Raw genomic sequence first — 108,234 nt, forward strand, 5'->3', positions numbered from 1 at the left:
TCGGCACGCGGCGTCCTGGGCAAGGCTTCGGAGGTTGCGGCGGCGGCGGAGCAGTCGGCGGTGGCGATGCGCGAGGCGGCGCAGACCGCGGCGGGGCTGATCCGGGCGATCGAGGATGCGCGCACCGAGGTGGAGGCGGCAGCCGAGATCGCGACGCGTGCCAGCGCGCAGGCGGGCCTCGCGGTGGGGATGAGCGAGACGCTGTCCGATCATGCCAAGTCGATCGAGAGCATCCTGGGCCTGATCCGCGACATCGCGGGCCAGACCAACCTCCTGGCGCTGAACGCGACGATCGAGGCGGCGCGGGCGGGCGACGCGGGCCGCGGCTTCGCGGTGGTGGCGCAGGAGGTGAAGTCGCTCGCCAGCCAGACCGCGCGCGCGACCGACGACATCGCCGCCAAGATCGCGGCGATCCAGTCGGCGACCCGCTCCACGGTCGACACCAACGCGTCCATCAAGGCAACCGTCGCCGAGGTGCAGGAATCGGCCGAGCGCATCCGCTATGCGATGGAGGCGCAGGCACAGACCGTCACCGCCATTACCGCCGCCGTCGACGAGACCGCGCTGGCCGCCGATTCCATGTCCGGCACCGTCGCTGCAATCCGCGAGGATACCGAGGCGGTGGCGTGCGAAATCGATCAGCTGGGGCATGGACTGGGCGATGTCGATGACGAGCTGGGTTCGCTGAAGACCGCAGCCGACGGGTTCCTGGCCAAGGTGGGGTGATCCCCGGAACAGCATCACCGGTGGCGAAGGCCGGGGTGGATGCTGCCCGTGCCGCGGACTAACAGGGTGTCATGACCACCATCCTTCTCACCGGCTCGACCCGCGGCATCGGCGCGGCGTGCTTCGATGTCCTTACCGGCGCCGGTGCCACCGTTCTCGGCCACGGCACGCGCTCAGGCATCGCGGCGGACCTCGCCGATCCCGCGGCGCCGCAGCGGCTATGGGCCGAAGCGCTGGAACAGGCGGGCGGGCGGATCGACGTGCTGGTCAATAACGCGGGCGTGTTCGAGGACAACCCGCTCGACCGCGACCATGAGGCCTGGGTTGCGGGGTGGGAGCGGACGATGCGGATCAATCTCACCGCGTCCGCCGAGCTGAGCCGGCTGGCGGTGCTGCACTGGCACGACAACGGAGGGGGCCGGCTGGTCAACGTCGCGAGCCGCGCCGCGTACCGTGGCGACTCGCCAGCGCATTGGCATTATGCCGCGTCCAAGGCGGGAATGGTGGCGATGACCAAGACGATCGCGCGGGCCTACGCGCGCGAGGGGGTGCTGGCGTTCGCAGTGTGCCCCGGTTTCACGATGACCGGGATGGCCGACGATTATCTGGCGAGCCGGGGCGGCGACAAGCTGCTCGCCGACATCCCGCTGGGGCGCGTCGCCGACCCGGCGGAGGTGGCCGGCGTGGTGCGCTTCCTGGCGCTCGATGCACCCGCTTCGATGACCGGCGCGGTGCTGGACGTGAACGGCGCGAGCTATGTCCGCTGAAGGAGGGCCGGCCTCCGCCGGCGGGAGCTGGCGTGTCACCCTGCCCTGCACGCGCGCGGAGGCGGAGGCGATCGACGCGGGCGAGATCGACGACATCGTGCTGATGACCACCGAAGAGGTGGAGGACGACCGCGAACGCTGGCGGCTCGACGCCTATATCGAAGCGGAGCCGGACGCCGACCTGATCGCGCGGCTGCGCGCCCTGGCGCCGAGTGCAACGGGAGTCGAGCCGCTGGTGCGCGCACTGGCCGACGAGGATTGGGTGACACTGAGCCAGGCGGGGCTGGAGCCGATCCGCGAAGGACGCTTCGTGGTGCATACCGCCGCGCACCCCGCCGATGCGGTCCCGGGTGGTCGCACGTTCCTGATCGACGCCGGACGCGCGTTCGGGACGGGGCACCATGCGACGACGGCCGGGTGCCTCGCGATGCTCGACCGCATGGCGGACCGGCCGGTCGCGCACGCGATCGATATCGGCACCGGCACCGGCCTGCTCGCCTTTGCCGCGCGCGAGCTGTGGCCGGACGCGGCGGTGATGGCGACGGACGTCGACGTGGCGGCGGTAGAGGTGGCGCACACGAACGCGGCGGTGAACGGCGTCGAGCGGATCGACTGGGTGGTTGCGGACGGCGCGCTGCACGACACGATCACCACGCGCGCGCCGTTCGACCTCGTCATTGCGAACGTGCTCGCCGGGCCGCTGGTGTCGATGGCGCCCGAATTGGCCGCGATCGCGGCGCCGGGGGCGGTGCTGATCCTGGCGGGGCTGCTGGACACGCAAGCCGAGCAGGTGATCGCCGCCTATGCGGCGTGCGGGTGCTCGCCGGTGGAGACGGACCAGCGCGGCGACTGGACGGTGTTGAAGCTGGCGGCAGGCGCAACGCGATATGTGCCTGACAGGCCGTTCGATCCGAAAGGTCGCGACGGGTGGGCGCTGGACCTTTGAATTTCGTCATCCCGAGCTTGACCCGAGATCCCCCTCGTCAGGCGGCGAACAAGGCAGCGTCGGCCCGGCTCAAGGCCGGGTTGACGATTTCCCGCTCGCATACTCCTGCGTACCCTGTGTGATGACGCGGTCGTCGGGCAGGAGTTCGGCGACCGACACGTCGGGTTGCGCCTTGAGCTGCTCATAGAGCGGCGCGAAATCGGTCTCGACGGTGAGGCGGAGCAGCTCGTCGAAGCTCGGGACGACGAAGTAATTCTGCTGGAAGTCATCGATCCGGTATTCGGTGCGCATCACCCGCGGCAGGTCGAAGGCGATGCGATGCGGTGACGGATCGTCGAGCGCGAACTTGCTTTCGGCGAAGCTGGAGACGATGCCGGAGCCATAGATGCGCAGGCCATCCGGATCGGCGATCAGCCCGAACTCGACCGTGTACCAATAGAGGCGTCCCAAATATTTGAGCGCGTCGTGCTGCATCGCGCGCTGGCCGCCCTTGCCGTACGCCTCCAGATAGTCGGCGAACACCGGATCGGCGAGCATCGGCACATGGCCGAAGACGTCGTGGAAGACGTCGGGCTCCTGCAGATAGTCGAGCTGATCGGGACGGCGGATGAAATTGCCCGCGACGAAGCGGCGGTTGGCCATGTGGTCAAAGAACACATCGTCGGGAACAAGGCCCGGCACCGCGATGACCTGCCAGCCGGTGAGCTTCATCAGCCGTTCGGACAGTTCCTCGAAGTTGGGGATGCCGGACTCGGACAGCCTCAGCGCCTCGAGCCCGCGAAGATAGGCGTCCGACGCGCGGCCGGGCAAGAGCCTGGTCTGGCGCGCGAACAGCGTGTCCCAGGTTGAGTGCTCCTCCGCCGTGTAGTTCTCCCACCCCTGCGGGATCGTCCAGTCGGCGGCGGCGCCAGCGGGCGGCGAAGCGAGCATGTGCGTTTCCTCGGTCATGCTCTTCCCCTAGCATCGTCCATCGATGCGCTTAAACGTCCGCCTCGCCGCCCTGGTTGCCCGCCGCGCCTTGCTGGCGCTGGTCGGGCTGGTGCTGGCCTATGGCGGGGCCGGGATGATCGGCGGGGCGGTGCCGGTCAATCGCGACTGGCAGGCGCCCGCCCAGGGCGTGACGATCTGGGTGGAGTCGAACGGCGTCCATACCGGCATCGTTGTGCCCAAGGTAGCGGCGGGGGTGGACTGGCGATGGCTTGCAAGGCCCGAGCATCTGGCCGATCCGCGCTACGCTCGGCACGATCACCTCTCGTTCGGCTGGGGCGAGCGCGCCTTTTACCTCGAGACGCCGACCTGGGCCGACGTGAAGCTCGCGACCGTGCTGGCGGCTGCGCTCGGCAGCGCACAGACGCTGGTCCATGTCGACCATGTGCCGCGCCCGAGCAGCACCGGTGACGTGCGTGCGATCGTCGTCACGCCCGAGCAGTATCGCCGCCTGGCCGGATACATCGCAGCGACCGTGGCGCCGGGCGCGCGGTCGTACCGCGGCTATTACGGCTACGATGCCTTCTACGATGGCACGGGCCGCTACAGCGCGGTGCGGACGTGCAACGCCTGGACCGGTGCCGCGCTGGCGCATGCGGGAGTGCGGGTGGGCTGGTGGACACCGTTCCCTGCGACGGTGATGTGGTGGTTCTGAGTTAAGGCGTCGCCCGGTTTGTCTCCTCCCCGGGGAAGGCCGGGCCCAGTCGCCACGGAATGGATTGGAGAGGACAGCCCTCACCAACTCAGCAGCCGAGCCTGGATCCCGGCCTTCGCCGGGGAAGATGGCCTGAGTCGAGCGGCTTACCGCACCTCGGACGCCACAAAGCCCTCGTAGCGGTCGCAGCCTTCGCGCTCCGGATGGCCGTCGCAGCGTCTGGCCCAGGCGCGGCGCTCCTTGCCCTCGCGTTCCTCGGCCTGGCGCATCTTCTTGCCATAGTTGCGGTCGGCCTCGGACTGGCTGGTCGTGGTCCAGTCGACCGCCTTGCCGGCGACCTGGAACGGCGCTTTGACGATCGCGGCGGCGGTGCTGACGCAGCCGGTGGCGGCGAGGGGCAAGAGGAGAAGGGCGAGTGTACGCATCACGGGGCTCCATCGCGGACTTGGACGCCATCTACAGGAAAATCCGTGAAAAAGCCGTCGATTTTCTGGTCCAGCGCGGCGCGGATTTCGGCGCGGACGCCGGCGCGCCCCGCCCTGCCCTTATAGGGCGCCGGCAGGAAGGGCTCCTCGGCGCGGTAGGTCCAGGGGTGGACCTTGAGCCCCGCCCGATGCGCGTCCGCCGCCAGCGCGCTGGGCGTGTTGCCGGTCCACAGCATCGCCTTGTCGGGGCCGATGCCATGGGCATAGCGGGCCACCGCCTTCAGCCCGTCGGGCGTGGTCATGGCGGCGTAGCTGGGTTGCGCACCGTCGGCGGGGGCGCCGCTGCCTGCCAGCAGCTGGATCAGGCGGATGTGCGTTATCGTCCCGAGGCGGCGGAGGTTGTCGACCTCGAAGGACTGGATGAAGACCGGGGCGGCGGCGCTGTCCCAACCCGCGGCATGGAGCTCGGCGACGAGGCGCGCGTCGGTGGGGTGGCCGATGCCGGCGAAATAGGTCGGGTGCTTGGTTTCGGGGTAGATGCCGATGGTGCGGCCGGTCTCGGCGGAGCGGCGCTTGGCGAGCGCGATGATCTCGGCGAGCGTCGGGATTTCGTAGTGGCCGTCATGGGCGATGTTGCCGGGGCGAAGCCGCGGCAGGCGCTCGCGGGCGCGCAAGGTCTTCAGCTCGGCGAGGGTAAAGTCCTCGGTGAACCAGCCGGTAACCTGCTCGCCGTCGATGGTCCTGGTCGCGCGACGGGCGGCGAACTCCGGATGCGCGGCGACGTCGGTGGTGCCGCCGATCTCGTTCTCGTGGCGGGCGACCAGCACGTCGTCCTTGGTCGGCACCAGATCGGGTTCGATGAAGTCCGCGCCCTGGTCGATCGCGAGGTCATAGGCAGCGAGCGTATGCTCTGGCCGCTCCCCGCTGGCGCCGCGATGGGCGATGACGATCGGGCGTTCCGGGGGGTTTTCCACGATGGGCAGCGATGCCCCGCCATTGACCACCAAGGCAAGCGCGGCGACAAGTGGCAAGGCGAAACGCATTACGCCTGAGGATAGCGGCATGGAGTGGACGATCAACGGGCAACGGCATGCGGCCGAGCCCGATATCCGCACGACCCTGCTCGACCTGCTGCGCGAGCATCTGGGCCTGACCGGGACCAAGAAGGGCTGCGACCACGGCCAGTGCGGGGCGTGCACCGTGCTGATCGAGGGGCGACGGGTGAACAGCTGCCTATGCCTGGCGGTGATGCATACCGACGACGCGATTGTCACGATCGAGGGGCTGGGCACGACGGCGGCGCTGCATCCCTTGCAGCGCGCGTTCGTGGCGCATGACGGGTATCAGTGCGGCTATTGCACGCCGGGGCAGATCTGTTCGGCCGTGGGGATGCTCGACGAGGCGGCGAAGGGGTGGCCAAGCCATGCGAGCGCGGACCTGAGCGCGCCGACGCTGGATCGCGCGGAGATCGCCGAGCGGATGAGCGGCAATCTGTGCCGGTGCGCGGCTTATCCCAACATCGTCGACGCGATCAGCGAAGTGGCGGCATGAAGAGCTTTGCCTATGTGCGCGCCCAAACGGTCGCGGACGCAGTAAAGGTCGACGGACGGTTCATCGCCGGTGGGACTAACCTGATCGACCTGATGAAGGCGGGCGTCGAGGCGCCGGAGACGTTGGTCGACATCAGCCGGCTCCATCTGGCCCAAGTCGAGGAACTGCCGGACGGAGGGCTGCGGATCGGGGCGCTGGTGCCGAACAGCGATCTGGCCGCGCACCCGCTGGTCATCGCGCGCTATCCGGTGCTGAGCCGCGCGCTGCTGGCCGGCGCGAGCGGGCAGCTGCGCAACAAAGCGACCGCAGCGGGCAACCTGCTGCAGCGGACGCGGTGCTATTACTTCTACGACACCGCCACGCCCTGCAACAAGCGCGAGCCGGGCAGCGGCTGCGCGGCGATGGGTGGGTACAACCGCATCCATGCGGTACTCGGCGGCTCCGAACACTGTATCGCCACGCATCCCAGCGACATGGCAGTGGCGATGCTGGCGTTGGATGCGACCGTGGTGACGCTCGGGCGAGGCGGCGAGCGGCGGCTGCCCTTAGCGCAGTTGCACCGGCTGCCGGGCGAGACGCCGCAGGTCGAGACGATGCTGGAGCCGGGCGAGCTGATCGTGGCGACCGAGTTGCCCGCCCCTGCCGGCTCACGTCAGACTTACCGCAAGGTTCGCGACCGCGCGTCCTATGCATTCGCGCTGGTCTCGGTCGCGGGCGTGGTGAAGGTCGAGGGCGGCCGCATCACCCATGCGGCACTGGCGTTCGGCGGGCTCGGCACGGTGCCGTGGCGTGATCCGGCGGCGGAGGCCGTGCTGGTGGGCCAAGCACCGTCCGACGCGCTGTTCGCACAGGCGGCGGACGTACTGCTTGGCCAGGCGGGAGGGCATGGTGACAACGACTTCAAGATTCCGCTCGCCAGGCGCGTGCTGATCGCGACCTTGCGCGAGCTGACGGATGCGTGAGTTTGCACTCCTCTCCCGGCGGGGGAGGTGGCGCGCGCTGGCGCGTGACGGAGGGGTAGCTCTCCTCGGACCGCACGCTCGCGGTGGCCTACCCCTCCACCACCGCGCAAGGGCGCGGCGGTCCCCCCTCCCCCCCGCTGGGGGAGAAGTTCAGAAGGAACACCGATGGCCGAGCTGATGATGGACGCACCGTATCGCCCGGCGGCGCTCGATCGCTCCGGACAAGGGGTGTTGGGCAAGCCGCTCGACCGCGTGGACGGGCCGCCAAAGGTAACCGGAGCGGCGACCTACGCATCCGAAGAGGCACCGGCGGGCACGGCATACCTATCCGTCGTCGGCACGCCGGTCGGCAGCGGGCGAGTGACCGGGATCGACACAGCCGCCGCGGAGGCGCTGCCGGGTGTGCTGGCGGTGGTCCACGGCGATACGCGGATGCCGGCGGGCGGGTCCAACTCTCAGAGACTGTCGGCACAGGGTGGCGATCGCATCTACCATCTCGGACAGCCGGTCGCGGCGGTCGTGGCGGAGACGGCGGAGGTCGCGCGCGAGGCGGCGCGGCTGGTGCGGGTGCTGGTCGAGGCGACACCGGGGCGGTTCGACGCGGATGCCGAGACGCCGCAATCCGATCACGGAGTCGGCTTTCTGCCGACCATCGCCAAGGGCGATCTCGACGCCGCGCTAGCGGCCAGCATGGTGACGATCGACCGGACCTATCGCACCCCCATCCACTTTCCCGCAGCACTCGAGCCGCACGCCTCCACCGTCTGGTGGGAGGGCAATCGACTCACGGTGAGGTCCAGCAACCAGGTGATCGGCGCGGCCAAGGCCACGATCGCCAAGGCGTTGGGCATCGACGCGTCCCGGGTGCGCGTACTGGCGCCGTTCGTCGGCGGCGGCTTCGGCGGCAAGACCGGCGTGGGACCAGAAGTGATCTTGGCGGCGATCGCCGCGGAGAAGATCGGGCGGCCCGTCAAAGTGTCGCTGCCGCGCGCGCAGTCGGCCTATCTGGTGCACCACCGCTCGGCGACCGTGCAGCGCCTGCGCCTAGGCGCGGACGCACAAGGCCGGATCGAAGCGATCGCGCATGAGAGCGTCGCGGCGCAGAACGACGATGGCGGCTTTCTGGAGCCGGTGCCGTTCGGGACGTTGCCGCTGTATCGCGGCGCGGTGCGGCATTTCCGGACCGATCTGGTGCGGCTCGATCTTCCCGCGACGGGCGCGGTACGCGCGCCGGGCGAAGCGGTGGGCAGTTTCGCGGTCGAGGGCGCGATGGACGAGCTGGCAGAGCGGCTGGGGATCGACCCGGTCGAACTCCGGCGGCGCAACGAGCCCGACGTCGATCCGCTGTCGGGCAAGCCCTTCTCCACCCGGCGGATGGTCGAGTGTTACGACGAGGCGGCGCGGCGGTTCGGTTGGCCCGACACGGTGCCGGCACCCGCGTCCGTCCGCGAGGGCGACTGGCTGATCGGCATCGGCATGGCGGCGTCGCTGCGCGGCAACTTCACGGTCAAGGCGGAGGCGCGCGTGCGGCTGGAGCCGGACGGGCGCGCGACGGTCGGATGCGACATGACCGACATCGGCACCGGCACCTATACGATCCTGGCGCAGGTCGCGGGCGAGATGCTCGGCTTGCCGGTCGACCGCGTCGAGGTGCGGCTGGGCGACACCGACCTGCCGCCCTCGGCAGGCTCTGGCGGATCGTTTGGCGCGGGCAGCGCGGGATCGGCGGTGGTGCTCGCGTGCGAGGATATCCTGGTCGAGCTCGGCCGCCGGATGAACGCCGCGCCCGACGAGCTGGAGATGAAGGACGGGTGTGTTCGCGCAGGGGGACGCGAGGCGACGCTGGCGGAGCTGACACGCGGCGAGCCGATCGTCGCGCATGGCAAGACCGGACCGGGTGCGGAAAGCAAGCGCACCAGCCAGGCGAGCCACGGCGCGCAGTTCGCGGAAGTCGCGGTCAACGCGGTCACCGGCGAGGTGCGCGTGCGCCGCATGGTCGGCGTGTTCGACATCGGCCGCGTGCTCAACGAGAAGACCGCGCGCAGTCAGATCGTCGGCGGCATGGTGTGGGGGATCGCCTATGCGCTCACCGAGCACGCGGTGGTCGACCCCCGCGACGGCCGCTTCGTCACGCCGGATTTCGGCGAGTACCATGTCGCGACCTCGGCGGACGTGCCGGCGATCGAAGTGCGCTTCATCGAGGAGGTGGACGACCACGCCAACCCGGTCGGCGCCAAGGGCGTCGGCGAGTTGGGCATCTCCGGCGCGGGCGCGGCGGTGGTCAATGCGGTGTACAATGCCTGCGGGGTCCGGGTGTACGACCTGCCGATCACGCCGGACAAGCTGCTGGCGGGGTTGCCGGAGCTTTAGGCGTTCCGTCACCCTGAACTTGTTTCAGGGTACATGCGCGATCATCTGCGTCGGGCGCAGGCTGTTTTTGCGCATGGATGCTGAAACGAGTTCAGCATGACCGGGGGGAACATGGCCGAAAACGATTCTGTCCTCGCCGCAGCCCTCGCCTGGAAGGGGGCGCCGCTGGCGCTCGCCACGGTGGTTTCCACCTGGGGCTCGGCGCCGCGGCCGCGGGGGTCGCACATGCTCGTGCATGGCGACGGGCGGTTCGAGGGATCGGTGTCAGGCGGGTGCGTCGAGAACGACATCCTTCACACCGCCGCCGACGTGATCGAAGGCGCGCCGTCGGTGGTGAAGCGTTACGGCGTGGCGGACGCGGACGCGTGGGAAGTGGGGCTGCCCTGCGGCGGCGAGATCGCCGTGATGGTGCAGCCGGTCTCCGCCGTGGGCTTCGACCCCGAACTGTTCGACCGGATCGCCGCGGCGCGAGCGGAGGGGCAGTCGCTGACGGTGCATACCGACCTGGCGAACGGCCACAGCAGCCAGCGGCCGCTCGAGACCGGCGAGATTTTCGTCAACCGCTACGACCCACCGCGCCGGCTGCTGATCGTCGGCGCGGTACAGATCGCGCAGGCGCTGAGCGCGCTGGCGGCGACGCTGGCGGTGGAGACGGTGGTGATCGACCCCCGCGCGCGCTTCCTCACGCCTGAGCGCTTCCCCGGCGTGGCGCTTGACGATCGCTGGCCCGACGAGGCGATCGCGGCGTACCGGCCGGGGCCGGCGAGCGCAGTCGTGACCCTGAGCCACGATATCAAGATTGACGATCCCGCGCTGATCGCGGCGCTGGCCAGCCCAGCCGCTTATGTCGGCGCGCTCGGCAGTCGCAAGAGCCATGCGGCGCGACGCGAACGCTTGGCGGCGGCGGGTGTCGGCCCGGGCGATCTCGACCGCATCGACGCGCCGGTCGGGCTCGATATCGGCGCGATCGGGCCGTCGGAGATCGCGCTTTCGATTGCGGCCGCAATGGTAGGAGCCTGGCATGATCGCGCTTGAAAAGACGATCCTGGTGCTGCTCGCCGCCGGCCAGTCGCAGCGGTTCGGGGACGAGGACAAGCTGGACGAGCTGTTCCTGGGCAAGCCGCTCGGGCTCCACGTCGCGGTCGCGCTGGAGGACATGCCGTTCCAGGAGCGGGTCGCGGTGGTCGACAGCTGCCGGCTGAATTACGCGGATCATGGCTATCGCGTGATCCGTAACGCGCACGCGGCACAGGGTATGGCCTCGTCGCTGCGCGTTGGGGTGACCTGCGCTAAGGAGCGCGGCGCTTATGCGGTGCTGGTCGCGCTCGCCGACATGCCGCGGGTGACGGCGGCGCACATTTACCGGCTGTTCGACGCCAGCACCGATTTGGCCTCCGTGGTCGCCTCCTCGGACGGCTATGATCCCAAGCCCCCGGCGCTGTTCGGCCGCGAGCGGTTCGATTTCCTGCTATCGCTGGAAGGCGCGATGGGCGCGCGCGACCTCGTCCGCGCCGGCCGCCACGTCGTCACCGCGCCGGCCGAGCTGATCGACGTCGACACGCCCGCTGACCTCGAGCGGCTGCGCGCGCTGGTGCACTCCAAGGAGGCGATCACGCGGGCGACGGCGCGGCGGACCGGGGAATAATCCTACACCCGCCGCGGCACGGCCGCGTTGTCCAACGGCCGCTACGCGCCCGCCGGCCGGGCTTGCGCGAGTCAGCGGGACGTAGCCGGACTGCCGCGCTACGTCCTATTCATGCCGTAGCGCATCGATGGGATTGAGCCCCGCCGCGCGGCGCGCCGGGAAATAGCCGAACACCACTCCGATCACAGCCGAGATCGCAAAGGCGACGACGTTGATGAAGGGGTCAAAGACGAACGGCACCTGCATCAGCGGCGTCAGCACCAGGATGACGAGCTGTGCGACGACCAGTCCGATCAGGCCGCCCAGGCACGACAGCGCCACCGCCTCCACCAGGAACTGCAACAGCACCTCGCGCGCGACCGCGCCGATCGCCAGGCGGATGCCGATCTCGCGTGTGCGCTCGGTCACCGACACCAGCATGATGTTCATGATGCCGATGCCGCCGACCACCAGGCTAATCGCGGCGACCGCGGCGACGATGCGGGTGAGCAGCATCGTCGTCGAGCTCAGCGTGTCCCTGATCTGCGCGGTGTCGAAGATGTTGAAATCGTCGTCCCGGCCCGGCTGGATGCGACGGCGCTCGCGCAGGACGCCGGAGATGGCAGCCTGGATTGCGGTTGAGGAATAACTGGGGTCGATGCCGACCAGCATCAGGCGGATGTCGCGGTTGCCGGTGAAACGGCGCTGCACCGCCTTGATCGGCATGACGACGACATCGTCCTGGTCGCCGAACCCGCCCTGCCCGCGCGTCGACAGTGTGCCGATGACGTCGCAGCTGATCGCGCCGATCCGCATCCGCTTGCCCACGGCTTCCCCGCCCCTGAACAGGTTCTGGCGGACGGTATTGCCGATCAGGCACACCGCCTTGCCCGCCGCCTCCTCCGCCGGCAGCCAATAGCGGCCGGCGGTGAGCGGCCAGGGCTGCACGGTCAGGAAGGCGCTGGTCGTGCCGTTGATCTGGGTGGACCAGTTCGAGCCTTCATAGATCGCGGTGGCGGCCGAGCTCGCCTGCGGTGCGACGGCGGTGACGCCCGCGACCTGGCGCGCGACCTGGTCCACATCCTCCATCTCGAAGGGCGGCGGCTGCGGCCCGCCGCCACCGCGCCCGAAGCCCTGGCCGGGACGGACCTGGAGCACGTTGGAGCCGAGCGCGGAGATGTTCTGCTGGACGGCCGCCGTCGTCGCCTTGCCCAGCGTTACCATCGTCACCACCGCGCCGACACCGATGATGATGCCGAGTATGGTGAGGAACGAGCGGAGCTTGTGTCGCGCGATCGAGCGCAGCGCGAGGAAGAGCGTGGTGCCGAGCATCTACTCCACGCCCGCTTGCGGGAGAACGCCCGACTTCTCCACTCCCGCTTGCGGGAGGGGTTGGGGAAGGGATTGTCCGTGGAGGGAGGGGGACATCCCCTCCCCTAGCCCCTCCCGCAAGCGGGAGGGGGACTGCTCCACCCTCGTACCCTGCCGGTGGCCCGTCTCCACCCGCTCCACCAGCCCGTCCTTGAAGTGGATCACGGTCCTGGCGAACGCGGCCATGTCGGGTTCGTGAGTGACCATCAGCACGGTGATGTTGCTGGTCCGGTTGAGGTCGGTGAGCAGCTCCATGATCTCCACCGAGCGCTCGGAGTCGAGGTTGCCGGTCGGCTCGTCGGCGAGCAGCACGTCGGGGTTGGTGACGATCGCGCGGGCGATGGCGACGCGCTGCTGCTGGCCGCCGGAGAGCTCGGCGGGCGTGTTCTTGTGCCACGGTGCGAGGCCGACCTTGTCGAGAGCCGCCATCGCGGTCTCGCGCCGCGCCCGCTTCTCGTCGCCGCGATAGAGCAACGGCAGCTCGACATTCTCGAGCGCGCTGGTGCGGCTGAGCAGATTGAAGCCCTGAAAGACGAAGCCGAGGTAGCGTCGCCGCAGCAGCGCGCGCTGATTGCGATCGAGCGTCTGCACCGGGTGGCCCTTGAACAGGAAGGTGCCGGCACTGGGCACGTCGAGGCAGCCGAGGATGTTCATCGTCGTCGACTTGCCCGAACCCGATGGGCCCATCACCGCGACGAAATCGCCCGCCTGGATGTCGAGATCGACGCCCTTCAGCGCCTGGAAGGTGGTCGGGCCCGAGCCATAGACCTTGGTGACGTCGCGCAGCTGGATGAGGGATTCCACCTACCCTCTCCCTGCAGGGGAGAGGGGCTTAAGCACCGCCACCCCCCTGCCGCCGCTGGCCGCTTGCACCGCCCGCGCCGCCACTCCGCCGTCCGCCGCCGCTCGCAGACTCGCCGCCGGCGAGCGCGCCGGTGATGACCTGCTGCCCCGGCCGCAGGCCGCCACCCAGCACCTCGGTCATGCTGCCGTCGCTGTCGCCGGTCTGGATCTGCACCGGCTGCGGCTTGCCGTCCGCGCCCTTGACGTAGACCGTCTGCGTCGCGCCGCGGCCGGCCGTCGCGGTGCGCTCCGGCCGGTTGCGGTTGGGGCGGAAGGTGAGCGAGCCGGCGATGCCGCCGCCCTGCCCGGCGCCCGCCGCCGCGGGCCTGAAGCGCAGCGCGGCGTTGGGGACGAGCAGGACGTTCTTCTTGTCGCTGGTGACGATGTCGGCGGTGGCGGTCATACCCGGGCGGAGCTGGCGGGTCGGGTTGGCAACGGTCAGGTCGGCGGCGTAGCTGACCACCTGCCCGGTCGCGGACGGCGTCGCGGTGCTCGCCGACGCGGCGCTGACGGTCAGGTTGGAGCCGAGATCGACGCGGGCAATCAACGCCGGGAAGGTCTTGCCCGGAAAGGCGTCGACGGTGAAGCTCGCCTTTTGGCCGGGCTGCACGGCGCCGACATCGGCCTCGTCGATCGCGACCTCCAGCTTCATCGCGGTGAGATCCTCGGCGATCACGAACAGCGTCGGCGTGTTGAACGACGCGGCGACGGTCTGGCCGGGATCGACCTGGCGCGCGAGCACCACGCCGGTGACGGGGCTGCGGACGATGGCGCGGGCGCGCTGCGTTTGGGTCTGCGCCAAGGCCGCGCGCGCGGCGACGACCTGTGCCTGCGCGGCGCGGAGGCCCGCATTGGCGCGGTTGGCCTCGGCGCGACCCGTGTCGAGTTCGGTGCGCGACGGGACACGGCCGCCGGAGAGGCGAAACACCTCCTCCAGCCTGCCGAGCTGTGCGCGCGCCTGCGCCACCGTCGCCTGGGCCTGGGCGACCTGCGCCTGGTTGGCGGCGATCTGCGCCTCGCCGGCGCGGATCTGGTCCTCAATCTGTTGCGGATCGATCAGCGCCAGCGGCTGACCGGCGGTGACGCGGTCGTTGACGTCAACGACGACGCGCGTGACAAGCCCCGACAGCTGCGAGCCGACCGTCACCTGGTTGGTCGGCGCCAGCTTGCCGGTCGCCGAGACGGTGACGGTCAGGTCGCCGCGCGCGACGGCAGCGGTCGAATATTGCTGCTCCGCTTCGCCGGCGAAGAGCAGGCGGTTGGCGAGCAGCAGGAGCAGCACGATGCCGATCGCGACCAGGCCCCATTTGACATAACGGCGCCAAAGCGAGGCGGGCTTCTGGCCGAGGAAGTCGTCGAGGTTCTGGTCGGCCATCAGCGCGCGCCTGTGTTTGCGGGGTTCGGGGTTGCGGAAGTGGGTCGCCCGTCGGGCAGTGTCGCCTCGTCCCAGCCGCCGCCGAGCGCCGCATAGAGCGACACCAGCGCGGTCGCCTGATCGGCGCGCGCCTGGGTCAGTCCGTTCTGGGCGGAGAGCAGCGCCAATTCCTGCTGGTTGAGCGTAGTGAAGTCGGTGAGGCCACTGCGGTAGAGCGTGCGGCTGAGGATCGCGGAGTTGCGCGCCGCCTCCAGCGCGATGCCGAACTGGCGCTGTCGCTCCTGGGCGGCGCGCAGCGCGGCCAGCGCGTTCTCGACATCCTCCAGCGCGGCCAGGACGGTGCTCTTATAGGCGGCCAAAGCGGTGTCGGCGGCGGCCTCGGCGCCGCGCACCTGACTGCGCAACCGGCCGCCGTTGAAGATCGCCTTGGTCAGACCGGCGAACAGGCTGCCGGTGATCGTGTCCACCAATCCGGTCAGCGAGACGGCGTTGCTGTCGATGCTGCCGCTGATCGCCAGCGCCGGGTAAAGCTGCGCCCTCGCTACCCCAATCCGCGCGGTGGCGGCCGCGAGCGTGCGCTCGGCGGCGCGGACGTCGGGACGCTGGCGCAGCACGTCGGCCGGAATGCCGGCGCCGACGGCGGGCGCGCCGGGGATCGGGCGCGCCGCCGCGAGTTCGGGCCGGAGGGTGCCGGGTGCCTGTCCGGTCAGCACCCCCAGCCGCGCGACGGCTGCGTCGAACTGCTGCTGCAGCTGCGGGATGGTGGCCGCGGTCTGCGCGCGCTGGCTACGCGCCTGTTCGACATCGAGCGAGGAGACGAGGCCGGCGCGGACCCGGAAGCCCGCGATCTCCAGATTGTCGTCCTGCAGCGCCAGACTGGAGCGCGCATTGGCGATCTGCGCCTGCAGGCCGCGCGCGAGGACATAGTTGCGCGCGACCTCGCCGGTGACGGAGACGAGCACGGCGGCATAGTCGAAGCGCGCGGCGTCCTGCTCCGCCCGGCTCGCCTCCACCGTGCGGCGCACCTCCCCGAACAGCCCGACCTGATATTGCGCGTCGAGGCCCAGGCTGAAGCTGTCGCGCCCGCCGCCGCCGACGGTCGAGACGGTGCCGTCCGGGAGGATGATGGTGCTACCGCCGCCGACGATCGGCTGCGAGCGGCTGTAGCCCCCCGAGCCGCTGACGTTGGGCAGCAGCTGCGACCGGCTCTGCAGCAGCGCCTCGCGTGCCTGCCGCAGGCGACCGACGGCTTGGGCAAGGTCGAGATTGGCGGCACGCGCCTGCTCGACCAGGCGCGCCAGGTCGGGATCGCCGAAGCGTTGCCACCAGCGGGTCAGATCCTCCGGCGTCCGACCGGCGGGAAGGGAATAGGCGTCCGGCACCCCCAGTTCCGCCGCGACTCGCGGGCGATAGACTGGCCCGACGGTGCAGCCGGCGATCGCGATCAGGCTCAAGGAGGCGGCTAGACGGCGCATGGCAGGTGATTGGCCCGCAAACGCCAGTTCAGTCCAGCGACTTTGTGTCGCAGATTGTCGCGATCGGCACTTCCCTGTTCGTGCTCCGTTCCGGATGGCCTATAGCACCGCGCATGGACCCCGGGGCGCCCAGGAAGATCATCCATGTCGACATGGACGCGTTCTATGCGTCGGTGGAGCAGCGCGACGATCCGACGTTGCGCGGTCGCCCGGTCGCGGTCGGCTCACCGGCCGCTCGCGGGGTGGTGGCGGCGGCGAGCTATGAGGCGCGCGCTGCCGGCGTCCGCTCGGCGCTGCCGTCGGTTACGGCGCTACGACGTTGCCCCGAGCTGGTGTTCGTCCGCCCGCGCTTCGATGTCTACAAGGCGGTGTCGCGGCAGATCCATGCGATCTTCGCCGACTATACCGATCTCATCCAGCCGCTGTCGCTCGACGAAGCCTATCTGGATGTGACCGCCGACCGGCGCGCGCTGGCGACCGCTTGGGCGACCGCCAAGGAGATCCGCGCGCGCATCCTGACCGAGACCGGGCTCACCGCGTCCGCAGGCATCTCGTACAACAAATTCCTGGCCAAGCTCGCCTCCGATCAACGCAAGCCCAACGGCCAGTTCGCGGTAACCCCGGCGATGGGGCCGGACTGGGTCCAGGCGCTGCCGGTGTCGCGCTTCCATGGCGTCGGGCCGGTCACCGCCGCGAAGATGAAGCGACTGGGGATCGAGACCGGGGCCGACCTGCGCGCCAAGCCGCTCGCCTTTCTGGAAGCGCATTTCGGCAGCGCCGCCGGCTGGTATCACGCGATCGCGCGCGGGCACGACGAACGGCCGGTCAACCCCAACTGCGCGCGCAAGTCATCGGGATCGGAGACGACCTTCGACCGCGACCTCACCGATGCCAATGAGATCGAGGCGGGCGTGCTGCGCATGGCGGAGGACGTGTGGACCTGGTGCGAGCGGGCCCAGGCGTTCGGCCGCACCGTCACCGTGAAGGTCAAATACGGCGACTTCCGCCAGATCACCCGCAGCCGCAGCCGCCCTGCCGCCGTGACCACACGCGACGAGCTGTACGCAGCGAGCCTGGAGCTGATCCGCGCGGTGCTTCCGGCGGCGGCGGGTATCCGGCTGGTCGGGGTCACCGTCTCCAATTTCGGCGACGCTAAACCGAAGGGCCCGACACTGCCGCTGCTCGAGCCACCCTCGTCGCGCCCGCCTGCCAGCTCGGCCTGACATCGGCGCCGTCGCATGATAGGCAATGGCGGATGTTCGCGCAGTTCCTGACCCCCGCCTATCTGCCCTTCGCGATCGCCTTTGCCGTGATGATCGGTATCGGCCTGATCGAGTCGATCGGGCTCGGCCTCGGGCACCTCGATCTCGACGCGGACATGGGCGCCGACGGGCATGGCGGCGTGCTCGACTGGCTGGGCCTGGGTCGCGAACTGCCGATCCTGATCTGGCTCACCTCGCTGCTAGGCTGCTTCACGGTGGCGGGCACTGCGATCCAGCAGATCGCGGAGAGCCTCCAGGGGGCGCCGCTACCCTGGCCCGGCGCCGTCGGGGGAGCACTGCTGGCGGGTGGGGCACTCAACACGCTCGCCGCGAATGCGCTGGCGCGCATCCTGCCGCGTTTCGAAACCAGCGTCATCTCGACCGACGACCTGCTGCGCCAGCGCGGCACGGTGCTGGAAGGCGCCGCCCGCCGGGGGGCGCCCGCACGCGTCAAGGTCGTCGACCGCCACGGTCAGGCGCATGTCGTCCTCGTCGAACCTCATGACGACGCCGACATCATCGCAGCGGGCGAGACGGTGCTGATCGTACGGCGCGACGGTGCGCGCTTCTTCGTGGTGCCGGAAAGGCATACGCTTCTGCAATCGATCTGATACACGAGGGCATCGCTGACCGGGGAGGGTTATGTGCCTGCATCGTTGCTGAACATTCTGATCTATGCGGGCATCGTCCTGATCGCGCTGGTCGTGATCGGCGTCATCCTGACGCGGCTGTATCGCCGCGCGACCAAGGACGTGGCGCTGATCCGCACCGGCTTCGGCGGCGAGAAGGTAGTGCTGAACGGCGGCATCATGGTCATCCCGGTGCTGCACGAGCTGATGCAGGTGCGGCTGACGACGGTGAAGCTGGAGGTGAGCCGCCTCAACAAGGACGCGCTGATCACGCTCGACAAGCTGCGCGTCGACGTCGTCGGCCTGTTTCATATCAAGGTGAAGCCCGACGCCGAATCGATCGCCGCCGCCGCGCAGACGCTGGGCGACTCGGTCAACAGTCCCGACGCGGTGAAGTCGCTGCTCGACGGCAAGCTCGTCTCCGCGTTGCGCTCGGTGGCGGCGACGATGACGATGGAACACCTTCACGCCAACCGCGCCGACTTCATCCAGAAGGTCCAGGAGGCGTTGATGACCGATCTGGACATGAACGGCTTCCAGCTAGAATCGGTCAGCATCACCCATTTCGACCAGACCGCGTTCGAGCATTTCAACGAGAACAACGCGTTCGATGCCGAGGGGCTGACGGTGCTCACCCGCACGATTGAGGAGCGCAAGAAGATCAGGAACGACATCGTCGCGACCAACCGCGTCGCGATCGAGCAGCGCAACCTTCAGGCCAACAACGAGTCGCTGGAAATCGCGCAGGCGGCCGAGCAGGCGCGGCTGACGCAGGAGCAGACGCTGTCCGCCCGTCGCGCCGAACAGGCGACCGCCATCGCCACGGCCGAGGCCGAGCAGACCCGCCTCGCCGAGATCGCGCGCATCACCGCGACACAGGCGCAAACCGTCGCCCAGACCGAGGCCGACAAGGTCATCAAGACGGCGACGATCGCGCGCGACGGCGCGATCCAGACCGCCACCATCGAACGCGATCGCACGATCGAGATCGCCCGGATCACCACGGCGGTGCAGACCGCGCAGAAATCTGAGGAGGAGTCGACCGCGACCGCCGCCGCCAACGACGCCCGAGCAATGGCGGTCCGCGCGGAGGAGAGCGTGCTGACCGCCAAGGCGACCGAAATCGCCAACCGCAACAAGAACGTGGCGGTGATCGCCGCCACCCAGCGCGCGCAGGAGGAAGCGATCGGCATCACCGTCGCGGCATCGGCGGAAAAGGAAGCCGCCGAGGCCCGAGCCAGCGCGCTGCGCACCGAGGCCACCGCCGAGGCCGACGCGGAGAAGGCGCGCGCCGAAGGTCGCGAGGCGGCGTTCAAGGTCGATGCAGCCGGTCAGGCTTCGCTGAACGAAGCGACCAACATCCTCAACGAGGCGCAGACCGCGCTGCTGGTCCGCAAGGCGATGCTGGAGGCGCTGCCCGCGATCATCGCCGCGGCCGGCAAGCCGATGGAAAATATCGACCGGATCAGCATCCTCGACGCGCGCGGGCTCCATGGCGAGGGCGCGGGCGACGGCGGCGCCGCGGGTCAGGGCAATCTGGCGGATGCGGCGGTCGCAGCGGCGATGCGGTACCGCGTCGGTGGCCCATTGATCGACGGGCTCATGGCCGAGCTCGGCATGACGGGCGGGTCGCTCAACGGGATGCTGGCGGGTAGCAGCGACGGGAGTCTCACTCTGCCGGACTCGGCGCAGAGCGCAGGTGGCAAAGGCCTACCCGCCCATGATCGGACCGTGAACGGCACCGGCGCCGAGGCGGGCGCGCCGAACTGAACCGTCAGCGCATCTCCAGCCCCGCGAACATGCCCGAACGCCGCCACGCATCGAGATAGGTGAAATATGCGCTCGGTCCGGCCGGATAGCCGACGGCGAGGCGCATTGCTGGGGTCGCCTCGCCGCCCTCGTTGTTGTAATAGCCCGGCGTGCAATCGGGCGCGCCGCGTAGCGTCGGTGGTGCTTTCAGCAGCAGCTCGACCCATTCGCGCTCCGCTTCGGCCGTGACCTCCACCTCCGCGGCGCCGCGATCGAGCGCGTGTCGCACGATCGCGGCGACCGTCTCACCCGCCTCGGTCAGGTTGTGCGGGACGTTGGAGATCAGGTTCGCCCCTTGCGCGGGCTGGACGAAGAACAGGTTGGGAAAGCCGTGGACGTGGGTGCCGTGTAGCGACCGCATGCCCTCCGCCCAGGCTTGGGACAGCGTCATCCCGTCGCGACCGACCACGTCGAAGCCGGCACGCTCGACGAAGCCGCTGCCCACCTCGAACCCTGACGCGAAGATGATGCAGTCGACCTCATATTCGCGTGTCCCGACGACGAAACCCCGCTCGGTAATCCGCTCCACGCCCTTGCCGTCGGTATCGACGAGCTCGACCGAGGGGAGGTTGAACGCCTGTAGATAGGTGTCGTGAAAGCAGGGCCGCTTGCAGAGCTGGCGATACCAGGCCTTGAGCTTCGCGGCGGTGATCTCGTCCTCGACCAGCGTGTCGACGCGGGCGCGGATCTCGTCCATCTTCTCGAAATCGCTGGCCTCGAGCGCGTCGAGCAGCGCGGCCTGTGTTAGCTGCTCGCGCGGCAAGCCGACCAGCTTGGCCCTTATCCGCCGCGCAATGTCGGTCCAGCCGTCCTGCACCAGGTCCTCGCGCGCCGTGCCGCCGGCCTGATTGTCGGTGAAGTTGCGCAGCCAGCGCTTCTGCCAGCCGGGCGTCGCGATCGACGCGAACCAGGACGGGTCGAGCGGCGCGTTGTTGCGGGCGTCGACCGACGATGGCGTACGCTGCACGACATGGAGCTTGGCCGCGGCGCGGGCAAGGTGGGGCACCGCCTGTACCGCCGTCGCGCCGGTGCCGATGATCGCCACACGCTTATCGGCGAGCCGGTCCATCGCCGCGCCCTCCGCGTCGCCACCGGTATAGTCGTAATCCCACCGGCTGGTGTGGAAGGATCGGCCTTTGAAATCGGCGATGCCCGGGATGCCCGGAAGCTTGGCGACATGGAGCGGGCCGGTGCCGAGCCCGACGAAGCTCGCGGTGAAGCGGTCGCCGCGATCCGTGGTGATATCCCATCGTTTGGCCGCGTCGTCCCAGGCCAGCCCGCGTACCTCTGTCTGGAACAGTGCCTTGTCGTAGAGGCCGTATTGCCGCGCGATGCGCCGGCATTGTTCCAGAATTTCGGGCGCATGCGCGTATTTCTCGGTCGGCATGTGCCCGGTTTCCTCGAGCAGCGGCATGTAGACCATCGACGCGGTGTCGCACTGCGCACCAGGATAGCGGTTCCAATACCAGGTGCCGCCGACATCCCCGCCCTTGTCGATCAGTCGGACGTCGGTGATCCCCGCCTCGACCAGCCGCGCGCCGGTCACCAGTCCCGCAAAGCCGGCGCCGATGAACGCAAAGGCGACGTGGTCGCGAACCGGCTGGCGCGCGATCGGCGCGGTGTAGGGGTCACGCTCCGCGGCGCCCAGCACCGCGTCGAGCCGCACATATTGGGCGTTGCCGTCGGCGCGCAGCCGCTTGGCGCGCTCCGCCGCGTAGCGCGCGAGCAGCGCCTCGCGGCCGCGCACGTCTTCCCGAACGGCCATGGCCTCTCCCATCCTGTGCGGCGGGGGCATGGTCCGAGCTGCCCACCTGCTGCGATCGCGGCTTCATCGGCGAGCCGAATGCCCGTGGCAATCCGCAAGATCGGCTTGCCCCCTGCGGGCGACCGTGCAAAGCGCGCCGCCCCGCGACCGTGCCGACAAGGAGGGTGCATGAGCAGCGATGCCGCACCGGCTGCGCTCGGACTGGATTTCGGCACCACCAACACCGTTGTGGCGCTGGCCGACGGCAGCGGCGGCTCCGAGCTCGTGCCATTCGCAGGCGAGGAGGCGACGGGCGCGGTGTTCCGGTCGGCGCTGTGCTTCTGGGAGGAGGAGCGCGGCTGGAACGGCATCGCGCATGAGGCTGGGCCGTGGGCGATCACAGAGTACCTTCAGGCCCCGCTCGACAGCCGTTTCATCCAGTCGTTCAAGAGTGTGGCGGCGAGTTCGTCCTTCGAACGCGCGCTGATCTTCAACCAGCCGTTCCGGTTCGAGGACATGGGCCGGCTGTTCCTGCAGAAGCTCGTCGCCCATGCCGGCGGCCGGCTCGACCGGCGGCCGAAGCGGATCATCGTCGGGCGGCCGGTCGAATATGCCGGCGCCAGGCCCGACGCGGCGCTTGCACGGCGACGCTATGACCTGATGCTGCAGAACTTCGGGGTCGAGCTCCACTATGTCTATGAACCGCTCGGCGCGGCGCACAGCTATGCGGCTCGACTGACCGAGCCTGCAACCGTGCTGGTCGCGGATTTCGGCGGCGGCACGACGGACTTCTCGGTGGTGCGTGTCGCTGCGCCGGGCGCGGCGCGGCGCTGCGTCCCGCTCGCCTTTTCCGGCATCGGCATCGCGGGCGACGCCTTTGACCGGCGGATCGTCGACCGGGTGGTGCTGCCGCTTCTCGGCAAGGGCGGGCAGTACCGCTCCTTCGGCAAGCTGCTGGACATCCCTGGCGGCTGGTTCGCGGAGTTCGCCGACTGGTCGCGGCTGGCGCTGATGCGCAACCGCCGAACCCTGGAGGAACTGCGCCGCCTGCAGCTGAGCGCGGTCGACCCGGCGCCGATCGGCCGCATGATCGCGCTGATCGAGCATGAACAGGGCTTCCCGCTCTACGACGCGGTCGGCCGCCTGAAACGCGCGCTGTCGCAGGTCGATCAGGCGGCGTTCCGCTTCGAGGGGGGCGGCGTGAGCATCGAAGCCGAGGTGCGCCGGTCGGAGTTCGAGGGGTGGATCGCCGAGGACCTGCGCCGGATCGAGGCGGCGATGGACGCGGCGCTCGCACGCGCTGGGGTCACGCCAGAGGCGATCGATCAGGTCTTCCTCACCGGCGGCTCGTCGCTGATCCCGGCCTTCCGCGCGCTGTTCGACCGCCGCTTCGACTCAAGGTCCATCGCCACCGGTGGCGAGCTGACCTCGATCGCGCACGGGCTGGCCCTGATCGGCGGCGGCGCCGATCCCGCGGCCTGGGCTGCCTGAGCGACGGCAAAACGGAACACCTGGCCTCGTCCGGCGCTTGGCAGGCGACATCGCATTGGAGCAACGATCATGACCGACCGCCTCGACATCGACAATTCGAGCCTGTTCGACAATGTCGAGGAGCAGCAGATCGAATTCTCCGGCGAGGTCGACGGCGACGAATATCAGTTCGCCGTCCAGTATGACGTGCTGGAGGCGCTGAGCGGCGACGCGCCGGAGGACGATGCCCTGGACCTCTTCAACCAGTTCGTCGATCCGATCTCCGACGCGGCACTGGCGGCACTGGCGCGCGACACCGATCAGACGATCGTGATCGTCAGCGAGAACGACCTCGGCTGAGGCGCTGGCCTAGGCGCGGCCGGCGATCACCCGGTCCAGCGCCTCCGCCAGCCGCGCAGCCCATCGGCGCTGGCCCTCGTCGTCGCCGATCAGGTCCTGCCGCACCTCGAGCTCCGCATAGGGCAGCCGATCCGGATAGCAGTGGCGGGGCACCGTGTAGTCGATCAGGTCCATGCGATAGGGTTCGTTGTCGCCGACCACCAAGGCGACGTCGCGCCGGAACTCGTCGATCAGCGCCAGCGCGAAGGATTGGTCGCCGCGATCGTGCAGGACGCCGACGTGCCAGGGCCGGACCTTGCCGTCTGCCAGCGACGGGGTGAAGCTGTGCAGCGCGATCATCACCGTGGTGCGGCCGTCGGCCTGCCGCCGCACGATCTCCGCCGCGATCGCGCGGTGATAGGGATCGTGCAACGCGGCGAGCCGCGCCGCCCGAGCCTCGTCCGACAAGCTCGCGTTGCCGGGCACCACGGTCGCGTCGCTGACCGGGACCATGGCGTCAACGGCATCCGGGCGGCGGTTGCAGTCGACCACCAGCCGCGAATAGGTTTGCCGGACGAAGGTCGCGTCCATCGTCTCCGACAGCAGCGTACCGAGTTCCGCAATGCCGATATCCCAGGCGATGTGTCGCTGGAGCTCCTCCGGCGCGAGGCCCAGCCGGCCCAGGCGAGAAGGGATGACATTGCCGGCATGATCGCCGATGAAGAGGAACGGGGACCGTCCCTTCGGCCGCTCGACCGTCACGGGCGGCGGGTCAAGGGCAGTCAGTAGCGGAGCGTTCGGGCGATGATCGACATGCGATGCCATTCCTGAACCTCTCGCACGTCACCACCTATACCTACAAGCAGCCGGTCTCGTTCGGCGAGCACCGCATCATGGTCCGTCCGCGCGAGAGCTTCGACCTGCGCCTGCTAGAAGCGACGCTGCGCATCGAGCCGGAGCCCTCCGACTTGCGCTGGCTCCAGGACGTGTTCGGCAACGCCGTCGCGATCGCGACCTTCGACCGTCAGGCGACGCGGCTGTGCTTCGATAGCCGCATCCATCTCGAGCATACCCCCGCCGAGGTCGAGCATGTCGATATCGAGGATTATGCCCGCATTTATCCGTTTACCTACTCGGCCGAGGACATGCCCGACCTGCTGCGCTCGATCGAGCGCCAGCACCTCGACCCGCTGCGCCAGATCGACGGCTGGGTACGCCGGTTCCTCGATCCGGCCGGGACCGACACGCTGACGCTGCTGTCCGACATCACCGCCGCGATCAAGCGCGAGTTCACCTATGTCGGCCGCGCCGAGAAGGGCACGCAATCGCCGATCGAGACGCTGACGCGGCGCAAGGGCACCTGCCGCGACTTCGCGATGCTGATGATCGAGGCGGTGCGTGCACTCGGCTTCGCGGCGCGGTTCGTGTCGGGCTATGTCTACGATCCCGCCGGCACCGATGGCCGCGTCGGCGGCGGCAACACCCATGCCTGGGTCCGAGTGTATTTGCCGGGTTCCGGCTGGGTCGAGTTCGATCCCACCAACGGGACGATCGGCAATGCCGGGCTGATCCGCGTCGCCATCGTCCGCGACATCTATCAGGCGGTGCCGATCTCCGGCACCTGGGGCGGCTTTCCGGGCAGCTTCCTGGACATGACGGTCAACGTCGATGTCGCCATCGCCGATCCCGAACCCGTCGCTTCCATCGGCCTCAAGGAGACCGTTTCATGCTGATCCGCGCCGGTTACGACATCCGCTTTGACGCCGACATGGCGACGCCGCTGATGGCGATGCTAAGTGTCCATCCGTCGCGGCACAAGGATCTGCGCACCCCGCACCGGATCGCAACTACGCCCGAGGTGCCCGCGCACGACTATGTCGACGCCTTCGGCAACGTCTGCACCCGCGTGACCGTGCCGGTGGGAGGGCTGACGCTCAGTTGCGACTTCACCATCGAAGACGACGGGCTGCCCGATCCGGCGTCGCCCGACGCTGTACAGCACCCGATCGAGGCGCTGCCCGCCGACGTGCTCGTCTACCTGCTCGGCAGCCGTTATTGCGAGACCGACCGACTGTCGGAGACCGCCTGGTCGCTGTTCGGCCATGTCGCGCCGGGTTGGGGTCGCGTGCAGGCGATCGTCGACTATACCCATCAGCGCATCGCGTTTGGCTATCATCACGCGCGCTCAACCAAGACCGCATGGGACGCGCACCAGGAGCAGACCGGCGTGTGTCGCGATTATGCGCATCTGGCGGTGACGCTGTGCCGCTGCATGAACATCCCGGCCCGCTACTGCACCGGTTATCTTGGCGACATCGGTGTGCCCCCGTCGGATTCGGCGATGGACTTCTCGGGCTGGTTCGACGTGTACCTGAGCGGCGTGTGGCACACCTTTGACGCACGCCACAACCATCCGCGCATCGGGCGTATCCTGATGGCGCGGGGGCGGGACGCGACCGACACCGCGCTGACCACGGCGTTCGGCCCGGCCCAGCTCGCGAGCTTTCAGGTCCACACCGACGAGGTGACATCGCTTGGCTGACGCGCTCCCCCGGTTCGACCCGCTGCTGGAGGAGAGCCCGCTGCCGTTCGGCGCGCCCGCCTTCGACCGGATCGACCCCGCCGCCTTCCTGCCGGCGTTCCGAACCGGCATCACCGCCGCGCAAGCCGAGATCGAAGCGATCGCCACCGATCCGGCGCCGCTGAGCTTCGACAACACGGTCGCGGCGCTGGAGCGCGCCGGCGCAGCGCTGTCGCGGGTGCGGCGCATCTTCTGGACGCTGTCCTCGGCGCAGGCGGTGCCCGCGATCCGCGCGATCGAGGCGGAGGTCGCGGCGATGCTGACCGAGCACGGCACCGCCATCGCGCACGATCCGCGGCTGTTCGCGCGCGTTGATGAAGTGTGGCGACAGCGCGCGGACCTTACACTGGACGAGGCGCAGGCGCGGTTGCTGCGCGACAGCCATCAGGGGTTCATCGACGGCGGCGCGCTGCTCGATCCCGAGCGCAAGGCGCGGTTCGCCGCGATCCTGCAGGAGCTTTCCGCGCTATCGACGCGCTTCGGACAGAATGTCCTCGCCGCCACCGCCGACTGGTCGATGCACCTCACCCGCGAGGAATGCGCCGGACTGCCGGACGCGATGCTGACGGCGTCCGCGGCGCGCGCGACAGCGGGCGGGCTGACCGGGCATGTCGTCACCCTCGGCCGCGGCGACGTCGAGTCGTTCCTGGCGTTCGCACACCACCGCGACTTGCGCGAGCGACTCTGGCGAGCCTTTGTCGGCCGCTGCGACGGCGGCGCCCATGACAATGGCCCGGTCGCGGCCGCGATCCTCAAGCTTCGGCGCGAGAAGGCAGCGATGCTGGGCGCCGCGAGCTATGCCGATCACGCGCTGGTCGGGACGATGGCCGAAACGCCGGCCGCGGCGGAGGCGCTGCTGCTCAAGGTCTGGATCCCTGCGATGGCGACCGCCGCGGAGGAGCAAGCCGAGTTGCAGGAGCTTGCCGAGCGCGGCGGCGTGACGATCGCGGCGTGGGACTGGCGCTATTATGCCGAACAGGTCCGCCGCGATCGCTATGCACTCGACGGCGGCGCGGTGAAGACGTTCCTCACCCTCGAACGCGTCCGCGAGGCGGCTTTCCGCGTCGCCGGGCGGCTGTACGGCCTCGCCTTCAGCGCGCGCGAGGCGCTGCCGACCTGGCATGCGGACGCGCGCGCCTGGGCGGTGACGGGGGCGGACGGTGCGGCGGTCGGCCTGCTCTACACCGATTTCTCGGCTCGCGCGGAAAAGCATGGCGGCGCGTGGATGGGATCGCTGCGGGTGCAGGAGGCGCTCGACGGCGATGTACGGCCGATCGTCTACATCGTCGCCAACTTCGCGGTCGATGCGGGTGGCGACGCCGGGCTGTCGATCGACGAGGCGCGCACCCTGTTCCACGAGTTCGGCCATGCGCTGCACGCGCTGCTCTCGGACGTGACCTATCCGAGCCAGGCCGGCACCGCCGTGGCGCGCGATTTCGTCGAGTTCCCCAGCAAGCTGATGGAACATTGGATTGTCGCGTCCGAGGTGCTGGCCGAGTTGGAGGTGCCCGCGGCGCTGATCGCGGCGATCGCCGCCGCCGACAGCTATGGTCAAGGCTTCGCCACCGTCGAGTTCGTCGCCTCCGCTATCGTCGACCTGGCGCTGCACCGGCTGACCCGCGACGTGGATCCGGTCGCCCATGCGGCCGAACTGCTCGCCACGCTCGGCATGCCGGCAACAATCATCCCGCGGCATGGGCTGACCCACTTCACCCACGTCTTCGACGGCGGCTATGCGAGCCAATATTATAGCTATCTGTGGGCGGAGGTGCTCGACGCCGACACGTTCGAGGCGTTCACCGAAGCGGGCGACGTGTTCGATGCGGGTCTGGCCCGCCGCCTGCGAGACGAGGTGCTGGCGCGCGGCAACACACGCGACCCGCTCGCGTCCTTTGTCGCGTTCCGTGGGCGGCCGCCCGAGCCGGCGGCGCTGTTGCGGGCTAGGGGTTTGGGCTGAGACCGATCGCCGGGAGTGCCGGCGATGCCTCGGATCGTGGCGTTCTGTGCTGGTGGGCGCTGACGGGCTCGAACCGCCGACATCTTCCGTGTAAAGGAAGCGCTCTACCAACTGAGCTAAGCGCCCTCGGCACGGTCGATGCCACAGCTCGGGGCTGGATGCGAGCGTGATCGGCTTCGGAAAAGCGCGGACGAGGCCCACCGCATCTTCCTCGGCGGAGGCCGGGGCCCAGTTGCAAGACGCTTGTTGCTGAGGTTTTCAGCCGATCGCGAGACCTGCGCAGCTGGACCGCGGCCTTCGTCGGGGAAGGTCATTGGCCGGTATCCGAGGATCTTAGCCCAACACCAACCCCGCTCGCCCCAGCGCCGCCACATACCCCCGCATCGCCACCGACCCGCGCTGCGTCAGCGCCATGAAAGCGCGGCGCCGATCCTGCGGGTCGGGGCGACGCTCGAACAGCCCGGCTTCCGTCATGCGGCCAATCCACCGCAGCGCCGTCGTCGGCGCGACATGCGCGGCAATGCACAGCGAGGAGACCGAGACATGGCCGCCCTCCAGCTCGGCCGCGAACAGGTCAAGCAGCATGTCCCAGGCGGGATCCTCGAACAGACCGTCGCCGAAATGCGCCGTGCGCAACCGGCGGGCGCGGATCGCCTGGCGCACGATCTGCGGGTCGACAAAGGCATCGGACAGGAGCGGACCGGCGTCATAGGCCGGGCGGCGGTCGGCGAGTTCGCCGCCTTCGCTCGCCGCGAGCCGCCCGAGCAGTTGTGCGACCCGCGCCACCTCCGCGCTGAAGCGCCGCAGCCGCGCCGCCTCCCCTTCGCGCACGCCTCCTGCGACCGCCTCCGCCGCTACGATCGCCAGCGCCGCAATCCGCTCCGCCATGCTTGGTGCACAGAGCAGCTCGGCATCGGTCAGCAGCAGCGCGCCGGCCACAAGATCGAGCTGATCGAGGTCACAGCACACGAGGTCCGCCCGCCCGGCGAGCGTGGAGAGATCGGGCAGCGACGCGCTCCCCCCGACATCAACCGCTACCAACGCGCCGGGATCGCTTTCCAGCGCCTCGCCCCAGCCCGGCGTCGCGACGACGCGCCCGCCGGCGAGCGCCACCGCCTCCACCATGCGCCCGTCGGCGCCACCGATCAGCACGACGTCGAAGGCGTCGCCGCCCCAGTCGGGCCCGCGGCTAATCAAGCGACTTGACGATCTCTTCCACCATCTTCTTGGCGTCGGCGAGCAGCATCATCGTGTTGTCTTCGTAGAACACCTCGTTGTCGACGCCGGCATAGCCGACGCCGCCCATCGAGCGTTTGATGAACAACACCGTCTTGGCCTTGCCGACGTCGAACACCGGCATGCCATAGATCGGCGACGCCTTGTCGGTCTTCGCCGCCGGATTGACCACGTCGTTGGCGCCGATGATGAACGCGACGTCGGTCTGCGCGAAGTCGGAGTTGATGTCCTCCAGCTCGAACACCTCGTCATAGGGCACGTTCGCCTCGGCGAGCAGCACGTTCATGTGGCCGGGCATGCGGCCCGCGACGGGGTGAATCGCGTATTTGACGCGAACGCCATGCTCTTTCAGCTTGTCGGCCATCTCGCGCAGCGCGTGCTGCGCCTGTGCCACTGCCATGCCGTAGCCGGGGATGATGATGACCTGCTCGGCCTGTTGCATCAGGTACGCGGCATCCTCCGCCGAGCCGCGCTTCCACGGCCGCTGCTCCTTCGCCTCGGCGCCGACCGCCGCCTCCGCGCCGAAGCCGCCGGCGATGACGCTGAGGAACGAGCGATTCATCGCCCGGCACATGATGTAGGAGAGGATCGCGCCCGAGCTGCCGACCAGCGCGCCGGTGATGATCATCGCGTTGTTGTGGAGCGTGAACCCCATCGCCGCCGCCGCCCAGCCCGAATAGCTGTTCAGCATCGACACCACCACCGGCATGTCCGCGCCGCCGATCGGCACGATCAGCAGGAAGCCGATGACGAAGGCGAGCACGGTCAGCGTCCAGAACGGCCAGCCCTCCTGGCCGAGCGCGAACAGCGCGATCAGCCCCAGGATCGCGGCGATCAGGCCGAGGTTGAGGACGTGGCGGCCGGGCAGCAGGATCGGTTTGCCGCCCATGTTGCCGTTGAGCTTGAGGAAAGCGATCACCGAGCCGCTGAACGTGATCGCGCCGATCGCGACGCCAAGCCCCATCTCGACCTTGCTCGCCGGGTGGATCACGGCGAAGGGCTGACCGATCAGCGGCACTACCAGTTCGGCGATCCCAAACGCCTGCGGGTTCAGATAGGCGGCGACGCCGACCAGCACGGCCGCGAGGCCAACCAGGCTGTGGAAGGCGGCGACCAGCTGCGGCATCGCCGTCATCGCGATGCGGCGCGCGGTGACCAGGCCAATGACCGCGCCCAAGCCAATGGCGGCGAGGATCTCGACCATCGAGACCGCGTCGATCGCGGCGAAGCGCGCGTACATGCCCAGCCACTGGGTCTCCCCGCCGGTCGCACGGGTCGGCAGGTGGGTCAGCAGCGTCGTGCCGACCGCGATCGCCATCCCCGCCATGCCCAGCCGGTTGCCGCGCCGGCTGGTGGTCGGGTGCGACAGGCCACGCAACGCGAGGATGAAGAGGACACCGGCGACGAGATAGGCGAGCCCTACCCAGGGGGAGACATGCTCCATCTCAGCGCTTCTTCTGGTACATGGCGAGCATCCGCGCGGTGACCGCGAAACCGCCGAAGATGTTGATGCTGGCCAGCGTCACCGCGAGCAGCCCCAGCCACTTGGAACTCGGCGACCCGCCCGCGGCCGCGGCGATCAGCGCGCCGACGATGATGACCGACGAGATCGCGTTGGTCACCGCCATCAGCGGCGTGTGCAGCGCCGGCGTGACGCTCCACACGACGTAATAGCCGACGAAACAGGCCAGCACGAAGACGGAAAGGATCGAGATGAAGTCCATGAGCGTCTCCTAAGCCGCGGCGCGCCGGGGTTCGGGCACTGGACGACCCATCTCGGCCGCCGCCTCGATCCAGCAGGCGATCGCGTCATATGCGTTGGCGAGCGCCTCCTGCGGCGTTTCGCCATCGGACATGCAACCCGGAAGCTCAGGCGCAAGCGCGATAAATCCTCCGCCGTCCTCGACCCGGAGTGGTCGGATGTCGACCTCATAGTCCTGTGGGTTCACGCTTCGTCTCCCAGAACGCGACCGATGAAGCGGACCAGCGCGCGAATGTAAACCGGCTTGATCGGTCGGTGCGCCGGGATGGTAAGGATATCCTCCACCGCCTGGTGCTTTACCTTGTAATGTGAACCGCCCCGAGGTGCTGTGCAGGTGACGCCGGTCGCATCGCACACGCGCACCACATCCTCGATCCGCCAGTCTCGTGGATTTGCGCGCATGCGCTCCAGCAGCGCATCCGGCCTCACCACCGGCTCAACTCTGGAGCAACCTCGGGTGCACGACGTTGCCGCTCTGGGTAAGGCGGATGGCGTCGCCGATCTCCGCATCGAAGACCGGGCGGCCGGCCTCCTTGTCCCAGAAGGCCGCGAGGAAGTTGTACAGGTTGCGCGCGAACAGCGCCGACGCGTCCGCCGCCAGCCGTGACGGCACGTTGCGGTGGCCGACGATCCTGACGCCGTGGCGCTCGACGACTTCGCCGGCGACCGCGCCCTCGACATTGCCGCCCTGCTCGACCGCGAGGTCGACCACGACCGAGCCGGGTCGCATCGTCGCGAGCTGCGCGTCGCTGACCAGGCGCGGTGCCGCGCGGCCGGGGATCAGCGCGGTGGTGATGACGATGTCCTGCTTGGCGATATGGCCGGAGACGAGCTCCGCCTGTGCCGCCTGATATTCGGGGCTGGTCTCGCCGGCATAACCGCCGGCCCCCTCGCCCTCGATGCCGGCAACCTTCTCGACGAACACCGGCTTTGCGCCGAGCGACATGATCTGCTCGCGCGTGGCGGAGCGGACGTCGGTGGCCGACACCTGCGCGCCGAGCCTGCGCGCGGTGGCGATCGCCTGCAGCCCGGCGACGCCGACGCCCATCACGAACACGCGCGCCGCGCTGATCGTGCCGGCGGCGGTCATCATCATCGGGAAGGCACGACCATATTCGGCCGCCGCGTCGAGCACCGCCTTGTAGCCCGACAGGTTCGACTGGGAGGACAGGATGTCCATCGACTGCGCGCGCGTGATGCGCGGCATCAGTTCCATCGCCAGCGCCTCCAGCCCAGCGGCCGCATAGGCATCGACGCGGGAGCGGTCCGCAAACGGGTTGAGCGACGCCACGATCCACGCGCCCTGGCTAGCTCCCGCAAGGCTCGCCGGCTCCGGTCCCTGCACACCCAACACGATATCCGCGCCCGCCACCGTGTTCTGGAGGTCGCCCAATGTAGCGCCGGTGGCGGCGTAGTCCGCATCGGCGATCGCAGCGCCCTCGCCCGCGCCTAGCTCCACCGCCACGCTTGCGCCGAGGGCGATCAGCTTCTTCGCCGTCTCGGGGGTCGCGGCGACGCGCTTTTCGCCGGGGGCTCGCTCGCGCAGGACGGCGATCTTCACCTCAGGTTGCGATCAGCCAGATCACCAGCGCCGCCAGCAGGACCGAGATCACGGTGCCCCACTTCAGCATCGTGATCACGCCGTCGTACGTCCTGACATGCGCGCTCAACCTGCCCCGATCGATGCCGTCTTCGGCCATGGCCGTCATCCTTGCTTATGCTCTCGGCGACAGCCTTACCGGTCGCCCCCGCTACCCTCAAGCGTGTTTAACCCGGTCTATACCCGGACGCGGCTAAGCCGCTCGCACGATGCCAGAAACCCCCCGCCCATGACGCGCAACGGCCAGCGGCTGCTGCTCCTGATCGACAACGAGCCCGCGCAGCGCCGGCTGGTGGCGGCGCTGGCCGCGCGCGGCGGGTGGCGCGCGATCTTTGCGACGGACGGCGAGATGGGCGTCGCGACGTTGGGGACGCAGGACGGGATGCAGCTGGACGCGATCCTGCTCGACGACGCTTCGCCGGACGGCGACGCGACCGAGGTGATCGCTGCGCTCCGCGAACGTCGCCCGGCGCTGCCGATCATGATGCTGACCGCCAACGGCTCGGTCGCGGCGGCGGTCGCGGCGATGCGCGCGGGTGCGACCGACTTCCTGGTCAAGCCGCTGGCGCCCGAGCGGCTGCTCGCCGCGCTGGAGGCGGCGGTCGCCGGCACGGCTGCGGGCGAGCTGCGCCCGCTGACCGAGAAGATTCCGGCGCTGCTAGGTTTCGACGAGATCGTCGGCTCCGCGCCCGAGTTCCGCACCGCGCTCGCCATCGCCGCCAAGGCCGCGCGCGCGCGGGTGCCGGTGCTGATCGAGGGCGAGGTCGGCGTCGGCAAGGAGGTGATGGCGGAAGCGATCCACGCCGCCAGCCCGCGCGCCAAAAAACCGATGGTCAGCGTCAATTGCGGCGCGATTCCCGCCAATCTGCTCGAATCGGAGCTGTTCGGGCACGAAAAGGGCGCCTTCACCGGCGCGTTCGAGCGCAAGGTCGGCCGCTTCGTCCAGGCCGATGGCGGCACGCTGTTCCTCGACGAGATCGGCGCGATGCCGCTTGAAGCGCAGGCGAGGCTGCTGCGCGTATTGCAGGACGGCGAGATCCACCCGCTCGGCGCGCGGCACGGCCGCGAGGTTGACGTCCGCGTCATCGCCGCCACCAACCAGCGGCTGGCCGACGCGGTCGAGGCGGGGCAGTTCCGCGAGGACCTATACTTCCGCTTGAACGCCGTGCCCGTGACCATCCCGCCGTTACGCGAACGCGCCGGCGACATCCCCGCGCTCGCCCGCCACCTCCTCGCGCGGATCGCGCTGCAGCCCGGATTGCGGCCGCTCGGGATCACCGACGACGCGCTCCAGCTTCTCGGCGAATACGACTGGCCGGGCAATGTCCGCCAGCTCCAGAACGCGCTGTTCCGCGCCGCCGTGCTCTGCGAGGGCGCGGCGCTGACCAAGGCAGACTTCCCGCAGATCGCGAGCCTCGGCGCGCGGCGCAGCGCCACCACCCAGGCGGCGGTCGCAGGCGGGGTGACGCTGTTCCGCGCCGACGGCAACATGCGCCCGCTCGAGGACATCGAGGCCGACGTGATCCGGCTGGCAATCGGCCATTATCGCGGCCGTATGACCGAGGTCGCAAGGCGTCTGGGGATCGGCCGGTCAACCTTGTACCGCAAGTTGAGCGAGCTGGGGATCGAGAACGCGGCGTAAGGCGGTTAGGCGTCCCCGCGCCAAGACTCGCCTTAGCGCGGCCGGCGGAACGCAGCCCCCGAGCGGCGAGGCGTTTTCGCAGCGGCTTAGGCCGTGTCGTCCCTACCCCACCAACGCCTGATCGCGCAGGCCGCGCCAGACGCGGATCGCCTGGACGGTCTGCACGACGTCGTGGACGCGGTGCAGCTGCATGCCCGCCTCCACGCCCTTGAGCGTCAGTGCCAGGCTGCCGCCCAAGCGCTGGTCGGCGGGTGCCTCGTTCGATAGCGCGCCGATCAGGCGCTTGCGGCTGGCGCCGAGCATGATCGGGCAGCCGAGCCCGTGGAACAGCGCCAAGCCGTTGAGCAGCTGGAGGTTCTCGGCCAGCGACTTGCCGAAGCCGATGCCGGGATCGACGATGACGCGGGTTCGGTCGACGCCGGCCGCCACCACCATCTCGACACGGGCCTCGAGCCAGTCGAACACGTCGGTCAGGACATTGGTGTACAGCGCCTTGCCGTGGCCGCCCTGCTTCGGATTGGGCGAGTGCATCAGCACCACCGGCGCGCCGCTTCGTGCCACCACGTCTAGCGACCGATCGTCCCACAGCAGCGCCGACACATCGTTGACGATCGTCGCTCCGGCTCCCAGCGCCGCCTCCATCACCGCCGCCTTACGGGTGTCGATCGAGACCAGCGCGCCGCCCTTTGCCAGTCGCTCGACGACGGGGAGCACACGCGCGAGCTCGTCGCCTTCCCACACCGTCTTGGCACCCGGCCGCGTCGACTCGCCGCCAATATCGACCAGCGCGGCGCCGCTCGCGAGCATGTCGGCGCCCGCGCCTGCCGGATCGCCCTGGTGCGCGCCGCCATCGGAGAAGCTGTCCGGCGTGACGTTGAGGATACCGGCGACAAGCGGCTGGTCGAAACGCAGCGTCCGTTCGCCGAGCGTCAGCGGCGCGCGGGGTGCGACGATGCGGGCGTGGCGCTGCGCCGCGCGCTCGCCGAGCGCCGCGATCTCGGCGACCGGCACGGTGCGGCGGGTTCCGGCGTCGAACACCTCATAGGCGGCGAACCACTGCATCCCCCCCGCCAGCCGCGCGACGGCGCCATCGGACTGGTGGATGGGAGTGGTGACGAACTGGGTTGGGAGGAGGTGCATGGGGCGCCTTAACGCGGGATCACCCGACAGAGAAAGTCGAACCGGCTGGCAGTGAAAGGCGTCTCCCGACGAACCTCCCTCGTGCCTGCGCGATCAATCTCTGACCAGCGCCTGGTTGCGCGAGTCGCGCCGGACGCGCAATGCCTGCACCGTTGCCGCCACATCATGGACGCGAAGCAGCTGAACCCCCTGGTTGGCTGCATGCACCGCGACGGCGGCGCTTTGATCCGCCGAGGTCTCCCTGGCCGAATCGCCGATCAACCGTACGCAGGGCGCGTCGACCATGATTGGGCAGCCCAGTCCGTGGAAAAGAGCCAGATTGTTCAGCAAGGCGAGATCGTCCGCCACACTTCCGCTATGACCGATGCCGGGATCGACGATCAGGCGGCTGCGCGAGATCCCGTGCTCCTCGATCACGTCGGCACGGATTTTGAGCCATTCATAGGTCTGAGGCGCGACACCATCATCGCGACCAGGGCCGCGTCTTGAGCGCCCCTTGTTAGTCCAATGCCTAATGATAATCGGACAGGTTGCCCCCTGCAGCAAGGGCCAGACCTCGCGATCATCCATGACGGCCGACACGTCATGCACGATGACCGCCCCACCCTTCAGCGCTGCGTCCATGACGCTGGCGTTGCGAGTCTTGATCGAGACTGCAACGCCAGCGGCCGCCAGCGCCGCCACAATCGGTACGACGCGCGCGCGCTCGTCCCCTTGCCACACCGGCCCGGCGCCTGGAGGGGTCGTATCACCGTCGACGTCCACCAGCACCGCACCCACCGCTGCCATGTCAATGCCACGCGCGACTGCCGCGTCCAGCTGCGCGTGAGTAGGGCCGTTCGTAGATGCTCTGGCCTTCACGCTCACGATGCCGACGACAGACGGCTGGTCGAAGCGGAGCGCTCCTTGCGTCAGCGCGACCGGCGGACGCGGCGCGATTATCCGTTTTATCGTTAACGCTTCGGTTTCGTTACGCAACTCGGCTGCGATGCTACTGACCGGCACCAATCGAAGGGCTGCTTGCCCGGCCTCGCCGATCTCGTAATGCGTGAAATAGAGCTTACTGCCAGCCAGCCTCGCGACCTGCGAACCGGAGATGGTCGGCGAGTCTATAAAGCCAACAGGACGGAAATGCCGCCAGCTCAAGGCTGCGTCGCGAGCAGGTAGGTCTGCCGCAGCGTATCGATCGGCTCCAGCTTGCCCGCCGCCTCATGGTGCCAGAAAATCCAGCCGTTGCACGCGGGCGCCGCCTGCAGCGTCGCGCCGAGCTTGTGGATCGAGCCGGTCGCGCCACAGGTGCTCGCGAGGCTGCCGTCGGCCCGGACCATCGCCTTGAACCGGCGCTTGGCGTCGGTCAGCACCGCGCCCGGCGTCAGATAACCGGTTTCGACCAGCGTTCCGAACGCAACTTTGGGCGCGGAGCGCGGCGACTGCATCGTCGCCACCGCCGATTCGTCGAGCGGGAGCGCCGCCTCGATCCGCTCTGCCGCGGCGGCGCAATAGCCGGGCTCGCGCTCGATGCCGATCCAGCGTCGGTGCAGGCGCTTCGCCACCGCGCCAGTGGTGCCGGTGCCGAAGAACGGGTCGAGCACCACATCGCCGGGCTTCGTACACGCCAGCAGCACGCGATAGATCAGCGCCTCCGGCTTCTGGGTCGGATGGACCTTCACCCCGTCCGCCCGCAGCCGCTCCGGCCCACCGCAGATCGGGAATTCCCAGTCGGAACGCATCTGCAGCTCGTCGTTCAAGGTCTTCATGCTGCGATAGTTGAAGGTGTATTTCGCCTTCTCGCCCTTCGACGCCCAGATCAGCGTCTCGTGCGCGTTGGTGAAGCGGGTACCGCGGAAATTGGGCATCGGGTTGGCCTTGCGCCAGACGATGTCGTTGAGAATCCAATAGCCCAGGTCCTGCACCGCCGCGCCGACGCGGAAGATGTTGTGATAGCTGCCGATCACCCAGATCGTGCCGTCGTCCTTCAGCAACCGGTGCGCTTCGGCCAGCCAGGCGCGGGTGAACGCGTCATAGTGCTTCAGCGATTCGAACTTGTCCCAGTCGTCGGTCACCGCGTCGACATGGCTGCCGTCGGGGCGGAACAGCTCGCCGCCGAGCTGGAGATTGTAGGGCGGATCGGCAAAGATCATGTCGACCGACTTCGCCGGCAACGCCCTCATCGCGTTGATGCAATCGGCCATGATGATGCTGTCGAGCGGCAGAACCGACGGCTCCGCCACGGCGGGCTGACCCCGCCGGACCTTCTCCAATACCCCCATCCCAAACGCCTCCCTGCCCGCATGAGGCCCGCTGAGTACGGACTCCGTCAAGCGGACATTGGTTAACGAGAAGCGTTGCGATAGCGTTAACGAAGCGGAACGGAGATGGGGTGGACCTAGATGTTGAGTCCGGCTGCACCCGCTCGCCTCAAGGGGTAGGGGTGTGGCGCAAAAGACTCAGAACATCAGTTCCGCTTGCGCCACCGGCGCGAAGCTACGCCGGTGCAGCGGCGTCGGCCCGTGCTCTCGCAAAGCGCGCTTGTGGGCGGGGCAGCCGTAGCCTTTGTTCGAATGCCAGTCGTACTGCGGATATGATTCGGCATGGACGAGCATGATCTGGTCGCGGGTGTGCTTGGCGACGATCGAGGCGGCAGCGATCGACAGGCTGAGCGCGTCGCCACCGACGATCGCGGTCGCGGCGTGGTCCCAGCGCGGCAGGCGGTTGCCGTCGACCAGCACATGACCCGGCAGGCACCCGAGCGCTTCCACCGCCAGCGCCATGGCCTTCATCCGCGCCCAGTAGATATTGAGCCGGTCGATCTCGTCCGCCTCGACGATGCCGACGCCGACGATCGCGCAGGCTTGCAGTCGCAGGCACAGCCGCGCGCGCTCGGCGGCGGGCAGCTTCTTCGAATCGTCGATGCCGCGCGGCACGCCGCGCGCGGGCAGGATCACGGCTGCCGCCACCACCGGCCCGGCCAGCGGCCCGCACCCGGCCTCGTCCACGCCCGCGACGGGAGCGAGCGCGAGCTTTTCGTGGCGGAGGCTCGGGCGCTTAGCCGCGGGCATCCAGGCTCCTGAATTCGGTCGCGAATTGTTGTCCCATCGGTCCATGCCCCTGCCCCAGCCCGGGCGCGCGCTCAAGGCTCGCGCGGACGAAGGCGATCGCGCGTCCGATCGCGGCGGGCAGGTCCACGCCCGCGCCGAGCCCGGTGGCGATGGCACTCGCCAGTGTGCAGCCGGTGCCATGCGTGTGCGATGTGTGAATACGCGGGTTGGACCAGCGCGCGATCTCGCCCTCAGGTCCGATCAGGCGGTCGGTGACCACCTCGCCTTCGGCATGGCCGCCCTTCACCAGCACCGTCGCGCCACGCCCGTTCAGCGCGTCCAGCCCGCTCAATGCGGCGAGTTCGGGCAGATTGGGCGTGACCACCGCGGCGAGCGCGACCAAGTGGCCAAACGCGGCGATCGTCTCCGCGTCGGCCAGCACCGACCCGCTGGTCGCGACCATGACGGGGTCGAGCACAACCGGCAACCTCAGCCCTTGCAGCACTTCCGCCACGGCGCGGGCGGTCTCGGCCGAGCCGATCATGCCTAGCTTCACCGCGTCGACCCCGATATCATCCAGGCACGAGCACATCTGCCGCACCACCATCTCCGTGGGCACCGGATGGACGCCCTGTACACCGACCGTGTTCTGCGCCGTGATCGCCGTCACGGCGGTCATGGCGTGGCCACCGAGCATGGTCACGGTCTTGATGTCCGCCTGAATGCCCGCGCCGCCGCCGGAATCAGAGCCCGCGACGATCAGGATGCGGGGACTTTTCACCGAAAAGCGGCCGCGAATGTTGAGAATGTTGAGGACGCCCAATGGCTGTCCACATCGCCGCGTCGCAAGCGTCTGCCGGGCCTTTCGGGATGGAGGTGGCTGAAGCTCATGACAGGCCTATGCCACGACAAACAGCGTGTAGGACAGCCTCAGCCGCGATACCCGCGCGCGCTCGCGGCCGGATGCTCCTTCAGCGCCTTGCCCGCCCGCGTCGGCCGGTCGAGCAGCTCGCCGCCGCAATTGGGGCAGCGTTCGTCGAGTGCGTCGGCACAAGACGCGCAGAAGGTGCACTCGAACGAGCAGATGAACGCGCCGCCTTCCTGCGCGGGCAGGTCTGCGCCGCAGCGCCGGCAGTCGGGGTGCATGGCGAGCATGGATTGCGCCTCTAATAGCGATCGGTCGATCAAGGAAGACGGCTCGCCCGTCCGTTACCCTTCCGCTCAGCGGCTTGTTGTCCAGCTCCAATCGAAGTCGCGGATGAGCATCATGCCGATTTCGCGCGGGGTATCGTCACCAGACAATGCCCACCGCCGGTCGCGACGGCCCGGCCGTCCTCGCTCCACAGGCGTACCCGGCCACTGATTGTACCGTGACCCGAGACGTCGGCATCGGCGTCGGACAGCAGCCATTCGCCGGCTGGTGGTCCGCCATGGAAATGTGCCCAGACGTCGAGGGAGGGGGCCAGATAGCCGCCCTGGGCGGAATGTCGATGCCAGTGGGCCGGCCAAATGCCGATATCGATAAGTAGAAGGTGGCGCATGGCCTCTACGAAGGGGTCGGCGGTCGGCGCCCAATCACGAAATCGCATCCAGCGGTGCTGATGCGGTTCGGCGGCGGGCGGGTCGGCGGCAAGGCGGAAGTTGGCTGGCCGACCCTCCAGATTGCGCCAGAAGGCGATCTGATCGACGCCGCGCTCTGCCATCAGTTCGTCTTGGCCTCGCAAAGAGGAGGGTGGCGGCACCGACGGCATGGCAGGCATAAGCGATAGCGAAGGATTATCGCGCGAGCTTGTCCACACCTGCGCCAGGAAAATCGTTCGCTCCGCCTGCGAGAGCGCGACCGAGTACAACGCCGTGCTTCCTGCCTTGACCGTCTCAACCTGGACGTGAAGCCGCCCCGGCCTTGCGACGCTGACAAATTGGCCAGTCAACGTTATGGGGCGTTGACCGAGTTGTGCGTGAGTCCGCACCGCGCTTAGCGCAATGCCGGCGACATAGCCGCCGGCTGGTCCCCAAATGTCCCAGGCAGGATCAAGCCTGGCCTCGAGGCCGTTCATACCAGCCTCGACCAGCGTCGCCTCGACCAACCCCGCCACCGCCGCGCTCCCCAGCTCCGCCTGGCAGCTTAGGACGGCACGATTAGTCGTACAACTCGCGTCTCGCCGGGGATCTACACCGCCGCCCTAACCGCGTCGCAAATCCGGTCCACCACCGCTTCCACCTGCGCCGCATCGTCCCCTTCGGCCATCACCCGGATCACCGGCTCCGTCCCCGAGGGACGGATCACCAGCCGGCCCCGCCCCGCCAGCTCCGCCTCGGCCTGAGCGATGCAGTCCCGCACCGCCGCCATCTCCAGCGGCTTGCCCCCGGCAAAGCGCACGTTCTTCAAGAGCTGCGGCAGCGGATCGAACTGGTGCAACACCTCGCTCGCGGGCGCGCCGGCGCGCTTCAGCTCGGCGAGAATCTGCAGCGCCGCGACCAGGCCGTCGCCGGTGGTGCCGTGGTCGGACAGGATGATGTGCCCCGACTGCTCGCCGCCGACATTGTACCCGTCCGCGCGCATCGCCTCGAGCACATGGCGGTCGCCGACCTTGGTGCGGATCAGCCCCAGGCCTTGCGCGGCCATGTGCCGCTCCAGCCCCAGGTTGGACATGACCGTCGCCACCAGCCCGCCACCGCGCAGCCTGCCGGCGCGGGCATAGCCGCCTGCGATCGTCGCCATCAGCTGGTCGCCGTCGATCACGCGGCCGGTCTCGTCGACGACGATCAGCCGGTCAGCGTCACCATCGAGCGCGATGCCCAGGTGCGCGCCGCTCGCCACCACCGTTTCCGCGCACGCGGTCGGGGCGGTGGAGCCGACATGATCGTTGATGTTGGTGCCGTTGGGCGTGACGCCCATCGCGATCACGTCCGCGCCCAGCTCCCACAGCGCTGACGGTGCGACCTTGTACGCAGCACCATTGGCGCAATCGAGCACGACGCGCAGACCATCGAGGCGCAGGTCCTCGGGAAAGGTCGCCTTGGCGAAGTGGATGTAGCGCCCCTGCGCGTCGTCGATGCGCCGCGCGCGCCCGATCTCCGCCGATGCCGCGAGCGGCACCCCTCCGTTCTCTATGCCGTCGATCAACGCCTCGATCGCCATCTCCGCCTCGTCCGACAGCTTGTAGCCGTCGGGCCCGAACAGCTTGATGCCGTTGTCGGCGAAGGGATTGTGGCTGGCGGAGATCATCACGCCGAGGTCGGCGCGCATCGACTGGGTCAGCATCGCCACCGCCGGCGTCGGCATCGGCCCCACCATCACCACGTCCATGCCGACGCTGGTGAAGCCCGCGACCAGCGCCGATTCGAGCATGTAGCCGCTCAGTCGCGTGTCCTTGCCGATCACCACCCGGTGCTTGTGATCGCCGCGCAGGAACCAGCTGCCCGCGGCCATGCCGACCTTCATCGCCATCTCGGCGGTCATCGGGCTGGCGTTGGTGGCGCCGCGGATGCCGTCGGTGCCGAAATATTTTCTTGCCATTCCGTGCGCCTATCGTTCCGCTATGCATACCCGTCCACCGGCCGATAGCGCGGCCGCAACCGAAGAGCGAGCATGTCGCAGGCTACCCGCATTCTCCTCTCGCTCCTGCTGGGCCTGATCGCCGGCATCGCCGTCGCGGCGTTTGCGCCGGGCGCGGTCGATCCCACCGCGTCGGTCGCCGAGCCGATCGGCAACGCCTGGCTGGCCGGGCTGCAGATGACGGTCATCCCGCTGGTGACGGCACTGCTCATCACCGGCGTTGCGCAGACGGCGGAAGCCGCGAGCGCGGGCAAGGTCGCGGCGCGCGGCATTGCGCTGTTCATCACCGGCGTCTTCGTCACCGGCGCGATCGCGGCGCTGGCGACGCCATTGATCCTCGACCTGTTCCCGGTGCCCGCGGAAGCCGCCGCCGCGCTGCGCGGCGCGCTCAGCGGCGCGACGCCGGTCGAGCCGCCGCCGCCGCTGTCGCAGTTCTTCACCACGCTGGTGCCGACCAACGTGGTCGCGGCGGCGGCGAACAACGCGCTGCTGTCGCTGATCGTCTTCACGCTCGCCTTCGCCTTCGCGATCACGCGGCTGGAACCCGACGCGCGGGACCGACTGGTCGGCTTCTTCGCCGCGATCCGCGACGCGTCGCTGGTGCTCGTCGGGTGGGTGCTGGTGCTGGCCCCCATCGGCGTCTTCGCGCTCGCCTATGGCGTCGGCGCACGAGCAGGCGTCGCGGCGTTGGGCGCGTTCGTGCACTACATCCTCGTCGTCGCGGCGGTCGGCGTCGTCGTGATCCTGCTCGCCTATGTCCTGGCGGCGGTGGGCGCGCGGATGTCGCCGCTGCGCTTCGGCCGCGCCATCCTACCGGCGCAGGCGGTGGCGGCGAGCACCCAGTCCTCGCTCGCGACGCTGCCGGCGATGATCGAGGCGGTGCGCGCGCTCGGCATCCGGACGGACGTGTCGGGCGTGACGCTGCCGATCGGCGTCGCCATGTTCCGCGCGACGCAGCCCGCGATGAACGTCGCGATCGCGGTCTATATCGCCTATTGGTTCGCGGTCCCGATCGAGCCCGCCAACCTTGCGGCGGCGGTCGCCGTGGCGGCTTTGGTGTCGCTCGGCAGCGTCAGCCTGCCGGCTCAGCTCACCTTCTTCGCCTCGGTCGCGCCGCCGTGCGTGGCGCTCGGCGTCCCACTGGCGCCGCTGGGCCTGCTGATCGCGGTGGAGACGATCCCCGACATCTTTCGCACGCTGGGCAACGTGTCGATGAACCTCGCAGCGACAGCCACGCTGGCGCGGCGCAACGGCGGCATCGAGCAAGCCCCCTTGGAGACTCCATCATGATGAAGCGCTGGCTGGGACAACGGTTCGAGGTTTCCGCGATCGGCATCGGCTGCATGCCGATGATCGCGGGCGGCAACATCAGCTACGGCGCGGCGGACGAGAGCGAGTCGATCGCGACCATCCACGAGGCGATCGAGCGCGGCTGCACGTTCTTCGATACCGCCGAAATGTACGGGCCTTTCACCAACGAGGAACTGGTCGGCCGCGCGATCAGGGGCAAGCGCACAGGCCTGGTAATCGCGACCAAATTCGCGATGCGCTGGAACGGCAACGCCATGGCCGGGCTGGACGGCTCGCCCGCCAATGCCCGGCGTGCGGTGGAGGGCTCGCTCCAGCGGCTCGGCATCGACGCAATCGACCTGTTCTACCAGCACCGGGTCGACCCCAACGTGCCGATCGAGGAGACCGTCGGCGGCATGGCGCGCCTGGTCGAGGAGGGGAAGATCCGCCACATCGGCCTGTCCGAGGCCGGCCCCGAGACACTCCGCCGCGCCGTGGCGACGCACCCGATCGCGGCGCTGCAGAGCGAGTATTCGCTGTGGGAGCGCGACGTCGAGGACGAGATCCTGGGCATTTGTCAGGCCCACGACATCGGCTTCGTCCCCTATTCGCCGCTCGGCCGCGGCTTTCTGGCGGGCGGCATCCGCAGCCTCGACGATCTCGGCCCCCACGACTGGCGGCGGCAGGACCCGCGCTATTCGGCCGAGAACCTACCGGCGAACCTCGCCATCGTCGACGCGGTCGGGACCGTGGCGGCGCGGCATGGCGTCTCCAACGCGCAGGTCGCGCTCGCGTGGCTGCTCGCGCAGGGCCCGAACATCGTGCCGATCCCCGGCGTCAAGCGCCGCGAGACGATGCGCGACTCACTCGAAGCCTACAAGGTGGCGCTGACGGAGCAGGATCTCGCCGACCTCGATGCGGCGGCGCCAAGGGGCGGAACGGCAGGGCCGCGTTACGGCGAGCGGGGCATGAAGATGGTACGGCTGTAGGCTCCGCGCCGACAAGAGGACACCGTCACCCTGAACTCGTTTCAGGGTCCATGCGCGATGGGTTCAACAAAGACCGCCGCGGGTAGATCAGGCCGTCGCGCATGGATACTGAAACAAGTTCAGCATGACCGGGAGGTCAGAGCCATCGCCAGATGCCCGCCGGCCACCCGGCCAGCGGCAGGTGCGCCCAGCTCGCGAGCAGCCAGATCACCACCCCGCCGGCGAGGTCGTGCGGGCGAAAACCGCCGAAACGCGCGCGGCCGGCGGCGATCGCGGCGAACGGCCAATAGCTCGTCTTCGCCTGCCATCGCGGCCAGGTCTGAGGCTCCAGCCGCGCCTTCTTGCGGTCCTGCATCGCGGCGCCGACCAGCGCCAGCACCAGGATCGCTCCGGTCAGCACCGCGTTCGCCGTGACCGGATAGACCGCGAGGTGAACCACCGCCCACAGCGCGAACGCCCACATCATCGGATGCCGCGTGATCGCGAACACGCCACGCGCCTCGGCCGGCATTGCAATCGGCTTGCCCCCGCTCGGCAGCGCGGGGTTGCCGAGCAGCGAGCCGATCAGCAACACGCTCGCCAGCAGCATGGCCGCCGTTGCGACCGCCCAGAGCAGGTCGCCCGGCGCCCACCACAAGGGCTCCATCGGCGCGGCGCGATAGGCCCAGATCAGCCCGCTCAGCGTCACCAACGACACCAGCGAGTACACGCCCAGGAACCCGCGCTCGCCCAGCGTCCGCACCATCGGCGCGCGCGCCGGGTGCGACATGACGAAGTGGGTGCCGACGAACGCCACCGCCCAGGTCAGGACGGCGGCGACACCCATCAGCGGGTTTCGCGCTCGACGTGCACGCCCGCCGCCTTGGGCTCCGCCAGCTGTGACTGACCGGCGAGTTCGTCGTCGTCGCGCAGGCTGTCCACATGCATCAGCTTCTTCACCAGCGGCGAGATCGCCAGCACCGCAACGCCGATACCGATCGTGATCCAACCGATCTGCTGGTAGACGCCGAGCAGTGCGTCGCGCGTCATCTCGCCGTCATGCCCCCCGGTCGCGGCGCCGATCACGCCCGCCAGGAAGTTGCCGCCCGCAGTCGCGAAGAACCAGGCGCCCATGATCAGCGACGCCATCGTCGCGGGCGCCAGCCGGTTCATCGCGCTCAAGCCGACGGGCGACAGGCAGAGCTCGGCGGTGGTCTGGAAGAAATAGATCGCGAAGATGAAGAACACCGGCACCAGCACGTTCGGCCCGACGCCGTTCGCGCCCCACACCAGCACCAGGTTGGCGAAACCGACCTGTGCCAGCGCGAGCCCGAACTTGGCGGGCGTCGACGGCTCCAGCCCGCGCCGGCCCAGCCATACCCACAGCCCGGCGAAGATCGGGCCGAGCAGGATGATGTAGATCGGGTTGATCGACTGGAACAGCGACGCGGGTACGCCCTGCCTGTCGACGAAACGGTCGGTGAACAGGTTGAGGCTGCCGCCCGCCTGCTCGAACAGCGCCCAGAACAGCGGCTGCAGGGCGAGCAGGAACAGGATCGCGAAGATGCGATCGCGCGCCTCGCGATCGAGCTTGAATGCCTGCAACAGCACATAGCCGAGCAGGGCCGCGCCCATCAGCAGCAGGATCCAGCCGTAGAAGCCCTGATATTGGATCAGCAGCCAGATGCCGGCGACCGCGGCCAGGCCGACGCCGTAGATGCTCCATTCGGTGTTCTTGGCGAGCGGCCGCGGCGCCTCCCCCCGGCCGAGCAGCAGCGGCCGGCCGATGATGAACACGACCAGCCCGAGCAGCATGCCCAGCCCGGCGGCGCCAAAGCCGTAGGACCAGCCATAGGTCTCGCCCAGATAGCCGGCGAAGATCGTGCCGATCGCGGCACCGACGTTGATGCCCATGTAGAAGATCGTGTAGGCACCGTCGCGGCGGACATCGGTGCGCGGATAGAGCTGGCCGACGATGACGGAGATGTTGGCCTTCAGGAAGCCCGAGCCGACGATGATGAAGGCGAGCGCCAGCCAGAAGATGTTGATGGTGCCGTCATTCTGCCCGCCCGTCCCCTCGAAGGCCATCAGCACATGGCCGAAGGTGAGCAGCACCGCGCCGAACTGCACCGCGCGTCGCTGGCCCAGATAGCGGTCGGCCAGCCAGCCGCCGAGCACCGGCGTGATGTACACGAGGCTGGTGTAGGCGCCGTAGATCAGGTTCGACTTGCCGTCGGAGAACAGCCAATGCTTGGTCAGGTACAGGATCAGCAGCGCGCGCATGCCGTAATAGGAGAACCGCTCCCACATCTCGGCGAAGAACAGGACGTACAGGCCGCGCGGGTGCCCTGCGAACTCGGGCTCCTTGCGGGTCGCGATATAGGCGCCGCCGAGCAGGAACCCGCCCAGCACCAGCGCCGCGATCGCCGCGATCCAATCAGCCTCGGTCCACGAAGTCATACGCGCTACACCCCTAACCTGCCCGGGCCGCGCCCAAGTCGTTGATGGTGCACCCTAACGCGAACGGCGGGGGAGTAAATCCTCCTGCGGCTCGCCTTCCTTCCTTGCAGCCTCGCCCTGCCCTGCCGCACCGCCGTGCATCCATCTGCTCATCCATCCACCCCGGCGCAGGCGGGGGTCCAGTTGCGGGCTGCTCGAAGATCGAAGGTCCGCCCTCGCCAACTGTGTGCGTCCCAACTGGACTCCCGCCTGCGCGGGGGTGGATAGCTTGTCGCGGGGGCAACGCGCCTTCCCTGGGGTGGTAAGCCCCGCCGTCTTCGCTAAACCGCGCCCATGTTCAACGACCGCTCCTCCTACCTCAAAGCACTCGCCACCCGCCGCTCGGGCAAGCCGCGCGATCTCGGCGCGCCTGGTCCGAGCGACGCCGAGCTGCACCAGATGCTCAGCATCGCCGCGCGAACACCGGACCATGGCAAGCTCGCGCCCTGGCGCTTCGTCACGATCGCCGCCGACCAGCGCCGCGACTTCGCCGACCTGCTCGCGCGCGCCTACACCCAAGCCAATCCGCAAGCCGCGGCGCACGACATCGACTCCGCCCGCGCCTTTGCTTTTCAGGCCCCGGCGCTGGTCGTCATCCTCTCCGCCCCCGTGCCCGGCCACAAGGTGCCGGTGTGGGAGCAGGAACTGTCGGCCGGCGCGGTCACCATGAACCTGCTCCATGCCGCGCATGCGCTGGGCTTTGCCGCCGGCTGGCTGACCGGCTGGGCCGCCTTTTCCGACACGGTGCGCGCGGCGTTCGGGCCGGACGGCACACGCATCGCCGGCTTCGTCTTCATCGGCACGCCGCAGCGCCCGCTGGAGGAGCGTCCGCGTCCCGATCTGGCAACCTTGGTCACCGCTTGGCGCGGAGAAGGACTCGACTAGCACGTTCGTTGCTGTATTAAGGCAGCATGACAGCTCTGAACGGTGAGGACTCCCCCGTCTATCTGCGCCTGCGCGGCACGATCGCGGCGGGCATCCTCCGCGGCGACTTTGTCGCGGGCGACCAGCTTCCCTCGGTCCGCGCGCTCGCGGCGGAGCACGGCGCCAATCCGCTGACCGTCGCCAAGGCCTATCAGAGCTTCCAGGACGACGGCTATGTCGAGGTGCGGCGCGGCGTCGGCATGTTCGTCCTTGCCGGTGCAGCGGAGCGCCTGCGCGTCGCCGAGCGCGACCATTTCGTGACCAGTCAGTGGCCGCGCATCCGCGACTATATCGAACTGCTGGGGCTGGACACGGGCGAGTTGCTGGACGTCGAGCGGGCCTAGAACAGCCCCAACCCCGCGACCTCTTCCTTGGTCAGGTCGATCCCGAACATCAGGCTCAGCCGCATCCGGTACACGCGCGGATCGGTGATCTCGCCCGCATTCTCCTGGGCGCCGGCGCGACGGCGATAGCTACGGTCGGTCAGCGTGGCAAAGCCGTGCGGCAGGGGGATGCTGACCACGGTCTTCTGCGTGAAGCGGCTGTCGGGCGACGTGCAGGCCCAGGCATTACCGGCCGCCAGCGCGTCGTCGTCCACTGCGTCGAGCGTGAAGCTGTACTGCTTCTGCCACCCCGGTTCGGTGCCACGGCCGTCGGTGGTCGCCGCCGGGCCGTCGCGTGACAGCAGCCAGCCGAGCGTCGCGGCCGCCGTCAGCCGCAGCCGTGCGCCATCCGGCGCGGTCGCCTCCGCGCCATCGGTCAGCGGCATGGGCGGCGTATAGCTGCCGCCGAACCCGGCATCCGCCAGCCAGGGCTGCCCCTCGATCGTCACCAGCGTCACCGCATGGTTGAGCGGCGGCGCGTCGCGGGCGTTGAGCCATACCCGCGCCAGCAGCGGCCGCGCGTCGAAGCCCAGCGCCGCCAGCGCGTCGCCGAACAGCCGGTTGTGCTCGAAGCAGAAACCGCCCCGCTTCGCCGTCACCAGCTTGGCGAACACCGACGCGGAGTCGATCGCCACGCCGCGGCCGAGCGCCACGTCGAGATTCTCGAACGGGATGGACAGCCGGTGCGCGCGCTGCAGCCGCTGCAGGCCCGCCGCGTCCAGCGTGACCCGGGCGGGCAGGTGGATGCGGCGGAGGTAGGTTTCGAGGTCGAACATGAGGGGCAGATAGGGAGAGTAGGAAGTAGGGAGTAGGGCTCTCCCGCTCGCCGTGTCCACCCTCCCCGGCGGAAGCCGGGGCCCAGTCGGCCGCGCCGGCATCAAAGCCCAGCGTTCGTCGGATAACCGCATCTGGGCCCCGGCTTCCGCCGGGGAAGGCTGTCAGGAGTCAGGGAGGATACCTACTCCCTACTCCCTACCCCGCAAACGCCTCCGCCTCGACCGCGTACAGCACCTCCGCGCTCGCCGACGCCGCGGCGCGCAGGCCGAGTGCCTCCGGCACGATCTGGTCGAGATAGAAGCGCACCGTCGCCCGCTTCATCCGCCCGAAATCGTCGTCGCCCGCCGCCCGGCCTTCGCGCTCCAGCAGCCAGCCGCACACCGCCACCGACAGCATCGTCAGGAAAGGATAGCTCGCCGCCAGCCGGTCGTCATGCCCCGCCTCCGCCAGCCGCTGGCCGATGACGTCGCAGGTCTCGACCAGCGTCAGCAGTTCGTCATGCGCCACTTCGGCGCGCATGTCGGCGATCAGGCCTGCGAACGCCGCGCCACCCTCCAGCCCGAGCTTGCGCCCGACCAGGTCGGCCGCCTGGATGCCGTTGGTGCCCTCATAGATCGGGGTGATCCGCGCATCGCGGAAGAACTGCGCGGCGCCCGTCTCCTCGACATAGCCCATGCCGCCATGGACCTGGATGCCCAGGCTCGCGACCTCGTTGCCGAGATCGGTGCCATGCGCCTTGGCCAGCGGCGTCACCAGCTCCAGCCGGTTCTTCGCGCCCTCCACGCCCAAAGTCGCGCGATCGACCTGCCCGGCCGCATAATAGACCAGCGCCCGCGCCGCCTGCGCCTGCGCCTTCATCCGCATCAGCATCCGCCGCACGTCGGGATGCTCGACGATCCGCACCGCCTCGCGGTTGGCACTGCCCGCGCGGGCCGACTGGACCCGATCCAGGGCATACGCCACTGCCGCCTGGGTCGCGCCTTCGGCCACCTGCACCCCCTGCAGCCCGACATTGAGCCGCGCGTTGTTCATCATCGTGAACATGGCGCGCATACCGCCGCCGACCGGGCCGATCAGCTCGCCGACGCAATCGTCCGCGTCGCCGAACGACAGGACGCAGGTCGGTGAGGCGTGCAGCCCCATCTTGTGCTCGATCGAAACCACGCGGACGTCGTTGAACGCGCCCGGCGCGGCGCTGGCGTCGAGCCGGTATTTGGGCACCAGGAACAGGCTGATGCCGCGCGTCCCCGCCGGCGCGTCCGGGGTGCGCGCGAGCACCAGGTGGACGATGTTGGGCGCCAGGTCGTGGTCGCCGAACGAGATGTAGATCTTGGTGCCCTTGATGCTCCACGTCCCGTCGCCGCGCGGGGTGGCGACCGTCCTGAGCGCGCCGACGTCGGAGCCCGCCTGCGGCTCGGTCAGGTTCATCGTCCCCGTCCACTCGCCGGTCGCGAGCTTCGGCAGGTATAGTGCCTGCTGCTCGGGCGTACCGTGATGCGCCAGCGCCTCGATCGCGCCCACCGTCAGCGTCGGGCACAGCGCAAAGCCCATGTTCGCGGCGCCCAGCGTCTCGAGCACCGCCGTTTGGATCGCGAAGGGCAGCCCCTGCCCGCCCCATTCCTCCGCGACGCCGATCGTGCCCCAGCCGCCCTCGACATAATCCTTGTAGGCCTGCGCATAGCCGGCGGGCATGGTCACGCCGTTCGGCGACCATTTCGCGCCGACCGTGTCGCCGATCCGGTTGAGCGGCGCCCATTCGCCGGCTGCGATCTGGCCGACGCCGTCGAGCACCGCGTCGATCACGTCGGGACTCGCGGCGGCGAACCGCGGTGTGGCGGCGAGCTCGGGCAGGCGCACGACATGCTCGAGCACGAAGCGCTGCTCGGCGGTGGGCGGGGTGAAGGGCACTGGCGGTCTCCGAAGGGGCGGAGAGCGCCCTTACTGGAGGACCGGCAGCTGCGCCACGCCGGCGTTCGCTTGCGGCTGCGGCGCGGGCTGCGACGGCGGCTGGGCTTGGGGCTGCGATGGGGACGAGGAAGCGCCCGCCGGTTGCGGCGGCGTCGGATCGAGCATCGGTGCCGGGTCGAGCATCGGCTGGCCCGGCACCGGCGCGGCTTGCCCGGCCACCGGCGGGGTCGGCGCAGGCTCCGCTGGGGCGGGCTCCGCGACGGGCGCGGGTGGTGGCGGCGGCGTCAGCGGCTGCGCCGCGACCGGCGCCGGCGGGAGCGGCGCGTCGATCGCTGGCGAGATCATCCAGAAGGTGCCGATTGCCACGACGCCGGTGAATACGGGAACGCCGAGGGCCATCATCATCAGGGTGGATCGCTTCATGGGGAGGACGGTAGTGCGGCACGCTCAACAAAAGGTTGAGAGTGACGGCGCGCGCACCGGCTCGCTATGGACGGCCATGCCCCTGATCCTGCCCTTCAGCGACGAAGCGGTCGCGAAAGCCGCCGCGCTGATCGCGGCGGGCGGGATCGTCGCGGTGCCGACCGAGACGGTCTACGGCCTCGCCGCCGACGCCCGTGATCCGCTGGCGGTGGCGCGCATCTATGCCGCGAAGGGGCGGCCGAGCTTCAACCCGCTGATCGTGCATGTGCCCGATGTGGCAAGCGCGCGGACGCTGGCGGTGTTCGATGCGGACGCAGAGGCACTGGCGGCGGCGTTCTGGCCCGGACCGCTGACGCTGGTGCTGCCGGTGCGCGCCGAGGCGGGGCTGGCGCCTGCAGTGACAGCCGGGCTGGCAACCGTCGCGATCCGGGTGCCCGCCCACCGCGCGATGCAGGCGCTGCTGAGGGCGAGCGGCCGACCCCTGGCCGCCCCCTCGGCCAACCGCAGCGGCGGCATCAGCCCCACCCGGGCGGAGCACGTCGCCGCCAGCCTGGGCGACGCGGTGCCGCTGATCCTCGACGACGGCGCGTGCCCGACCGGCGTGGAGTCGACCATCGTGGCCGGCCGCGCGATGCTGCGTCCTGGGCCGATTACAGCTGGAATGATTGACGCGGTCATAACCACCCTCCCCCGCGAAAGCCGGGGCCCAGACGCGGAACTCCGACCCAAGCCAGCGGCTGAGTCACTGGCTCGGCCGACTGGGGCTCGGCTCTCGCCGGAGGGGGTGACTGCGCCGGGGCAACTCGACAGCCATTACGCGCCAGCCAAGCCGCTCCGGCTGAACGCAGCCCGCGCAGGACGCGACGAATGGCTGATCGGCTTTGGCCCGATCGCCGGCGACGACACGCTATCCGCGCAGGGCGACCTGGTGGAAGCTGCCGCCAACCTCTTCGCCGCCCTCCACCGCGCCGACGCCAGCGACCGCCGAGGTATCGCGATCGCCCCGATGCCGACGCACGGCATCGGCGAGGCGATAGCCGACCGGCTGAAACGCGCCGCACACCCTTGATCCTCGCCGTTTACGGGGAGGTGGCGGCCGGCTTGCCGGCTGACGGAGGGGCTCGCCGCCGGTGTCGTCCTTGCTCCCCGCCCCCTCCACCACTCGCGCAAGCGCGAGCGGTCCCCCTCCCCGTGAACGGGGAGGATCGTTCACGCCGCCAAACTCTTCGCCCGCTCCGCGAAACTCTTCCGCAGCTTCTGCAGCTTGGGCGGGATCACCGCCATGCAGTACGGATTGGAGCGGCCCGACGTTTCCCAATAATCCTGGTGATAGCCTTCGGCCGGATACCAGGTGGAGAACGCCTCGATCGTCGTCACGATCGGCTTGGCGGAACCCGCCTGCGCCCGCGCGATCGCCTCCCTGGCCTGCTCTTCCTGCGTCACCGTCTCCGGAAAGATCGCCGACCGGTATTGCGTACCGACATCGTTACCCTGCCGGTTGAGCTGCGTCGCGTCGTGGGTCGCGAAGTGGATGTCGAGCAGGTCGGCATAGCTAAGCTGTGCGGGGTCGAAGCCGACGCGGATCGCCTCGGCATGGCCGGTGGTGCCGTTGCACACCTCGCGATAGCCGGGGTTTTCGACATGACCCCCGATATAGCCGCTCTCGACCGTCTCGACGCCGATCACGTCCTTGAACACCGCTTCCACGCACCAGAAACAGCCGCCCGCGAACGTCGCATATTCGGTCATCGATCAATCTCCTGAAGCTTTCTCCCCATGTAGGAAGCAGATAGGAGCGGCGCAAAGGAGAGCCCCATTGATCGACGGCAAGGTTCTGGTCACCGGCGGCGCCGGCTATATCGGCAGCCATGCGGTGCTGGCGCTGCTCGACGCGGGGCATGAGGTGGTGGTGGTCGACAACCTCGTCACCGGCTTCGCCTGGGCGGTCGATCCGCGCGCCACCCTGGTCGAGATGAATGTGGCGGACGAAGGGATGGTCGGCGTCCTGCGCGAGCATCGCGTCGCTGCGATCATGCACTTCGCGGGCTCGGTGGTGGTACCGGAATCGGTCAGCGACCCGCTAAAATACTATCGCAACAACACCGCCGCGACGCGCTCGCTGCTGGAGAGCGCGGTGACAGCGGGCGTGCCGCACTTCATCTTCTCCTCGACCGCCGCGACCTACGGCACCCCCGAGCGTGTGCCCGTGGCGGAGGGCGACCCGACGGTGCCGATCAATCCCTATGGCACCAGCAAGCTGATGACGGAGGCAATGCTGCGTGACGTCGCCGCCGCGCACCCGCTCAACTATTGCGCGCTGCGCTATTTCAACGTCGCCGGCGCCGATCCGCAGGGCCGCTCCGGCCAGTCGACCGCCGGCGCCACTCACCTGCTCAAGATCGCCGCCGAGGCCGCGACCGGCAAACGGCCCCACGTCTCGGTGTTCGGCACCGACTTCGCGACCCGCGACGGCACCGGCGTGCGGGATTACATCCACGTCTCCGACCTCGCCGCCGCGCATGTCGCGGCACTCGAGCTGCTCGTCGCCGAGCCGGCCAAGAGCCACACCCTCAACTGCGGCTACGGCCGGGGGTTTTCGGTGATGGAGGTGCTCGATGCCGTCGACCGCGTCACCAACCTGAAGCTCGACCGCCGCATGGAGCCGCGCCGCGCCGGCGATCCGGCGGAGCTCGTCGCCGACAACCGCGCCATCCTCGCCGCCCTGCCCTGGCGCCCACAGCGCGACGATCTCGACACCATCGTCGCCGACGCACTGGCTTGGGAACGCAAGCTGGCCGAGCGCGCGTGAAACTCCGCTCGCTGCTGTTCGTCCCCGGTGACCGTCCGGAACGCTTCGCGAAGGCCGCGGCGAGCGGCGCGGACGCGCTGATCCTCGATCTGGAGGATTCGGTTGTCCCAGCGAGCAAGCCCGCGGCCCGCGCCGCGATCGCCGCTTACCTGGCGCAGGAGCGCACGCGCGTCCTGTTCGTCCGCGTCAACCCGCTCGACTCCGGGCTGATCGACGACGATCTCGCCGCGGTTCTGGTGGGTCGTCCCCACGGGCTGATGCTGCCAAAAGCGGAGGGCGCGCCCAGCATCGCCGCGCTCGCGGCCAAGGCGCCCGGCGTCCCGATTCTGCCCGTTGCGTCCGAGACCCCGGCGGCACTTTTCCAGCTCGGCACCTATGGCCAGGCACGCGAGCATCTCGCCGGCCTGACCTGGGGGGCGGAAGATCTGCCCGCCGCGATCGGCGCCTCCACCAGCCGCGAAGCCGACGGCAGCTACACCGACCCGTACAAGCTCGCACGATCGCTGACCCTGTTCGCCGCGCATGCTGCGGGCGTGCCGGCGATCGAGACCGTTTACCCGGACTTTCGCAACCTCGACGGCCTCGCCGCTTATGCGGCGCGGGGCCGCCGCGACGGCTTTACCGGCATGATGGCGATCCACCCGACGCAGGTGCCGGTGATCAATGCCGCCTTCACCCCGTCCGACGAGGAGCTCGCCCATGCCCGCGCCGTGGTGGAGTTGTTCGCCGCCAATCCGGGCGCGGGCGCGCTCCAGCTCAACGGCCGGATGGTGGACGCCCCTCACCTGAAGGCGGCGAAGCGCCTGCTCGCGTCGGGCTGATCGCCGACCTGTCGCCGGTGTCCGTCGAACAGCACGTCTTGGTCCCCAATTGCAGCACGCCTTGCACTTCGTTGGCGCTCAGCGGCATCACGAAGGCGAGGCCGAACCGCCGTCCCTCGACCCACACCACGCGGGCGGAGCGGCGCAGGTCGCCGCAGATCAGGCTGACGAAGCTGCCGCTCGGCGGCGGCTCTGGGCTGTTCGCCAAGGCGCCGGTCTCGGACAGATCGAGCAGATGCATCCGTCGCGTGCCGCCGGCGGCGTCGAGCTGCGCCGGCTGGAACAGCTTGCGCCTCGCCCTGGCCCGCGGCGCGAGCGCTGTGTCCTTCCCGTCGATCATGCCAGCCCCTTATCGTCTTGAAGCGCACGAAACGGCATGGCGTTCCACGCGATCATCGTCATCAAGGAGTTAACGCGCGCGCGTCCGCTGGTGGGTCCGCCGGGGCTCGAACCCGGGACCTCTCGATTAAAAGTCGCTTGCTCTACCAACTGAGCTACGGACCCCAACCAGCGTGGGCCGACCATCAACGGCGCGGCGCGCCAGCGCCTAGGCCAGCGGTCGCGGCCGGGTCAACCGCGCGTGGAGCTGGCGCACGGTCAGCGCGGTCGCCGGGTCGCGCCACCCCGGCGCCACCTGGACGAGCGGGCCGAGCACGAAGCGTCGCTCGCGGAATGCATGGTGCGGCACGCTCAGCCCCACCGACCGCCACGCGCCGCCCGACCACAGTACCAGGTCGAGGTCGATCACCCTTGCACCCCAGCGCTGCCCGCGGCGACGGCCGAAGTCGCGCTCGATCCGCTTGCACAGCACCAGCATCGCGGGCGGGGACAGATCGCTGTCGACCAGCGCCACCGCGTTGGCGAACCGGCGGACCGACGGGCCGATCGCGGCACTCGCCATTACGCGCGACAGGGTGCGTGCGCCCAGCGCCCGCGCCGCCGCCCGCACCTCCGCTTCGGGCGGACCATGCCGTCCCCGACGGTTGGACCCGAGCGCGATCGCGTAACTTGTGAACCGCATCGCCGCCGCCTACCCGATCGCGATGCTGTCCGCACTCTCGCCGCTGCCCACGACCGAGCCGCCGCGCGACTGCCCCTTGTGTCCGCGACTGGTCGCCTTCCGCGAGGAATGCCGCCTGGAGCATCCCGGCTGGTGGAACGCGCCGGTGCCCGCCTGGGGCGATCCCAATGCGTGGCTGGCGGTGGTCGGCCTGGCGCCGGGCAAGCACGGCGCCAATCGAACGGGGCGGCCCTTTACGGGAGATTTCGCGGGCGAGCTGCTCTACGCGACGCTGCTGCGGTTCGGCCTCGCCACCGGCACCTACGGCGCCGACCCGGCCGACGACCTGCGGCTGTGCGGCGCGGTGATCGTCAACGCGGTCCGCTGCCTGCCGCCCGCCAACAAGCCTACCCCGGCCGAGATCCGCACCTGCCGCCCGTTCCTCGAAGCCCCGCTCGCTGCGCTGCCCAACGTCCGCGTGCTCGTCGCGTTGGGCCAGATCGCCCACGATTCCGCCGCCCGCGCGCTCGAGCTCAAACCCAGCACCGCCAGGTTCGGGCACCTCGCCGAGCATCGCCTCGCCGATGGCCGCGTCTTGCTCAACAGCTACCACTGCTCGCGCTACAACCAGAATACGCGCAAGCTGACGGCGCCGATGTTCGAGGCGGTGTTCGCACGCGCGCTGGCGCTGCGAACGGAACTTGCCCGCCCACCACGCGCTCTGCGCGAAGAATCGAAGGGGTAGAAGCGTGGCAAAGACAAACTGGACGGCGATCGGCGCAGGCGCGGCAGCCGTAGGCGCGGGGCTGGCGCTGTTCTCGCAATGGCAGGGCAAACGCGCCGAGCGGCAGGTCCCCGCCGACGGCAAGTTCCTCGATGTCGACGGCGCCAGGCTGCACTATCTCGATGTGGGCGAGGGCCCGGCGATCGTCATGATCCACGGGCTCGGCGGGCAGCTACGCAACTTCACCTATGCGCTGAGCGACCGGCTGCCGGGCCACCGCCTCGTCATCATCGACCGCCCGCGCTCGGGCTATTCCACGGTTCCAGCCGGCGTCGAGCCGGGACTGAAGGACCAGGCCGACGCCATCGCGCAGGCGATCGACGCGCTGGGCCTCAAGCGCCCGCTGCTGGTCGGCCATTCGCTGGGCGGCGCGATCAGCCTGTCGCTGGCGCTCGACCGTCCCGGCCTCGTCTCCGCACTGGCGCTGATCGCGCCGCTGACCCAGCCGCAGACCGAGGTGCCCGCCGCGTTCCGGGGCCTGGCCGCGGGCGGTGCGTCCAAGATCAGCCGGACGCTCGTCGCCAATCTGCTGGCGGTGCCGGTCGGCACGCTGACCCGCGAACAGAGCGCCAAGGCGGTGTTCGCGCCCGAGCCCGTGCCCGCGGACTTCGCGGTCAAAGGCGGCGGCCTGCTCGCGCTCCGTCCGGGCAACGTCTACGCCGCCATCTTCGAGATGCAGGCCGCAGCCGACGAGATGGCAGGCATCGCCGCGCGTTATGGCGAGCTGCAACTGCCCGTCTCGGTCCTCTACGCACGCGAGGACAACATCCTCGGCTATCAGCTCCACGGCGAACAGACCGTCGGCGAGATCACCGGCGCCCGGCTGGAACTCACCGACGGCGGCCACATGCTCCCGATCACCCAGCCCGAGCTGACCGCCGCGTTCATCCAACGGGCGCGGACGGCGCGGTAATCAGATCCTCCCCGTGAACGGGGAGGGGAACCGCTCGGCGCAGCCGAGTGGTGGAGGGGCGGTAGCGCGAGCTGGTCGTGTGCGGAGACGCCCCTCCGTCAGCCGCGGAAGCGGCTGCCACCTCCCCGTGAACGGGGAGGAACGCCTACACGTCCTCCACCAGCCGTCCGTACAGCTCCGGCCTTCGATCCCGGAAAAACCCGAACGCCGCGCGGTGCCGCTTGACGCGGTCGAGGTCGAGCGTCGCGACGATGACGCCCTCCTCCTCGCGATCCAGCTCCGCCAGCACGTCGCCGCGCTCGTCGACGATGAAGCTGGTGCCGTAGAAGGTCTGCCCGTGCTCCACCCCGACGCGGTTGGCCGCAACCACCGGCACCACGTTCGACACCGCATGTCCCACCATCGCGCGCCGCCACAGCCGTGCGGTGTCCAGCGACGTGTCGTGCGGCTCGGACCCGATCGCGGTCGGATAGAACAGCACCTCCGCCCCCATCAGCATCATCGCGCGCGCGGTCTCGGGATACCATTGGTCCCAGCACACCCCGACGCCGAGCTTCGCGCCGGGTCCGGGCCATACCTTGAACCCGGTATTGCCGGGACGGAAATAGAACTTCTCCTCATAGCCCGGCCCGTCCGGGATATGGCTCTTGCGGTAAACGCCCTGCACCGCCCCGTCCGGCCCGATCATCGCCAGGCTATTATAATGATGCGGCCCGTCCGCCTCGAAGAAGCTGGTCGGGATCGTCACCCCAAGCTCCGCCGCCAGCGCCTGCATCGCCATGACCGCGCGATGCTCAGCCACCGGCTTGGCCTGCGCAAACAGCCCCTCGTCTTCCACCCGGCAGAAATACTCGCCCTCGAACAGCTCCGGCGGCAGGATCACCTGCGCGCCCCGCCAGGCCGCCTCGCGCACCAGCCGCGACACGTTGGCGATGTTGCGCTCGAGATCGTCGGAAAAGGCGAGCTGCAGCGCGGCAACGGTGATCTGGGTCATGGGCAGCGATGTAGGGGATATCTCCTAAAGTCGCCACGGGTGCTTAGCCTACCCGCCCCATCCCAACAGGATCGCAATAGCTACCAGAGCGGCTGGCACTCCGACGATCAGCCAACCCTCCCAAGTTGCTGGCATGTAGGGCTTGCCACGCCCTTCGACGAACCACTCGCGAGGAGGATGTTTCTTCAACCCGGCACCTGCTGCGAGATGCAGTGGAAGCTCCCCCCACCGGTCAGGATCGCGTCCGCGCGCAAGCCCACCGCATCGCGTCCCGGGAACAGCGCGCCGATCGCCGCCACCGCCGCCGCGTCGTTCGCGGCCCCATAGGTCGGCACCACCACGGCTGCGTTACCGATATAGAAGTTCATGTAGCTCGCCGGCACCACCTCGCCGTCGCGCAGCACGCGGCCCGGCGAGGGGACGCCGACCACCTCCAGCCCCGCCGCGCGCGCCGCGCGCGCAGCGTCCTCGTACACCTGCCGATTGGGATCATCCTCGGCCGGCTCCGGCAGCGCGATCACCCCGGGCGCGACGAACCGCGCGAGGTTGTCGACATGGCCGTCGGTATGGTCGTTCGCCAGCCCCTCGCCCAGCCAGACGACGCGGCGATAGCCCAGGTCCGTCCCCAGCTGCGCCTCGATCTCGGCGCGCGGCATCAGCCCATTGCGGTTGGGGTTGAGCAGGCACTGTTCGGTCGTAACGACGGTTCCTGTCCCGTCACCGTCGAGCGCGCCGCCCTCCAGCACCCAGTCGTGCGCCGTGACGGCGAGCCCGCGCCCGTGCGCCAGCCGCTCGCCGATGCTGTCATCACCCGGCAAGTCGTACTTGCCCCCCCAACCGTTGAAGCGGAACAGCCGCCCGACCCCGTCACCACCGACGATCGGCCCGGTGTCGCGCAGCCAGATGTCCCCGAACGGCTCCACCAAGACCTGCGCGAACGAGGCCATCGCCGCCGCCGCAGCAGCGGCCTCGGCGTCGGCTGCGACCAGCAGCACCTGCTCGCCCCGCCCACCGGCATGGACCGCGCACGCGAAGCCGATCACCTCCTCGCGTGCCTCGTCGAGGTCGTCCGCCCACAGCTCGGGGTGGCTGGGAAAGCCGATCCACACCGCCGCGTGGGGCGCCCATTCGGGGGGAGGGGGTTTGGGATGCATGATGCGGCCTTTAGCCAATCCTCCCCTGCAAGGGGAGGGGAACCGCCGCCGCTCGCGCCGGTGGTGGAGGGGTATCACCGCAAGTGAGACTCACAGCGGGCGACACCCCTCCCTCGCGCGCAAGCGCGTGCCACCTCCCCTGCCAGGGGAGGATTTACCTCGCGCCCGCCCGATCCTTGTCCCGCACCCCCCGAAACTCCGCCGTCGGATACCAGTTCGGCCACAGCCCCGTATTGTCCGCCAGCGTGCGCCCCAGCGCATAATAGACATCCAGATCCTCGACCGCCCCGGCCCAATCCCACTTCGGATCATACTGGTCGGCCGGCTTGTGATAGCGGTTGGCGACATAATCCTCCGCCGCCGCGCGCCCCGCGGCGGCGCCGCCCGCGACCAGGTCCTCGCCCGAATCGCCGTACAGCATCGGCACCCCCAGCCTGGCGAAGGAGAAATGGTCGGAGCGGTAGTAGAAGCCGCGCTCCGGCGTCGGCTCCGGGCTGATCCGGCGCCCCTGCGCCGCCACGATCGGCCGCACCAGGTCCTCCAGCTCCGACTTGCCCGCCCCGGTCAGCACAAAGTCCCGCGCCCGCCCGGTCACGTTCAGCCCGTCCATGTTGACGCCACCGACGGTGCGGGCGAGCGGATACACCGGATGCTCGGCATAATAGCGCGATCCGAGCAGCCCCGACTCCTCCGCCGTCACCGCCAGGAAAGCGACCGACCGCTTCGCCGGCCCGGCCTTGGCATGCGCCTCCGCCAGCGCGACCAGGCCCGCCGTCCCCGTCGCATTGTCGAGCGCCCCGTTGCAGATGTCGTCGCCGGCGACCGCGTCGCACCGCCCGAGATGGTCCCAATGCGCCGAATACAGGACGGTCTCCTCCTTCGCGGAAGTCCCCGGCAGCACGCCGATCACGTTCTTCGACGCCTGCCGTCGGATCGTGTTCCTGAACGAAGCGGACATGGCGACGCCCAGCGGCACCGCCTTGAAGCCCTTGCGCTTGGCGGCCACGGACAGGGCCGCGAAGTCCTTGCCGGCCGACGCGAACAGCTCGCGCGCCTTGGCCAGCTGCATCCAGCCGACCAGCTGGCTCTGGTCCATATGGTCGCCCGCTTCGTCCAGCCCGATCTGCGGCCCCGTCCAGCTCGACTGCACGACGGGCCAGCCGTACGCGGCGGGCTCGCTCTCATGGACGATGATCGCCGCCGCGGCGCCGTGCTTGGCCGCGTTCTCGTACTTGTACGGCCACCGCCCGTACCAGGTCATCGCGCGGCCCTCGAACGGCCCTGTCGACCCCTTGGTCTGCCAGTCCGGATCGTTGACCAGGATCACCACCGTCTTCCCGCGCACGTCGACCCCGGCATAGTCGTCCCACCCTTTTTCGGGCGCGGTGATGCCATAGCCGACGAAGACGACGGGCGAATTGGCGACGCTGATCGACGGCACCACGCGATAGGTGCCCGCCACCATGTCGGTGCGATACGCCATGCTGACCGGCGTCTTGCCGCCGGTGAAGGTCAGCGGGGCCACCTCGCCGGCGGTGATCTCCACCATCGGCACGTCCTGCGTCCATTGACCTTGATTGCCCGGCTGCAACCCCGCCGCCTTGAACCGCTCGATCAGATAGGCAACGGTCTTCTCCTCGCCGGGCGTAGTCGGCGCGCGGCCTTCATAGGCGTCCGACGACAGCGTCTGCGTCACTGTCTTCAGCGTTTCGACAGAGATCGCCGGCGAGTTCGCGGGCGTCTGCGCGAAGGCAGCGGACCCGAGCAGCAGGGCAGGCAGGAACAGGCGGCGCATGGGCGGACCTTTGCAAACGGACGATGCCGCTGTCTGGCATCGGCCCGCCGGGGCCGCAAGCCGCACCCGCTTACGGCGCGCCGCGCGCCTCGAAATCGCTGACCCCCGACTTGGTCCGGCCGGACGCCTCATCCGCCAGATGGCTCACGAACATCGCCGCGCCCGAGCCGAACAGCGGCAGTACCGTCAGCACCGCCCAGCCCAGCGCCGCCCCGCGCCCGCGCAGCTTGCCGCGGCGCTTCAAGGCAAAGCCGATCGCCGCCAGCGCCACCGTCGCCGCGACCGCGAGCAGCAGCGGCGCCAGGATGCTGGTCTCGCCACCGTTCATCGCCTCGACCTCCTGTTTATTGCTTTTCGCCAATGAACGACGACGTGTCGCGTTCCCCGCTGCGGACGGGAGATCGCCCCGCCTTCAACCTGGGTTAGCGAAGTCGCCCGCCCCTGTCCTACAGCGCGCCGATCTGCTTTGATCGGCCGATGCGTACCGCCCCCACCTTGCCCGTCGGAATGAAAGTGGAGCACCGGCGACGTCCTCCACTTTCTCAACATTCGCCTTTCCTGAGCCTGGGGGCATGATCCTCGCCCTCCTCCTGCTCGCCCAGGTCCAGCCCGATCGCGCGGTCGCGGCGCGCGTCGATCGCGTCCTCGCGCGCCAACCGGTGATCGACGGTCACAATGATCTCGCCTGGGAGCTGCGCGACTCGCAAGGCAACGCCGTCGAGGCAACCGACCTCACCCGCGACACGTCCCAGCTGCCCCGCCCGCTACAGACCGACATTCCACGTCTGAGAAAGGGCCGAGTCGGCGCACAGTTCTGGTCGGTCTGGATCCCCGCCGACACCCCCGGCCCCCGCGCCGTCGAGCTGACGCTGGAGCAGATCGACGTCGTCCGCCGCCTGGTCGCCGCGCAACCGACCACCTTCGCGCTCGCCACCACCGCCGCCGACATCCGCCGCCTGACCCGGCAGGGCCGCATCGCGTCGCTGATCGGGGTCGAGGGCGGCCACCAGATCAACGGCCGCCTTGCGGTGCTGCGCCAGTACAAGGCGCTCGGCGTCGGCTATATGACGCTGACCCACGGCAAGAGCCTCAACTGGGCTGACAGCTCGACCGATGCGCCTCGCGCCGGCGGCCTGTCCCCCTTCGGCAAGCAGGTGGTGGCGGAGATGAACCGCATCGGCATGATCGTCGACATCAGCCATGTCGCCGACACCACCGCGCGCGACGTGCTTGGCGTCTCGACGGCGCCGGTGATCGCTTCGCACTCCAATGCCCGTGCGATCGCCGACGCGCCGCGCAACATCCCGGACGACCTGCTCCGCGCGATCGGCGCGAAAGGCGGGGTGGTGATGGTGAATTTCTATCCGTCGTTCCTGTCGACCGCATGGCGTGCCTGGGACCGCGCACGCAGCGACTTCGCCAGGAGTGCGGGCGTTCCCGCCGACGCTTACGGGACGCGAGCACCCGCGCCGCTGGTCGCCTGGGACGCCGCACGCCCCGAGCCGGCGGTGACCGTCGCCACCGTCGCCGACCATCTCGACCACATCGCCCGCGTCGCCGGCCACCACGCGGTCGGGCTCGGCGGCGATTATGACGGCATCCAGGGCACCGGGCCGACGGGCATGAAGGGTGTCGACGCCTATCCGCTGCTGTTCGCGGAGCTCGCGCGCAGAGGTTGGAGTGATGCCAATTTGGCCAACTTGGCCGGCGGCAACATCCTGCGCGTGATGGAACGGGTGGAGGCGGTCGCCGCCGTGCAAGGCGGCAAGCCACCGATCGACGCCGTCGATGTCGGTTCGCGTTAGTGTGACCTTAGTGTGACCTTTCGGCCGGCTCACACCAGCCTGAGCGCCCCCATGCCCAACCAAAGGCTTGCGACGACGAACAGCGCACCGATCACCCGCCGCGTCGTGACGAGCGGCAATCGGGTCCACGCCGCCTCACCCAGCAGTACCGCCGGCACGACCACCGCCAGCGCCCCCAGTGTCGCGCCCAGCGCCGCCAACGCCGGCACCTCGCTACGCGCCGCCAAAGCGAGGACGACGAACATCACGCCGTCGCCAAAGAACAGGATGAACAGGCCTAGCAGCGACGTCGGGAACGCGCCGAGCTTCCACCCGGCGAGCCGCTCGGGTGGCTTGCCGCGCCACAGCGCGCCACCCCCTTGCAGGAGCAGGGCGAGCGCCAGCAGCAGCTGCCGTGCCTCCGGGGTCATGATCGGCGCGATCAGCGCCCCGCCCGCCGCCGCGATCCCGCTCGCCGCCGCCAGCGCCAGCAGCGCCGCGACGATTACCAGCCCCGGCGCGCGATACCGATCCGCCAGGATCGCCGCCAGATGCGCCGGCCGATCTCCCACCTGCGCCAATGCAACGGCAACCAACGCCGCCATCAGGGCGTCCATCTCAGGCGGCGAGCCTCACCGAACAGGCGGCGGCGAACGCATCGCACGCCGCCACGTCCTGTCGGTCCGCACCCACCGCGTCGCGCAGCATCGACAGCCAGCCATGCACCGCGCCGCGCTCGCCGCGCGCCAGCGCCGCCTCGATGAAGTGCGCCACCGTGACGGTGGGATTGAGCCCGGCATGATGCGCGATGTGCCGGATCTCGTCCACCGCGACCGCCACCTCCCCGCAGCCGAGATACGGCGCGCGCACGTCGATCGCCGCGATTCGCGCGCTAAGTTCGTACCGCACCGCTTCCAGATCGATTGCCCGCGCCATAGCAGCCCCGCTCATGTCCCGAAGCGAGGCTGCGCCCGAAAGGTTACCCGGTGATTAAGGCTGTGCGACACCACGCACGTTGACTTGTGCGGACCGATCCGTCATGCGCCGCGGCTGTTCAGAGCGGCGGCGCCCATGCCGGCCGCTCGCTTGCATTTCAGGATAGGGCTCATGGCCAAGCCGACCACCGTCAAGATCAAGCTCGTCAGCTCCGCCGACACCGGCTTCTTCTACGTCACGAAGAAGAACCCGCGGACCAAAACCGAGAAGCTGTCCTTCAAGAAGTACGACCCCGTCGTGCGCAAGCACGTCGACTTCAAGGAAGCGAAGATTAAGTGAAGCGCGGCTTGCGCCACGCTGGCGCAAGACTCGCGCAAACTCGGCCGGCCTAGGCTCGCCTAGGACCGACGACGCGGCTTTGCCGCGTCGCGCCTAGGTCACAGCAGCCCGTTCACCGTCTCCATGAACCGCGCCAGGCTGATCGGCTTGGAGACGTACGCCGCCGCCCCTGCCGCGCGGATCCGCTCCTCGTCGTCGCGCCCGGCATAGGCGGTCACCGCCATCACCGGGATCGCCGCCAGGCCTGCATCCGCCTTCAGCGCGACGATCAGCTCGAAGCCGGTGACGTACGGCATTTGGATGTCCATCACGATCAGGTCCGGCCCGAACGCCGCCGCGCGCGCCACCGCCTCACGCCCATCGCGCACCGGCTCCACCGCGTGCCCGTGCGCGCGCAGCAGGTCGCAGAACAGTTTCAGATTGAGTTCGTTGTCCTCGACAACGAGCACCTTCTTTGCCACGCGGCCCCCATGCAATCGAGCCAAGGACGCTAGGCGATGCGTCGACCCGACACAATCGAGGACGCCCCCACCCTGGCGCTACGCGCGCTGGTCTGGACCCTTGCCGAACCCGAGCGCGCGCAGCGGGTGCTCGCGGTGACCGGCATCGACCCCGCCGACCTGCGCGCGCGCCTGAGCGACCCCGCCGTGCTGGCTGCCTCGCTCCAGTTCCTCCTCGCCCACGAGGCCGATCTGGTCGCGTGCGCGGCTGGCCTGGACGTGCCGCCCACAGCACTCGCCCGCGCCGCCGAGGCGCTCGACGCATGAGACCGCTCCTCATCACGGACTGCGACGAAGTGCTGCTGCACATGGTGAAGCATTTCCGCACCTGGCTCGACGAGCATCACGACATCGACTTCCACATCGGCGCCGGCGACTTCCAGAAATCGATGCGCCGCCGCGACCGCGAGGGGCCGCTCGAGCCGACCGAGATGTGGACGCTGCTCCGCGCCTTCTTCCCGACCGAGATGCACCGCCAGACGCTGGTCCCTCACGCCGCCGAGGCGCTGGCGGCGCTGGCCGAGACCGCCGATATCGTCGTCCTCACCAATCTGGAGGAGGAATGCCAGGGCCCCAGGCTGGAACAGCTCGCCCGCTTCGGCATCCACCACCGCGTCGTCTGCAATTCGGGCGGCAAGGGCGAGCCCGTCGCGCGGCTCGTCGCCGAGCATGGCGACCCGGTAACCGTGTTCGTCGACGACCTCGCCATCCATCATGCCTCGGTCGCGCGCCATGCCCCGCAGGTCCACCGCCTCCACATGGTGTCCGAGCCCGAACTCGCCGGTGCCATCCCGCCCGCGCCCGAGGCGCATGCCCGCATCGACGACTGGCGCGAGGCACAGGCCTGGATCGCCGCCCGCTTCGCCGAAGCCTCGACCCACAAGGAGCCCGCATGAGCATCGCAGACCGCCTGACCGAACTCGGCATCACCCTGCCCCAGGCCGCCGCGCCGGTCGCCGCCTATGTCCCCACGGTGCTCGCCAACGGCCTGCTCCACGTCTCCGGCCAGCTGCCGTTCCGCGAGGGGCAGGTGGTGACGGGCCGACTCGGCGAGGACGTGGACGTCGAGCAGGGCCAGGCGGCGGCACGCCTGTGCGGCCTGATGCTGCTCGCCCAGGTCGAGGCGGCGGTCGGCCTCGACCGGGTCGAGCGCGTCGTCAAGCTCGGCGTCTTCGTCAATAGCGCCGGCAGCTTCACCCAGCAGCCCGAGGTCGCCAACGGCGCGTCCGAGCTGATGCAGGACGTATTCGGCGACGCCGGCCGCCACGCCCGCGCCGCCGTCGGCGTCCCTACCCTGCCGCGCGGCGCGGCGGTGGAGGTGGATGCGGTGTTCCAGGTGAAGGGGTGACCTCAAATCCTCCCCTGTAAGGGGAGGGGGACCGCTCGCGCAGCGAGTGGTGGAGGGGTGTCCCACCTCACGAGCGGTGACACCCCTCCGTCACGCGCGAGCGTGTGCCACCTCCCCTTATAGGGAGGATTGGAGACAGTCCGTGGCTTTACTCTACTCCTGCTCCGCTCACCCCTTACATACCCCACCAATGACCGCCGTCACCGCCCGCCTTGCCGACGGCGTCGCCGCCATCCCCGCCGCCGATTGGAACGCGTGCGCCGGCACCGCCAACCCCTTCGTTGGCCACGCCTTCCTCGCCGCACTCGAGGCGTCCGGCAGCGTCGGCGGCCGCTCCGGCTGGCAACCGGTGCCGGTGATTGTCGACGGCGCGGACGGCACCCCCGCCGCGGTCGCGCCGGCCTATCTGAAGCAGCACAGCCAAGGGGAGTATGTCTTCGACCATGGCTGGGCCGATGCGTGGCAGCGCGCGGGCGGCAACTACTACCCAAAGCTCCTGATCGCCGCCCCTTTCTCCCCCGTCCCCGGCCCCCGCCTGCTGCTCCGCGACCGCAACGCCGCACCGGCGCTGATCGCCGCGCTGGAGGCGGTCACCGACCAGCACGGGCTGTCCTCCGCGCACACTACCTTCGTCGCGCCGGAGCAGGTGCCGCTGTTCGAGGCGGCGGGGTGGCTGATCCGCCAGGGCACGCAGTTCCACTGGCAGAATGAAGGCTATGCGACGTTCGACGACTTTCTCGCTCAGCTCGCCAGCCGCAAGCGCAAGGCGATCCGCAAGGAGCGCGCCGCCGCCGTCGAGGGGCTGACCGTCCGCCATCTCGTCGGCGCCGAGATCGGGCCGCGAGAGTGGGCGGCGTTCTGGCGCTTCTACCAGGACACCGGCGCCCGCAAATGGGGGACGCCGTATCTGACCCGCACCTTCTTTCCGCTGCTCGGCGAGGCGCTGGGCGACCGCGTGCTGCTGATCCTGGCGGAACGCGACGGCATGCCGATCGCCGGCGCGCTCAACCTGATCGGCGACGACACGCTCTACGGCCGCTATTGGGGCTGTACGGAGGAGGTGCCGTTCCTCCATTTCGAGCTCTGCTACTATCAGGCAATCGACGCCGCCATCGCGCGCGGGCTCAAGACGGTGGAAGCGGGCGCACAAGGCGAGCACAAGCTCGCGCGCGGCTATGTCCCCGTGCCGACCTGGTCGGCGCATTACCTGCCCGACCCCGGCTTCCGCCGCGCCGTCGCCGACTTCCTGGTCCGCGAGCGCGAGGCGGTGGCGCGGGACACCGCTTATCTCGGCGAACTCACCCCGTTCAAGCGCGGCTGATCGATCCGCAACAGCACGTCGCGCCCGTCGCGCCACACCGGCGTCATCCCATCCGTCAGCGAGCGATCGTAGAGCGGTGGCTGCAGGATCCACACATAGTCGAACGCCGCGCGCGGGAAGTCCGCCAGCGAACGCCGGATTGGCCGCCACCACTCGCCCCGGCATTTGCGGTCTGTCACGATCTGCGAGGGATCATGTGCCCAGCCGCGTGCCGCCGCGTAGCGCACGGTCAGCTGCTGCGCGCCCGGCATCGACCATTGATCGTTCGAAAAAGCGAGCCGCCGCACTAGCAGCATCGCCGGAATATGCTCGAGCCGCGAATAAGCCCATGTATCCTGGCAGCGCCGCCCGATCAGCGTCAACACGCGGGCGCCCTGCGGCACATGGTTCAGCGCCGTCAGCGCGCGATCATAGGTACGGTCATACAGCCAGTAGCTCACCGTCGTCCCGCCCAGCCGTGCTCCGAAGAAGGCGAGCCCGATCGCCGCCAGCACCCCCGCCCCCTTCAGCGACATCCCCGCGCGCGGCCGGATGGCGATCACCGCCACCGCCAGCACAAAGGGCGCCAGCCGCATATCGGCATAGGCGGAGCCGAACACGATCCGCGGCAGCAGGACGAACACCGCGCACAGGAACGCCGCCGACAGCGCCAGATTGCGCGAATACTCCAGTCGCCGATCGAGCAGCCCGAACACCAGCACGCCGAACAGGGCCAGCACTGAAAGCAGGTCGAACAGCTGCCACCGGTCGCGCAGGATCATCGTCACCCAGTTGATCTTGGCCTGCCAGTTGAACCAGTCCGCAGTCTGGCCGGTGACATGATCGCCCGAGCGCCAGAAGATCATCAGCACCATCGGGATCGCCAGCGGCAGGCAGCTGAGCCCGGCGCGCACCCAGCTTTCGAGCCAGTGGCCGTTCTGCCCGTCCTTCAGCCGGTCATGCTGGCGGATCATCTCGGCGGAGAAAGCGAGCACGCCGAGCACGCCCCAGCCGAAAGTATGGCACACCCACAACAGGCACGACAGCGGCAGGAACAGCGCGGCGCGGAAGCGGAACCGGCCTTGCCGCGCCAGCCGCAGCCACAGCGCGAACAGGTTGAGCGCGATCGCCATCGACAGCGCGAAATTCACGAAACCGAATTGGAATGGATAGCTGTACGCCAGCGGCAGCGCGAACAGCGCGGCCGGCGGGATGCGCCCATGCACCTCGCGCGCGATCCACAACAGCCCCGCCACCGTTAGCGCCGGGATGGTGATGACGATCAGCTTGACCGCCAGCTCCAGCCCGATGAGCGGCGCCAGCGGGATGATCAGCAGGTCGATGCCGAGATTGCCGATCAGCGACCAGCGGAAGTCATACCATTGCCGCAGGTGCGGATAGGCGTCGATCGCCAGCTGTACGCGATAGCGGCCGAGATGCCCCGGCAGGTCGACCAGCGGCGGAATGTCGGGCCACAGCAGCGGGATCGTCGACGCAAGCGTCAGCAACACCACGAAAACACGCGTTTGCCACCAACCGAGACGCTCCCCCTGCATGCGGAGGCTCTACCGCTCCGCCGGCTCCCGGGACAAGCGGGGCGCGTAGATAATCGCGCCGTCCGGCAGCGTGACCAGCGCACCCCAGCCGGGCAGCGCGGAGGCTCGGGCCGGCCCCGGCATCGCGGCGCAGGCCAGCGCGTAATCGGCGCCCGCGTGCCGCGCCACCGCCGCCGCTTGCGCAGCTTCGCCGAGGTAAAAGGCGTAGACCTCACGGTTGCCCTGACCGTTGCGGTGATAGGGCGCGGCGAGCACCCGGTGCCGCGTACCGGCGAGGATATATGCGCCCGCATCGATCGGCGCGATGACGGTGCCGACCGGCAGTGCATCAAGGGCGGCCAGCATCGCGGTGGATCCGCAATCCCCGCTGCCCTGCGGGGCCGACGCCGCCGCCGGCGTCAGCGCATTCGCGGCAAGCGGATAAAGCATCCCCGCCGACGCGATCCAGGCCGCGCTCAGTCTTAGCGCGCCCTTCTCGCGTGCCGCCGTGATCGCCGCCGCCAGCGCCGGCGTAGCGAGCAATGCGCCGGCGTAGGCACCGCGCAAGGACATCAGCGTCACCGCCAGCGCGGCGACCTGGCACGTCAGCAGCGCCGCCCACCCCCAGCTTCGCGTCACCCGCCACTGCCAGATCGAGCCGATCAGCCCGGCGATCATCAGCCCGGCATAACCCAGCGCAGTGGCGAAGGGCGCCGCGAACAGCGATTGCGCTTCGCCGACTTCGGCAAGCCACAGTCGCGCCATGACTGGATCGACCCCGCCATAAGGTCGCAGGCACGCGGGCGAGAGCCACAATGCCGCGCCGGCGGCGACGATCGCTGCCGGAGCAGCCGCTCCGAGCCGCGCGCGCCACCCGCTAAGCCGCTGATCGAGCAAGGCCAGCAGCAGGGGCGCCGGGGCGACGGCCACGGCTCCCTGCCAGGCCTGTCGCGTGAACCCGTCGCATGCGGGCAAATCCCATGCGGAGGTCGCAAAGATGCCCTTCGCCGCAGCCAGCGCGACCAGCGCGCCGACACCCAATCCCTGCAGCCGCGCCGCCGCGCCACGGCGGTCCATCACCCACTCGGCGATGGCAAACGCGCCGAGCACCGCCAGCACCGGCATGGTCTCGAGCCCGATCACCAGGCTCACTGCTGCGAGAACGCCGATCGCGAACCCCGCGCCCGTGCTCGCTGGCCGCAGCAGGGCGAGCACCGCGCCGAGCAGCAGCACCATCTGAGCCCCGTGATGATCGATCCGCCCCGGCAGGAACAAAGTCGTGGCCGGATAAGCGATCGCCGCCACCGCCACCGCCGTCGGCGCATGGGTGCCCAGCGCCCGCGCGATCCGCGCCACCAGCAGCAGCGCGGCGGCGAACAGCATTACCGGCCAGGCGATCACCGCCGTCACCTCCGCGGCATGGCTTCCCAGCAACGGCGTCAGCATGGCAATCAACGCGGCGGGGATCAGGTCCGGCAGCCGCGACCAGTGCATCGGCGAGCCACCCGCCAGCCGGTACTGGGTGAGGTCCGCGAACGCTTGCCCGGCCAGCCAGTCGCGGATTTGCTGGAGCCGAACGACGTCGTCGGTATCTGGCAGCCGCAACGCTTGCAGGTTGACCCAGGCTCGCCACGCCCATGCCGCGCCGAGCACCAAGGCGAGGAGGAGCGCAAGGAGGGCGTCACGGCGGAGCGTGGAAGTAGACAGCACCTCCTTTACCTAGCCGAGCGTCATTTAAGGCGGGGTTACGCCTCCCCCGGTCATGCTGAACTTGTTTCAGCATCCATGCGCACCGTGCCCCCGCAACCCGCACACCCAAGGTCGCGCATGGACCCTGAAACAAGTTCATGGCGACGTGGTTATGCGCTGATCACCGATCCCGCCGCCCCAGCAGCCGCAGCCTCAGCGCGTTCAGCTTGATGAACCCCTCCGCATCCCGCTGATCATAGGCGCCCTGGTCGTCCTCGAACGTCACCACCTTCTCCGAATACAGCGAGTGCGGCGACTTGCGGCCGATGACGTGGGCGCAGCCCTTGTACAGCTTCAGCCGCACGGTCCCGTCGACCTTGGCCTGGCTATGGTCGATCGCGGCCTGCAGCATCTCACGCTCGGGCGAGAACCAGAAGCCGTTATAGACCAGCTCGGCATAGCGCGGCCCGAACTCGTCCTTCAGGTGCGCAGCGCCCCGGTCGAGCGTCAGCTGCTCGATCGCGCGGTGCGCGGTGTGGAGGATGGTGCCGCCAGGCGTCTCGTACATGCCGCGAGACTTCATGCCGACGAAGCGGTTCTCGACCAGGTCCAGCCGGCCGATACCGTGGGTGCGGCCATAGTCGTTGAGCTTGGCCAGCAGCGTGGCCGGGCTCATCCCCTCGCCGTTCACCGCCACCGCGTCGCCGCGCTCGAAGTCGATCGTGATGATCTCGGGCGTGTCGGGCGCGTCCTCCGGACTGACCGTGCGCGAGAAGACATACTCCGGCACCTCGGACCATGGGTCCTCCAGCACCAGCCCTTCGGACGAGGTATGGAGCAGATTGGCATCGGTCGAGAACGGCGCCTCGCCGCGCTTGTCCTTGGGTACCGGAATCTGGTTCTTCTCGGCGAAGTCGAGCAGCGCGGTGCGGCTGGTCAGATCCCATTCCCGCCAAGGTGCTATCACCTTGATGTCCGGCGCCAGCGCGTAATAGCCGAGCTCGAAGCGGACCTGATCGTTGCCCTTGCCCGTCGCGCCGTGACTGACCGCGTCCGCGCCGACCTGACGCGCGATCTCGATCTGGCGCTTGGCGATCAGCGGCCGCGCGATCGAGGTGCCGAGCAGATACAGCCCCTCGTACAGCGCGTTCGCGCGCATCATCGGAAAGACATAGTCGCGGACGAACTCCTCGCGCAGGTCGTCGACGAAGATGTGCTCCGGCTTCACCCCCATCATCACCGCCTTGGCGCGCGCGGGCTCCAGCTCCTCGCCCTGGCCGAGATCGGCGGTGAAGGTGACCACCTCGCAGCCGCGCTCGCGCTGCAGCCACTTCAGGATGACGCTGGTATCGAGCCCGCCGGAATAGGCGAGGACGACCTTCATGGGAGTATCGCTCATGTCGCGCGCGTTACGGCGTGGGTCGGGCGAGGGCAACGGAAGCTGACAGCTTTTGTCAGTCCCGCTCCTCATCAAATCACGGTAATCTCCTGCCGGCGCTGGAGTCGCGGGGGTGACGGGCGCCGGGGGGAGAACGGCCATGCCACGGTGGACACTCTGGTTTGGAGCGGCGGCGCTGGTCGGCACGGGGGCGGTGGCGATGCAGTCGAGCGGCACGATGCCCGACATGTCGAAGAGCCACCATCCGCGCAGCAACTGCCACGGCGCCTATGACCTGCTCAACGCCGATGTCGACGCGGGGCGCACGCCATCCGTCGGCGATCGCGCCTGGGCCCGCCTGCACGAGGATGCGGCACTCGCCGGCAAGCCTTGTCCGCCGCCGCCCGCCACGCTGGCGACCCGTGCCGCCGACCGTTCGGTCAGCACCGGCCCCGGCATCAAGATGCTCACCCGCTTCACCAGGACCGACCCGTCGGCGGTGTTCGAGGCAGGCTATGGCCTCGCCACCGGCACGATCAAGCTGGGCGGGATGACGCCGATGCAGGGCGCGCAGATGATCCGGCAGGCCGCGGACATGGGCGACGCCCACGCGCAATATGTCGTCGGCGCGGTACTGTTTTCGGGCGAGGGGCTCCCCAAGCCCGACAAGGCCGGCGCCTTCCCCTTCTACGCGGCAGCCGCAAAGGCGGGCCACCTCGACGCGACCTTCATGCTCGGCGCCATGTACATGAACGGCCTGGGCACCAAGAAGGACGCCGGGCTCGCCTTCGACCATCTGTCGAAGGCGGCGGCCGGCGGCCATGTGTTCGCCACCTATCTGGCCGCGAGCATGGCGCTGAACGGCGAGGGCGTGAAGCAGGACTTCAACCTCGCCTATCGGCTCGCCCGCAATCTCGCCGACCAGGGCGAGGTCTCGGGCGCGATCATCGCCGCCAGCGCGCTGCTGCAGCAGAAACGCGCCACGGAGAACGAGAAGGAAGTGCTCTACTGGATGGATGTCGCGGCGCGCGACGGCGACGCCACCGTCAAGGCCCATGTTCAGAAACTGCGCCCCCAAGTTGTGGCGATCTACCAGCGCGTCAACGCCCCGCCCGAATACCGTCCGCGGGTCCGCAAGCTCTGCCCGATGAAGACGGTCTGCTATGTCAGCGCCTATTCCGGATCGCGGCAGAGCTGCACGACCAACAAAGACTATTGGAACGACTGCAACCTCTAGGAGGACGCCATGGCGGAGACCAAGACCAAGCCGACTGAGGTCACCGCCGACGCCTTCATCGACGCGGTCGCCGATCCGGTCCGCCGCGAGGACGCGAAGGTGGTCCGCGCCATGATGGAGCGGTTGACGGGCGAGCCGCCGCGAATGTGGGGGCCGTCGATCGTCGGCTTCGGCAGCTACGACTATCGGTACGACAGCGGCCACCAGGGCACCTCGTGCCGACTCGGCTTCTCTCCGCGCAAGGCCGAGCTCGTCCTCTATGTGCTTACCGGCGAGCCGGAACAGGCGCCGCAGCTCGCCCGGCTGGGCAAGCACAAGACGGGCAAGGCGTGCCTCTACGTCAGGAAGCTGGCCGACGTGGACCTCGCCGTGCTCGAGGAGATCGCCCGCGGCACGCTCGCCTTCATGGACGCTCGCTACCCGCGCAACGCCCGCTCCCCCTCAAGCATGTAATCCCGCGTCACCGGCAACGCCGTCCGGCTGCGCGAGAACTGCAGCTGATAGTTGCACATGCCGCCATGCTCGAATGCGACCACCGCGCCGGCCAGATAGAAGGTCCACATGCGGAAGAAGCGCGCGTCGTACAGCGCCACGATCTCCGCCTCGTGCGCCGTGGTGCGCGCATACCATTCCCGCAGCGTCCAGGCGTAGTGGAGGCGCAGCACCTCGATATCGGTCGGAAACAGCCGCAGCCCCTCATACGCGCGGACGATCTCCGACAACGCGGGGTTGTAGCCGCCCGGAAAGATGTATTTCGCGGTCCACGCGTCTGTCACCCCCGGCGCACCGAGGCGGCCGATGGTGTGGAGCAGCATCACGCCTTCCGGCGTCAGCAGGTCGCGGCACTTCCGCATGAAGGCACGGTAATGCGCTGGGCCGACATGCTCGAACATGCCGACCGAGACGATGCGGTCGAATTGTCCGGTTACGCGGCGATAGTCGATCAGCGCGAATTTGACCTTGTCGGCCACCCCGGCGTCCCTGGCGCGTCGGCGGGCGACCTTGAGCTGCTCCTCCGACAGCGTCACGCCCAGCACCTCGGCGCCGAGCATCCGGTTCAGGTAAAGCGCCATCCCGCCCCAGCCGCAGCCGATGTCGAGCACCCGCATCCCCGGTCGGATGTGCAGCTTGGCGGCGATGTGGGCGAGCTTGTCGGCCTGCGCCTGTTCCAGGCTGTTGGCGGGATCGGTGAAATAGGCGCAGCTGTATTGCCGGTCGCGGTCGAGGAAGAGAGCGTAAAGCCGGTCGCTGAGATCATAGTGATGCGCGACGTTGCGCCTCGACGCGCGCTCCATGTTCCAGCGATCGAGCCGGTATTTGACCGCGTTGAACGCCCGCGCCGAGGGTGACGGCTCCAGCCGGTTCTGCCCCGCCTCCCACTTGTCGTTGACGGTCATCAGCGTGACAAGGTCGAGCACGTCGCCCTCTTCGATCGCCAGCCGCCCGTCCATGAACGTCTCGCCCGCGCCCAGCGAGGCGTTGCGCAGGATCGCGTTGCCGACGCCGGCGTCGGCGAAGCGCAGCGTGACCGGCCGGAGCGTGGGATCGGGCGCCCCGAACCGTGCCCGGCGGCCGTCGTGATCGAGGATGATCAGTTCGCCGCGCTGGACGATCCGCCGCAGGAACAGGTCGATCAGCGCCATCGGCCTGCTATCGCTCAGATGCCGGCGAACCAGTCATAATCGTGATGGTCTTCCCAGAAGCCGCCCTTGCCCAGTCCTACGGCGTCGAGCGAGGCCACCGCCTCAACCTGCATCACATATTTCGCATGCTTGTAGCCGAGCTGCCGCTCCACCCGCAGCCGCGCCGGCGCGCCGTGGCCGACGTCGAGCGGTCGGCCATTATGGAACAGCGCCAATATGGTTTGCGGATGCCAGGCGTCGATCAGGTCGATCGATTCGTAATAGGTGTGGCCCTGGATGCGGTCGGCACAGTGGAAGACGACGAACCGCGCCGCGTCGCGGATACCCGCCAGCTTGAGCAGCGAACCGAGCAGCGGCCCCTGCCACTGGCCGATCGCGCTCCAGCCCTCGACACAGTCATGCCGCGTGATCTGCGCGCGCTGCGGCATCGAGCGCAGTTGCGCGAGGCTCAACCGCAGCGGCCGTGCGACCAGTCCACCGACCTGCAGCCGCCAATCGGCGAAATTGCCGGCGGCGAGCGCGTTGTAATCGGGCGTGTTCGGGTTGGCGGTGCCGTTGACGCGGAACACCGGCGACATTTGATCGGGGCGGAACTCGGGCGCGAGCGCGGCGCGGTCGATGAGCGCGCGCTGCAGACCGCCGTTGAGCTTCTCGCCGGTGCGCAGCAGCTCGCGCCCCGGCCCCCAATTCTGCACCCGCTCGCAGCCGGCGAGCAGGGTCGCGGAGCCGCCGAGGATCAGCTTGCGCCGGCCGATCATCGCGTCTCCTCCGCCGGCGGCCGGAACCAGCCGGTGATCATCGAGCGCACCTCCGCCACCGGCCCCGCCAGGATCACCAGCGTCAGGTGAACGACGACGAACACCACCAGCCCCGCCATGGCGATGAAGTGCAACGACCGCGCCGACTGTCGCCCACCGAACAGGTCGAGCAGCCACGGCGCGCCCGCGTTCCACCCCGGCGACAGCGCCAGCCCCGTCGCGATGAGCATCGGCAGCAGCACGAACAGCGCGGAGGCATAGGCGATCTTCTGCAGCACGTTGAACCGCTCGGGATGCGCGGCATCGTGGAAGCGGAAGGCGAGATGCTCGCGCACGTCGGCGAGCAGATGGCGCGGGGCGAGCTCGGCGGTGCGCAGCCGCAGGTCGCGGGCGAAATGCCGGTTGAGGAGGCTCGCCACCATGAACCACATGAGGTTGAACGCCAGCACCAGCGCGAACAGCAGGTGCCAGCGTCGCGCCAGCGCCAGATTGTAGTTCTCCGGGATCGTCATCCATCCCGGAAAGCGCGGCAGGTGCAGCCAGGCGGGGTCGAGATTGGCGCCATAGGCACCCCAGTAGAGATGCGGATGGGCATTCGAGATCATCAGCCCGCTGCCGATCATCACGAACACCGTCACCGCATTGATCCAGTGCCAGATGCGCGTCGGCAGACGATGGCGGTACGCCCAGCGAGGAGGTTCGGGCGCGGTTTCGCTCACTGTCCTCATATAGCGCGGACGCGATCCGACGGTAAGGCTCGGTTGCCTTGTCTGCCTCGGCGGCTATGAGCGCGCGAGCGGAGGATTGCATGAAACTGTTGACCGGCAACGCCAATCGCCCGCTTGCGGCGGCGATCGCGGCCTATCTGAACCTGCCGCTCGCCGCCGCCAGCGTTCGCCGCTTCGCCGACGAGGAGATCTTCGTCGAAATCCAGGAGAATGTCCGCGGCGAGGACGTGTTCGTCATCCAGTCGACCGGCTACCCCGCCAACGACAATCTGATGGAGCTGCTGATCATCATCGACGCGCTGAAACGCGCGTCGGCACGGCGCATCACGGCGGTCGTGCCCTATCTCGGCTATGCCCGGCAGGACCGCAAACCGGGGCCCCGCACACCGATCTCGGCCAAGCTGGTCGCGAACCTGATCGAGACGGCGGGCGCGGACCGGGTGCTGTGCGTCGATCTCCACGCCGGCCAGATCCAGGGCTTCTTCGACATCCCGACCGACAACCTCTATGCGGCGCCGGTGATGTCGGCCGACATCACCGCGCGCTATGGCGGTCGCAACCTGATGGTGGTGTCGCCCGACGTCGGCGGCGTGGTCCGTGCCCGCGTGCTGGCGAAGCGTCTCCAGAACGCGCCACTCGCCATCGTCGACAAACGCCGTGAGCGCGCCGGCGAGTCGGAGGTGATGAACATCATCGGCGAAGTCGAGGGCCGCTTCTGCATCCTGATCGACGACATCGTCGATTCGGCCGGGACGCTGTGCAACGCCGCCGCAGCCCTGCGCGAGGCGGGCGCGGAAGAGGTCGTCGCTTATGTGAGCCACGGCGTGCTCTCGGGCGGCGCAGTGGCGCGGGTCGAGGGGTCGCTGCTGTCGGAGCTGATCATCACCGACTCGATCGCCAGCGAAGCGGTGGTCGCATCCACCCGTATCCGCCATTTGCCGCTGGCGCCGTTGCTGGGTGAGGCGATCAGCCGGATCTCCGACGAATCGAGCGTCTCGTCCCTGTTCGACTGACCCGAAAGCGAGGGTCTGTCCTACAACCGGCGGGTCGTGGCAGATGGTGCCGCCACGCTCTTTCTCAACATCGGATCGTTATCGTTTTCCGGAAACGGGAAAAACTATGCTGCGGATGAGCAGCCGAATAGGGCCGGTTTAACCCTCAACTTTCCCTCAACTTCCGATCCTGAGCGCGGTCGGGGCGGTCGCGGAGCGAAGCGTTTCGCCCTCAACTTCCCCTCAACTTCCGCGTTGGGCTCAGCGCTCCGACAACGCGACGATGTGGTCGAACACCGCCGGATGCAGCGGCTTGGCGAAGGCGCAGCCATATTTGAATTTGTCGCGCCACGCGACCACCGCCTCCAGCGCGGCGAGGCCCGGCAGCGTCAGCCACACGACCGTTCCAGGCCACAGCGTAAAGCTGGTCTCGGCCCGAAAACCCGACTGCGACAGGTCGACGACGTCGATCTCGAACTTGGTCTGGCCACGATCGCGCAGGTGCGCGCGCATCTTGACGCCCTTGCGCAGGGCACGGCGCGAATCGTCGTTCTTGGTCAGCGGTTCGAACGGGGGCATGAAGCGGGGCTGTTCCATGCGCCCCGTTTGCCACGCAGCTGGTTACTTTTCGGCTAATGCCGCGGCGCGCACGCCCTTGCGTCCACGGTCCTTCAGCGCGGCCTTCAGCGCCTCGGGCCGCGGCGCGATCAGGAAGCCGAAGCTGACCGAATCCTCGCGGGTCTCGACCACATGGTGCAGCCGATGCGCCTGGACGATCCGCTTCATATACGCCGATTTCGGCAGATAGCGGCTCGGCAGACGGCGATGGACGATGATGTCGTGAAAGCCGAAATAGATCGCGCCGTAAGCCGCGATCCCCGCGCCGATCCAGGTACAGCCCGGCCACCACCCGGCCTGCACCCCACCGAAGATCAGTACGATCGACGGGACCGCGAAGATGACAGCGTACAGGTCGTTTAGCTCCCAGTTGCCGGTTCGCGGCCGATGGTGGCTTTCGTGCAGGAACCAGCCTGGTCCATGCATCACCCAACGATGGGCGACATAGGCCACCCCCTCCATCGCAGCGATGGTGACGAGGAACAGGAAGATGCCTAGGGGCCAACTCATAGGCTGGCCATATAGGGTGGATTCGGCGCGGACGATATGCTTAGGCCGCTGCCATTCCCGCTGAAGAGGCTGCGCCCCCGTGAACATCCACGAATATCAGGCCAAGGAGCTGCTGGCCAAGTTCGGCATTCCCGTTCCCGCCGGCCACGCGGCGATGAGCGTTGACGAAGCGGTCGAGGCCGCGCGGCAGCTCCCCGGTCCGCTCTATGTCGTAAAGGCGCAGATCCATGCCGGCGGCCGCGGCAAGGGCAAGTTCAAGGAGCTCGGCCCCGATGCCAAGGGCGGCGTCCGCCTCGCGCGGGACCTCGACGCGGTGCGCGCTGCTGCGACGGACATGCTCGGCAACACGCTGGTCACGATCCAGACCGGCGAGCACGGCAAGCAGGTCAACCGCCTCTACGTCACCGACGGCGTCGACATCGCCAAGGAGTTCTACCTGGCGCTGCTGGTCAACCGCGCGAGCGGCAAGATCGGCATGGTCGTCTCGACCGAGGGCGGCATGGACATCGAGACGGTCGCCCACGACACGCCGGAGAAGATCACGACGATCGACATCGATCCCGCGACCGGCTTCATGCCCCATCACGGCCGCGCCGTCGCGGCGGCGCTGGAGCTGACCGGCGATCTCGCCAAGCAGGCGACCTCGATCGCGTCCAAACTCTACGACGCGTTCCTCGGCACCGATGCTGCGCAGATCGAGATCAACCCGCTCGCCATCACCGACGACGGCAAGATGATGGTGCTGGACGCCAAGGTCGGCTTCGACACCAACGCCCTGTTCCGTCACAAGGATCTGGCTGCGCTGCGCGACGAAACCGAAGAAGACCCGGCCGAGATCGAGGCGTCGAAATACGACCTCGCCTATATCAAGCTCGACGGCGATATTGGCTGCATGGTCAACGGCGCCGGCTTGGCGATGGCGACGATGGATATCATCAAGCTGAACGGCATGTTCCCCGCCAACTTCCTCGACGTCGGCGGCGGCGCCAACAAGGAGAAGGTGACGGCCGCGTTCAAGATCATCCTCGCCGACCCGAACGTGAGGGGCATCCTGGTCAACATCTTCGGCGGCATTATGAAATGCGACATCATCGCCGACGGCATCGTCGCGGCGGCCAAGGAGGTGAACCTGTCGGTTCCCCTTGTGGTTCGGCTGGAGGGCACCAATGTCGAACAGGGCAAGGCGATCCTGGCGGGCTCCGGCCTGGCGATCGTCCCCGCCAACGACCTGGGCGACGCTGCGCAGAAGATCGTCGCCGAGGTGAAGAAGGCGGCTTGAGGAGCTGACATGGTGGACAATGTCGAGAACCTGATGCTGGGACATCTGAAGAAGTTTCAGGCGACGCTAGAGAGCATGCAGCGCGACATTCGTGAGCTCAAGGTAAGGCAGTCTGAGACGCATACCGCCGTATTAGGACTTCGCCGCGATCAGCTTAGCGATGCCGAGGTGACTGCTCATGTGCAGACGCAGATGGATCGCTTTGGAGACAGGCTCGACCGCATCGAGCGCCGGCTCGACCTGACGAATTGAGGATTTGACATGAAGGTACTCGTCCCGGTCAAGCGCGTGCTTGACTATAATGTGAAGCCTCGCGTGAAGGCCGATGGGTCGGGCATCGACCTCGCCAACGTCAAGATGAGCATGAACCCCTTCGACGAGATCGCCGTCGAAGAGGCGATCCGGCTTAAGGACAAGGGCGTGACCGAGATCGTCGCCGTGTCGATCGGCGAGGCCAAGTCACAGGAAACGTTGCGCACCGCGCTGGCGATGGGCGCGGATCGCGCTATCCTGGTCGTCACCGAGGAAAAGGCGGAGCCGCTCGCGGTCGCCAAGATCCTCGCCAAGATCGTCGAGGAGGAGCAGCCTTCGCTCGTGATCTGCGGCAAGCAGGCGATCGATGACGACAACAACCAGACCGGGCAGATGCTCGCCGGCCTGCTCGGCTGGGGCCAGGGCACGTTCGCGTCCAAGGTCGAGCTGACCGCCGAGTCTGCAACAGTGACGCGGGAGATCGACGGCGGCCTGGAGACCGACAGCTTCAAGCTGCCCGCCGTCGTCACCACCGACTTGCGCCTCAACGAGCCGCGCTACGCCTCGCTGCCCAACATCATGAAGGCCAAGTCTAAGCCGCTCGCGCAGAAGACGCCCGCCAATTACGGCGTCGACGTCACCCCGCGCATCAAGACGCTGAAGGTGGTCGAGCCGGGCAAGCGCACCGCCGGCGTCAAGGTCGCCGATGTCGACGAACTGGTGATGAAGCTCTCTGCGATGGGGATAAAGAAGTGAAAACGCTGGTCTGGGTCGAGCATGACGGCAAGACCGTCAAGGACGCCACGCTGTCGGCAGTCACGGCCGCATCGAAGCTGGGCGAGGTGCATCTGCTCGTCGCCGGCCAGGGCGTCGACGCGGTCGCTCAGGCCGCGGCCGGGATCGCCGGTGTCGGCAAGGTCCATGTCGCCGACGACGCCGCCTATGCCCACGCGCTGGCGGAGAACGTCGCCCCGCTCGTCGCCGAGCTGATGGGCCACCACGACGCGTTCGTCGCGCCGTCCACCACCTCGGGCAAGAACATCGCCCCCCGCGTCGCAGCACTGCTCGACGTGATGCAGATCTCCGACATCCTGTCGGTCGAGGGGCCGGACACCTTCACCCGCCCGATCTATGCCGGCAACGCGATCGCGACCGTGCAGACCAGCGACACGAAGCTGGTCATCACCGTCCGCGGCACCGCCTTCGAAAAGGCGGCGACCGAGGGTGGCAGCGGCACGGTCGAGGCCGTCGCCGGCACGGGTGACAAGGGTCTCTCTACGTTCCAGGGCTCCGAGATCGCGGCGAATGCCCGCCCCGAGCTGACATCCGCCAAGGTGATCGTCTCCGGTGGCCGCGCACTGGGTTCGGCCGACAAGTTCCACGAGCTGATCGATCCTCTGGCCGACGCGCTCGGCGCCGGTGTTGGCGCCAGCCGCGCAGCGGTGGACGCGGGCTATGCCCCCAACGACTATCAGGTTGGCCAGACCGGCAAGATCGTGGCACCTGAAGTCTATGTCGCCGTCGGGATCTCCGGCGCGATCCAGCATCTGGCGGGGATGAAGGACAGCAAGACCATCATCGCCATCAACAAGGACGAGGACGCCCCGATCTTCCAGGTCGCGGACCTGGGCCTGGTCGGCGACCTGTTCAAGCTGGTGCCGGAGCTGACCGAGAAGCTCGCCAAGGCTGGCTGATCCTAGAGTGGACCTGAAGCAGCACGGGGCGGCACAACACGATCGTGCCGCCCTTTGCATATTGGACGCGTTGGCAGCGGCGCTGGCTGGCACGAATCAAGGTCGTCCCGGCGTGCGCCTGCACGGCAACTCGGCGCTACGACCGCTGCTCGCCTTCGACTCCCCGGTCGGCCGTATCGCTGCTGCGACCCTGGGCGAGGATGCGAAGCCGGTACGGGCCGTGCTCTTCGACAAGACGCCCGGCACGAACTGGGCGCTGGGCTGGCATCAGGACCGCACCATTGCGGTGCGGGCGCGTCACGATCTGCCGGGCTGGGGTCCTTGGTCGCTGAAGGCCGGCATCCAGCACGTCGAGCCGCCGTTCGCGTTGATCGAGCACATGGTTACGCTGCGCATCCACCTCGATGCCGTCCCGGCCGACAATGCGCCGCTTTTGATAGCGCCGCGCTCACACCAACTGGGCCGTTTGACGGAGAGAGAAATCGAAAGCGTCGTCGCACGGTGTGGTACGGCGGCCTGCTTGGCCGGGCGTGGAGACGTCTGGGCCTATGCGACGCCGATCGTGCACGCGTCGGCGGCGTCGTCCGGGCACGCGCGTCGCCGCGTCCTGCAGGTCGACTACGCCAGTCAACCGCTGCCCGAGCCGCTCGATTGGCTGGGTATCTGATCCGGCTACATCTAGACGGACTCGTCCAAAGCACTCTCCGCCTGCACCGGCGGCTCCATACCCCGATGCACCCGGACGCCGTGGAAGGCGGCAGGCCGGACGGTAACCGGCGCCGCCTCGGTCTCGGCAGACACGTTCGGTGCCGCACCGCGATGCACGGTCACCCCGAAATCGCCGCCGCGCACGATGGCGACCCCCGCCGCTCCCGATGCAGGCGCCGCCGGCTCGACGCCGGCATAGGTCGCCCGCATGCCCAGTGCGCGCTCGACCGCGCCCGGCCAACGATAGAAGATGTGGCTGCCGACCGCACCGACACGCGCGAGGCTGCTCGCCCACCAAGGCAGGACATAGCTCGCATGATAGAAGGTGGCGGCGCCGACTTCGGCCATCACGCCGCCATTCAGCGCCGCGATCGCGACGCGTTGTGCGCGCGCCCAAGCGGCGGGGTCGCGGGCGCGGAGCGTCGAGCCGTCACAGGCGAAGGAGAACTGGCACGCCTTGCCCGAGCCGACCCCCTGATAGACGACGCCGCAGACGCTGTGCGGAAACGCGCGCGCGCGCACCCGGTTCAGCACCACCTGCGCCACCGCGCGCTGGCCTTCGACCGGCTCGGAGCGCGCCTCGTAATATACGGCGGCGGTGAGGCATTCCTGCGCCCGCGTCGCGTCATCGGCGCTGGCGGGCTGCGCGAGGAATGGCTTGGCCGCGCCGCGCGGGTCAGGAGGCGAACGGCCCAGCGTGTCGGACAGGGCCGCTAGATCGGCGGGACTGGCGTCAGGCGCGAGGCGACGAACGAGCTCGCGGGCGTCGGTCACCCGTTGCACGGTCGAAGTGCGACCGGGCGGAGGAGCAACGCAGGAGGTGACGACCACCAGCAGCGCCATGAGTAGCGTGTTCTTGGCCAGGGTTGCGCGCCGGAGCATGAGGCGGGCGGTAGTAGTGATTGGTTAGCGGGCTGTTAGCGGACGTGAAAAGGGCGGCCCCGCGGGACCGCCCTCTTATGCTCTCCGACGGAGCGTCGGTCCTTCCGGGATTAGCGCGAGTAGAACTCGACGACCAGATTGGGCTCCATCTTCACCGGATAAGGCACCTCGTCCAGCGTCGGTACGCGGCTGAAGGTCGCCTTGGCGTTGCCGTCCGGGACGACATAGTCGGGGATCTCGCGCTCGGCGAGGCTCTGCGCCTCCATCACCAGCGCCATCTCCTGCGCCTTGGTGCCCAGCGAGATTTCGTCGCCGACGAAGCAGCGGCGCGAGGCAATGTTGCACTTCACGCCGTTGACGCGGACGTGGCCGTGGCTGACCAGCTGGCGCGCGGACCAGATCGTCGGCGTGAACTTCGCGCGATAGACGATCATGTCGAGGCGCTGCTCGAGCAGGCCGATCAGGTTCTGGCTGGTGTCGCCCTTCATCCGCGCGGCCTCGGTGTACGCCGCCTTGAACTGCTTCTCGGTGACGTCGCCGTAATAGCCCTTGAGCTTCTGCTTGGCGCGGAGCTGAATTCCGAAGTCGCTGACCTTGCCCTTGCGGCGCTGGCCATGCTGGCCCGGACCGTACTCACGCTTGTTGACGGGCGACTTCGGACGACCCCAGATGTTCTCGCCCATCCGGCGGTCGAGCTTGTACTTGGCGCTGGCGCGCTTCGACATGGTAATTCCTTCAATCTGCAACAACGATGGTCCCGGTCTCGCGCTACTTGCTCATTGCTGAGGGCAGGCCGCCTGCTTCACCGGGATGCAGGGGCGATTGCGAAGCGGCGCGCTTACGCGAGGGCCGCCGCTGGGTCAAGCTATGGCCCGAGCGTCAGCAGCCACCAGTCGGGCCGGGCACGCAAGCGCAGCGGCATGACGCTGCTGCCGGTGCCGGCGGTGACGACCACGAGCCGCGCTCCCTCCCGGACCGCGCCGCAGCGATAGCGAGGCTGCGAGACCTCCACCGGCGGCCCCCAGAACGGCAGAACGATCTGTCCGCAATGGGTGTGACCCGCGACCAGCAGCGGCAGGTCCGCCGGCATGTCGGGCGCGATGTCAGGCGAGTGGGAGACGAGCAGCGGCGCGCCGCCCAGGCTTCGTATCGCCGATGCCGTTGCCGAGATGTCGTCGCGACGGTTGACCATGTCGTCGACGCCACCGACCGCCAGCGGGCCGCGCCGCACCGCCGTGTTCGCGAGCACGGTGACGCCCGCCGCGACCAGCGCCTGACGCACCCGCGGCGCGTCGGTCCAGTATTCATGGTTGCCCATCACCGCTACCACCGGGGCTTGCAGGTCGCTTAGTACCGCCAACCCGGGCGCGACGGCGGCATTGGCGCGTTCGTGACCGGCGATGTAGTCGCCCGCGAGCACGACCAGGTCGGGACGCAGGGCGTTCGCCTGCGCCACCAGCCGCATTTGCCGCTCGGGTCCGGTGGCACGGTTGCCGAGGTGGAGGTCGCTCCACACCAGCACCCGCATCGGCGGCGCGCCCGTCGGCCAGCGGGGTAGCTTCACCGCCATCGTCCGCACCAGCGGATCGGCCCGGGCGCTGCGATAGGCGAGCGCAATGACCACAAGTCCGACCGCCGCGAGGGCAGCAAGCAGCTTTGTCACGCGTCCGAAACGGAACCGCCCCTTCGCCAAGCGTTGTACTCCCATGCACGCCTTTGCCGCGCTTCTCGACAGCCTGATCTACACGCGCGGACGCAACGGCAAGCTGAAGCTGGTGGCGGATTACCTGCGCGCCACGCCGGACCCGGATCGCGGTTGGGCGATGGCGGCGTTGACCGGCGATCTCGACCTGCCGGCTGTCAAGCCGGCGCTGATCCGTGCGCTTATCGAGAGCCGCGTCGATCCGCTGCTGTTCCGGATGAGCCGCGACTATGTGGGCGATACGGCCGAGACGGTTGCGCTGCTCTGGCCGGCGCCCGTGGTGCCGGTCGACACGACGCCCTTGTCGATCGCGCAAGCCGTCGAGCGGCTGCGTCACCTGTCGCGGTCGGACGCGCCGGCGGCGCTGGCGGGGATGCTCGACCGGCTCGATGCCGAAGAGCGGTTCGCGCTGCTCAAGATGGCGACCGGCGAGACCCGGATCGGCCTTTCCGCGCGGCTAGCCAAGACCGCGCTGGCGCAGGCGTTCGGGCAGGACGTCGACGTGATCGAGGAGCTGTGGCACGGGCTTGCGCCGCCCTATACGGCCTTGTTCCACTGGCTCGACGGGCACGGGCCGCAGCCCACGCCCGCCGACGTGCCGGTGTTCCGCCCTTTCATGCTCGCGCATGGGCTGGAAGATGCGCGCGTCAGCCTCGACGACTATGCCGCCGAGTGGAAGTGGGACGGGATACGCGTCCAGATCGTCCATGTCGCCGGGCAGACGCGGCTCTATAGCCGCACCGGCGACGACGTGACCGGCAGCTTTCCCGACGTCGCCAACGCCTTCGCCACGCCGGGCGCGGTCGATGGCGAATTGCTGGTCAAGGGCGAGTTCCAGGGCGGGGAAGCCGCGAGCTTCAACGCGCTCCAGCAGCGGCTCGGGCGCAAGGTGGTGAGCAAGCAGATGCTCGCTGACTATCCGGCGTTCGTCCGGCTCTACGACGTCCTACTCGACGGCACTGAGGACATACGGCAGCTGCCGTGGACCGAGCGGCGGCAGAGGCTGGAGCGGTTCGTCACCCAGCTCGATCCGGACCGCTTTGACCTCAGCCAGGTGATCGAGGCGGACGACTTCACGGCGCTGGAGGCGATCCGCGCCGGCGCGCGCGACGCGGCGATCGAGGGCGTGATGCTCAAGCGTCGCGACAGCGCTTACATACAAGGCCGCCGCGCCGGGCTGTGGTACAAGTGGAAGCGCGATCCGCTGACCGCCGATTGCGTGATGATGTACGCGCAGCGCGGCAATGGGCGGCGGTCGTCCTGGTATTCCGATTATACATTCGGCTGCTGGACCGACGAGGGCGAGTTGCTGCCGGTCGGCAAGGCCTATCAGGGCATCACCGATCAGGAGATCGCGCAGCTCGACAAATTCGTGCGGACGCACACGCTCAACCGCTTCGGCCCGGTGCGTGAGGTCGAGCGGACGATGGTGCTGGAGATCGCGTTCGACTCCATCCACCTGTCGGGCCGCCACAAGTCCGGCCTGGCGATGCGCTTCCCGCGGATCCTGCGCATCCGGAACGACAAGCCGGCAGCGGAGGCGGACCGGATTGAAACCCTTAGACGTCTGATTACATGAGCTTTTTTCTGGAAGTTTAGGGAAAGTTTAGGCTCAAACACTTTCTCGTTGAAGCCCACGTGCCGGTGGAAGTTTAGGGAAAGTTTAGGGCTAAATACAATCGCGGCCGTCGTGAGCGACCCCGTGTCCGGCGATGAGAAACAGCATCGTCGGTGTTCCACAAGCACCCCATGTAGGACAGCGTTTTCGGTCAGCGGATGACGTAGACGATCAGGTAGCGGGCGACGAGCGCGAGCATGACCAGCCGGGCGGCGCGCTTGCCGCGGACGAGCAGCGCCGCGACCATCAGCAGCACGAGCACCGCTGTCAGTGCCAGCGGCGCCGGGTTCGCCAGCCTAGCGGACAAGGTCGGTACGCTGACATACCAGCCGAGCTGGCAGATCAGCAGCGCCATCATGACGCCGATCACGATCCGGCGCACCCGGTAGAAATGGTCGTCCAGCTCCGGCTGAGCATCCGGATCGCGCGGAAAGACCAGCGCAGCGGCGAGGTAATAGGCGCTGGCGAACAGCAGCACCGCCATCAGCGAGTGGCCGGAGACCGCCACGACGGCCCGGGCGCTCCATGCCGCGCCCCAGAAGGAGAGCAGGTCGAGCAGCACGAAGCCACCGAGCAGCGGCGTCAGCCACCCGATCCGCACGGCCGATCCAGGCCGCATGCGCGCCTGGATGGCGCGGGCGAGACCGCCCAACACCTCGGCCAGCGACAAGCCGAGCAACAGCCCGAACAGCGCGAACAGGAACTCGAAATCGCTCACGCCGCCTCGCCGCTGTGCAGCGCGGCTAGGCCGCGATGCCGCGGCCTAAGTCAAGCAGCGCGATGGGGCCGGGTGCGCTCACCCGACCCCGGCAGCGGTCAGCCGCGGCTTTGGAGCCGCTGCAGGTCTTCCAGATGCTCGCGGATGCGGCCGCGCGCCAGCATCGCAATGTGGCGGTGATGCGGATTGCGGCCGTCGCGTAGATAGCTCTCCTGAATGCCGAGCAGGCGACGGTGCCCGTCGACCTGACCCATCAGGTACATGCGGTCGAACGCCGGCCCCCGCGCGCGCTGCAGCATCGCCACCATGCGCGCGTCGGCGGGCGCCGGCGGAGGCGGCGGCATCGCGCCACCCATCATCTCGCCGATGATCTGCGCCACCGTGGTCTGCTCCTCGACCTCGAACTGTGCGAACTCGCGGACCTGCGGACGCGCGGCGCGGCCCTGGGCGAGCTGGCTGGTCTGTAGCGCAACGCTGCCGACCATCAGCGTGTCCATGGCGTGGCGGCGCTCGGCCGGGCCCATCGGCATCATCCCGCCCTGCGGCGAGCCGAAACGGTCTTGCGCCAACGCGGGCACCGCGGCGGAGCCGATTGCGCCCAACAACATCGTCGTTCCGAACGTTCTGCGGTCCATCAGAATCTCCTTGGTTTGTGCGCGTGGAACGTGCGGACTGCCGGTAGGTTCAGGAGATTGCCGTAGGTTAGAACGGTTGTGCTTACCCGCGCCGCTTTACGGTCGGCACGGCGCGCGCCACACCCCGAACGTGCCCTCCATCCTCCTTCCCGCGGCGATGGTGATCGCGTCAGGCTCCATCCACGCGGTCGTCAATGCGATCATCAAGGGGCGGCGCGACGTCGAGGCGGAACATGGTCCGGTGCTCGGGTCGCTGATGGCGGCGCGGGCGACCACGGATGGCGCGAGCGCGATCCTGTTGCTGCCTGTCCTGCCCTTCGTGCCGTTGCCCACCGGCGCCTGGGGGTGGCTGGCCGGAAGTGCTGCGGTTCACCTAGTCTATCTCTACGCGATGATGCGCGCCTATGCGTCGTCCGACTTCTCCGCGATCTACCCCGCCATGCGCGGCACCGCGCCGCTATTGACCGCGCTGGTGGCGGTCGGCCTGCTCGGGGAGGCGGTCGCGCCGGGTGCGCTGATCGGCATCGCATTGATCGGCGTGGCGCTGCTGGCGCTGGTGATCGGGCGGCATCTCGGCATTCGGGCACTTGGCTGGGCACTGACCACGGGTACCGCCATCGCCGCCTATACCGTCCTGGATGCGCAGGGCGTGCGCGCGGCACCGAGCGTGTGGAGCTACATCGTCTGGGACTTCGTGCTGATCGGTGGCCTCAGCCTCGTCATGTTCTCCGTCCTGACCCGCGGCGCCGCGATCCGCGCCGTGCGGACGCAATGGCGACCGGGCGCAACGGCGGGCGCGCTGTCTGTCGTGACCTATGGGCTGGCGCTGTGGGCGTTCTCGATGGGGCCGACCGCGCCGCTTGCCGCGCTGCGTGAGACCGGTATGGTGACGGCGCTGCTGCTGTCGGTGGTGTTCCTGGGCGAACGGGTGACCTTGCGCCGAGGTCTGGCGGTGTTCGGCATTCTCAGCGGTGCGGGGCTTATCCTGCTGGCGTGAGCGCGATCTCGAACAGCGTCGGCCACAGCTTGCCGGTGACGAACAGGCGGCGGCGGGCGGGATCCCAGGCGATGCCGTTGGCGACCGCCTCGGGATCGGCGGTCTTAATCTCCGCCACCACGGCGCGCAGGTCGACCACCGCCGTGGTGCGTCCGGTCGCGGGGTCGATCCGCAGCAGATAGGGAGTGTGCCAGACGTTGGCGAGCACCGCGCCGTCGATCACCTCGAGCTCGTTGAGCTGCGACACCGGCTTGCCGCGCAGCGTCACCGTCACCTGCCGTTTCACCGCCAGCGTCGCCGGATCGAGGAAACGCAACGTGGGCGTACCATCCGAGTGGATCAGCTGCGTACCATTGCCGGCGAGACCCCAGCCCTCGCCGACGAAACGCGCTTCGGCGACGCGCTTCAAGGTGCGGATGTCCCAACGATAGGCGATCCCGCTCTTCCAGGTGAGGCTGACCAGTTGTCGGCCCCAGAGGGTCATGCCCTCGCCGAACTGGGTGGTGGGGAGCCGGGCGCGCCCGAGTACCTTGCCATCCGCGAGGCGCACGCGGCGGATCTCCGATCGACCTTCCAGCCCGGTGCTCTCGTACAGATTGCCCTCGTGCCACAGCAGCCCCTGGGTGAAGGCGGTGGCGTCATGCGGATAGCGGGCGACGATGCGGGCGGTAAGCACCGGCACCGGCGCGTCCGACTCGGCGGAGACAGGGGGCACCGCGGCAGGCTGAGGCGCGGGAGCCTGGAGGAGGAAAGCGAGGAGAAACAGCATCGGGGCTCGCTACACTCCCAAGCGTGTCGGTGCCATGCGGCGGATCGCCTGACGTCCTCGTGTCCGCTTCCGCAAACGCGAACGGCCCGCCCGGCTTGCACCGGACGGGCCGTTCATCGTTTCACTCAGCTCAAGAGCCGGCGGACAGATTCACCGCCGCGTACTTGCCGCGCCGATCGACCTCCAGCTCGAACTCGAGCTTGTCGCCCTCGTTGAGGTTGGTCATGCCGGCGCGCTCGACCGCGGAGATATGCACGAACGCATCCGGCTGGCCATCGTCGCGCTGGATGAAGCCGAAGCCCTTCATGGCGTTGAAGAACTTGACGGTACCCGTCGCCTTCTCGCCGGTCAGCTGACGCTGCGGCGCACCGCCGCGATCGCCACCACCGGCGCCGCCGAAACCGCCGCCGGCAGGACGCGGACCACGATCGCCGAAGCCGCCTTCGCGCGGCTCGCGTGGCGGCGCGCGGTCGGTGACGGCCATCGGCTCGCCCTCGATCTTGAGCTCGGTGGCCGAAATGCGACCGCCGCGATCGACCAGCGTGAAGCCGAGCGGCTGACCCTCGGCCAGGCCGGACAGGCCCGCCTGCTCGACCGCGGAGATGTGCACGAACACATCCTCGCCGCCGTCGTCGCGGACCACGAAGCCGAAGCCCTTCTGCGCGTTGAAGAACTTGACGACACCCGTGCCCTCGCCGACGACCTGGGGAGGCATGCGGTTGCCGCCGCCGGCACCACCACCGAAGCCGCCACCACCGCCGCCACGGAAACCGCCGCCGCCGGAGCCGCCGCCGAAGCCGCCGCCGCCGCCGCCGCGATAACCGCCGCCACTGCCGCCGCCGCCAAAGCCGCCACGATCACCACCGCCGAAGCCGCCGCCACCGCCGCCGAAGCCACCGCCGCCAAAACCGCCGCCGCCGAAGTCACCGCCACCGCCGCCGAAGCCGCCGCTGGGCTCATCGCCACCAAAGCCGTCGCGCTTGTCGCGCCCACGCCCGCCACGATTGCCGCGGCCACCCTTATCGAAACCCATAACCCTGATCGTCTTCCCGGCTCGTCCAACCACTTACCACCGGGCGTCGGACGACGAACACACGGAAGCCTGGCGCCAAAGTCTTCGCGCCTCACTTTGGCCATAGCGCATTTTCCACCGTCCTGCGAGGGCGATTCGTGCTTTCGCGACGCAGTTCCTTGCACAACCGTGGCCGGAACGGCACAGGTGCGCGATGACCGACATTCTCGCCCTTTTCTCCGATCCCGCGACCTGGGTCGCGCTGCTGACGCTGATCGTGCTGGAGGTCGTGCTCGGCATCGACAATCTGGTGTTCGTCGCCATCCTGTCGAACAAGCTGCCGGCCGATCAGCAGCAGCGCGCGCGCCGAGTCGGTATCGGCCTGGCGCTCGGCTTGCGGCTGATCCTGCTGCTCGCGATCGCTTGGATCATCTCGCTGAACGCACCGCTGTTCGACCTGGGGCTGGTCGGCCCGGCGAGCGAACATGGCGCGCCGGTGTTCGAGACCGCGTTCACCGGCCGCGACCTGATCCTGATCGCGGGCGGGCTGTTCCTGGTCTGGAAGGCGACCAAGGAAATCCACCACGCGGTCGACCCCGATGATTCGGGCGAAATGCTCGACAAGAAGGGCCATGTCGCGATCACCTTCGGCGCCGCGATCGCGCAGATCGCCGCGCTCAACCTGGTCTTCTCGATCGACTCGATCCTCACCGCGATCGGCATGACCGACGACATCCCGGTGATGGCGGTGGCGATCGTGGTGACCGTGGCGATCATGTTCCTGGCCGCCGATCCGCTGGCCAAGTTCATCGAGCACAACCCGACGGTGGTGATGCTGGCGCTCGCGTTTCTGCTGATGATCGGCGCGGTGCTGATCGCCGACGGCTTCGGCGTGCATGTGCCCAAGGGCTATATCTATGCCGCAATGGGTTTCTCGGTGTTGGTCGAGTTGCTCAACATCTTCGCCCGCAAACGCCGCGAGCGCGCCAAGGCCGCCGGAGCAGCCCCCGGAGCCGCGCATTGACCGTCCACCTGCACGAGGAAGACCTGCCTGCCGACATCGTGTTCGCGCCGGGCGCGGCGATTGCGGTCGATACCGAGACGATGGGGCTGATCACGCCGCGCGACCGGCTGTGCGTGGTGCAGCTGTCGGATGGTGGGGAGGACGAGCATCTGGTGCGCTTCTCGCCCGGCAGCGACTATGCGGCGCCTAACCTGAAAGCGTTGCTGGGCGATCCGGCGCGGCTGAAGCTGTATCATTTCGGGCGCTTCGATATCGCGGCACTCCAGCATTATCTCGGCATCCTGGCGGCGCCCGCCTGGGACACCAAGATCGCGTCGCGGCTGATCCGCACCTACACCGACCGGCATGGGCTGAAGGAGCTGGTCAAGGAGCTGCTCGGGCAGGACCTGTCCAAGCAGCAGCAGTCGTCGGACTGGGGCGGACCCGATCTGTCGGATGCGCAGCGCGAATATGCCGCGTCGGACGTGCGTTATCTCCACCGGCTCAAGGACGAGCTGGAGCGGCGGCTTGCGCGCGAGAACCGGATGGCGATGGCGCAGGCGTGCTTCGACTTTCTGCCCGTGCGGGCCGCGCTCGACCTCGCCGGCTGGCCCGAAATCGACATCTTCGCCCATGCTTGATGCCCGGCCTGAACGCACGGCGCGGCAGCTATGGGCGGCGCCCGGCGGACGGCACGACCGGCTGATCGGGACGCTGTCGTTCATGCTGCCGGTCGGCGTCGGGGTGCTCGCGGCCTTTCTGGTGATGGCGCCGATCTATTCGGGCGGCGACGTCTCGTTCGTGCTCGACAAGAACAAGGTCGAGGTCGCCAAGGAACGGATGAAGATCCAGCGCGCCCAGTATCGGGGTCAGGATGCCAAGGGTCAGGCGTTTACGCTCGACGCCGGATCGGCGCTGCAACGCAGCTCGGCGGAGCCGGTGGTGGAGCTCAACGCGCTCGACGCGCGCATCGAACTGACCGACGGCCCGGCCAGGCTCCACGCCGACAAGGGCCGGTACGACATGGACACCGAGCAGGTCGATGTCGCCGGGCCGATCCAGTTCCTGGGTCCGAACGGCTACCGGCTCGACACGCGCGACGCGACCGTGGACCTGAAGGCGCGCAAGCTGGCCAGCGGCGGCGCGGTGACGGGCAGCGTCCGCCAGGGCACCTTCTCCGCCAACCGCCTGCGCGCGGACCTGGAGAGTCGCACGGTGACATTGGCGGGCAATGCCCGCTTGCGCATCCAGCCCCGCGGACCGAAATAGGGGCGATGCGCCCCGTTCTTCTCGTCCTCGCTCTGCTCGCCGCCCCGTCCCTGGCGCAGACGCGCCACAACACCGCGGCGCCGATCGACTTCGGCGCCGACACGATCGAGCTGCAGGACCGCGCCAACCGCGCCGTGCTGTCGGGCAATGTGTCGGTGCGACAGGCGGGGATGAACCTCAACGCGGCGCGGATGACGGTCGCCTACACGGGGCAAGTGTTCGGCGGCAATCCGCAGGTCTCGCGCCTCGATGCATCAGGCGGCGTGACCGTGCGGCGGCCCGACCAGACGGCGCGGTCGAGCTATGCGATCTATGACCTCAACCGCCGGGTCATCACCATGCTCGGCGCGGTGACGCTCAATCAGGGGCCGAACACGGTCAATGGCGGGCGGCTGACGATCAACCTCGATACCGGCCGCGCGGTGATCGACGGCTCGTCGGTCGGCAGTCGCGGCTCGGGCGCCGCCAGCGGCACGGCGACGCGCGGCGGGCGCGTGACCGGGACTTTCTCGGTGCCCGACCGCAGGTAACCCGGCGATCCGTCGCATCGGGGGTGGCGGCTTCGCGCGCGCTGATGCATGATTTCATGCATGATTCCTGCCAATCGGCCCGGACGGCTGCGTCCAGCGGCCTTAGCTTTGAGGCCGACGGCATGGATGCCCTGACCGAGACACTGCACGCGTCGCTGGACGAGCCGCCGGTGGTGCGTGGGCTGCAGGTCATCTCCATCGCCAAGTCGTACGACAAGCGGACGGTGCTGACCGACGTCTCGGTCTCGGTCGGGCGGGGAGAGGTGGTGGGGCTGCTCGGCCCCAACGGCGCCGGCAAGACGACCTGCTTCTATTCGGTAATGGGGCTGGTGAAGCCCGATTCGGGCCGCATCATGCTCGATGGCGACGACATCACCGGGCTGCCCATGTACCGGCGCGCGATCCTGGGACTCGGATATCTGCCGCAGGAAACCTCGATCTTCCGCGGGCTTTCGATCGAGAAGAACATCCTGACGGTGCTGGAGCTGTCGGAGCCCGACAAGGGGGCCCGGCAGCAGAAGCTCGATCGCCTGCTCGACGAGTTCGGCCTCACCCGCCTGCGCGCCGCGCCCGCGATGGCGCTGTCCGGCGGCGAGCGCCGCCGCGCGGAGATCGCGCGCGCATTGGCGGCGGACCCGTCGATCATGCTGCTCGACGAGCCGTTCGCCGGCATCGATCCGATCTCGATCGCCGACATCCGCGATCTGGTGAAGGACCTGAAGCGCCGCGATATCGGGGTGCTCATCACCGACCACAATGTGCGCGAGACGCTGGAGATCGTCGATCGGGCGTACATCATCTATGACGGTCGTGTGCTGTTCACCGGCTCACCAGCCGAGCTGGTGGCAGACGCCAATGTCCGCCGGCTGTATCTGGGCGAGAGTTTCGAGTTGTAGCGCATGAGCCTGGCTCCCCGTCTGGACCTCCGCCAGTCCCAGTCGCTGGTGATGACGCCGCAGCTGCAGCACGCGATCAAGCTGCTGACGTTGTCGAACCTGGAGATCGAGGCGTTCATCGCCGAGGAGGTCGAGCGCAATCCGCTGCTCGCCGCCGACCAGACCGACGAGCGTGTCACGCCCGAGCGTGTCGAAGCGGAGCCGGTGACGGCCGACATGGCCGGTGGCGACACGGCGCTGGACATCGATGTCGCGTCCGAACGTTTCGACGATGGCCCGACCGACGGGGCGATGTCGACCGGGCCGACCGGCAGCGGCCTGGCGGGCGAGGAATTGCCCGACCTCGACAGCCTGGGCGCACCGCCCGCCAGCCTGCAGGACCATCTGCTCGCCCAGGCGGGCACCGCCGTGCCGCGCGCCGACCTGTTCATCGCCCAGCATTTGATCGACCAGATCGACGAGGCCGGCTATCTCCACGCGTCGCTGCTCGAGGTCGCGACCAGGCTGGGCGCACCGCTGGCGCGGGTCGAGGGGGTGCTCAGGATCATTCACGGTTTCGACCCTACCGGCGTCGGCGCGCGCGACCTCGCCGAGTGCCTCGCACTCCAGGCCAAGGAAGCGGACCGTTACGACCCCTGCATGGCGCGACTGATCGACAGCCTGGACCTGCTCGCGCGCGGCGAGGTCAAGCGGTTGCAGCGGATGTGCGGGGTCGATGACGAGGACATGGCGGACATGATCCGCGAACTGCGCTCCTATGATCCCAAGCCCGGCTGTCGCTATGGCGGGGCGCCGGTGCAGGCGGTGGTTCCTGATTTGTTCGTCACCCGCACCCGGACGGGCTGGGCGATCGAGCTCAACGCCGCGACACTGCCGCGCGTGCTGGTCAATCGCCGCTATCACGCGGAGCTGGCAAGCGGCGCGCAGGACAAGGCATCGAAGGCATGGCTGGGAGACATGCTCGCCAGCGCCAACTGGCTGGTCAAGGCGCTCGACCAGCGCCAGCGCACCATCGTTCGGGTCGCGACCGAGATCGTCAAGCAGCAAGAGGCGTTCTTCCTCCATGGCGTTTCGCATCTCAAGCCGATGACGCTGGCGCGGGTCGCGGACGCGATCGAGATGCACGAATCGACGGTGAGCCGCGTCACCTCGAACAAATACCTGCACTGCGCGCGCGGCCTGTTCGAGCTGAAATACTTCTTCACCGCAGCGATCCAGGCGGCCGACGGGGGTGATGCGGTGTCGGCTGAGGCGGTCCGGAGCGCGCTGAAGGCGCTGATCGCGGCGGAGGGCGATCAGGTGCTGAGCGACGACACACTGGTCGAGCAGTTGCAGGCGAAAGGCTTCGATATCGCCCGACGGACGGTGGCCAAATACCGCGAGGGAATGGGTATCGGCAGCTCGGTCCAGCGGCGCCGCGCCAAGGCGTTGGAGCGGCCCTGAGTCCCTCTTCCCACAGGAGACGGAAGATCAGGCAGTCAGCTGCGCTACCGCTTCGGCGAACCGCGCGGTGTCGCCGCGATGCGCACCGTCTCTGGCGGCAGCGGCAAAGCGGCGCCAGGTGGGTTCGTCCTCGGACAGGAGCAGCATCGACGCGGCCCAGCCGACGGGACTGTGCAGCGGCAGGACGAAACCGTTGCGACCGCCGTCGATCAACAGATCGGTCGCGCCGACCTGAGGACTGGCGAGTACCGGCAGTCCGGCCGCCTGCGCCTCGATCACCGCCAACCCGAATTGCTCCTCGACGCTGGGCATCAGCAGCGCCAGGGAACGGGCGAGCTGACGGCTGACCTCCTGGGTCTGGACGAACCCATGGAACCGCACCCGTTCGGAGATGCCCAAGCTCGCCGCCAGTGCGCGCAACTCGTCTTCCAGCGGCCCGGAGCCCAGGATGTGCAGGTCGCGCGGGTGCGCGGTCTCCCCCAGCCATCGCGCGAATATCTCGAGCGCGAAGGCGATGTTCTTCTTCGGCACCAGCCGCGCCACCATGATCCATTCACGCTCCCAGAACCCGACCCCGTCCGGCGCGGGCGGAGCGTCGGCTTGCGCACGCAATCGGGCCACGGAGATCGTGTCATAGCCGAGCGCGAGATGTTGAGGCTTGAAGCGCAGGAAGCGGAGGTAATCGCGCGAGCGCGAGCTAGCGGTGATCGCTCCCCGATAGGGGAGCAGATAGAGGGACTTGCCAACCTCGCGCCACAGCAGTCGCGGATAGTCGTCGAACTTGGAATCGCCCATCGTCCACACGCGCGAGCCGCACAGCCGCAATGCGATAGCGGCCATCAGCACCGCGGGCTGCTCATAATGGCAGAAGAAGAAATGGGGCGGGCCAATGCGCCGGCATTCGCGGAAGATCCGTCGGGCCAGCCTGATCGGCGAACGCGATCGACCTTTCGGCAGCAGCGTCACCACGGTCGCATCGTCGACCGTGGCAGACCATGAATAGGTGGCGCTGACGGGAGCGAACTGAATACCGATCGCCTCGCGTCCGCTCGCGGCGACCGCTCCCAAGCGATCGTGGTGATAAGGTCCGAAGTTTTCCCACAAGAGAACCACCGGACGCATTGTCTACCCCCGAAACCAGTGCCGCCGGACGAAAAAAGCGATCACGCCCACCGCCAACGTCAGACAGCCGAGCGCGATCCATTGGAAGGCAAAAGGATTTTCGGCCCAGGGCAGGCCCTTGACGTTCATGCCGTACAGACCGGTGATGAAGGTGAGCGGCAGGAAGATCATCGCAACGATCGAGATCACCAGGCTGCGGCTGTCGAGCTGCTCGGCGCGCAGATCGGAGAGCGTGTCGTGCATCACCGCCGATCGTTCGCGGATGCTCTCCAGCTCCTCGGCCATGCGCGCGGCGCGGTCGGCGGCGGCGGCGAGATGAACGCGGTCGTCCGCCTCCAGCCAGTCGCCCGGCAACGCGCCCAGCTTCTCGAGCGCGGCGCGCTGTGGATTGAGGAAGCGCCGATAGCCGATCGCGCGCACCCGCACCGCGCTGACATTGCGGCGAAGGTCGAAGATGCGGTCGGCGGACAGCTGCTCCTCGCAATCGTCGAGGCTGTCGCCGAGTCCGGCGACGAGCGGGTCGAGATCGGCGGTGATCGCGGTGGCGAAGGCGGCGATCAGGTCGCCGGGATCGCGGATCGTCCCAGCCTTCATGCTCGCAGCGACGGTATCGGTCGCGACCAGATGCGCGCGGCTGGTCGAGAAGACCCGGCCCTTGGTCGCCCAGATTCGGACCGACGCGAGCGGGTCCGACTGCGACAGCTCCTCCTTCGCGCGCCCGCGCAGATTGACCAGCGCGCCCGCCGCGAACTCCTCGCAGCGCGGCCTGGTCTCGGTCGCGGTCAGCGCCTCGACGACATGTTCGTCGAGCTTGGCCTGATCGCGCAGCCAGCCGCTCGCTTCCTCTGCGGTGCTGTTGAGATGCACCCAGACGAGTGCGTCATCGCAGGTCAGCGCCGCCTCGACCGGCACCGCCTCGGCCGTGCCGCCGCTGACCCTGTACGCCAATCCGTTCATGCCCAGCCCACCCAGACGCTCAACCCCAGCTCCCCATCGTCCGGCGGTGCATCCGACACAATCCGCGCCGCGTCCGCGCGGGCGCGGTCGAGGATCCCCACGGGCGTAGCGGGGTGGTGGTACACACGGTCCGCGAGCGCCAGCCAGCGTGCCTGGCGCAGGGTGAGGTCGTCGGGATCGGCGGAGCGAAGTGCGATCCTTTCGAGACGCGGTTCGCTCTGTCCGGTTCCGGCACGCTCCACCCAGGCGGCGACGCGCCGAACAGCTTCCGGATCGAACGGGTCGAGCTCGCCCGTGAGCGCGGAGCCAATCGCGCGGCGACGCTCGCCCATGTCCGGCAACGCGCGGCGCAGCGCCGCGCGCGCGGCGAACAGCGCGTCAGCGAGGCGGCCGAGCGTCGAAGGCAATAGCGCGTCGAGCCGCTGCCGCACCGCCGCCGCCAGCCCCGCCGACACGCCGCCGGTCATCACCGCCACCAGCACCGGGGAGCGGTCCACCACGGCGGGCAGGGTGAAGTCGCACAGCGCCGGTCGGTCGACGGCGTTGACCAACAGTCCGCGCGCGCGCAGCCGCTCGACCGCGGCGAGTGCCAAGGCCTCGTCGTCGAGGGCGACCACCGCAAGGCGTGCATGGGGGTGGTCCGTAACCACCACCGCGCCCGCGCGCTCGAGCAGGCGGCGCTTGGCATCCGCCGCTTCGCCCTCGCCCACCAGGATCACGGGCCGGCCGTCGAGCTTCACCAGCACGGGCAGGCCGGGCCAGGTCAAAGGTGGCGTGACCTTTGTCGCGGCGCCGCGGGCAAAGCCCGCGTCGTCGGTCGGCGCCAAGGCGCCGCCGGCCGAGCTTGCACGTCTCACGCGCAGCGTCGCTGCGCGTGCGCGCGCGGCGCTAGAGCCACTCCGGCACCCGCTCCGCGGCGATCATCGTCTCCGGGCTCACCCGGTCGGCGACGACGGCGTAGCGGTCGCCGTCGACCAGCACCTCCGGCACCAGCGCGCGGCTGTTGTAGGTCGACGCCATCGTCGCGCCGTACGCTCCGGCGGTGCGGAACACGGCCAGGTCGCCCGCGTGAACCGTGTCGATGTCGCGGCCCATCGCGAAGGTATCGCCGCTTTCGCATACCGGCCCGGCGATGTTGGCGGTCATCCGCGCGCCCGACGGCGCGACCGCGACGAAGTCGTGCCAGGCGTCGTAGAGCGCGGGCCGGGCCAGGTCGTTCATCGCCGCGTCGACAATGACATAGGGCGCGACGGAGCCGGGTTTGACCCAGATCACGCGGGTCAGCAGAACGCCGGCATTCCCGGCGATGACACGACCGGGTTCGAACTGCAGCTCGACGTCCCACCCCGCCGTCGCGCGCGCCACCATTGCGCCGTAATCGGCCGGCGTCGGCAGCACGTCGTCCTCACGATAGGGCACACCCAGCCCGCCGCCGAGATCGACGCGGGTGATCGTGTGGCCGGCCGTGCGCAACTCGCGGACGAGCGCGCCGATGCGGCCGAACGCGGCCTCCAGTGGGGCAAGATCGGCGAGCTGGCTGCCGATGTGCAGCGCCACGCCCCGGAGGTCGAGCCCGTCGAGCTTCGCCAGCCGCGCGAACATCGCCGGCGCGTCGGCGATCGGGACGCCGAACTTGTTCTGCTTGCGCCCGGTGGAGATCTTGGCGTGAGTGCCGGCATCGACGTCGGGGTTGACGCGCAGCACCGCCGGCGCGCGCTGCCCGCGCCCCTCCCGCATTCTTTGTGCGGCGAGGCGGGCGAGCACCTCGCCTTCCTCCTCCAGCTCAAGGTTGAATTGGCCGATGCCGGCGTCCAGCGCCGCCGCCAGCTCGCCATGCGTCTTGCCGACGCCGGAGAAGACGATCGCCTCCGCCTTCATCCCCGCCGCCAGCGCGCGTACCATCTCGCCGCCCGAGACGACGTCGGCGCCATAGCCCTCGTTCGCCATCAGCCGCAGCACCGCCAGGTTGGGGTTGGCCTTGATCGCATAGGCGAGATGGACGCGAGGCAGGCCGCTCAGCGCCTCGCGGAAGACCCGGGCGTGGCGGCGGAAGGTGGCGGCCGAGTAGACATACACAGGCGTCCCCACCGCCGCGGCGATGACGGGCAGCGGCACGTCCTCGGCATGCAGGACGCCGTTCCGGTAGGTGAAATGGTCCATCAGCCCTCTGGTGGCAGGTCGAACTCGTCGGAACGACGCTGTTGGGAGTTGGTCAGCAGCTCGTCGGATCGCTGTGGCCGCTGTTGCGGCGTGGGCGTCACCAGCTGTGGCGGCGTCGGTTGCGCCGTCGCGCCGTAGGGCGCGACCGGCAGCGTACCGCCTGGCGGCGGCTTCAGACCGACGGCCGAGCCGCAGGCGGCGAGCGCCAGCGGCACGATGATGGCCAGGCGTTTCATGTCGTCTCCCCCCGCGCGGCGGCGACTGCCGCGCGAACATTGGCGGGCGCGGTGCCGCCGTGGCTGGTGCGGCTCGCGACCGACGCGTCGACCGAGAGCACGTCGAAGACCCGCGCATCGATCCGGGAGTCGATCGCGGTCAACGCCGCCAACGGCAGCGCGTCGAGCTTGACGCCCGTGTCCTCCGCGCGTTTGACCGCGCGACCGGTGATGTGGTGCGCCTCGCGGAACGGCACCCCAGCCTCGCGCACCAGCCAGTCGGCGAGGTCGGTCGCGGTCGCATAGCCAGCTTCGGCCACCGCGCGCATCCGATCGGTGCGGAAGGTCGCGGTCTCGACCATCCCGGTCATCGCCGCCAGGCACAGGCCGAGCAGGTCGTGCGCCTCGAACACCGGCGGTTTGTCGTCCTGCATGTCCTTGGAATAGGCGAGCGGCAGGCCCTTCATCGTCACCATCAGTGACACCGTCGCGCCGACGATCCGCCCCGCATGGCCGCGCACCAGCTCGGCGGCGTCGGGGTTGCGCTTCTGCGGCATGATCGAGCTGCCCGTCGACCAGGCGTCGCTGAGCGCCACGAAGCCGAAGGGCTGCGAGGCCCACAGGATGAACTCCTCCGCCAGCCGGCTGAGATGCAGTGCGCACTGGGTCGCGGCCTGGAGGTAATCCAGCGCAAAATCGCGGTCGCTGACCGCGTCGAGGCTGTTGCGGGTTGGCCGATCGAAGCCGAGTGCCCGCGCGGTCGCGTCGCGATCGATCGGAAAGCCGGTCCCCGCCAGCGCCGCTGAGCCGAGCGGACACTCGTTCAGCCGTCGCCGCGCGTCGCCGAAGCGGCTTGCGTCGCGGCGCAGCATCTCGTGATAGGCCATAAGGTGATGGCCGAGCGTCACCGGCTGGGCGGATTGGAGGTGGGTGAAGCCGGGCATGACGCTGGCGGCATGCTCCTCTGCTCTCGCCAGCAGTGCGGCCTGGAGCGCAGCGATGGCGGCGAGCACCTCGTCGGTCGCGTCGCGCACCCACAGGCGGAAGTCGGTCGCGACCTGATCGTTGCGCGAGCGCGCGGTGTGCAGCCGTCCTGCCACCGGCCCGATCCGCTCCGCCAGCCGCGCCTCGGTCAGCATGTGGATGTCCTCAAGCGCGAGATCGTCGGGCACACCGTCGCGCTCGAAGTCGGCCGCGACCTCGTCCAGCCCGCGCGCGATCGTCGCGGCGTCCTCGCCAGAGACGATCCCCTGCGTACCGAGCATCGCGACATGCGCTTGGCTGCCGCGCACGTCCTGTCGCCACATCCGCTTGTCGAAGGGGATGGAGGCGTTTATCTCGCGCATCACCGCCGCCGGCCCTTCGGCGAAGCGGCCACCCCACATCTGGTTGGAGCCGGTGATGTCTGCACGCTCGGCGATTGCCTGTCTCCTGGCGCTGGCCGCCGCCGGCTGCACTAAGGAAAGCCCCGCGCCCGAGCAAGCGAACGTGGCGACCGTCTCCCCGGACGAAGCGCCACCGGCGAGCACCCCGGCGTTGAAGGCGGGCGCGGTCGACCGCACCCACCAGGGCGAGGTCGCACCGGATGCGCAGCTGGCGACGCTCGACGGCAAGCCGACGACGCTCGACGCTTATCGCGGCAAACCGTTGCTGGTGAACCTGTGGGCGACCTGGTGCGCGCCGTGCATCGCGGAGATGCCGAGCCTCGACAAGGCAGCGGCCAACGTCATCGCGATTGCGCTCAACCAGGGCGAAGAACCCGCCAAGATGCAGCCGTTTCTGACGAGGGCGAAGCTGGCCCATCTGCAGACGCTCAGCGACCCGAAGATGGCGGTCAGCCTTGGTCTCGCCACCAATCTGCCGACGACGTTGCTCTATGACGCGCAGGGCAAGGAGGTCTGGCGTGTCGCGGGCGGACGTGACTGGGCCACGCCCGAGTCGCTGGCGCTGATCGCCGAGGCGCGCTGATCCAGGCCATTGCCCAGGTCGACGATTCGGGCATGATCCCGCGGGGGATCGTCGGATATGGGAATCGTACCGCTCGTCGCATGGAGCGCCGTGCTGCTGACGGCGTGGGGGCCGGTCGGCGCCGACACGCCCGTGGTCCGCCCGAGCGGGTTCAATCCCGCCGATCCCGCTTACCGCCAGTTGTACGCGCTCGAGGCGGCGGCGGTCGCGCTCGACCTCGACCAGGCAAAGGTCGCGGAGTTGCCCGTCCACCGTGCCGCGTGGACCACGCTACGCGATGCCGCCCTCGCGACACCGGTACCCGGCACGCAGCACCCGCATCCGCTCGCCGGGCGCGCGCTGGTGATGCTGGCGGCGGTGGAGCAGATGGCGGACGATTATCCGCTCGCGACCGAGCGGGTGACCGCCGGGCTGGCACTGCTGGCGCCCTTTGCCGACCACTATCGTCCTGCGATCGCCCAGGGCCGCACGCTGCAGGGCTTTTTCAAGGTGATCGCGGGAGATGCCGCGGGCGGGCTGGCGATCCTCGAACCCAATGTCGCCGATTTCGAGCGCTTCCACGATGCCTTGCCGCCTGCCGGTCGCACCAAGCAGCTGGAGGTGCAACGCGCCGATGGCCTTTACGCCTATAGCCAGGCGCTGGCGCGGCTGGGCAAGCTGGATCAGGCCGCCGTCGCTCAGCAGCGGTCCGCCGCGGCGATGGCGGCGGGGCTCGGCCCCAATGCCGGCGCCGCGCTGCGTGCCCAGGCGGATTACGCAGTGCTGCTCGGCCGCGCCGGGCGGCGCGACGAGGCCGAGGCGGTCGCGCGTGCCGTGGTGGAGCGGACGGTCGCCAACCTGCCACGGACCGATGAGCACTATCCGCGTATTCTGGGCTTCACCGGGCTGATGCTCTCGCGCAACGGCCGCCGACTGCAGGGCTCGGCCTATCTCGAAGGCGCGTTGGAGGCGATGACAGCCGCCGGGACGGACCGCACGCTGAGCTTCCATCAGTTCCGCCAAGCCTATGGGTCGACGCTGTTCGAGCGCGAGCTGTACCCGCAGTCGCTCCATGCGTTCGACGGTGCGCTGACCGGGTTCCGCGCCGCCAAGTCGCCGTTCGACATCGCCAAGGCGCTATCGCTGATCGGACTGGCGCACTTCGCCGAGGGGCAGTCCGCGCTGGCGGCGCGCGAACTCGGGGAGGCGGTCGGTGCCTCGCGCGCGCGCGATCGCAACACCCGCGAGGTGGCGCAGGTCTCGCTGCCGGTGCTGACCGTGGCGACGCTCGACGCGGGCCGGGTGCAGGAGGCGAAAGGCCATGCCGACCAGTTCGTGACCGATGTCGCCGCCACCGAAGGGGCGCAGGCGTTCCTGCGCGCGAACGCCGCGGCGCTGCGTGCCTATGTCGCACTGCGCGGCGATCCGGCCGGGCGGGCAGCGGCGGTCGCCGCCGCGGGGCGGATGGTCGGTGTGGTAGCCGACAACAGGCTGCTTGCCGGCGCCGGCGAGCTGCCGCAACGGGAGCGGGCCGGGCTCGACCTCGCTCTGCGCATCGCGGTAGAGGCGCGTGACCCGGCGCTCGGCCTCAAGGCCATGGCCGTGCTGGCCGGATCGCGGATGGCGCAGGCGAACCGGTTGCTGATCGACCGGCTGGCGACCGGCGATCCGGGCCTCGGGAGCCGGGTCCGCGCGCTGCAGGATGCGGTGCGCGCGGCGCAAAGCGCCGACGGTGCCTATCTGTCGGCGCTGGGCGGTAGCGGTGACGTCGCCGAACGGCGCCTGGCGCGCGACCGCGCAGCCGGCGCGGTCGGCGCGTTGCGCGCCGCGATCGCCCGCGACCATCCACGCTGGGACGAGGCCAACGCGCTGGCGGCGGTGGACTTGCCGGGCATTCGGGCGGGGCTGGCGCGCGGCGAGGCGCTGTTGGGCGTGACGCCGGCGTTCGACGGCGTCTATGTGCTCGCCATCGGGCGGAGCGGCGCGGCGATCGAGCGCACGGCCATTGGCCGCGCCGGGATCGTCGCGGCGGTGAGCCGCTTGCGCGCATCGCTGCCGGCCGGGGCGTTCGACGCGGCGGCGGCGCACGCGCTCCATGCGCAGATGTTCACGCCCGGGGTGAAGGCGGCGCTCGGCGGCGCGACCTCGCTGCGGGTGGTGGCGACCGGCGCATTGGCCGCGCTGCCCTTTGCGGCGCTGCTCGAAAGACCGGTCACTCGCGTCGATCGCGCCGCGCCGTTCTTGGTACGCCGCTATGCGATGCGCATGGCATCGGGCTTCGTGCCGGTGCCGGCGGTGCGGGCGAGCGGCAAGGCGGAGCGTTTTCTCGGGATCGGCGCGCCCCTGCCCTTCCCGGGCGGCGACACCACCAGGCCGGTGATGGTGGCGGGACGATATTATCGCGGCGGCGGCACCGATCCGGGCGCGCTCGGCTCGCTGCCGCCGCTGCCCGCCGCCCTGGGCGAGCTTCGCGCGGTCGCGAACCGTCTGGGCTCCTCGCGCGCGACGCTGCTGACCGGCGGCGACGCCAGCGAAGCGCGGGTGCGGGGGCTCAACCTCGGCGGCTATTCGACCGTGATGTTCGCGACCCACGGGTTGGTGAGCGGCGAGATGGAGGGCGTCACCGAGCCCGCGCTGGTGCTGTCGCCGCCGCGCGCTTCCGGCGACGGCGACGGGCTGCTCGGCGCGTCCGAGATCGCGACGCTGCGGCTCGACGCCGATTGGGTGATCCTGTCGGCGTGCAACACCGCGGCGGGCGACGGCGTCGCCACCCCCGCCTTTTCAGGACTTGCGCAGGCGTTCCGCTATGCCGGGGCGCGCTCGCTGCTGCTGTCGCATTGGCCGGTGCGCGACGACGCGGCCGCGCGCATCTCCGTCGATACGGTCAGCGGTGCGCGCGCCGGGCTCCCGCGGGAGGTCGCCTTGCAACGCGCGATGCTGAGGCTGCTCGCCGATCGGAGCGTCGTGGGGGGTGCCGACCCCTATGTTTGGGCACCCTATGTGCTGGTCGACTGAGCCCGAAGGTCAGCGATCTTGATGTTGTATATCGTTCTTCGGCTTCCCAATTGCGGCTGACCGTCGGCCGGAATCGCGAGATCGTACCGGCGACCCATGGTGGCGACCTTCCTCGCCCGGAGACCCGCTTCATGGCCCTGCCCTCCTCGATGGCCGAAGCGTTGCGGCTGACCCGCGCCGGCAATCTGGCGGAGGCGACGGCCCGCCTGCGCGACATGTTGCCCGGGCTCGCCGCAGCGGGAACATCGACAACGACGAGCGCACCCCTAGGCTTCGATGCGGCGCGGTTCACCGGTCGTTTCTCGGCCGCTACACCGCCGACCCCAGCCGATACCACCGGCCTGTTCGAGGCGCGCCGGCATGTCGGGTCCGCAGGCGCGCTCGACTATATGCTGTACCGCCCGCTCGCGGCGGCGCCGGGGCTGCCGCTCGTGATCATGCTGCATGGCTGCACGCAGACGCCCGAGGACTTCGCCCGGGGTACGGCGATGAACCGGCTGGCGGACGAGCTCGGCTTTCTGGTCGCCTATCCGCGCCAGACCCAGGCGGCGAATGCGCAGAAATGCTGGAACTGGTTCCGCCCCGGCGACCAGCACCGCGACGGCGGCGAGGCGGCGCTGATCGCGGGCGTTGCGCGCGACGTGATCGCGGCGGAGCAGGCGGATGCCGGGCGCGTCTATGTCGCCGGCCTGTCTGCCGGCGGTGCGGCGGCCGCGAACCTCGCCGCGGCCTATCCCGACCTGTTCGCCGCAGTCGGCATCCACTCCGGTCTGTCGTGCGGCGTCGCGCGCGACCTGCCGAGCGCGCTGACGGCGATGCGCCAGGGCGCACGCGGCGCGGCGCAGGGGGACATGGCGTTCGTGCCGGTGATCACCTTCCACGGCGATCGCGACGGCACTGTGCACGAGGTCAACGCGCGCGACATCGTCGGCGCGGCGGAGCGCGCGGCGAAGGTGTCGCTGAGGGTGGAGACGGAGAGCAGCGACGCCGGCGGCCGCAGCTATACGCGTGCGGTCTATCGTGACGCGCAGGGGCGGAGCGTGATCGAGCAATGGACGATCGCCGGCGCCGGGCACGCGTGGTCGGGGGGCGATGCGTCCGGCTCCTATGCCGACGCAAGCGGTCCGGATGCGTCGCGCGCCATGCTGCGCTTCTTCCTCGATCAGGACGGCCGCAAGTCTTAGCGATGTCGAACTCCGGCGGGCAGGGTCAGCGTATCGCGAACACATGATAGACCGGACCGTCGGCGGTACGCATGCCGTTGGCCACCGCGATCACCCGGTTGAGCCAGTCATACGCCGGATGGCCGGTTACGAAGCGGGGCGTGGTGCGTAGGTAGAGATCCTCGTACGGGCCAGGCTCGCGGTTGCGAAAGCGCGCGGTCGCCTCGGGTGAAGCGGGTACGGCCAAGCCGGTATAGTGCATCGCGATGCGGGCGCCGTCGTGGGTCTCGAGCGCGGTGCGCACGTCGATCGCCATAACACCGTCGGCCCGCCACGTCACCCAATCGGCGCCGTGTGGGAGCACCCGGCCGCGCAGCCGCGCCCCTTCGAACGTACCGCCGAGCACGGGAAAGATCCCCAGCCGGTCGCCGCCGCCGATCGCCTGCGCGTCCACGTAGCCGACGTCCAGTCGCATCACAAACAGCGGGTCCCACGACAGCGTCTCGATGCCAGCCATGTCCGCTCTCTTCCCTCGCCGCTTCGACGCGCAGCATGGAAGCAAAGCGGCGGCCACACCAGCGTCCACGCGGCAGACGTCAGCGGACGCCCTACGGCCAGGCGCGGCGGTGCGCATCCAACGAGCAGGCCGTTACTTACCGGGTGGGAGGTGCTGGATGCCCGACAAGGACTCGAACCTTGATTGACGGAGTCAGAGTCCGCTCTCTTACCATTAGAGGATCGGGCAACAGCGGCGGCTAGTTAGGGCGCTGTAATGACTCGGTCAAGCGTCAGTCGGCCGCGAGTCCGCCGGTGGCGGCGGTTCCCACCCACAACAGCATGACCGCACCGATCGCGGCGAGCCCGGTCAGCCCGCCACCGCCGGCGGCGGCAAAGGCGGCGCCGCGCGCGAACAGCCAGAGGCCGAACGCGAGCGCGGCGGTGGCGACGATCAGCGTCAGCGTGCGCGCGCGGTCGGCCGCGAGCCGGGCCGCGAGCTTGCGCTCGGCCGCGACGCGCAGCGCGGCCTCGTTCGCGAACGCGACGTCGGGCAATCGGTCCGGCACCGCGAGCAATGCGGCCAGGCGATCGTCGAAGCGGTTCATCCTGCCTCTCCCAACAAGGTCTGGGCGCGAGCCCGTGCCCGTGCCTGCAGCGACTTGAACGTGCCGAGCGGCAGGCCGAGGATCGCGGCGCACTCGCTTTGGCTATGGCCCAGGCCGTGGCCGAGCACCAGCGCGGCGCGTTGGTCAGGCGGCAGGGCGGCGAGCAGCCGGGCGGCGTCTACCGCGGCATCTTGTGGCGGGGCGTAGCTGCGCTCGGCAAGCTGGCCTACCGCCTCGCGCCGCCGGGCCTCGCGGCGATCGGAGCGCCGGTCCATCAGAAAGGTCGTCCAGGCGATGCCGAGCAGCCAGCTGCCGACCGCAGCCTCGCCTCGAAAGGCGCCGGCCTTGCGCCACGCCTGGATGAAGGTGCGTTGCGCCAGCTCGTCCGCCAGGTCCGCACCCGCGACCCGGGCGAGGAAGCCTCGCACCCGCGCCTCGTGGGTGCGGACGATGAGGTCGAAGGCGCGCGCATCGCCCCCTGCCGACCGCGCCAGCGCATCGGCGTCAGGCGTCACCCGCGCGATCCGCCCCGCGCAGGTATAGCAGGATCGCCACGCCGACCA

115 protein-coding genes, 3 tRNA genes and 1 pseudogene (1 of these 119 only partly in view) are annotated in these 108,234 nt (G+C 69.1%); 52 read left to right on the forward strand and 67 right to left on the reverse strand.

The window, feature by feature from the left end; genetic code table 11:
- The 3 genes from VFQ64_RS01125 to VFQ64_RS01135 all read left to right on the forward strand — a co-directional run.
- On the forward strand, positions 1 to 726 hold a 726-nt coding region (locus tag VFQ64_RS01125; RefSeq protein WP_325101461.1), incomplete at its 5' end, for a methyl-accepting chemotaxis protein.
- Positions 727 to 797: 71 nt separating this feature from the next.
- The gene (locus VFQ64_RS01130; RefSeq protein WP_325101462.1) at positions 798 to 1,493 is read left to right on the forward strand and encodes an SDR family oxidoreductase; all 696 of its coding nucleotides are present in this window, start codon (positions 798 to 800) and stop codon (positions 1,491 to 1,493) included.
- Positions 1,483 to 2,439 carry a 50S ribosomal protein L11 methyltransferase gene (locus VFQ64_RS01135; RefSeq protein ID WP_325101463.1) on the forward strand — a complete coding sequence of 319 codons (957 nt, stop codon included), beginning with the start codon at positions 1,483 to 1,485 and terminating at the stop codon, positions 2,437 to 2,439. The genes VFQ64_RS01130 and VFQ64_RS01135 overlap by 11 nt, the downstream gene beginning before the upstream one ends.
- Positions 2,440 to 2,508: 69 nt before the next feature.
- Here VFQ64_RS01135 and phhA read toward each other — a convergent pair whose 3' ends face one another.
- Positions 2,509 to 3,387, reverse strand: coding sequence for a phenylalanine 4-monooxygenase (gene phhA, locus VFQ64_RS01140; RefSeq protein WP_325101464.1), 879 nt, complete (start codon positions 3,385 to 3,387; stop codon positions 2,509 to 2,511).
- Positions 3,388 to 3,412: 25 nt separating this feature from the next.
- Here phhA and VFQ64_RS01145 point away from each other — a divergent pair, with 25 nt between their 5' ends.
- Entirely contained in the window at positions 3,413 to 4,081 is a 669-nt protein-coding gene (locus tag VFQ64_RS01145) for a TIGR02117 family protein (protein WP_325101465.1), read from the forward strand.
- A 146-nt stretch (positions 4,082 to 4,227) separates the two neighbouring features.
- On the opposite strand, the gene VFQ64_RS01150 is transcribed toward VFQ64_RS01145, so the two are convergent.
- Positions 4,228 to 4,506 carry a hypothetical protein gene (locus VFQ64_RS01150; RefSeq protein ID WP_325101466.1) on the reverse strand — a complete coding sequence of 93 codons (279 nt, stop codon included), beginning with the start codon at positions 4,504 to 4,506 and terminating at the stop codon, positions 4,228 to 4,230.
- Positions 4,506 to 5,549 carry a glycerophosphodiester phosphodiesterase gene (locus VFQ64_RS01155; protein ID WP_325101467.1) on the reverse strand — a complete coding sequence of 348 codons (1,044 nt, stop codon included), beginning with the start codon at positions 5,547 to 5,549 and terminating at the stop codon, positions 4,506 to 4,508. The genes VFQ64_RS01150 and VFQ64_RS01155 overlap by 1 nt, the downstream gene beginning before the upstream one ends.
- A 19-nt stretch (positions 5,550 to 5,568) precedes the next feature.
- Here VFQ64_RS01155 and VFQ64_RS01160 point away from each other — a divergent pair, with 19 nt between their 5' ends.
- The 5 genes from VFQ64_RS01160 (at position 5,569) to VFQ64_RS01180 (ending at position 11,034) form a co-directional block, all read left to right on the forward strand.
- On the forward strand, positions 5,569 to 6,057 hold the full coding sequence (locus tag VFQ64_RS01160; protein WP_325101468.1) for a 2Fe-2S iron-sulfur cluster-binding protein: 489 nt from the start codon (positions 5,569 to 5,571) through the stop codon (positions 6,055 to 6,057).
- On the forward strand, positions 6,054 to 7,019 hold the full coding sequence (locus VFQ64_RS01165; RefSeq protein WP_325101469.1) for a xanthine dehydrogenase family protein subunit M: 966 nt from the start codon (positions 6,054 to 6,056) through the stop codon (positions 7,017 to 7,019). The genes VFQ64_RS01160 and VFQ64_RS01165 overlap by 4 nt, the downstream gene beginning before the upstream one ends.
- Positions 7,020 to 7,184: 165 nt before the next feature.
- Entirely contained in the window at positions 7,185 to 9,389 is a 2,205-nt protein-coding gene (locus VFQ64_RS01170; protein WP_325101470.1) for a xanthine dehydrogenase family protein molybdopterin-binding subunit, read from the forward strand.
- Between the two features lie 111 nt (positions 9,390 to 9,500).
- On the forward strand, positions 9,501 to 10,424 hold the full coding sequence (locus VFQ64_RS01175; protein WP_325101662.1) for an XdhC family protein: 924 nt from the start codon (positions 9,501 to 9,503) through the stop codon (positions 10,422 to 10,424).
- Positions 10,411 to 11,034 (forward strand): nucleotidyltransferase family protein, encoded by a 624-nt coding sequence (locus VFQ64_RS01180; RefSeq protein ID WP_325101471.1) that lies wholly within the window; start codon positions 10,411 to 10,413, stop codon positions 11,032 to 11,034. The genes VFQ64_RS01175 and VFQ64_RS01180 overlap by 14 nt, the downstream gene beginning before the upstream one ends.
- A 105-nt stretch (positions 11,035 to 11,139) precedes the next feature.
- On the opposite strand, the gene VFQ64_RS01185 is transcribed toward VFQ64_RS01180, so the two are convergent.
- From VFQ64_RS01185 to VFQ64_RS01200, 4 genes and pseudogenes are all read right to left on the reverse strand, one after another.
- The gene (locus VFQ64_RS01185) at positions 11,140 to 12,345 is read right to left on the reverse strand and encodes an ABC transporter permease (RefSeq protein ID WP_325101472.1); all 1,206 of its coding nucleotides are present in this window, start codon (positions 12,343 to 12,345) and stop codon (positions 11,140 to 11,142) included.
- A 159-nt stretch (positions 12,346 to 12,504) separates the two neighbouring features.
- Positions 12,505 to 13,188, reverse strand: a pseudogene (locus tag VFQ64_RS01190) (ABC transporter ATP-binding protein); the annotation flags it as partial.
- A 28-nt stretch (positions 13,189 to 13,216) separates the two neighbouring features.
- On the reverse strand, positions 13,217 to 14,602 hold the full coding sequence (locus VFQ64_RS01195; RefSeq protein WP_325101473.1) for an efflux RND transporter periplasmic adaptor subunit: 1,386 nt from the start codon (positions 14,600 to 14,602) through the stop codon (positions 13,217 to 13,219).
- Positions 14,602 to 16,077 (reverse strand): efflux transporter outer membrane subunit, encoded by a 1,476-nt coding sequence (locus tag VFQ64_RS01200; RefSeq protein ID WP_325101474.1) that lies wholly within the window; start codon positions 16,075 to 16,077, stop codon positions 14,602 to 14,604. Before VFQ64_RS01200 ends, VFQ64_RS01195 begins: the two co-directional genes overlap by 1 nt.
- 113 nt (positions 16,078 to 16,190) lie before the next feature.
- Here VFQ64_RS01200 and dinB point away from each other — a divergent pair, with 113 nt between their 5' ends.
- Genes dinB through VFQ64_RS01215 form a run of 3 tightly spaced genes read left to right on the forward strand, consistent with a single transcriptional unit; the run spans position 16,191 to position 19,738 of the window.
- A complete protein-coding gene (dinB, locus tag VFQ64_RS01205) occupies positions 16,191 to 17,300 on the forward strand; it encodes a DNA polymerase IV (RefSeq protein ID WP_325101475.1) in 1,110 nt (369 codons plus the stop codon).
- A gap of 32 nt (positions 17,301 to 17,332) precedes the next feature.
- Positions 17,333 to 17,950 carry an OB-fold-containig protein gene (locus VFQ64_RS01210; RefSeq protein WP_325101476.1) on the forward strand — a complete coding sequence of 206 codons (618 nt, stop codon included), beginning with the start codon at positions 17,333 to 17,335 and terminating at the stop codon, positions 17,948 to 17,950.
- 33 nt (positions 17,951 to 17,983) lie between these two features.
- Positions 17,984 to 19,738 carry a flotillin family protein gene (locus tag VFQ64_RS01215; RefSeq protein ID WP_325101477.1) on the forward strand — a complete coding sequence of 585 codons (1,755 nt, stop codon included), beginning with the start codon at positions 17,984 to 17,986 and terminating at the stop codon, positions 19,736 to 19,738.
- A gap of 4 nt (positions 19,739 to 19,742) precedes the next feature.
- Here the strand turns inward: VFQ64_RS01215 and VFQ64_RS01220 are convergent, their stop codons facing one another.
- Positions 19,743 to 21,542: an NAD(P)/FAD-dependent oxidoreductase gene (locus VFQ64_RS01220; protein WP_325101478.1), complete on the reverse strand. Its 1,800-nt coding sequence runs from the start codon at positions 21,540 to 21,542 to the stop codon at positions 19,743 to 19,745.
- 168 nt (positions 21,543 to 21,710) lie between these two features.
- Here VFQ64_RS01220 and VFQ64_RS01225 point away from each other — a divergent pair, with 168 nt between their 5' ends.
- Together VFQ64_RS01225 and VFQ64_RS01230 are read left to right on the forward strand one after the other, a co-directional pair.
- A complete protein-coding gene (locus VFQ64_RS01225) occupies positions 21,711 to 23,012 on the forward strand; it encodes an Hsp70 family protein (RefSeq protein ID WP_325101479.1) in 1,302 nt (433 codons plus the stop codon).
- Positions 23,013 to 23,081: 69 nt separating this feature from the next.
- Positions 23,082 to 23,351 carry a DUF1488 family protein gene (locus VFQ64_RS01230; protein WP_325101480.1) on the forward strand — a complete coding sequence of 90 codons (270 nt, stop codon included), beginning with the start codon at positions 23,082 to 23,084 and terminating at the stop codon, positions 23,349 to 23,351.
- 9 nt (positions 23,352 to 23,360) lie between these two features.
- Here VFQ64_RS01230 and VFQ64_RS01235 read toward each other — a convergent pair whose 3' ends face one another.
- The gene (locus VFQ64_RS01235; RefSeq protein WP_325101481.1) at positions 23,361 to 24,155 is read right to left on the reverse strand and encodes an N-formylglutamate amidohydrolase; all 795 of its coding nucleotides are present in this window, start codon (positions 24,153 to 24,155) and stop codon (positions 23,361 to 23,363) included.
- On the opposite strand from VFQ64_RS01235, the gene VFQ64_RS01240 reads away from it, so the two are divergent.
- From VFQ64_RS01240 to VFQ64_RS01250, 3 genes are read left to right on the forward strand one after another with little or no spacing between them, the layout of a single operon-like run.
- A complete protein-coding gene (locus VFQ64_RS01240) occupies positions 24,149 to 25,063 on the forward strand; it encodes a transglutaminase family protein (protein WP_325101482.1) in 915 nt (304 codons plus the stop codon). The two genes, VFQ64_RS01235 and VFQ64_RS01240, sit on opposite strands and share 7 nt — an antisense overlap.
- Positions 25,057 to 25,872 (forward strand): transglutaminase family protein, encoded by an 816-nt coding sequence (locus tag VFQ64_RS01245; protein ID WP_325101483.1) that lies wholly within the window; start codon positions 25,057 to 25,059, stop codon positions 25,870 to 25,872. Before VFQ64_RS01240 ends, VFQ64_RS01245 begins: the two co-directional genes overlap by 7 nt.
- Positions 25,865 to 27,868, forward strand: coding sequence for a M3 family metallopeptidase (locus VFQ64_RS01250; protein ID WP_325101484.1), 2,004 nt, complete (start codon positions 25,865 to 25,867; stop codon positions 27,866 to 27,868). The genes VFQ64_RS01245 and VFQ64_RS01250 overlap by 8 nt, the downstream gene beginning before the upstream one ends.
- Positions 27,869 to 27,918: 50 nt before the next feature.
- On the opposite strand, the gene VFQ64_RS01255 is transcribed toward VFQ64_RS01250, so the two are convergent.
- The 8 genes from VFQ64_RS01255 to VFQ64_RS01290 all read right to left on the reverse strand — a co-directional run bounded on the left by VFQ64_RS01255 (position 27,919) and on the right by VFQ64_RS01290 (position 32,566).
- A tRNA-Val gene (locus tag VFQ64_RS01255) sits at positions 27,919 to 27,994 on the reverse strand.
- A gap of 207 nt (positions 27,995 to 28,201) precedes the next feature.
- The gene (locus VFQ64_RS01260) at positions 28,202 to 29,065 is read right to left on the reverse strand and encodes a winged helix DNA-binding protein (RefSeq protein ID WP_325101485.1); all 864 of its coding nucleotides are present in this window, start codon (positions 29,063 to 29,065) and stop codon (positions 28,202 to 28,204) included.
- Positions 29,058 to 30,548 carry an NAD(P)(+) transhydrogenase (Re/Si-specific) subunit beta gene (locus VFQ64_RS01265; RefSeq protein ID WP_325101486.1) on the reverse strand — a complete coding sequence of 497 codons (1,491 nt, stop codon included), beginning with the start codon at positions 30,546 to 30,548 and terminating at the stop codon, positions 29,058 to 29,060. The genes VFQ64_RS01260 and VFQ64_RS01265 overlap by 8 nt, the downstream gene beginning before the upstream one ends.
- 1 nt (position 30,549) lies before the next feature.
- Complete coding sequence (locus VFQ64_RS01270; RefSeq protein WP_325101487.1) at positions 30,550 to 30,828, reverse strand: proton-translocating transhydrogenase family protein; 279 nt, start codon at positions 30,826 to 30,828, stop codon at positions 30,550 to 30,552.
- Positions 30,829 to 30,837: 9 nt separating this feature from the next.
- Positions 30,838 to 31,053 (reverse strand): type II toxin-antitoxin system HicB family antitoxin, encoded by a 216-nt coding sequence (locus tag VFQ64_RS01275; RefSeq protein ID WP_325101488.1) that lies wholly within the window; start codon positions 31,051 to 31,053, stop codon positions 30,838 to 30,840.
- The gene (locus VFQ64_RS01280) at positions 31,050 to 31,298 is read right to left on the reverse strand and encodes a type II toxin-antitoxin system HicA family toxin (RefSeq protein WP_325101489.1); all 249 of its coding nucleotides are present in this window, start codon (positions 31,296 to 31,298) and stop codon (positions 31,050 to 31,052) included. The genes VFQ64_RS01275 and VFQ64_RS01280 overlap by 4 nt, the downstream gene beginning before the upstream one ends.
- 4 nt (positions 31,299 to 31,302) lie before the next feature.
- Entirely contained in the window at positions 31,303 to 32,427 is a 1,125-nt protein-coding gene (locus VFQ64_RS01285; protein ID WP_325101490.1) for an NAD(P) transhydrogenase subunit alpha, read from the reverse strand.
- 1 nt (position 32,428) lies between these two features.
- Positions 32,429 to 32,566 carry an aa3-type cytochrome c oxidase subunit IV gene (locus tag VFQ64_RS01290; protein ID WP_325101491.1) on the reverse strand — a complete coding sequence of 46 codons (138 nt, stop codon included), beginning with the start codon at positions 32,564 to 32,566 and terminating at the stop codon, positions 32,429 to 32,431.
- Positions 32,567 to 32,695: 129 nt separating this feature from the next.
- Here VFQ64_RS01290 and VFQ64_RS01295 point away from each other — a divergent pair, with 129 nt between their 5' ends.
- On the forward strand, positions 32,696 to 34,108 hold the full coding sequence (locus VFQ64_RS01295) for a sigma-54 dependent transcriptional regulator (RefSeq protein ID WP_325101492.1): 1,413 nt from the start codon (positions 32,696 to 32,698) through the stop codon (positions 34,106 to 34,108).
- A gap of 102 nt (positions 34,109 to 34,210) precedes the next feature.
- Here VFQ64_RS01295 and folP read toward each other — a convergent pair whose 3' ends face one another.
- The 8 genes from folP to glmM all read right to left on the reverse strand — a co-directional run bounded on the left by folP (position 34,211) and on the right by glmM (position 41,806).
- The gene (gene folP, locus VFQ64_RS01300; protein WP_325101493.1) at positions 34,211 to 35,248 is read right to left on the reverse strand and encodes a dihydropteroate synthase; all 1,038 of its coding nucleotides are present in this window, start codon (positions 35,246 to 35,248) and stop codon (positions 34,211 to 34,213) included.
- Between the two features lie 93 nt (positions 35,249 to 35,341).
- Positions 35,342 to 36,394 carry a dihydropteroate synthase gene (locus VFQ64_RS01305; protein WP_325101494.1) on the reverse strand — a complete coding sequence of 351 codons (1,053 nt, stop codon included), beginning with the start codon at positions 36,392 to 36,394 and terminating at the stop codon, positions 35,342 to 35,344.
- Positions 36,391 to 37,518 carry a site-specific DNA-methyltransferase gene (locus tag VFQ64_RS01310; protein ID WP_325101495.1) on the reverse strand — a complete coding sequence of 376 codons (1,128 nt, stop codon included), beginning with the start codon at positions 37,516 to 37,518 and terminating at the stop codon, positions 36,391 to 36,393. The genes VFQ64_RS01305 and VFQ64_RS01310 overlap by 4 nt, the downstream gene beginning before the upstream one ends.
- Positions 37,519 to 37,695: 177 nt before the next feature.
- Positions 37,696 to 38,307, reverse strand: a complete 612-nt coding sequence (locus VFQ64_RS01315; protein WP_325101496.1) for a ribonuclease HII — start codon at positions 38,305 to 38,307, stop codon at positions 37,696 to 37,698.
- Entirely contained in the window at positions 38,294 to 39,067 is a 774-nt protein-coding gene (thiD, locus tag VFQ64_RS01320) for a bifunctional hydroxymethylpyrimidine kinase/phosphomethylpyrimidine kinase (protein ID WP_325101497.1), read from the reverse strand. Before thiD ends, VFQ64_RS01315 begins: the two co-directional genes overlap by 14 nt.
- 149 nt (positions 39,068 to 39,216) lie before the next feature.
- Entirely contained in the window at positions 39,217 to 39,441 is a 225-nt protein-coding gene (locus VFQ64_RS01325) for a DUF1272 domain-containing protein (protein WP_325101498.1), read from the reverse strand.
- A gap of 110 nt (positions 39,442 to 39,551) precedes the next feature.
- Entirely contained in the window at positions 39,552 to 40,382 is an 831-nt protein-coding gene (locus VFQ64_RS01330) for a thioesterase family protein (RefSeq protein WP_325101499.1), read from the reverse strand.
- Positions 40,383 to 40,456: 74 nt separating this feature from the next.
- Complete coding sequence (gene glmM / locus VFQ64_RS01335) at positions 40,457 to 41,806, reverse strand: phosphoglucosamine mutase (protein ID WP_325101500.1); 1,350 nt, start codon at positions 41,804 to 41,806, stop codon at positions 40,457 to 40,459.
- A 72-nt stretch (positions 41,807 to 41,878) separates the two neighbouring features.
- On the opposite strand from glmM, the gene VFQ64_RS01340 reads away from it, so the two are divergent.
- Together VFQ64_RS01340 and VFQ64_RS01345 are read left to right on the forward strand one after the other, a co-directional pair.
- On the forward strand, positions 41,879 to 43,135 hold the full coding sequence (locus tag VFQ64_RS01340; RefSeq protein ID WP_325101501.1) for a dicarboxylate/amino acid:cation symporter: 1,257 nt from the start codon (positions 41,879 to 41,881) through the stop codon (positions 43,133 to 43,135).
- Positions 43,132 to 44,124, forward strand: coding sequence for an aldo/keto reductase (locus VFQ64_RS01345; RefSeq protein WP_325101502.1), 993 nt, complete (start codon positions 43,132 to 43,134; stop codon positions 44,122 to 44,124). Before VFQ64_RS01340 ends, VFQ64_RS01345 begins: the two co-directional genes overlap by 4 nt.
- Positions 44,125 to 44,260: 136 nt before the next feature.
- Here the strand turns inward: VFQ64_RS01345 and VFQ64_RS01350 are convergent, their stop codons facing one another.
- Together VFQ64_RS01350 and VFQ64_RS01355 are read right to left on the reverse strand one after the other, a co-directional pair.
- Complete coding sequence (locus VFQ64_RS01350) at positions 44,261 to 44,950, reverse strand: NnrU family protein (protein ID WP_325101503.1); 690 nt, start codon at positions 44,948 to 44,950, stop codon at positions 44,261 to 44,263.
- Positions 44,950 to 46,563 carry a peptide MFS transporter gene (locus tag VFQ64_RS01355; protein ID WP_325101504.1) on the reverse strand — a complete coding sequence of 538 codons (1,614 nt, stop codon included), beginning with the start codon at positions 46,561 to 46,563 and terminating at the stop codon, positions 44,950 to 44,952. The genes VFQ64_RS01350 and VFQ64_RS01355 overlap by 1 nt, the downstream gene beginning before the upstream one ends.
- 333 nt (positions 46,564 to 46,896) lie before the next feature.
- Here VFQ64_RS01355 and VFQ64_RS01360 point away from each other — a divergent pair, with 333 nt between their 5' ends.
- Both VFQ64_RS01360 and VFQ64_RS01365 read left to right on the forward strand, forming a co-directional pair.
- Positions 46,897 to 47,487, forward strand: a complete 591-nt coding sequence (locus tag VFQ64_RS01360; RefSeq protein WP_325101505.1) for a nitroreductase — start codon at positions 46,897 to 46,899, stop codon at positions 47,485 to 47,487.
- Between the two features lie 26 nt (positions 47,488 to 47,513).
- Positions 47,514 to 47,870, forward strand: a complete 357-nt coding sequence (locus VFQ64_RS01365) for a GntR family transcriptional regulator (RefSeq protein ID WP_325101506.1) — start codon at positions 47,514 to 47,516, stop codon at positions 47,868 to 47,870.
- On the opposite strand, the gene VFQ64_RS01370 is transcribed toward VFQ64_RS01365, so the two are convergent.
- The 3 genes from VFQ64_RS01370 to VFQ64_RS01380 all read right to left on the reverse strand — a co-directional run bounded on the left by VFQ64_RS01370 (position 47,867) and on the right by VFQ64_RS01380 (position 51,017).
- The gene (locus tag VFQ64_RS01370; protein WP_325101507.1) at positions 47,867 to 48,685 is read right to left on the reverse strand and encodes an arylamine N-acetyltransferase family protein; all 819 of its coding nucleotides are present in this window, start codon (positions 48,683 to 48,685) and stop codon (positions 47,867 to 47,869) included. The two genes, VFQ64_RS01365 and VFQ64_RS01370, sit on opposite strands and share 4 nt — an antisense overlap.
- 196 nt (positions 48,686 to 48,881) lie before the next feature.
- On the reverse strand, positions 48,882 to 50,594 hold the full coding sequence (locus VFQ64_RS01375) for an acyl-CoA dehydrogenase (RefSeq protein ID WP_325101508.1): 1,713 nt from the start codon (positions 50,592 to 50,594) through the stop codon (positions 48,882 to 48,884).
- A 30-nt stretch (positions 50,595 to 50,624) separates the two neighbouring features.
- Positions 50,625 to 51,017, reverse strand: a complete 393-nt coding sequence (locus tag VFQ64_RS01380) for a hypothetical protein (RefSeq protein WP_325101509.1) — start codon at positions 51,015 to 51,017, stop codon at positions 50,625 to 50,627.
- A 76-nt stretch (positions 51,018 to 51,093) separates the two neighbouring features.
- On the opposite strand from VFQ64_RS01380, the gene VFQ64_RS01385 reads away from it, so the two are divergent.
- Positions 51,094 to 52,086: an L-threonylcarbamoyladenylate synthase gene (locus tag VFQ64_RS01385; RefSeq protein WP_325101510.1), complete on the forward strand. Its 993-nt coding sequence runs from the start codon at positions 51,094 to 51,096 to the stop codon at positions 52,084 to 52,086.
- 140 nt (positions 52,087 to 52,226) lie between these two features.
- Here the strand turns inward: VFQ64_RS01385 and msrA are convergent, their stop codons facing one another.
- Positions 52,227 to 52,766 carry a peptide-methionine (S)-S-oxide reductase MsrA gene (gene msrA, locus VFQ64_RS01390; RefSeq protein WP_325101511.1) on the reverse strand — a complete coding sequence of 180 codons (540 nt, stop codon included), beginning with the start codon at positions 52,764 to 52,766 and terminating at the stop codon, positions 52,227 to 52,229.
- Between the two features lie 67 nt (positions 52,767 to 52,833).
- Between msrA and galE the strand changes: the two genes are divergently transcribed.
- A complete protein-coding gene (gene galE, locus VFQ64_RS01395) occupies positions 52,834 to 53,826 on the forward strand; it encodes a UDP-glucose 4-epimerase GalE (RefSeq protein ID WP_325101512.1) in 993 nt (330 codons plus the stop codon).
- Entirely contained in the window at positions 53,823 to 54,647 is an 825-nt protein-coding gene (locus VFQ64_RS01400) for a CoA ester lyase (protein ID WP_325101513.1), read from the forward strand. Before galE ends, VFQ64_RS01400 begins: the two co-directional genes overlap by 4 nt.
- Here the strand turns inward: VFQ64_RS01400 and VFQ64_RS01405 are convergent.
- The 3 genes from VFQ64_RS01405 to folK all read right to left on the reverse strand — a co-directional run bounded on the left by VFQ64_RS01405 (position 54,583) and on the right by folK (position 55,668).
- The gene (locus VFQ64_RS01405; RefSeq protein ID WP_325101514.1) at positions 54,583 to 54,987 is read right to left on the reverse strand and encodes a PilZ domain-containing protein; all 405 of its coding nucleotides are present in this window, start codon (positions 54,985 to 54,987) and stop codon (positions 54,583 to 54,585) included. The two genes, VFQ64_RS01400 and VFQ64_RS01405, sit on opposite strands and share 65 nt — an antisense overlap.
- Before the next feature lie 88 nt (positions 54,988 to 55,075).
- A tRNA-Lys gene (locus VFQ64_RS01410) sits at positions 55,076 to 55,151 on the reverse strand.
- Between the two features lie 43 nt (positions 55,152 to 55,194).
- Complete coding sequence (folK, locus tag VFQ64_RS01415) at positions 55,195 to 55,668, reverse strand: 2-amino-4-hydroxy-6-hydroxymethyldihydropteridine diphosphokinase (RefSeq protein WP_325101515.1); 474 nt, start codon at positions 55,666 to 55,668, stop codon at positions 55,195 to 55,197.
- Positions 55,669 to 55,690: 22 nt separating this feature from the next.
- Here folK and VFQ64_RS01420 point away from each other — a divergent pair, with 22 nt between their 5' ends.
- Together VFQ64_RS01420 and VFQ64_RS01425 are read left to right on the forward strand one after the other, a co-directional pair.
- Positions 55,691 to 56,392 carry a uracil-DNA glycosylase gene (locus VFQ64_RS01420; protein ID WP_325101663.1) on the forward strand — a complete coding sequence of 234 codons (702 nt, stop codon included), beginning with the start codon at positions 55,691 to 55,693 and terminating at the stop codon, positions 56,390 to 56,392.
- A gap of 4 nt (positions 56,393 to 56,396) precedes the next feature.
- Positions 56,397 to 57,344 carry an alpha/beta hydrolase gene (locus VFQ64_RS01425; RefSeq protein WP_325101516.1) on the forward strand — a complete coding sequence of 316 codons (948 nt, stop codon included), beginning with the start codon at positions 56,397 to 56,399 and terminating at the stop codon, positions 57,342 to 57,344.
- Positions 57,345 to 57,489: 145 nt separating this feature from the next.
- Here VFQ64_RS01425 and aguB read toward each other — a convergent pair whose 3' ends face one another.
- From aguB to VFQ64_RS01445, 4 genes are all read right to left on the reverse strand, one after another.
- Positions 57,490 to 58,338: an N-carbamoylputrescine amidase gene (gene aguB, locus VFQ64_RS01430; RefSeq protein ID WP_325101517.1), complete on the reverse strand. Its 849-nt coding sequence runs from the start codon at positions 58,336 to 58,338 to the stop codon at positions 57,490 to 57,492.
- A gap of 185 nt (positions 58,339 to 58,523) precedes the next feature.
- Positions 58,524 to 59,492 carry an agmatine deiminase family protein gene (locus VFQ64_RS01435; RefSeq protein ID WP_325101518.1) on the reverse strand — a complete coding sequence of 323 codons (969 nt, stop codon included), beginning with the start codon at positions 59,490 to 59,492 and terminating at the stop codon, positions 58,524 to 58,526.
- 154 nt (positions 59,493 to 59,646) lie between these two features.
- Positions 59,647 to 61,287 (reverse strand): M28 family metallopeptidase, encoded by a 1,641-nt coding sequence (locus VFQ64_RS01440; RefSeq protein WP_325101519.1) that lies wholly within the window; start codon positions 61,285 to 61,287, stop codon positions 59,647 to 59,649.
- A gap of 70 nt (positions 61,288 to 61,357) precedes the next feature.
- A complete protein-coding gene (locus tag VFQ64_RS01445; RefSeq protein ID WP_325101520.1) occupies positions 61,358 to 61,648 on the reverse strand; it encodes a hypothetical protein in 291 nt (96 codons plus the stop codon).
- 211 nt (positions 61,649 to 61,859) lie between these two features.
- On the opposite strand from VFQ64_RS01445, the gene VFQ64_RS01450 reads away from it, so the two are divergent.
- On the forward strand, positions 61,860 to 63,092 hold the full coding sequence (locus VFQ64_RS01450; protein ID WP_325101521.1) for a dipeptidase: 1,233 nt from the start codon (positions 61,860 to 61,862) through the stop codon (positions 63,090 to 63,092).
- Positions 63,093 to 63,121: 29 nt separating this feature from the next.
- Here the strand turns inward: VFQ64_RS01450 and VFQ64_RS01455 are convergent, their stop codons facing one another.
- Both VFQ64_RS01455 and VFQ64_RS01460 read right to left on the reverse strand, forming a co-directional pair.
- Positions 63,122 to 63,676 carry a TMEM165/GDT1 family protein gene (locus tag VFQ64_RS01455; RefSeq protein ID WP_325101522.1) on the reverse strand — a complete coding sequence of 185 codons (555 nt, stop codon included), beginning with the start codon at positions 63,674 to 63,676 and terminating at the stop codon, positions 63,122 to 63,124.
- Positions 63,677 to 63,689: 13 nt separating this feature from the next.
- Positions 63,690 to 64,022, reverse strand: a complete 333-nt coding sequence (locus VFQ64_RS01460; RefSeq protein ID WP_325101523.1) for a hypothetical protein — start codon at positions 64,020 to 64,022, stop codon at positions 63,690 to 63,692.
- A 156-nt stretch (positions 64,023 to 64,178) separates the two neighbouring features.
- On the opposite strand from VFQ64_RS01460, the gene rpmG reads away from it, so the two are divergent.
- Complete coding sequence (rpmG, locus tag VFQ64_RS01465) at positions 64,179 to 64,346, forward strand: 50S ribosomal protein L33 (protein WP_055844439.1); 168 nt, start codon at positions 64,179 to 64,181, stop codon at positions 64,344 to 64,346.
- 98 nt (positions 64,347 to 64,444) lie between these two features.
- Here rpmG and VFQ64_RS01470 read toward each other — a convergent pair whose 3' ends face one another.
- A complete protein-coding gene (locus tag VFQ64_RS01470) occupies positions 64,445 to 64,807 on the reverse strand; it encodes a response regulator (RefSeq protein WP_325101524.1) in 363 nt (120 codons plus the stop codon).
- Between the two features lie 36 nt (positions 64,808 to 64,843).
- On the opposite strand from VFQ64_RS01470, the gene VFQ64_RS01475 reads away from it, so the two are divergent.
- The 4 genes from VFQ64_RS01475 (at position 64,844) to VFQ64_RS01490 (ending at position 67,515) form a co-directional block, all read left to right on the forward strand.
- Complete coding sequence (locus VFQ64_RS01475; protein WP_325101525.1) at positions 64,844 to 65,113, forward strand: DUF3572 family protein; 270 nt, start codon at positions 64,844 to 64,846, stop codon at positions 65,111 to 65,113.
- A complete protein-coding gene (locus tag VFQ64_RS01480; RefSeq protein ID WP_325101526.1) occupies positions 65,110 to 65,742 on the forward strand; it encodes an HAD family hydrolase in 633 nt (210 codons plus the stop codon). The genes VFQ64_RS01475 and VFQ64_RS01480 overlap by 4 nt, the downstream gene beginning before the upstream one ends.
- A complete protein-coding gene (locus VFQ64_RS01485; RefSeq protein WP_325101527.1) occupies positions 65,739 to 66,194 on the forward strand; it encodes a RidA family protein in 456 nt (151 codons plus the stop codon). Before VFQ64_RS01480 ends, VFQ64_RS01485 begins: the two co-directional genes overlap by 4 nt.
- A gap of 190 nt (positions 66,195 to 66,384) precedes the next feature.
- The gene (locus VFQ64_RS01490; RefSeq protein ID WP_325101528.1) at positions 66,385 to 67,515 is read left to right on the forward strand and encodes a GNAT family N-acetyltransferase; all 1,131 of its coding nucleotides are present in this window, start codon (positions 66,385 to 66,387) and stop codon (positions 67,513 to 67,515) included.
- Here the strand turns inward: VFQ64_RS01490 and VFQ64_RS01495 are convergent.
- The 3 genes from VFQ64_RS01495 to VFQ64_RS01505 all read right to left on the reverse strand — a co-directional run bounded on the left by VFQ64_RS01495 (position 67,479) and on the right by VFQ64_RS01505 (position 72,117).
- Entirely contained in the window at positions 67,479 to 69,050 is a 1,572-nt protein-coding gene (locus tag VFQ64_RS01495) for a hypothetical protein (RefSeq protein ID WP_325101529.1), read from the reverse strand. The genes VFQ64_RS01490 and VFQ64_RS01495 overlap by 37 nt on opposite strands.
- Before the next feature lie 9 nt (positions 69,051 to 69,059).
- Positions 69,060 to 70,739: a hypothetical protein gene (locus VFQ64_RS01500; RefSeq protein ID WP_325101530.1), complete on the reverse strand. Its 1,680-nt coding sequence runs from the start codon at positions 70,737 to 70,739 to the stop codon at positions 69,060 to 69,062.
- Positions 70,740 to 70,899: 160 nt separating this feature from the next.
- Complete coding sequence (locus tag VFQ64_RS01505; protein WP_325101531.1) at positions 70,900 to 72,117, reverse strand: argininosuccinate synthase; 1,218 nt, start codon at positions 72,115 to 72,117, stop codon at positions 70,900 to 70,902.
- Positions 72,118 to 72,256: 139 nt separating this feature from the next.
- Between VFQ64_RS01505 and VFQ64_RS01510 the strand changes: the two genes are divergently transcribed.
- Both VFQ64_RS01510 and VFQ64_RS01515 read left to right on the forward strand, forming a co-directional pair.
- Positions 72,257 to 73,333: a tetratricopeptide repeat protein gene (locus tag VFQ64_RS01510; RefSeq protein WP_325101532.1), complete on the forward strand. Its 1,077-nt coding sequence runs from the start codon at positions 72,257 to 72,259 to the stop codon at positions 73,331 to 73,333.
- Between the two features lie 9 nt (positions 73,334 to 73,342).
- Positions 73,343 to 73,786, forward strand: a complete 444-nt coding sequence (locus VFQ64_RS01515; protein WP_325101533.1) for a DUF1801 domain-containing protein — start codon at positions 73,343 to 73,345, stop codon at positions 73,784 to 73,786.
- Here VFQ64_RS01515 and VFQ64_RS01520 read toward each other — a convergent pair.
- Genes VFQ64_RS01520 through VFQ64_RS01530 form a run of 3 tightly spaced genes read right to left on the reverse strand, consistent with a single transcriptional unit; the run spans position 73,750 to position 76,462 of the window.
- Positions 73,750 to 74,976 carry a cyclopropane-fatty-acyl-phospholipid synthase family protein gene (locus tag VFQ64_RS01520; protein WP_325101534.1) on the reverse strand — a complete coding sequence of 409 codons (1,227 nt, stop codon included), beginning with the start codon at positions 74,974 to 74,976 and terminating at the stop codon, positions 73,750 to 73,752. The genes VFQ64_RS01515 and VFQ64_RS01520 overlap by 37 nt on opposite strands.
- Before the next feature lie 14 nt (positions 74,977 to 74,990).
- Entirely contained in the window at positions 74,991 to 75,734 is a 744-nt protein-coding gene (locus VFQ64_RS01525; protein WP_325101535.1) for a molybdopterin-dependent oxidoreductase, read from the reverse strand.
- On the reverse strand, positions 75,731 to 76,462 hold the full coding sequence (locus VFQ64_RS01530; RefSeq protein ID WP_325101536.1) for a cytochrome b/b6 domain-containing protein: 732 nt from the start codon (positions 76,460 to 76,462) through the stop codon (positions 75,731 to 75,733). Before VFQ64_RS01530 ends, VFQ64_RS01525 begins: the two co-directional genes overlap by 4 nt.
- A gap of 80 nt (positions 76,463 to 76,542) precedes the next feature.
- Here VFQ64_RS01530 and VFQ64_RS01535 point away from each other — a divergent pair, with 80 nt between their 5' ends.
- A complete protein-coding gene (locus tag VFQ64_RS01535) occupies positions 76,543 to 77,475 on the forward strand; it encodes a ribose-phosphate pyrophosphokinase (RefSeq protein ID WP_325101537.1) in 933 nt (310 codons plus the stop codon).
- A gap of 240 nt (positions 77,476 to 77,715) precedes the next feature.
- On the opposite strand, the gene VFQ64_RS01540 is transcribed toward VFQ64_RS01535, so the two are convergent.
- Positions 77,716 to 78,033 (reverse strand): PilZ domain-containing protein, encoded by a 318-nt coding sequence (locus VFQ64_RS01540; protein WP_325101538.1) that lies wholly within the window; start codon positions 78,031 to 78,033, stop codon positions 77,716 to 77,718.
- 42 nt (positions 78,034 to 78,075) lie between these two features.
- Complete coding sequence (locus VFQ64_RS01545) at positions 78,076 to 78,582, reverse strand: sterol desaturase family protein (protein WP_325101539.1); 507 nt, start codon at positions 78,580 to 78,582, stop codon at positions 78,076 to 78,078.
- A gap of 79 nt (positions 78,583 to 78,661) precedes the next feature.
- On the opposite strand from VFQ64_RS01545, the gene sucC reads away from it, so the two are divergent.
- The 5 genes from sucC to VFQ64_RS01570 are packed head-to-tail and all read left to right on the forward strand — an operon-like array spanning position 78,662 to position 82,474.
- Positions 78,662 to 79,861: an ADP-forming succinate--CoA ligase subunit beta gene (sucC, locus tag VFQ64_RS01550; protein ID WP_325101540.1), complete on the forward strand. Its 1,200-nt coding sequence runs from the start codon at positions 78,662 to 78,664 to the stop codon at positions 79,859 to 79,861.
- 9 nt (positions 79,862 to 79,870) lie between these two features.
- Positions 79,871 to 80,113, forward strand: a complete 243-nt coding sequence (locus VFQ64_RS01555) for a hypothetical protein (protein ID WP_325101541.1) — start codon at positions 79,871 to 79,873, stop codon at positions 80,111 to 80,113.
- Between the two features lie 9 nt (positions 80,114 to 80,122).
- Positions 80,123 to 80,869: an electron transfer flavoprotein subunit beta/FixA family protein gene (locus VFQ64_RS01560; RefSeq protein WP_325101542.1), complete on the forward strand. Its 747-nt coding sequence runs from the start codon at positions 80,123 to 80,125 to the stop codon at positions 80,867 to 80,869.
- Positions 80,866 to 81,807, forward strand: a complete 942-nt coding sequence (locus VFQ64_RS01565; RefSeq protein ID WP_325101543.1) for an electron transfer flavoprotein subunit alpha/FixB family protein — start codon at positions 80,866 to 80,868, stop codon at positions 81,805 to 81,807. The genes VFQ64_RS01560 and VFQ64_RS01565 overlap by 4 nt, the downstream gene beginning before the upstream one ends.
- A 7-nt stretch (positions 81,808 to 81,814) precedes the next feature.
- On the forward strand, positions 81,815 to 82,474 hold the full coding sequence (locus VFQ64_RS01570) for a phytanoyl-CoA dioxygenase family protein (protein WP_325101544.1): 660 nt from the start codon (positions 81,815 to 81,817) through the stop codon (positions 82,472 to 82,474).
- Positions 82,475 to 82,485: 11 nt separating this feature from the next.
- Here VFQ64_RS01570 and VFQ64_RS01575 read toward each other — a convergent pair whose 3' ends face one another.
- The 3 genes from VFQ64_RS01575 to VFQ64_RS01585 form a co-directional block, all read right to left on the reverse strand.
- Positions 82,486 to 83,397: a cell wall hydrolase gene (locus tag VFQ64_RS01575; protein WP_325101545.1), complete on the reverse strand. Its 912-nt coding sequence runs from the start codon at positions 83,395 to 83,397 to the stop codon at positions 82,486 to 82,488.
- A gap of 110 nt (positions 83,398 to 83,507) precedes the next feature.
- A complete protein-coding gene (gene rpsD / locus VFQ64_RS01580; protein WP_325101546.1) occupies positions 83,508 to 84,122 on the reverse strand; it encodes a 30S ribosomal protein S4 in 615 nt (204 codons plus the stop codon).
- Between the two features lie 140 nt (positions 84,123 to 84,262).
- Entirely contained in the window at positions 84,263 to 85,060 is a 798-nt protein-coding gene (locus tag VFQ64_RS01585) for a metallophosphoesterase (protein WP_325101547.1), read from the reverse strand.
- 43 nt (positions 85,061 to 85,103) lie between these two features.
- On the opposite strand from VFQ64_RS01585, the gene VFQ64_RS01590 reads away from it, so the two are divergent.
- Positions 85,104 to 86,678: a cisplatin damage response ATP-dependent DNA ligase gene (locus tag VFQ64_RS01590; RefSeq protein WP_325101548.1), complete on the forward strand. Its 1,575-nt coding sequence runs from the start codon at positions 85,104 to 85,106 to the stop codon at positions 86,676 to 86,678.
- A gap of 190 nt (positions 86,679 to 86,868) precedes the next feature.
- Here the strand turns inward: VFQ64_RS01590 and VFQ64_RS01595 are convergent, their stop codons facing one another.
- Together VFQ64_RS01595 and VFQ64_RS01600 are read right to left on the reverse strand one after the other, a co-directional pair.
- Entirely contained in the window at positions 86,869 to 87,435 is a 567-nt protein-coding gene (locus VFQ64_RS01595) for a hypothetical protein (protein ID WP_325101549.1), read from the reverse strand.
- Between the two features lie 98 nt (positions 87,436 to 87,533).
- The gene (locus tag VFQ64_RS01600) at positions 87,534 to 88,070 is read right to left on the reverse strand and encodes a DUF4142 domain-containing protein (RefSeq protein ID WP_325101550.1); all 537 of its coding nucleotides are present in this window, start codon (positions 88,068 to 88,070) and stop codon (positions 87,534 to 87,536) included.
- A gap of 130 nt (positions 88,071 to 88,200) precedes the next feature.
- On the opposite strand from VFQ64_RS01600, the gene VFQ64_RS01605 reads away from it, so the two are divergent.
- Complete coding sequence (locus VFQ64_RS01605) at positions 88,201 to 89,067, forward strand: DMT family transporter (protein ID WP_325101551.1); 867 nt, start codon at positions 88,201 to 88,203, stop codon at positions 89,065 to 89,067.
- On the opposite strand, the gene VFQ64_RS01610 is transcribed toward VFQ64_RS01605, so the two are convergent.
- Together VFQ64_RS01610 and VFQ64_RS01615 are read right to left on the reverse strand one after the other, a co-directional pair.
- Complete coding sequence (locus VFQ64_RS01610; RefSeq protein WP_325101552.1) at positions 89,051 to 89,836, reverse strand: glutaminyl-peptide cyclotransferase; 786 nt, start codon at positions 89,834 to 89,836, stop codon at positions 89,051 to 89,053. The genes VFQ64_RS01605 and VFQ64_RS01610 overlap by 17 nt on opposite strands.
- Positions 89,837 to 89,966: 130 nt before the next feature.
- Complete coding sequence (locus VFQ64_RS01615; protein WP_325101553.1) at positions 89,967 to 90,869, reverse strand: cold-shock protein; 903 nt, start codon at positions 90,867 to 90,869, stop codon at positions 89,967 to 89,969.
- 193 nt (positions 90,870 to 91,062) lie between these two features.
- On the opposite strand from VFQ64_RS01615, the gene VFQ64_RS01620 reads away from it, so the two are divergent.
- The 6 genes from VFQ64_RS01620 to rpoN all read left to right on the forward strand — a co-directional run bounded on the left by VFQ64_RS01620 (position 91,063) and on the right by rpoN (position 95,989).
- Positions 91,063 to 91,872: a TerC family protein gene (locus VFQ64_RS01620; protein WP_325101554.1), complete on the forward strand. Its 810-nt coding sequence runs from the start codon at positions 91,063 to 91,065 to the stop codon at positions 91,870 to 91,872.
- Positions 91,869 to 92,492, forward strand: a complete 624-nt coding sequence (locus VFQ64_RS01625; RefSeq protein WP_325101555.1) for a ribonuclease D — start codon at positions 91,869 to 91,871, stop codon at positions 92,490 to 92,492. Before VFQ64_RS01620 ends, VFQ64_RS01625 begins: the two co-directional genes overlap by 4 nt.
- Entirely contained in the window at positions 92,485 to 93,120 is a 636-nt protein-coding gene (gene lptC / locus VFQ64_RS01630; RefSeq protein WP_325101556.1) for an LPS export ABC transporter periplasmic protein LptC, read from the forward strand. The genes VFQ64_RS01625 and lptC overlap by 8 nt, the downstream gene beginning before the upstream one ends.
- 5 nt (positions 93,121 to 93,125) lie before the next feature.
- A complete protein-coding gene (locus tag VFQ64_RS01635) occupies positions 93,126 to 93,650 on the forward strand; it encodes an LptA/OstA family protein (protein ID WP_325101557.1) in 525 nt (174 codons plus the stop codon).
- Positions 93,651 to 93,772: 122 nt separating this feature from the next.
- On the forward strand, positions 93,773 to 94,546 hold the full coding sequence (lptB, locus tag VFQ64_RS01640; protein WP_325101558.1) for an LPS export ABC transporter ATP-binding protein: 774 nt from the start codon (positions 93,773 to 93,775) through the stop codon (positions 94,544 to 94,546).
- Between the two features lie 3 nt (positions 94,547 to 94,549).
- Positions 94,550 to 95,989 carry an RNA polymerase factor sigma-54 gene (gene rpoN / locus VFQ64_RS01645; RefSeq protein ID WP_325101559.1) on the forward strand — a complete coding sequence of 480 codons (1,440 nt, stop codon included), beginning with the start codon at positions 94,550 to 94,552 and terminating at the stop codon, positions 95,987 to 95,989.
- A 27-nt stretch (positions 95,990 to 96,016) separates the two neighbouring features.
- Here rpoN and VFQ64_RS01650 read toward each other — a convergent pair whose 3' ends face one another.
- The 6 genes from VFQ64_RS01650 to argH form a co-directional block, all read right to left on the reverse strand.
- The gene (locus VFQ64_RS01650) at positions 96,017 to 97,057 is read right to left on the reverse strand and encodes a glycosyltransferase (RefSeq protein ID WP_325101560.1); all 1,041 of its coding nucleotides are present in this window, start codon (positions 97,055 to 97,057) and stop codon (positions 96,017 to 96,019) included.
- Positions 97,058 to 97,114: 57 nt separating this feature from the next.
- Positions 97,115 to 98,068, reverse strand: a complete 954-nt coding sequence (locus tag VFQ64_RS01655) for a CorA family divalent cation transporter (RefSeq protein ID WP_325101561.1) — start codon at positions 98,066 to 98,068, stop codon at positions 97,115 to 97,117.
- Positions 98,065 to 98,835, reverse strand: coding sequence for a precorrin-2 dehydrogenase/sirohydrochlorin ferrochelatase family protein (locus VFQ64_RS01660; protein WP_325101664.1), 771 nt, complete (start codon positions 98,833 to 98,835; stop codon positions 98,065 to 98,067). Before VFQ64_RS01660 ends, VFQ64_RS01655 begins: the two co-directional genes overlap by 4 nt.
- Positions 98,836 to 98,956: 121 nt before the next feature.
- Positions 98,957 to 100,228: a diaminopimelate decarboxylase gene (gene lysA / locus VFQ64_RS01665; protein ID WP_325101562.1), complete on the reverse strand. Its 1,272-nt coding sequence runs from the start codon at positions 100,226 to 100,228 to the stop codon at positions 98,957 to 98,959.
- Entirely contained in the window at positions 100,228 to 100,464 is a 237-nt protein-coding gene (locus VFQ64_RS01670; RefSeq protein ID WP_325101563.1) for a hypothetical protein, read from the reverse strand. Before VFQ64_RS01670 ends, lysA begins: the two co-directional genes overlap by 1 nt.
- Positions 100,461 to 101,828 carry an argininosuccinate lyase gene (gene argH / locus VFQ64_RS01675; RefSeq protein ID WP_325101665.1) on the reverse strand — a complete coding sequence of 456 codons (1,368 nt, stop codon included), beginning with the start codon at positions 101,826 to 101,828 and terminating at the stop codon, positions 100,461 to 100,463. Before argH ends, VFQ64_RS01670 begins: the two co-directional genes overlap by 4 nt.
- Positions 101,829 to 101,931: 103 nt before the next feature.
- On the opposite strand from argH, the gene VFQ64_RS01680 reads away from it, so the two are divergent.
- The 3 genes from VFQ64_RS01680 to VFQ64_RS01690 all read left to right on the forward strand — a co-directional run bounded on the left by VFQ64_RS01680 (position 101,932) and on the right by VFQ64_RS01690 (position 106,589).
- Positions 101,932 to 102,411: a TlpA disulfide reductase family protein gene (locus VFQ64_RS01680; RefSeq protein WP_325101564.1), complete on the forward strand. Its 480-nt coding sequence runs from the start codon at positions 101,932 to 101,934 to the stop codon at positions 102,409 to 102,411.
- Positions 102,412 to 102,468: 57 nt separating this feature from the next.
- Positions 102,469 to 105,405, forward strand: a complete 2,937-nt coding sequence (locus VFQ64_RS01685) for a CHAT domain-containing protein (RefSeq protein ID WP_325101565.1) — start codon at positions 102,469 to 102,471, stop codon at positions 105,403 to 105,405.
- Positions 105,406 to 105,536: 131 nt separating this feature from the next.
- Entirely contained in the window at positions 105,537 to 106,589 is a 1,053-nt protein-coding gene (locus VFQ64_RS01690; RefSeq protein WP_325101566.1) for a PHB depolymerase family esterase, read from the forward strand.
- Between the two features lie 25 nt (positions 106,590 to 106,614).
- Here the strand turns inward: VFQ64_RS01690 and VFQ64_RS01695 are convergent, their stop codons facing one another.
- The 5 genes from VFQ64_RS01695 to VFQ64_RS01715 form a co-directional block, all read right to left on the reverse strand.
- Positions 106,615 to 107,085, reverse strand: coding sequence for a DUF3237 domain-containing protein (locus tag VFQ64_RS01695; protein WP_325101567.1), 471 nt, complete (start codon positions 107,083 to 107,085; stop codon positions 106,615 to 106,617).
- A 154-nt stretch (positions 107,086 to 107,239) separates the two neighbouring features.
- Positions 107,240 to 107,313: transfer RNA gene (locus VFQ64_RS01700), tRNA-Gln, on the reverse strand.
- A gap of 43 nt (positions 107,314 to 107,356) precedes the next feature.
- On the reverse strand, positions 107,357 to 107,671 hold the full coding sequence (locus VFQ64_RS01705) for a hypothetical protein (RefSeq protein WP_325101568.1): 315 nt from the start codon (positions 107,669 to 107,671) through the stop codon (positions 107,357 to 107,359).
- On the reverse strand, positions 107,668 to 108,186 hold the full coding sequence (locus tag VFQ64_RS01710) for an RNA polymerase sigma factor (RefSeq protein WP_325101569.1): 519 nt from the start codon (positions 108,184 to 108,186) through the stop codon (positions 107,668 to 107,670). Before VFQ64_RS01710 ends, VFQ64_RS01705 begins: the two co-directional genes overlap by 4 nt.
- Positions 108,176 to 108,234 carry the final stretch of a hypothetical protein gene (locus tag VFQ64_RS01715; RefSeq protein WP_325101570.1) on the reverse strand. It continues 301 nt past the right edge of the window, so 59 of the gene's 360 nt are visible here — the last part of the coding sequence; the start codon falls outside the window, past its right edge; the stop codon is at positions 108,176 to 108,178. The genes VFQ64_RS01710 and VFQ64_RS01715 overlap by 11 nt, the downstream gene beginning before the upstream one ends.

This window comes from Sphingomonas sp. (assembly GCF_035714405.1).
In the GTDB taxonomy this organism is placed as follows: Bacteria; Pseudomonadota; Alphaproteobacteria; order Sphingomonadales; family Sphingomonadaceae; genus Sphingomonas.

What these genes read in the sequence shown, in the direction of transcription:
- VFQ64_RS01130 (WP_325101462.1), top strand. Translation starts at nt 798, where the DNA reads ATGACCACCATCCTTCTCACCGGCTCGACCCGCGGCATCGGCGCGGCG.
- VFQ64_RS01135 (WP_325101463.1), top strand. Translation starts at nt 1,483, where the DNA reads ATGTCCGCTGAAGGAGGGCCGGCCTCCGCCGGCGGGAGCTGGCGTGTC.
- phhA (WP_325101464.1), bottom strand. Translation starts at nt 3,387, where the DNA reads ATGACCGAGGAAACGCACATGCTCGCTTCGCCGCCCGCTGGCGCCGCC.
- VFQ64_RS01145 (WP_325101465.1), top strand. Translation starts at nt 3,413, where the DNA reads ATGCGCTTAAACGTCCGCCTCGCCGCCCTGGTTGCCCGCCGCGCCTTG.
- VFQ64_RS01150 (WP_325101466.1), bottom strand. Translation starts at nt 4,506, where the DNA reads ATGCGTACACTCGCCCTTCTCCTCTTGCCCCTCGCCGCCACCGGCTGC.
- VFQ64_RS01155 (WP_325101467.1), bottom strand. Translation starts at nt 5,549, where the DNA reads ATGCGTTTCGCCTTGCCACTTGTCGCCGCGCTTGCCTTGGTGGTCAAT.
- VFQ64_RS01160 (WP_325101468.1), top strand. Translation starts at nt 5,569, where the DNA reads ATGGAGTGGACGATCAACGGGCAACGGCATGCGGCCGAGCCCGATATC.
- VFQ64_RS01165 (WP_325101469.1), top strand. Translation starts at nt 6,054, where the DNA reads ATGAAGAGCTTTGCCTATGTGCGCGCCCAAACGGTCGCGGACGCAGTA.
- VFQ64_RS01170 (WP_325101470.1), top strand. Translation starts at nt 7,185, where the DNA reads ATGGCCGAGCTGATGATGGACGCACCGTATCGCCCGGCGGCGCTCGAT.
- VFQ64_RS01175 (WP_325101662.1), top strand. Translation starts at nt 9,501, where the DNA reads ATGGCCGAAAACGATTCTGTCCTCGCCGCAGCCCTCGCCTGGAAGGGG.
- VFQ64_RS01180 (WP_325101471.1), top strand. Translation starts at nt 10,411, where the DNA reads ATGATCGCGCTTGAAAAGACGATCCTGGTGCTGCTCGCCGCCGGCCAG.
- VFQ64_RS01185 (WP_325101472.1), bottom strand. Translation starts at nt 12,345, where the DNA reads ATGCTCGGCACCACGCTCTTCCTCGCGCTGCGCTCGATCGCGCGACAC.
- VFQ64_RS01195 (WP_325101473.1), bottom strand. Translation starts at nt 14,602, where the DNA reads ATGGCCGACCAGAACCTCGACGACTTCCTCGGCCAGAAGCCCGCCTCG.
- VFQ64_RS01200 (WP_325101474.1), bottom strand. Translation starts at nt 16,077, where the DNA reads ATGCGCCGTCTAGCCGCCTCCTTGAGCCTGATCGCGATCGCCGGCTGC.
- dinB (WP_325101475.1), top strand. Translation starts at nt 16,191, where the DNA reads ATGGACCCCGGGGCGCCCAGGAAGATCATCCATGTCGACATGGACGCG.
- VFQ64_RS01210 (WP_325101476.1), top strand. Translation starts at nt 17,333, where the DNA reads ATGTTCGCGCAGTTCCTGACCCCCGCCTATCTGCCCTTCGCGATCGCC.
- VFQ64_RS01220 (WP_325101478.1), bottom strand. Translation starts at nt 21,542, where the DNA reads ATGGCCGTTCGGGAAGACGTGCGCGGCCGCGAGGCGCTGCTCGCGCGC.
- VFQ64_RS01225 (WP_325101479.1), top strand. Translation starts at nt 21,711, where the DNA reads ATGAGCAGCGATGCCGCACCGGCTGCGCTCGGACTGGATTTCGGCACC.
- VFQ64_RS01230 (WP_325101480.1), top strand. Translation starts at nt 23,082, where the DNA reads ATGACCGACCGCCTCGACATCGACAATTCGAGCCTGTTCGACAATGTC.
- VFQ64_RS01240 (WP_325101482.1), top strand. Translation starts at nt 24,149, where the DNA reads ATGCCATTCCTGAACCTCTCGCACGTCACCACCTATACCTACAAGCAG.
- VFQ64_RS01235 (WP_325101481.1), bottom strand. Translation starts at nt 24,155, where the DNA reads ATGGCATCGCATGTCGATCATCGCCCGAACGCTCCGCTACTGACTGCC.
- VFQ64_RS01245 (WP_325101483.1), top strand. Translation starts at nt 25,057, where the DNA reads ATGCTGATCCGCGCCGGTTACGACATCCGCTTTGACGCCGACATGGCG.
- VFQ64_RS01265 (WP_325101486.1), bottom strand. Translation starts at nt 30,548, where the DNA reads ATGGAGCATGTCTCCCCCTGGGTAGGGCTCGCCTATCTCGTCGCCGGT.
- VFQ64_RS01270 (WP_325101487.1), bottom strand. Translation starts at nt 30,828, where the DNA reads ATGGACTTCATCTCGATCCTTTCCGTCTTCGTGCTGGCCTGTTTCGTC.
- VFQ64_RS01290 (WP_325101491.1), bottom strand. Translation starts at nt 32,566, where the DNA reads ATGGCCGAAGACGGCATCGATCGGGGCAGGTTGAGCGCGCATGTCAGG.
- VFQ64_RS01295 (WP_325101492.1), top strand. Translation starts at nt 32,696, where the DNA reads ATGACGCGCAACGGCCAGCGGCTGCTGCTCCTGATCGACAACGAGCCC.
- folP (WP_325101493.1), bottom strand. Translation starts at nt 35,248, where the DNA reads ATGCACCTCCTCCCAACCCAGTTCGTCACCACTCCCATCCACCAGTCC.
- VFQ64_RS01310 (WP_325101495.1), bottom strand. Translation starts at nt 37,518, where the DNA reads ATGGGGGTATTGGAGAAGGTCCGGCGGGGTCAGCCCGCCGTGGCGGAG.
- VFQ64_RS01315 (WP_325101496.1), bottom strand. Translation starts at nt 38,307, where the DNA reads ATGCCCGCGGCTAAGCGCCCGAGCCTCCGCCACGAAAAGCTCGCGCTC.
- VFQ64_RS01325 (WP_325101498.1), bottom strand. Translation starts at nt 39,441, where the DNA reads ATGCTCGCCATGCACCCCGACTGCCGGCGCTGCGGCGCAGACCTGCCC.
- glmM (WP_325101500.1), bottom strand. Translation starts at nt 41,806, where the DNA reads ATGGCAAGAAAATATTTCGGCACCGACGGCATCCGCGGCGCCACCAAC.
- VFQ64_RS01340 (WP_325101501.1), top strand. Translation starts at nt 41,879, where the DNA reads ATGTCGCAGGCTACCCGCATTCTCCTCTCGCTCCTGCTGGGCCTGATC.
- VFQ64_RS01345 (WP_325101502.1), top strand. Translation starts at nt 43,132, where the DNA reads ATGATGAAGCGCTGGCTGGGACAACGGTTCGAGGTTTCCGCGATCGGC.
- VFQ64_RS01350 (WP_325101503.1), bottom strand. Translation starts at nt 44,950, where the DNA reads ATGGGTGTCGCCGCCGTCCTGACCTGGGCGGTGGCGTTCGTCGGCACC.
- VFQ64_RS01355 (WP_325101504.1), bottom strand. Translation starts at nt 46,563, where the DNA reads ATGACTTCGTGGACCGAGGCTGATTGGATCGCGGCGATCGCGGCGCTG.
- VFQ64_RS01360 (WP_325101505.1), top strand. Translation starts at nt 46,897, where the DNA reads ATGTTCAACGACCGCTCCTCCTACCTCAAAGCACTCGCCACCCGCCGC.
- VFQ64_RS01365 (WP_325101506.1), top strand. Translation starts at nt 47,514, where the DNA reads ATGACAGCTCTGAACGGTGAGGACTCCCCCGTCTATCTGCGCCTGCGC.
- VFQ64_RS01370 (WP_325101507.1), bottom strand. Translation starts at nt 48,685, where the DNA reads ATGTTCGACCTCGAAACCTACCTCCGCCGCATCCACCTGCCCGCCCGG.
- VFQ64_RS01380 (WP_325101509.1), bottom strand. Translation starts at nt 51,017, where the DNA reads ATGAAGCGATCCACCCTGATGATGATGGCCCTCGGCGTTCCCGTATTC.
- VFQ64_RS01385 (WP_325101510.1), top strand. Translation starts at nt 51,094, where the DNA reads ATGCCCCTGATCCTGCCCTTCAGCGACGAAGCGGTCGCGAAAGCCGCC.
- msrA (WP_325101511.1), bottom strand. Translation starts at nt 52,766, where the DNA reads ATGACCGAATATGCGACGTTCGCGGGCGGCTGTTTCTGGTGCGTGGAA.
- VFQ64_RS01405 (WP_325101514.1), bottom strand. Translation starts at nt 54,987, where the DNA reads ATGATCGACGGGAAGGACACAGCGCTCGCGCCGCGGGCCAGGGCGAGG.
- folK (WP_325101515.1), bottom strand. Translation starts at nt 55,668, where the DNA reads ATGCGGTTCACAAGTTACGCGATCGCGCTCGGGTCCAACCGTCGGGGA.
- VFQ64_RS01420 (WP_325101663.1), top strand. Translation starts at nt 55,691, where the DNA reads ATGCTGTCCGCACTCTCGCCGCTGCCCACGACCGAGCCGCCGCGCGAC.
- aguB (WP_325101517.1), bottom strand. Translation starts at nt 58,338, where the DNA reads ATGACCCAGATCACCGTTGCCGCGCTGCAGCTCGCCTTTTCCGACGAT.
- VFQ64_RS01435 (WP_325101518.1), bottom strand. Translation starts at nt 59,492, where the DNA reads ATGCATCCCAAACCCCCTCCCCCCGAATGGGCGCCCCACGCGGCGGTG.
- VFQ64_RS01440 (WP_325101519.1), bottom strand. Translation starts at nt 61,287, where the DNA reads ATGCGCCGCCTGTTCCTGCCTGCCCTGCTGCTCGGGTCCGCTGCCTTC.
- VFQ64_RS01450 (WP_325101521.1), top strand. Translation starts at nt 61,860, where the DNA reads ATGATCCTCGCCCTCCTCCTGCTCGCCCAGGTCCAGCCCGATCGCGCG.
- VFQ64_RS01455 (WP_325101522.1), bottom strand. Translation starts at nt 63,676, where the DNA reads ATGGCGGCGTTGGTTGCCGTTGCATTGGCGCAGGTGGGAGATCGGCCG.
- VFQ64_RS01460 (WP_325101523.1), bottom strand. Translation starts at nt 64,022, where the DNA reads ATGAGCGGGGCTGCTATGGCGCGGGCAATCGATCTGGAAGCGGTGCGG.
- rpmG (WP_055844439.1), top strand. Translation starts at nt 64,179, where the DNA reads ATGGCCAAGCCGACCACCGTCAAGATCAAGCTCGTCAGCTCCGCCGAC.
- VFQ64_RS01475 (WP_325101525.1), top strand. Translation starts at nt 64,844, where the DNA reads ATGCGTCGACCCGACACAATCGAGGACGCCCCCACCCTGGCGCTACGC.
- VFQ64_RS01480 (WP_325101526.1), top strand. Translation starts at nt 65,110, where the DNA reads ATGAGACCGCTCCTCATCACGGACTGCGACGAAGTGCTGCTGCACATG.
- VFQ64_RS01485 (WP_325101527.1), top strand. Translation starts at nt 65,739, where the DNA reads ATGAGCATCGCAGACCGCCTGACCGAACTCGGCATCACCCTGCCCCAG.
- VFQ64_RS01490 (WP_325101528.1), top strand. Translation starts at nt 66,385, where the DNA reads ATGACCGCCGTCACCGCCCGCCTTGCCGACGGCGTCGCCGCCATCCCC.
- VFQ64_RS01495 (WP_325101529.1), bottom strand. Translation starts at nt 69,050, where the DNA reads ATGCAGGGGGAGCGTCTCGGTTGGTGGCAAACGCGTGTTTTCGTGGTG.
- VFQ64_RS01505 (WP_325101531.1), bottom strand. Translation starts at nt 72,117, where the DNA reads ATGAGCGATACTCCCATGAAGGTCGTCCTCGCCTATTCCGGCGGGCTC.
- VFQ64_RS01510 (WP_325101532.1), top strand. Translation starts at nt 72,257, where the DNA reads ATGCCACGGTGGACACTCTGGTTTGGAGCGGCGGCGCTGGTCGGCACG.
- VFQ64_RS01515 (WP_325101533.1), top strand. Translation starts at nt 73,343, where the DNA reads ATGGCGGAGACCAAGACCAAGCCGACTGAGGTCACCGCCGACGCCTTC.
- VFQ64_RS01520 (WP_325101534.1), bottom strand. Translation starts at nt 74,976, where the DNA reads ATGGCGCTGATCGACCTGTTCCTGCGGCGGATCGTCCAGCGCGGCGAA.
- VFQ64_RS01525 (WP_325101535.1), bottom strand. Translation starts at nt 75,734, where the DNA reads ATGATCGGCCGGCGCAAGCTGATCCTCGGCGGCTCCGCGACCCTGCTC.
- VFQ64_RS01530 (WP_325101536.1), bottom strand. Translation starts at nt 76,462, where the DNA reads ATGAGGACAGTGAGCGAAACCGCGCCCGAACCTCCTCGCTGGGCGTAC.
- VFQ64_RS01535 (WP_325101537.1), top strand. Translation starts at nt 76,543, where the DNA reads ATGAAACTGTTGACCGGCAACGCCAATCGCCCGCTTGCGGCGGCGATC.
- VFQ64_RS01540 (WP_325101538.1), bottom strand. Translation starts at nt 78,033, where the DNA reads ATGCCCCCGTTCGAACCGCTGACCAAGAACGACGATTCGCGCCGTGCC.
- VFQ64_RS01545 (WP_325101539.1), bottom strand. Translation starts at nt 78,582, where the DNA reads ATGAGTTGGCCCCTAGGCATCTTCCTGTTCCTCGTCACCATCGCTGCG.
- VFQ64_RS01555 (WP_325101541.1), top strand. Translation starts at nt 79,871, where the DNA reads ATGGTGGACAATGTCGAGAACCTGATGCTGGGACATCTGAAGAAGTTT.
- VFQ64_RS01560 (WP_325101542.1), top strand. Translation starts at nt 80,123, where the DNA reads ATGAAGGTACTCGTCCCGGTCAAGCGCGTGCTTGACTATAATGTGAAG.
- VFQ64_RS01575 (WP_325101545.1), bottom strand. Translation starts at nt 83,397, where the DNA reads ATGCTCCGGCGCGCAACCCTGGCCAAGAACACGCTACTCATGGCGCTG.
- rpsD (WP_325101546.1), bottom strand. Translation starts at nt 84,122, where the DNA reads ATGTCGAAGCGCGCCAGCGCCAAGTACAAGCTCGACCGCCGGATGGGC.
- VFQ64_RS01590 (WP_325101548.1), top strand. Translation starts at nt 85,104, where the DNA reads ATGCACGCCTTTGCCGCGCTTCTCGACAGCCTGATCTACACGCGCGGA.
- VFQ64_RS01600 (WP_325101550.1), bottom strand. Translation starts at nt 88,070, where the DNA reads ATGGACCGCAGAACGTTCGGAACGACGATGTTGTTGGGCGCAATCGGC.
- VFQ64_RS01610 (WP_325101552.1), bottom strand. Translation starts at nt 89,836, where the DNA reads ATGCTGTTTCTCCTCGCTTTCCTCCTCCAGGCTCCCGCGCCTCAGCCT.
- VFQ64_RS01615 (WP_325101553.1), bottom strand. Translation starts at nt 90,869, where the DNA reads ATGGGTTTCGATAAGGGTGGCCGCGGCAATCGTGGCGGGCGTGGGCGC.
- VFQ64_RS01620 (WP_325101554.1), top strand. Translation starts at nt 91,063, where the DNA reads ATGACCGACATTCTCGCCCTTTTCTCCGATCCCGCGACCTGGGTCGCG.
- lptC (WP_325101556.1), top strand. Translation starts at nt 92,485, where the DNA reads ATGCTTGATGCCCGGCCTGAACGCACGGCGCGGCAGCTATGGGCGGCG.
- VFQ64_RS01635 (WP_325101557.1), top strand. Translation starts at nt 93,126, where the DNA reads ATGCGCCCCGTTCTTCTCGTCCTCGCTCTGCTCGCCGCCCCGTCCCTG.
- lptB (WP_325101558.1), top strand. Translation starts at nt 93,773, where the DNA reads ATGGATGCCCTGACCGAGACACTGCACGCGTCGCTGGACGAGCCGCCG.
- rpoN (WP_325101559.1), top strand. Translation starts at nt 94,550, where the DNA reads ATGAGCCTGGCTCCCCGTCTGGACCTCCGCCAGTCCCAGTCGCTGGTG.
- VFQ64_RS01655 (WP_325101561.1), bottom strand. Translation starts at nt 98,068, where the DNA reads ATGAACGGATTGGCGTACAGGGTCAGCGGCGGCACGGCCGAGGCGGTG.
- lysA (WP_325101562.1), bottom strand. Translation starts at nt 100,228, where the DNA reads ATGGACCATTTCACCTACCGGAACGGCGTCCTGCATGCCGAGGACGTG.
- VFQ64_RS01670 (WP_325101563.1), bottom strand. Translation starts at nt 100,464, where the DNA reads ATGAAACGCCTGGCCATCATCGTGCCGCTGGCGCTCGCCGCCTGCGGC.
- argH (WP_325101665.1), bottom strand. Translation starts at nt 101,828, where the DNA reads ATGTGGGGTGGCCGCTTCGCCGAAGGGCCGGCGGCGGTGATGCGCGAG.
- VFQ64_RS01685 (WP_325101565.1), top strand. Translation starts at nt 102,469, where the DNA reads ATGGGAATCGTACCGCTCGTCGCATGGAGCGCCGTGCTGCTGACGGCG.
- VFQ64_RS01690 (WP_325101566.1), top strand. Translation starts at nt 105,537, where the DNA reads ATGGCCCTGCCCTCCTCGATGGCCGAAGCGTTGCGGCTGACCCGCGCC.
- VFQ64_RS01695 (WP_325101567.1), bottom strand. Translation starts at nt 107,085, where the DNA reads ATGGCTGGCATCGAGACGCTGTCGTGGGACCCGCTGTTTGTGATGCGA.
- VFQ64_RS01705 (WP_325101568.1), bottom strand. Translation starts at nt 107,671, where the DNA reads ATGAACCGCTTCGACGATCGCCTGGCCGCATTGCTCGCGGTGCCGGAC.